Genomic DNA, 114982 nt, shown 5'->3' with positions numbered 1-114982 from the left:
GACGACCCCGCCGTCACCGAGGCGTTCCCGATGGCGGACGTCATCCGCGAGTCGCTCGAGCTCGCCGTGCCGCGGCCGCAGACCCCGTACTACAACGAGGTGTCCACCGGCCTGCAGCAGACGTGGCACCCGCCGAGCGCAGTGACCCCGGAGGTCACCCCGACCAAGTCCAGCGACCTGATCACCGCCGTGCTTCGAGGGGAGCAGCTGCTATGACCACGGTCGCCGACAAGAGGCCGGACCTGCGCGACGCCGCAGCGAAGGCCGGCCGCAGCGACCGCGCGAAGTCGGAGGCGCGGCTCGGCTGGCTGCTCGCAGGGCCGGCGTTCGTCGTCATGCTCGCGGTGACGCTGTACCCGATCCTGCAGGCCTTCTACGACTCGCTGTTCCACTTCCGCCTCACCGCCCCGGACGACAGGGGCTGGGCCGGGTTGAGCAACTATGCGGTCGTGCTGAGCGACCCGCTCTTCTGGCAGGCGCTCGGCGTCACCGTCTTCATCACCGTGGTGACCGTGGTGATCGAGCTCATCCTCGGATTCGCGCTCGCCCTCGTCATGCACCGAGCCATCACGCAGCTGCGTGGCCTGCTCCGCACGGCGATCCTCGTGCCCTACGGGATCATCACCGTGGTCTCCGCGTTCGCGTGGTTCTACGCGTTCGACATCAACTCCGGGTACGTCAACCACTGGTTCGACTGGGTGCCCGGCATCAGCACGGACCTCAACTGGTTCGCCCAGCAGGGCACCAGCCTCTTCGTCATCATCATGTCGGAGATCTGGAAGACCACACCGTTCATCTCCCTCCTCCTGCTGGCCGGCCTCTCGCAGGTCCCGACCGAGCTCGAGGAGGCGGCGGAGGTCGACGGTGCGACGTGGTGGCAGCGCCTCACGCGGGTGGTCCTGCCCAACATGAAGGCCGCGATCATGGTGGCCGTCCTGTTCCGGGCCCTCGACGCGTTCCGCATCTTCGACAACGTGTTCATCATGACGAACGGCGCCAACGGCACCGAGGTGCTGTCGCTCCTGGCGTACCGGACGTCGATCGGGCGTCTCGAGATCGGCCTCGGCTCGGCGATCTCGGTGCTGCTGTTCCTCTGCGTGATCCTGATCTGCTGGGTCGCGGTCAAGCTCTTCAAGGTCGATCTGGCCGGCGGCGCGAGGGGGGCGGGCTGATGAAGCAGCTGTCGGGCCGGGCCAAGGTCGCCTGGGCGCTCATCACGATCTTCGTGCTCTCCTACGCCCTGTTCCCGATCGTGTCGATCTTCGCCACGTCGTTCAAGCTGCCCAGCCAGCTCAACCTCGGGCTGTTCTGGCCGAAGACGTGGTCGACGGTGAACTACGAGGAGATCCTCGCGCCGGACGGGTCCGCGCAGACGCTGTTCCTGTCGTCGCTGCGCAACTCCATCGGCATCTCGCTGATCGCCACGGCCATCGCCGTCGTCCTGGCCACCCTCGCGGCGTACGCGATCGCCCGGCTCGACTTCCCCGGCAAGCGGCTCATCCTGCTCACCGCGCTCGGTGTCTCGATCTTCCCCGTCATCTCGATCGTGACCCCGCTGTTCAACCTGTGGCGCAACATCGGCCTCTACGACACCTGGCTCGGGCTGATCATCCCGTACCTGTCGCTGACCCTGCCGATCTCCATCTGGACGCTGGCCGCGTTCTTCCGGCAGATCCCGTGGGAGCTCGAGCAGGCCGCCCAGGTGGACGGGGCGACCACGTGGCAGGCGTTCCGCAAGGCGATCGTGCCGCTCGCCGCACCCGGGGTCTTCACGACCGCGCTGATCGCCTTCTTCATCGCGTGGAACGACTTCGTCTACGGCATCTCGCTCACGTCGACCGACCGCGCCCGACCCGTCCCGGCCGCGCTGGCGTTCTTCACCGGTGCCTCGCAGTTCGAGGAGCCGACGGGGTCGATCTCGGCCGCCGCCATCATCGTGACCATCCCGGTGGTCATCCTCGTCCTGCTCTTCCAACGCCAGATCGTGTCCGGCCTGACCCAGGGCGCCGTCAAGGGCTGACCACGAAGGAGATCCGATGGCCGCCATCACCCTCAAGGACATCGTCAAGCAGTACGGCGACGGCTTCCTCGCCGTGAAAGGGGTCAGCCTCGACATCGCCGACGGGGAGTTCGTCATCCTCGTCGGCCCGTCCGGCTGCGGGAAGTCGACCCTGCTGCGGATGATCGTCGGCCTCGAGGACATCACCGCGGGCGAGCTGACGATCGGCGGGACCCGGGTCAACGACAAGGCACCGCGCGACCGCAAGCTCGCCATGGTGTTCCAGAACTACGCCCTGTACCCCCACCTCACGGTCTTCGAGAACATCGCCTTCCCGCTGCGTCTGCAGAAGGGGCAGTTCACGGAGGCGCAGATCAGGGAGAAGGTCGAGTTCGCTGCCAAGACCCTCGAGCTCCAGGACCACCTGGAGCGCAAGCCCGCGAACCTGTCGGGTGGCCAGCGGCAGCGCGTCGCGATGGGCCGCGCGATCGTCCGGGAGGCCCAGGCGTTCCTCTTCGACGAGCCCCTGTCCAACCTCGACGCCAAGCTGCGCGGCCAGATGCGCACCGAGATCGCCCGCATGCAGCGCCGCCTCGGCACCACCACGGTCTACGTCACGCACGACCAGACCGAGGCCATGACCCTCGGCGACCGCGTCGCGGTGCTCCGCAAGGGCGAGCTCCAGCAGGTCGCCAGCCCGCGCGGCCTCTACGAGCAGCCCGTGAACCTCTTCGTCGCCGGCTTCATCGGCTCGCCGCCCATGAACTTCCTGCCGGGGGAGGTCGACGGGTCGACGATGCACCTGCCGTTCGCCGACGTCCCGATCTCCGCCGACCTGGCGTCCAAGCTCGGTGGCAAGAACCTCGTCATCGTCGGCATCCGCCCGGAGCACTTCGAGGACGCCAAGCTGCTGGAGGAGTCCAAGGTGTCGTCCGGCGTGACCTTCACCGCGCCCGTGGACGTCAGCGAGTGGCTCGGCTCGGAGCTCTACGCCTACATCCCGTTCGACACGAACCCCGACGTCGCGCAGACCCTCGAAGAGCTCGACCGCGACCTCGACGGCGAGGGTCTGCGCACGCAGCTCATCGTCACGCTCGGGTCCGAGACGAAGATCCGCGACGGCGACGACGCCGAGCTGTGGTTCGACCCGGAGCGGCTCATGGTGTTCGACCCCGAGACCGGCGAGAACCTCACCTGGGACGCCGAGGCCGCGAAGACGATCGACCAGGAGAACGAGGCCGACCGCAAGGCGTCCCTCGAACGTGCGCAGGCGCGCGAGCGGGCCAGCGCCTGACCCTCTGTCAGACGAGCTCGGACGAGCGTGGCGGGTTGGCGCCCGCGCGCGACACCGTGATCGCCGCGATGCGCGCGCACCGCTCCAGGACGCCCTCGACCGTCGCCGCGTCGACGTCCGCCAGCGCCTGCCGACGGTGCGCCCCGAGCAGCCCGGCGGACCAGAGCCCGTCGATCAGCCCGCCCATGAACGAGTCCCCGGCGCCGACGGTGTCCACGACCTGCACCTTCGGTGCCGCCACCGAGATCCGTGCCCCGGCAGACGTGCTCGCGAACGCCCCCTCGCCACCGTGCGTGACGACGACGAGCGACGGCCCCGACCGGCTCCACTCCTCCGCGATCTCCGCCGGCGCGACCCCGGGGTGCAGCCACGCGAGGTCCTCGTCGCTGACCTTCACGACGTCGGCCAGCCGCACCAGCGCGTCGACGACCGGCAGCGCGTGCGCGGGCGACCCCATGAGCACCGGCCGCAGGTTGGGGTCGTAGGTGACGGTCGACGTCGCGCGTCTGCGGGCCACCATCGTCGCGACCGCCGCACCACCGGGCTGCAGCACCGTCGCGATCGAGCCGGTGTGGACGACCACCGGGTCGCCCGGGTCCTCGTCCCACGTCTCGGGCAGGTCCCACTCCAGGTCGAACTCGTAGGAGGCGGTCCCCTCGGCATCGAGGTGCGCCGTGGCGACCGGGGTGCGCAGGGCCGAGCGGTTGCCCTGCAGGACGTTGACGCCGGAGCCGCGCAGGTGCCTGCGCACCAGGTCGCCGTCGGCGTCGTGACCGAGCCACGTCAGCAGGTCCACCCGTCGGCCCAGACGGCCGAGGCCGAGGGCGACGTTGGCCGGGCTGCCGCCGGGGTGCTGCGCCCGACTGCCGTCCGGGCGCGCGACCACGTCGATGAGCGCCTCACCGATGACGAGGGCGCGGTCTGCTGTCGGTGCGGTCATCGTGTCTCCTCGTCGTCGGGGCTCTCGTCCGTCCCGCTCTCCGTCCTCGCCGCGGTGTCCCGGACGGCGCTGAGCCGCTCCCGGGCCCCGTCGAGCCACTCCTGGCACCGCGTCGCCAGGGCCTCGCCGCGCTCCCAGAGCGCGAGGGACTCCTCGAGCGTCGCAGCACCCGCCTCCAGCCTGGCGACGACGGCGACGAGCTCGTCGCGCGCCTCCTCGTAGCCGAGGGCGGCGACGTCCGCGTTCGGGTCGGGCGATGACGCCGACGGGGTGGGCGCGGCGGACTGGGACGGCTTCGGCACGGGGACAGTCAACCAGGACTCGCCCACACCGCCGGGGTGCCGTCCGCGGAGTGCACCGGACGGGCTCCACCGGTCCGCGGCCTGACGGCTGCCACGCAGCGGGGGTGCGGCGAGCCCCGTCCGACCGACCGCCGCCGGACGGCCGGACCCGTCGCGCACCGCCCGAGCCTCGGACGGGAGCGGCTCGGCGTGGCGGGTGAGCGTCAGGTCGTCGTGACCGTCGCGGCCAGCTTGCCCCGGGCGACCCGGATGCGCAGCAGCTCCTCCGGTGCCACGTCGTCCGGGTCGCGGACCACGTGCCCGTCGGCCCCCTGCACGACGGCGTAGCCGCGGTCGAGGGTGGCCGCCGGCGACAGGGCCCGGACCTGCGCGGCGAGGCCGGCGATCTCCGCGCGACCGTGCACCAGCGCGGTGTGCAGCGACCGCCGCGCGCTCTCCCGCAGGGCCGCGACGCGGTGCTCGTGGACGTCGACGAGCGTGGTCGGGCGGGCGAGCACCGGCCTGCTGCGCCAGTGGTCCAGCCCGGTCTGCTCGCGCGTGAGGCGCATGGTGAGCGCGGCACGGGCACGCAACCGGGCCTGGCTGACCCGAGCGCGCTCCTCGCGCACGTCCGGCACGACCCGCTTGGCCGCGTCCGTCGGCGTCGACGCGCGGAGGTCGGCGACGAGGTCGAGCAGCGGCGTGTCCAGGTGGTGGCCGATCGCGCTGACCAGGGGCGTCCGGCAGGCGGCGGCAGCGCGCACGAGGGACTCGTTGCTGAACGGCAGCAGGTCCTCGAACGACCCACCCCCGCGGGCGACGACGATCACGTCGACGCGCGGGTCCCGGTCCAGCTCCGCGATCGCCGCGCTGACCTCCGGCACCGCGCGCGGCCCCTGCACGGTCACCCGGCGGATCTCGAACTGCACCGCGGCCCAGCGCGCGCGGGCGTTGGACACCACGTCGTGCTCGGCGTCGCCCTGCTGCGCGACGATCAGCCCGACCACCGCGGGCAGGAACGGCAGCGCACGCTTCCTCGACGGCTCGAACAGCCCCTCGGCGCCGAGCACGCCCTTGAGGTGCTCGATCCGTGCGAGCAGCTCACCCAGCCCCACCAGCCGCACGTCGTCGGCGGCGAACGTCAGCGTCCCCTTCTTGGCGTGGAACTGCGGCCGGGCGTGGACGACGAGGTGGGCGCCGTCCGTGAGCGTGTCGGCGAGCTTGTCGATCGCGAAGGCCGGGGCGGTGACCGACAGGGACATGTCGAGGTCCGTGTCCCGCAGTGTGAGGAAGTACAGGGAGTTCCACCGCTTGAGGTTCAGCACCTGCCCCTCGACCCAGACCGGAGGCATCTTCGCGATGTAGTCGGCGATCTTCGGGGCGAGGTGCCGTACGGGCCACGGGCGGTCGGGAGTGGTGTCCGCCGCCCGCAGCGGGGGAGGGCCGGCCGACGCCGGGCTGGTCAGGGGGCCGGTGCTCACGCGCCCAGCCTGCCTCATGGCGCCGACATCCCCCGACGGCGACGGCTCGTACGTCGGCGACGGCCGGGGGAGCGCGCGGTCCGTCCACCTGTGTCGGCGTCGTGGGGGTCGGGTGCAGGTCACACCCGCAGAGCCCTTCCGAGCAGGGCCGATGCGATCCGCCGATCTAGACTCGGACCGTGACTTCCCCGACCGTCTCCGCCTCCGGCACGCCCTCCGGCACGCCCGCGACCGGCAAGCGCGTCCTGCTGGCCGCCCCCCGCGGCTACTGCGCGGGCGTCGACCGCGCGGTCATCGCCGTCGAGAAGGCGCTCGAGCACTACGGCGCCCCGGTGTACGTGCGCAAGGAGATCGTGCACAACAAGTACGTCGTCGAGACGCTGGCCGCCCGCGGTGCCGTGTTCGTCGACGAGACCGACGAGGTGCCTGAGGGTGCGCACGTCGTCTTCTCCGCGCACGGCGTCTCCCCGGCGGTCCACGCGCAGGCGGCGGCGCGGAACCTGCAGACCATCGACGCCACCTGCCCGCTGGTCACCAAGGTCCACAAGGAAGCGGTGCGGTTCGCGTCCGAGGACTACGACATCCTCCTCATCGGCCACGACGGTCACGAGGAGGTGGAGGGCACCTACGGGGAGGCCCCCGACCACATCCAGGTCGTGAACTCCCCGGACGCCGTCGCCGACGTGGTGGTCCGCGACCCCGACCGGCTCATCTGGATCTCGCAGACGACGCTCTCGGTCGACGAGACCATGGACACGGTCCGCCGGCTGCGTGAGCGGTTCCCGAACCTGCAGGACCCGCCCAGCGACGACATCTGCTACGCCACCCAGAACCGCCAGGTGGCCGTGAAGAAGCTCGCGCCGGAGTGCGACCTCGTCATCACGGTCGGCTCCGCGAACTCGTCCAACTCCGTCCGGCTGGTCGAGGTCGCTCTCGACGCCGGCGCGCGCACGTCCTACCGCGTCGACATGGCCTCGGAGATCGACCTCGCGTGGCTCGACGGCGTCACCACGGTCGGTGTCACGTCCGGGGCCTCCGTCCCGGAGATCCTGGTCAAGGACGTCCTGGCCCTGCTCGCCGAGCACGGCTTCGGTGACGTCCAGGAGGTCCGCACCGCCACCGAGGACCTCATGTTCTCGCTGCCCCGCGAGCTGCGTGCCGACCTGAAGGCCGCCGGCAAGGCCCCGGCCGTCCCGCGCCGCGACGGCCGCAAGTCTCTGGACGTCCAGCCCGCCTGACGACCCGCACCGCGGCCGACCCGCCGCGCGTGGGCGGTCGTGCCCGGCGCACCGACTCACCAGGCGACCAAGCCATGAGGGACGCGGAACGGGTCGCCCCGTCACCCATGGCTGCCTCGGCGAGCCATCCACCGCTGAGCGGTGAGCCCGCGCGTCCCCGACGTGGCGGCCACGCCGCGGACCCCCCGCACGTCGAAGGCGCGAACCCGACATGGAGATCGCCAACCACGGCGGAACGACGCCCATGTCGGGTTCGGATCCGCGCGCACAGCCGCGGCGTGCGCGAACCCGACAGGGGGATCGCCAACCACGGCAGAACGACGCCCATGTCGGGTTCGGATCCGCGCGCACAGCCGCGGCGTGCGCGAACCCGACATGGAGATCGCCAATCGCTCCAGAACGACACCCATGTCAGGCCCGGTGCCCGGTGCGCGGCCGCGCTGTGCGTCAGGCCGTCGTCACGTCCGGGGTCTGCGCTGCGCGCTCCTCGCGCAGGGCGCGGGCGTCGCGGTCGGCGCGGCCGTCGAACATCACGATGAGCTCGTCCGCCGACGCCACCAGCTCCGGAGCGCTGACCGCCGACAGCTGCGGGTTCACGGGGGCCGGAGTCTCCAGGTCGCCGTCGACGACGTGCAGGTCGGCGAACCGTCGGGCGCTGACCAGGACCCGCGTCTCCAGCGACGACACCGTCTGGTTGTAGGCGCCGGCCGCGGAGTCGATGGCTCTGCCCAGCTTGGCCAGGTGCGCGCCCATGGTGGCGAGCCGGCCGTGCAGCTCCTTGCCGAGAGACAGGACGGCCTGCGCGTTGCTGGCCAGCGCGTCCTGGCGCCACGCGTACGACACGGTGCGCAGGAGGGCGAGCAGGGTGGTCGGTGTCGCGATGACGACGTTGCGCTCGAACGCGTACTCGATGAGCAGCGGGTCCTGCTCGGCGGCGGCGTGCAGGAACGACTCGGCCGGGACGAACATCACGACGAACTCCGGCGCGGGGGCGAACTGGTCCCAGTAGCGCTTGCCCGCCAGGTCGTCGACGTGGGCGCGGACGTGCCGGGCGTGCGCGGCGAGCCGCTCGACCCGGACGCGCTCGTCGGTGGCCTGCGCTGCGTCGAGGAACCCGAGGAAGGCGACCTTGGCGTCGACGACGACGTTCTTGCCGCCCGCGAGCTTGATCACCATGTCCGGCCGCAGGAGCCCGTCGTCGGTCCGCACCTGGTCCTGCTCGACGAAGTCGACGTGCGCGAGCATCCCCGCGGCCTCGACGACCCGCTTGAGCTGCAGCTCACCCCACTTGCCGCGCACCTGCGACGAGCGCAGCGCGGTGACCAGCTGCGCGGTCTCGGTCCGCAGGTGCTCGGAGGCCAGGTGCATCGCGCGCACCTGCTCGCCGAGGGCGGCCTGACCGGCGGCACGGGCCTGCTCGGCGGTCGACAGCTCGACGCGCACCTGGTCGAGGGTGCGGGACAGCGGCTCCACCATGGCGCGTACGGCCTGCTCGCGCTGGGCCAGCTCCCCGACCTGCGTCTGGTGGTCCGCGGCGAACCGCTGGTGCGCGAGGGCGAGGAACTGGTCGCTGCTCGTGGCGAGGGCGTCGGCGGCCAGGGCGCGGAACTGGTCCGCGAGCCGGTCGGAGTCCGCGAGGCGTGCCTGCGCACCGGCTCGCTCGGCCTCCAGCAGCGCGCGCGCCCGCGCGGTCTCGAGGTCGGCGGCGCGCAGCCGGGACGACGCGAGCATCCAGCCGGCGAGCACGCCGACGACGGCACCGATCGCGAGTCCCAGCAGCAGTCCTGTGTCCATGGGTGAAGGCTCCCAGCACCTACCGACATCCCACCGGAGGAGGAGGCATCCGAGGGTCGCGCCGCCTACGGTGGTCCGATGTCGAACGCACCCGCTCTCGAGCTGCGCGGACTGTGGCGCAAGTTCGGTGACAAGATCGCCGTCTCCGGCATCGACCTCGTCGTCCCGGCCGGTTCGTTCTACGGTCTCGTCGGCCCCAACGGAGCGGGCAAGACGACGACGCTGTCGATGTCGACGGGCCTGCTGCAGCCCGACTTCGGCACCGTGCTCGTGCACGGGCACGACCTGTGGGCCAACCCCATCGAGGTCAAGGCCATGCTCGGCGTGCTGCCCGACGGCGTCCGACTGTTCGACCGGCTGACGGGTGAGCAGCTCATCACCTACGCGGGGCTGCTGCAGGGACTCGACCGCGAGACCGTCGCCGCCCGCGCCACGGACCTGCTGGCCGCCCTCGACCTGACCGCCGACGCGACGAAGCTCGTCGTCGAGTACTCGGCGGGCATGACGAAGAAGGTCGCCCTCGCGTGCGCGCTGGTGCACGCGCCCCGGCTGCTCGTGCTCGACGAGCCGTTCGAGGCGGTCGACCCGGTGTCCGCGGCGAACATCCGGGACATCCTCGGCTCGTACGTCCGCTCGGGCGGGACCGTGATCGTGTCGTCGCACGTCATGGACCTGGTCCAGCGCATGTGCGACCACGTCGCGGTGATCGCGGCCGGCCACGTGCTGGCGGCGGGCACGATCGACGAGGTCCGCGGCGACGGCAGCCTGGAGGACCGGTTCGTCGACCTCGTCGGCGGGCGCGTGAGCGGGGAGGGTCTGGCGTGGTTGCGCACCTCGTCCGACTGAAGCTGACGTTGCTCCGCAACGCGTTGCGGCGCAGCGTGTGGCAGGTCGTCGGCCTCGTCGTCGCCCTGCTGTACGGCCTCGGTGCCCTGGCGATCGTCGTGGGCTCGATGGCTGTGCTGAGCGTGCAGGAGCCCGACATCCGAGGCCTGGTCACGGTGCTCCTCGGCTCCGTGCTCGTCCTCGGCTGGTGGGTGGTGCCGCTCATCGCGTTCGGCCTGGACTCGACCATCGACCCGGCGCGCTTCGTCACGTTCGCGATCCCGCGACGGTCCCTGCTCACGGGCCTGGCGCTCGGCGGGGTCATCGGGGTGCCCGGCGTGGTCACGGTCGGTGCGGCGCTCGCGATGGCCGGCGTGTGGTGGCGGACGCCCGCCGCCCTCGCCGTCGGGGTCGTCTGCTCGGTGCTCGCGGTGGCGACGTGCGTGATCGGCGCCCGGGCGACGACGTCGGCCGCGTCCACGCTGGTCACGGGCCGGCGCTTCCGTGAGGTGATGGCCGGGGTCGCCGTGCTGCCGATCATCGTCGTCGGACCCGTCATCGGTCGCGTGACCTCGGGCACCACGATCACGCAGGACCTGCTCCAGCAGGTGGCCGACGCCGTGTCGTGGACGCCGTTCGGCGCGGTCTGGGCGGTCCCCGCGGACGTGGCCGACGGGCAGTGGGGTCTGGCTGCGGCGCGCTTCGGGATCGCCGTCGCGACGATCGCCGTCGTGGCGTTCGTGTGGGACCGGGCCCTCGCGCACGCGCTGGTCAACCCCGCGCACCAGAAGGTCTCGTCGAAGGGTCGCGGCCTCGGCTGGTTCGACCGCCTGCCGGCCACGCCGCTCGGCGCCGTCACCGCTCGCTGCCTCACGTACTGGGCCCGCGACCCGCGCTACGCGCTCGCCGTGGCTGTTGTACCAGTGCTCGCCATCGTGCTGTACATCGTCAGTCCCGGGGGCGGGGTGGTCCTGCTGATCGGTCCCATCGCCGCCTACCTGATGGGCTGGGGGATCTCGGCCGACGTCGCCTACGACGGCACGGCGTTCTGGACGCACGTCGCGGCACCCCTGCGCGGCACGGCCGACCGGCTCGGTCGCGTCATCGCCGCCGGGGTCATCGCGGTGCCCGCAGTCACGGTCCTCGTGGTCGCCTCGGCGCTGGTCGCGGACCAGCCGCACACCATCCCGGCACTGCTCGGTCTGTCGTTCGGGGTCCTGCTCACGTCGCTCGGCGGGTCGAGCGTCCTGTCCGCGCTCGTCGTCTACCCCGTCCAGCTGCCCGGCGAGAACCCGTTCCAGACGAAGCAGGGCGCCTCCACGGCGTCGGTCGTCTCGCAGCTCGTCGGCTGGCTCGCCGTCATGGCGCTGTGCCTGCCCGAGATGATCCTGGCGCTGATGTCGGTCCGGGGCGGCTCGGTCGTGCTCGGGTGGGTGACGCTCGTCGTCGGCCTGGTGCTCGGGTCCGTGCTGCTCACGGTCGGCGTCCGGGTCGGCGGCCGGACGCTCGACCGGACCGGGCCGAGCCTCCTGAGCAAGATCGTGGCGTTCGCCTGACGGACGGCCCCCGTAGACTTCCCCGACGTGGCACTCACCATCGGCATCGTCGGCCTGCCCAACGTCGGCAAGTCCACCCTCTTCAACGCGCTGACCCGCGCGCAGGTCCTCGCGGCGAACTACCCGTTCGCGACGATCGAGCCCAACGTCGGCGTCGTCCCGCTGCCCGACCCCCGGCTGGAGACGCTCGCGGAGCTCTTCGGGTCCGAGCGGATCCTGCCCGCGACCGTGTCGTTCGTCGACATCGCCGGCATCGTCAAGGGCGCGAGCGAGGGTGAGGGCCTGGGCAACAAGTTCCTCGCCAACATCCGCGAGGCGGACGCGATCTGCCAGGTCACCCGCGTCTTCGCCGACCCCGACGTCGTGCACGTCTCGGGTGCGGTGAACCCGAAGGACGACATCGAGATCATCGCCACCGAGCTGATCCTCGCCGACCTGCAGACCCTCGAGAAGGCGATCCCGCGCCTCGAGAAGGAGGTCCGCGCGAAGAAGGCGGACGCCGGCCTGCTCGTTGCCGCGCAGGAGGCGTTCGCGATCCTCGAGACCGGCCAGACGCTCGCGGCCAGCGGCAAGAAGATCGAGCACCTCGACGAGCTGCAGCTCATGACGAGCAAGCCGTTCATCTACGTCTTCAACACCGACGACGCCGGTCTGGCCGACACCGCGATGCAGGACGAGCTCCGCGCTCTGGTCGCCCCCGCCGACGCGATCTTCCTCGACGCGAAGTTCGAGTCCGAGCTGGTCGAGCTGGAGCCCGACGAGGCCAAGGAGATGCTCGCCGACAGCGGCCAGGAGGAGGCCGGGCTGGACCAGCTGGCTCGCGTCGGCTTCCACACGCTCGGCCTGCAGTCGTACCTGACCGCCGGTCCCAAGGAGTCCCGCGCCTGGACGATCCACCAGGGCTGGACCGCACCGCAGGCCGCCGGCGTCATCCACACGGACTTCCAGAAGGGCTTCATCAAGGCCGAGGTCATCTCGTTCGACGACCTCGTCGCCGCGGGGTCCGTCGCCGCCGCCCGCGCCGCCGGCAAGGCCCGCATCGAGGGCAAGGACTACGTGATGGCCGACGGCGACGTGGTGGAGTTCCGCTTCAACGTCTGACAGGGGCAGCACGGTGGACGACGCGACGCCACGGGCACGGCCGAGGCCGGACTTTCCCTTCGACCCTCGGTCGACGGCGCACGTCCGGCCCGGCGACTTCTGGTCGATCCCGCTCCGGCGCGGAGGCTGGTTCTGCTGCGGCCGTGTCCTGGCGGTCGGGACGATGCCGGGAGCGCCGAACCGGAGCATCGCCGTCGCCCTCCTGGACTGGTGCGAGCCGCAGCCTCCGACCGCGGCATCGATCGCCGGGGCCGGGGTGCTGGACTGGGGCCACGCCCACGTCAAGACCGTCCGTGAGTCCGGCGGGGCGCTGGTCGGCCATCGTCCTCTCGAGCTCGACGGCGGCCTCGCGGGCCTCATCGGCGGCGACGATCTCGACCCGATGGTCGGCTCCACCTGGGGCTACCTGTTCATCGAGGACCTCGCCCACGCGAGATTCGGCCGCCACTTCCCGGAGGAACCGCTCGTCGCCCTGGAGCGTCCTCCGGTTCTGGACGCCCGCTAGACCGGACGGCGGTGAACGTCCGGTCCACCGTCGGGAACGGCTGCGCGTCGACCGGGTGAACCTTCGTCGGCTGTCCTGGTGTGCCCCGGTTCGAGCGGGTGACTTCCGCCCGACGCCGCACCGAGCCGGTCTGCCCCGACCTGGGCGCCGTAGTCTCGCGGACATGACCCAGGCCGAGGACCTCGCGAGTGTGGAACGTCTGTACGCAACGCTCGACACGAGCGCGCTCCTCGCGCTCCTGCCGTTGATCGACACGCTCTCGGAGCGCGTCCGTCAGGAGATCGAGCGCATCGGCGGGCCCATCACGTCCATCTCGGACGCGCAGAAGCACGCGGCCCTGTTCGAGTCCGTCACGGCTGGTCTCACGGGTCTCGCGAACCAGTGGCCGGGCAGCGACGCCTTCCAGGAGATGCAGGCGCAGGTGGACGCCGACAAGGCCAAGCTCCAGGCCCGCGACGAGTCGGCCCGCGCGTTCGAGGCCGAGGCCCTGGACAGGACGTTCGTGTACTCGATCAACCTGCACCAGCGCCGGCAGCTCGCGATCTTCGAGCTCGAGCGGCGCGGCGTCCTGCCGACGTGGTTCAGCTCGTAGGTCTGTCGTCGCGCGGTGCGACAATCCGGCATGCCGATCAGCATGTGGGTGCGCAACGAGGCAGGCGAACGAGTCGACGGGTCGGGCTGGATCGCGTGGAAGGTGCCGAGCGGCGTCCTCAGTCTGCGTGACACCCCGCTCCTGATCGGGGTGGACGCCTACGGAAACACGGTTTTCAACCGTCATCAGATCAGGCGACAGCTGCCGGGCGAACTTGAGCACCTTCGAGAGAAGGTCACCGACGCGGAGAGCGCTGCGATGTTCGACGAGCTCGAACGACTGATGGCGGTCGCGACCGAGCGCGTCCACCGCTACCTGTGGTTCCTCGGGGACTGATCCCCCGGGAGCAGTGACGTGGCCGTGATGCCGCGGTGATGTCGCGGGGCGTAGCGTCCTGTCGTCGGCTCCACCTCGCGGATCCACGGAGCCGGGAATCGAGCGCACGATGCGAGAGTTCGCCACCCGCCCGGCACCTGAGGCGCGCGCGACGGACCGGAGCGCGCCGGTCGTCGGGGTGCGCGCCCGGTTCGCGCAGGCGGTCGACCACGACCCCGCCCACGAGCGGGACGCGGACGCGGCGGCGTCGGCGGTGCGGGGCCTCGCTCCCCGGCGGACCGGCCTCGGCGGGCAGGTCGACGGGTCGCTCGACCGCCCGTCCCAGGAGTTCTTCGGCCAGCGGTACCACCACGACTTCTCGCGGGTGCGCGTCCACGCCGACCGTCGGGGTGCGGCGGTCGCGGGAGCCCTGGGCGCCTCGGCGATGACGGTGGGGAACGACATCTACCTCGGGAGGGACGAGACCGGGACGCACGGCGGCGACCTCCTCGCGCACGAGCTCGCGCACGTGGCCCAGCAGAGCCGCGCGGGACGGCCGCTCATCCAGCGCAAGCTCTTCGCCGCCGGCAGCGCGGCCGACTTCGCGGCGGCCGCCAACGGCATCATCGCGGTCCAGTTCGAGGTGGTGGTGGGCAAGACGGGCGAGGTGACGATCCAGCGGACGAACGTCCAGGGGCCGCTGACTCCCGAGGCGCAGGAGCTCGTCCGGGTCATCCAGCTGGTGAGCGGGGACGCCAAGGACACGAGGCTGGAGTTCATCCACGGTCAGACCTCTGCGCGGGCGTCGGACGCCCGGGTGCTCGGGGGCAACTTCGCCCTGTCGAGGGTCGACCTCGACGACGTCGCGGCGTTGGGGAGCCAGGGGTCGGTGGGCGTCGGGATGGGACGCACCGGCGGCAGCCTGCTGGCGCACGAGATCCTCGAGCAGTACCGCAAGCAGGTGCACGGGGAGGACTTCGGTCCCGCGCACGCGACGGCCAGTGCCGCCGAGGGTACGGCGGTGGGCGGCACGCGAGGCACGGAGAGCTTCACCAACGTGAAGGACGACACCAACTTCACCGTCACCATCCCGTACACGTACCCGGACGGGCACGTCGTGGAGGTCACCTGGGACGTGGTGAACGGCAACTACCAGAACGTCCGCCGCAAGGTCGTCACGCCGCCCCGCGCCCCGGCTGTCGGCAAGCCTGCCGCGAAGGGCACGCCGTGAGTGCGGAGGCGGTCGCGCTCGCCCTGGCCGGCGGCGCGGTCGACTGGGACGGCACGGACCTCGGCCTGCTGCCACGGCTGCCCGCCGAGGAGGAGGGCCGCGCGGTCGACGTCGACCAGGGCGACGTGCCTGCCCTCCTCGACGCGCTGGACAGCACGGAGACCTTCGTGACGGCCCACGTGCTGCTCACCCGCCTCGCCGGCGGGCCGAACGAGACGTTCCCCACCTGGAACGGGCTGGCCGTCGAGATCAGGGCCGACGGTTCCACGCACGTCGACCCTGCCCAGCGCCCCGCCGTCGCCGAGCGGTGGCGGCGGTGGCGTGCCGAGCAGTAGCGCGGGTCCCCGCCCGGCTTTCGGTCGGTGCGAGGGGCGGTTACTGTGCCAAGAACTCGAACGATGCACGGGCAACGACGCCCGTCGGACGTTCGAGCGTGGCGCCTCGGGAGGCTCCGATGGAATCCATGACTCGACAGTGGACCCGTGGGCTGCGCGGCCTGATCGCTGCCGCCCTGGTCACGTTCGGCCTCGTCGTCGTGGGCGCCGTGTCCGCGTCGGCGTCGCCGCCGGACCGGCACGGCAGAGGGATACCCACGAGCAAGATCTCGGTCCAGCTCTGGACGTTCGCCGAGTACATCGGGTTCGGCACGGACGCGGCCACCGTCGCCAGGACCGAGGAGGTGCTCGGGAGCCTGCGTGAGATGGGGTACCGGAACGTCGAGCCGTTCACGCTGAGCGGGCTGACGGCGAAGCAGTACCGTGCGCTCCTCGACGAGCACCGGCTCAAGGCGTCCGCGAGGCACGTCGACGTGGGGACGCCGGAGAACCCGGCGGACATCGGCCAGATCCTGCGGGACAACCGGACGCTGGGGATCACGTTCTTCGGCTCCGGGTCGACCCCGATCTTCCCGCCGGTCTACACCACCGAGGCGGAGTGGATCGCCTACGCGGAGTACCTCGACGAGCTCGGCGCCGTGGCCCGCAAGCACGGCCAGACGCTGATGGTGCACAACCACGACATCGAGTTCGAGACCGTCTTCGGCGACCGGACCGTCTTCGACATCCTCATGGCGTACACGGAGCCGAAGAACGTGGTGTTCCAGCTCGACCTGTACTGGGCGACCAACGGCGGCGGCATCGACGAGCCGATCGACGTGATCGAGCGGTACGGCAACCGGATCAAGCTGTTCCACGTCAAGGACATGGCGGCCGGCGCGTTCCCGGGCCGGATCGAGATCGTCGGCGAGGGCATCATCGACTTCCCGTCGATCTTCCGTGCCGCGGGTGGCAGCACGCGGTACTACGTCGTCGAGCACGACCCGCGGTTCGGCGACCCGACGTTCGACCCCTTCGAGGCCGCCCAGGTGGGGTTCGACTACCTCGACCGCGTGAGGTTCTGAGGCGCTCGGCCTGGCCCGTCTCCCTGCCCGCTGATGACCTGGGGGGCTCCCGGCCGGCTACGACGACGCCGTGAGCAGGTGCGGCCCGATCTCGTCGACGGACCGCACCCCGGACAGCGCCATGGTCAGGTCGAGCTCCGCCCAGAGGTGCTGCATGACCGCGCGGGCACCGTCGGCGCCGGCGAGGGCCAGTCCGTAGACCCAGGGTCGGCCGACGAGCACGGCCGTCGCGCCGAGGGCGAGCGCTGTGACCACGTCGGCGCCGCTGCGGACGCCGCTGTCGAACAGCACGGGGACGCGACCACCGATCACGTCGACCACGGCAGGGAGGGCGTCCAGCGAGCCGATCGCACCGTCGACCTGCCGCCCCCCGTGGTTGGACACGACGATCCCGTCGACGCCGTGCTCGAGCGCGAGCGCGGCGTCGCCCGGGTGCTGGATGCCCTTGAGCACGATCGGCAGGGACGTCCGCTCGCGCAGCCGTGCCAGGTCGGCCCAGGTGAGCGACGACCGCGAGAACACGTCGAGGAACGTCTCGACGGCGGCTCGGGGGAGCGGCGAGCGAAGGTTGTCGCGCGTCCGGCCGGGGTAGTGGCGTGCCATCGAGTGCAGCGCGCGCACAGCGGACGGCGTCGGGCGGGAAGTGGGCTCGTCGGAGGGCTTCCGCGCCTCGACCAGCCGCCGGAACGCCGGGTCGCTCGTGTACTGGGCGATGCCCTCACCGCGCGCGAACGGCAGGTAGGCGAGGTCGAGGTCGCGGGTGCGCCAGCCCAGCACGTGCGTGTCGAGCGTGACGACGAGCGCCTCGCTGCCGATCGCCTCCGCGCGCGAGACGAAGGAGTCCACGACGTCGTCGTCCTTGCTCCAGTAGAGCTGGAACCAGCGCGGCGCGTCCCCGAGGGTCCGGGCGACGTCCTCCATCGGGACCGAGGCCTGCGACGAGATCACCAGGGGCAGGCCCAGCGCGCGCGCCGCGCGTGCGACGGCGTGGTCGGCGTCCCGGTGCGCCAGCTCGAGCACCCCGATCGGCGCGAAGAGCAGCGGGGCGGGCAGCGGGCGACCGAACAACCGGACCGACGTGTCGCGGCGCTCGACGTCGACGAGCACGCGCGGCACGATCCGGTGCCGGTCGAACGCGTCGCGGTTGGCCTGCACGGTGCGCTGCCGGCCGGCGCCGCCCGCCACGTAGGCCCACGCGACGTCGCTCATCCGGGCGCGGGCGGCGGCTTCCAGCGCCTTGGGCTCCACGGGGACCACCGGCCGCCGGCCGAACACCCCCGCGCGGTAGATGCGGGACTGGACCGCGCGGCCGACGGCGGCGGTCCCGTGGTCGGCGTCGTCGCTCACGCCCTGCAGTCTGGCACTGCCCCGCGGAGCGGGAAACGTCGTGACCGGGAGCCCGTGCGCGGCCTAGCGTCGTGCGCATGGCCGACGAGGGATTCGAGGTTCCGCGCCTCGCCCAGCTCTACGACCCGCTCGACCCGGACCGCGGCGACCTCGACGTGTACGTGGCGATCGTCGACGAGCTCGGCGCCCGCAGCGTGCTGGACGTCGGCTGCGGCACCGGGACGTTCGCGCTGATGCTCGCGGCCCGGGGGCTGGACGTGACGGGCGTCGACCCGGCGGAGGCGTCGCTCGACGTGGCGCGGGGCAAGCCCGGAGCGGATGCCGTCCGATGGGTGCACGGAGACGCGACGACGGTGGGAGCCGTGGGCGCCGACGTCGCCACCATGACCGGGAACGTCGCGCAGGTCTTCGTGACCGACGAGGAGTGGGCGGCGACCCTCGACGCCCTCCGCGGCGCGTTGGCTCCGGGCGGACACCTGGTCGTCGAGACCCGCGTCCCGGAGCGTGAGGCCTGGCGGGAGTGGACGCGTGCGGCGACGCACGCGGTCACCGACGTCGACGGGGTGGGGCAGGTCGAGACGTGGACCGAGGTCACGGAGGTCCGCGGAGAGCTGGTGACGTTCCGCGCGACGTGGGTCTTCGCGTCGGACGGCGCCGTCCTGACGTCGCACTCGACGCTGCGGTTCCGGGACCGGCGGACGGTCGAGCAGTCGTTGGAGAGGGCAGGCTTCGAGGTGGTGGACGTCCGGGACGCTCCGGATCGTCCGGGCCGGGAGCTGGTGTTCGTCGCCCGTCAGACCTGAGGGCTCACGACGGAGTACATGTCCATGTCCTTGCGCTCGTCGCCGACCTTCTGCCACGACCGCAGCAGCCCTTCGCGGACGAAGCCCGCGCTCACCGCCGTCCGTGCGGACGCCACGTTCCACGGCTCGACGTAGAGCTCGAGCCGGTCGATGCCGGGCACGGTGACCGCCCACCGCACCAGGGTGCGCAGGGCATCCCCGGCCAGCCCGCGTCCGCGCTGCGAGCGGGCAATCCAGTACCCCACCGTGGCGCGGCCGAGGTCGAGGTCGCGCAGCCCGAGGTAGACGTGCCCGACGGCGAGGTCGGTGCCGCGCTCTGCGACGGCGAACGCGTACCCGGCACGGGACGTCAGGCGGTCCGTCTGTCGGGCCAGGTAGGCCCGGCACGCGTCGTCGTCGCCGAACGCCGGCACGGACGTGATGAGAGGGATCAGCGGGTCCGTCGTCGCCTCGCGGACCAGCGGAAGGTCGGCGGGGCCGAAGCCGCGCAGCCGCACCGCGTCCCCGACGAGCGTCGGCAGGACGAGCGGGGTGCTCATGCCCGGGCCAGGCGGAACACGCGCAGCTCGCGGTCGGCGCGGTCGGCGTAGTCCGCGTACGCGGGCCACACGGCGAGCAGCGCAGGCAGCAGGCGGGCGCGCTCGTCCGCGTCGGCGAGGCTCGCGACGACGGGTGTCGTCCGGCCCTCGACGGTGACGGTCGCGCGCGGGTCCGCGAGGAGGTTGCCCGACCAGGCCGGGTGGCGCTCCTGCCCCCAGTTCGATCCGATGAGCACCCAGCCGTCGCCGTCGACCGCGTACAGGAGGACGGCCTCGCGCGGCTGCCCGGTCGTCCGTCCCGTCGTCGTCAGGACGAGGTGGGGGAGCGTCGGCCGGCCGAGGACGCTGAGACGGCCCCGGCTGGCCTTGTGGAGGCGCCGGTCGATGCTGGACGTCGTCCGGCCGATCCGGGCGAACCAGCGGGTGCGCCCGAGCCGGCGGACGAGTGCGGTGAAGCCCATCCGAGAAGTGTCCTCGACCCGGACGTGCGACGGACGGCAGACGCGCAGGTGGGGCGGTATGTCCGTGCGTCGAGCGCGTTGCTATAGCACGACCCTCTCGGATGGTGTCTGATGGTCCTGTCCGTGGGCGTGGCTCATGTAACGCACCAGAAACATGCGGCGCGCTACGCGGGCGGTTCCAGATGGTGAGACGTACCGCTCAGTATCAATCGCGTAACAATCGGGTTGCGCTCCGTGAACTGTCCGTTTTGTCCACTATTCGCTTGACTACCGTGTCGCCACACCCCGGCGGATCTCTGGACCGCGTGCTGGTCGGTTTCCACCGGCCCACCACCACAGAGCCCACCACCCTTCTCGGGAGGAAAATTGAGGATCACACGCAAGGCCGCGTTCGCAGCGGTCGCCGCGACGAGTGTGCTCGCCCTCGCGGCCTGCTCCAGCGGCGGCGGCAGTGACGACGAGACCGACGACGCGGGAATCAACACCGAGACGTCGATCAACATCGCCTGGAACCAGCCGTTCTACTCGGCCAACGGCAACAGCACGACGGGTAACGCCACGGCGAACAACGTCATCCTGTACCTGCTGAACTCGGGCTTCTGGTACTACGACGCGGACCTCAACCTGGTGCAGGACGAGTCCTTCGGTACCTACGAGAAGGTCTCCGACGACCCGCTGCAGATCAAGTACACGTTCGCCGACACCGCGAAGTGGTCCGACGGCACGCCCGCCGGCCCCGCCGACCTGCTCCTGGAGTGGGCCGCGCAGAGCGGCAAGTTCAACAACGTCGAGGCGGAGTACGACGAAGAGGGCAACATCACGAACCAGGACGCCCTGGACGCTGGTGTCTACTTCGACGCGGCCTCGCCCGCGATGGCCCTCGTCGAGGAGACGCCGGAGATCGACGGCGACTCCATCACGCTGACCTACACCAAGCCGTTCGCGGACTGGTCGACGGCCATCTCGATGAACCTGCCGGCGCACATCGTCGCGCAGCGCGCCCTCGGCATCGAGGACGCCGAGGAGGCGACCGACGCGCTCGTCGCCGCGATCCAGGACGAGAACGTCGAGGACCTCTCGCCGATCGCCAAGTCGTGGAGCACCGACTGGAACTTCGCCTCGATGCCGTCCGACGAGGACCTCCTCGTCACCAGCGGCGCGTACGAGATCACGGAGTTCGAGCAGGACCAGTTCATCACCCTGACGGCGAGCGACACCTACGAGGGTGACCACAAGCCGGTCTTCAACAAGGTGACGGTCCGCTACAACGGCGACCCGATGGGCCAGGTCCAGGCCCTGCAGAACGGTGAGGTCGACCTCATCAACCCGCAGGCCACGGCCGACGTCAAGACCGCTGTCGAGGCCATCGAGGGCCTCGAGGTCGAGTCCGGCCCCGAGGGCACGTACGAGCACGTCGACCTGCAGTTCGCCAACGGTGGTCCGTTCGACCCGGCGACCTACGGCGGCGACGCGGAGAAGGCCAAGAAGGTTCGCCAGGCGTTCCTCAAGACCATCCCGCGTGAGCAGATCCTCGAGAACCTGATCAAGCCTCTCGACCCGACTGCGGAGCTCCGCAACTCCTACACGCAGGTCGCCGGCTCGCCGATGTACGACACCATCGTCGAGGCCAACGGCCAGGCCGAGGCGTTCGCCACGGACATCCCCGGTGCCACCGCCCTGCTCGCCGAGGCCGGCGTGCCGGCCGTGACGGTCCGCCTGCTCTTCGACCCGGAGAACACGCGCCGTCAGAACGAGTACGAGCTCATCAAGGCGTCGGCCGCCCAGGCCGGCTTCGACGTCCAGCCCTACCAGGTCCAGACGGACTGGGGCACGGACCTCTCGAACGCGACGAGCTTCTACGACGCAGCGCTCTTCGGCTGGCAGTCGACCTCCACCGCCGTCACCGACTCGGACGCGAACTACCGCACCGGTGCGACGAACAACTTCTACGGCTACTCCAACTCCACGGTGGACGGGCTCTTCGACGAGCTCCAGGTCGCCACGGAGCAGTCGGACCAGGAGGAGCTCCTGGCCCAGATCGAGACCGAGCTCGTCAACGACGCGTTCGGTGTGACGATCTTCCAGTTCCCCGGCGTCACCGCCTGGAACCCGGAGAAGATCGGCAACGTCTCGAAGCTGACGATCGCGCCGACGATCTTCTACGGCTTCTGGGAGTGGACCGCGGGCGAGGCCGCGGCCGAGTGATCCACGGTTCCTCCGCCGGGCGCTGAGCCCGGCGGAGGAACCACCCGGTCAGACGTCACCGGGGCGCCGGCACCACGAGTCTCGGCGCCCCGGTGACGTGCCTGTGGTCGTTCGACCCCGGACCGCGGTCGCCGCAGGGATACGATCCCCCCGATCCGTGGTGCCCCATCCCAGCGAGGTAGCCCACCCGTGCTGAACTTCCTCCTCCGCCGCATCCTGGCGGGACTGGCCACTCTCCTCGTGGCCCTCTTCCTCATGTACCTGCTGGTCGACCGCGCGATCGACCCGCTCCAGGACCTGCTCGAGAGCACGGCGCCGAACAAGCAGCAGCTCATCGACGCGCGCATCGACCAGCTGAACCTGGACACCAACGTCGTCGTCCGGTTCTTCCAGTGGTTCGGCAACCTGCTCACCGGTGACTTCGGCATCGCCTGGCGCTCGGGGCAGGCCGTCGGGGACCTGCTCGCGCACGCCATCGGGTCGACGCTGCAGCTCGTCACCGCCGCGACGGTCCTGTCGCTGGTGGTCGGCGTCACCGTCGGCATCGTCAGCGCGCTGCGCCAGTACAGCGGCTTCGACTACGGGATCATCTTCCTGTCGTTCCTGCTCTACTCGCTGCCCTCCTTCTGGGTCGCGGTCCTGCTCAAGCAGTGGGCCGCGATCGGCTTCAACGACTTCCTCAAGGACCCGGTCATCGCCTGGTCCGTCATCGCCGGCATCTCGGCGCTCGCCGGGCTGTTCTGGTCCCTCGCGGTGGGCGGGCGCGCCGCGCGCCGGTGGCAGGTCTTCGGGGTCGCGTTCGCCGCGACGTTCGCGATGTTCACCTACCTGCAGCTCTCGGGCTGGTGGGAGCGTCCGCAGATCGGCCCCCTCCTGCTGCTGATCCTCGCGGGCGGCTCGGCCGTCGCCATCGCCGCCGTGTTCGCGGGCGTGCACAACCGCCGCGCCATGTGGACCGGGCTGACGACGGTGGGTGTCGGGCTGGCCCTGTACCTGCCGATGCAGGTCGTCTTCGACTCGATCGACGTCAACAACTGGATCATCTTCGGGTTCGCGGTGCTCGCGATGGCCGTCGGGTTCCTCATCGGCCGCCTCTACGGCGGTCCGGACTGGGGCATCTCCGCGCGCACGGGTGCCGCGGTCGCGTTCATCACCGGCGGGCTCATCTACGTCGACCAGGTCATGCAGGTCTGGCCGCCGTACTTCCGCGCGCTGAGCGGGCGGCCCATCCCGACCTTCGGTGACCGCACCCCGAACCTGGGCGGCAACTACTGGGTCGGCGTGCTCGACTCCTTCACCCACCTGCTGCTGCCGACGGCGACGCTCGTGCTCATCGCGTTCGCCGCGTACACGCGGTACTCGCGGTCGAGCATGCTCGAGGTGATGAGCCAGGACTACATCCGCACCGCGCGGGCCAAGGGCCTGCCGGAGCGCGCCGTCGTCGTCCGCCACGGGTTCCGCAACACGCTGATCCCGCTCGCGACGATCGTGCCGATCGACATCATCACGCTCATCGGCGGGGCGGTCATCACCGAGGCGGTCTTCGCACGGCCCGGCATGGGCCAGCTGTTCGTCCGCTCCCTCGAGCAGGCCGAGATCGAACCGGTGATGGGGTACCTCCTCATCACGGCGACCCTCGCCATCATCGCCAACATCGTCGCGGACATCGTCTACGCGTCGATCGACCCGAGAATCCGGTTGGACGCATGAGCACCTCCACGAACCCCGAGACCCCCGCGTCGGGCGACACCGTCGAGAACGCGATCGAGCTCCAGGACGTCGTCGGGCTGTCCCAGGGCCAGATCGTCCGGCGGCGGTTCTTCCGGCACAAGGGCGCGCTCGTCGGCCTGGGCGCCCTCGGCTTCACGATCCTGCTCGCCGTCACGTCCGTGGGCCTGGGACCGATCCCCGGCTGGTGGATGTGGACCGGCTACGAGACCGGCAACCCGATGTCCAACCCCGGGGGGTCCCCGACGCTCAGCGTCTTCCCCCCGGCCGTGGGCGACCACCCGTTCGGCCAGGACGAGCTGGGACGCGACATCTTCGCCCGGGTCATGGAGGGCGTGCAGACGTCGCTCATGGTCATGTTCGTGATCGGCCTCGTGGCCGGCGTGATCGGCGTCCTCGTGGGCTCCGTCGCCGGCTACTACCGCGGCGGACGCGACACCGCGCTGATGCGGTTCACCGACCTGGTGATCACCGTGCCGACGATCGTCATCGGTGCGGTCATCGGCAAGCTGTCGGGTCAGATCAGCGCCCCGATCTTCGCCGTCTCGCTCGGGCTGATCCTGTGGACCACGCTGTCCCGGCTGGTGCGCGGCGAGTTCCTCGCCCTGCGCGAGCGGGAGTTCGTCGACGCGGCGCGCGTCGCCGGAGCCAGCAGCCGCCGGATCATCTTCAAGCACATCCTGCCCAACGCGGTCGGCACGATCATCGTGAGCACCACGCTGCTGATGAGCTCCGCCATCCTGCTGGAGACGGCGCTGTCGTACCTCGGCTTCGGCATCCAGCCGCCCGCGATCTCGCTCGGTCAGATGATCCAGCAGTACCAGCAGGCCTTCTCCACCCGGCCCTGGCTCTTCTGGTGGCCCGGCATCTTCATCGTCATCATCGCGCTGAGCGTGAACTTCATCGGCGACGGCCTGCGGGACGCGTTCGACCCCCGTCAGAAGCGCATCCCGTCGGAGCGCAAGATGGCCAAGGCCATGAAGGTGGACGCTTCCGCGGCGAGCGCGCTGAACTCGAACCTGCCGCCCTCGTCCGGCAAGCTGGCTGGGCTGTGACCGTGCCGACCCGAGCGAGCGCCTCAGGCGGTGGCCAGCACGGCCACGGCCGCGACGGTGAGCGCCAGGAGCGCCGCGATGGTCGCGACGTGCCAGTGGCGCTCGGGACGGATGCCGCCCGCGGTGCGGGCTCGTTCCGCGTCGCGCAGGAAGCCGGCGTCGGTCAGCTCGCGGTGGCGGGCGTCGATCGCAGCCGCGACGTCCTCCGCGGTGGCGGGCAGGCGCGCGTCCTGCGTGGGCGCGGCGACGACCGGGTCGTCGGAGGAACGGCGCATGCGGGCGGCGGTCCCGCTCGACCGCGGTGCCGCCCAGGCGGTCACGTCGCCGTCGGTGGTGTGCACCACGAGGGACCACTGCACGGTCAGCCCGCGGTAGGTGGGCCACGGCACGTGCGTGCTGCGGAACGGGTTGCGGACGAGCACGCCGCCGTCGCTCACGACGACCGCCGGCCGCCAGAACAGCGCCCAGATCGCCAGGGCGACCCCGCCGGCCAGCGGCAGCGCCCGCAGCACCTCGCCGGCGCCGTCCTGCACCCACACGGCGACCACGGCTCCGAGGGCGACGACGCCCGCTGCGACCGTGAGCACACGGCCGTAGCCCGACGAGAACGTAAGAGTGGGACGCACATGCCCATGCTCGCAGAACCGCAGGTGGTGACCGTCCGGACCGGACGCGCCCGCCGTGCGCAGGAAGGATCCTGATGGCCATCGACATCTCGGACGCCCCGCCGCCCACCGACACCCGCACCCCGGTGCTCCAGGTGCGGGACCTCGGCGTCGACTTCTACGTCGACGGCACGTGGTACCCGGCGGCGACCGGCATCAGCTACGACGTGCGACCCGGGGAGGTCCTCGCGATCGTCGGCGAGTCGGGCTCCGGCAAGACGCAGTCGTCGATGGCCCTCATGGGTCTGCTCCCGCCGAACGGTCGCGCCCGCGGCTCGGCCGTGATCGGGGACCGCGAGCTCATCGGGATGCCGGCGCACAAGCTGCGCCGGATCCGCGGCAAGGAGATCGCGATGATCTTCCAGGAGCCGATGACCGCGCTGAACCCGGTCTTCACCATCGGCTTCCAGATCATCGAGACCCTGCGGACCCACTTCGAGATGGGCCCGGCGGACGCCCGCGTGCGGGCGCTCGAGCTCCTGCGCCTCGTGGAGATCCCCAACCCCGAGACGCGGATCGACGCGTACCCGCACCAGCTGTCCGGCGGTCAGCGGCAGCGCGCGATGATCGCCCAGGCGCTGGCGTGCGACCCGAAGCTCCTCATCGCGGACGAGCCGACGACGGCCCTCGACGTCACGGTCCAGGCCGAGATCCTCAAGCTCATGCGGGACCTGCGCTCCCGGATCGACTCGGGCATCGTCCTGATCACCCACGACATGGGTGTCGTCGCCGACATGGCCGACACGATGATCGTGATGAAGGACGGCAAGGTCGTCGAGCAGGGTGTGGCGCGTCAGTTGTTCGCGAACCCGCAGCACCCGTACACGATCAAGCTGCTCGACGCCGTGCCGCACCTGGGCCGCAGCGCCGAGGCGCCCGAGGCGGAGCAGTCCGGGACGACCGCGACCCCCGTCACGGACGCGCCCGTCGCCACCACCTCGGACCGGGCGATCGTCCTCGAGGCCCAGCAGATGGTCATCGAGTACCCGGGCCGCCGACGCACTCCTGCGTTCCGGGCCGTCGACGGGGTCGACCTGACCATCCGTGCCGGTGAGGTCATCGGCCTGGTCGGGGAGTCCGGGTCGGGCAAGACCACCATCGGCCGCGCCGTCGTCGGGCTGCTGCCCGTGACGTCGGGCTCGCTGCGGATCGTCGGCCAGGACATGGTCGGGGCCTCGCACAACGACCTGAAGCCCCTGCGCACGAAGGTCGGGATCGTCTTCCAGGACCCGGGCTCGTCGCTCAACCCGCGCCTGCCCATCGGCGAGTCCATCGCGGAGCCGCTGCTGCTGCACCGCGGGCTCAAGGGCGCCGCGATGTCGAAGGCCGTCGAGACGCTGCTGGACCAGGTCCAGCTGCCGCGTGCCATGCGCAACCGGTACCCGCACGAGCTCTCGGGCGGTCAGCGCCAGCGCGTCGGCATCGCCCGCTCGCTCGCGCTGGAGCCGCAGCTGCTCGTGGCCGACGAGCCGACGTCCGCACTCGACGTCTCGGTGCAGGCGACGGTGCTCGCCCTGTTCCAGGACCTCCAGCGCGAGCACGGCTTCGCCTGCCTGTTCATCAGCCACGACCTCGCCGTCGTCGAGATGCTCGCCGACCGCATCGCGGTCATGCACAACGGCAAGCTCGTCGAGGTCGGCGAGACCGCGCAGGTGGTCAACAGCCCGAAGGACCCGTACACGCAGCGGCTGCTCGCGGCCGTGCCGGTGCCGGACCCTGCTGCGCAGCAGGCCCGTCGGGAGGCGCGCGACGCCCTGCTCGAGGCGCAGCGCGACGAGCTCGAGCGCGAGGAGCTGCTGCACGCCGCCGACGCCGAGAAGATCGACGCGCACGACATCACCGACGTCGACAACGAGCGGATGACCGGCCGCGGGTTCTGACCCGGTGCGCCGGCGACGCGAGCGCCGTTCCCCCGGGGACGGCGCTCGCGGCGCGTCTGTCGCTCTTCTGCCGATTCCGGCAGGTGTGTCCGGCATGGTTGACCTCCTGGCGGAGACGACCGATACACCTCGATGACGGGGTGCGGTGGTCCGCCTCGATGATGTCGGTCTGGTGGAGGCGCGCGGTGTTCAAGGGATCACGGTTCGGGCTCGTCGCGCTGGTCGCGCTGGTGGCGGTCGGGGGCTGCACGCAGGAGACGCCGCAGCCCGACCGGACCGGCACGGCGGTCGTGACCGTGGGGATGCCGTTCACGTCGTTGAACGGCGGGACGGCCGAGGGTCGCGCCCCGGGCAGCACGCTGATCCGCTCCCTGGTGCAGGCCGGGTTCGTCTCGATCGACGAGGACGGCACCGCTGTGCTCGACGAGGGCTTCGGGACCGTCGAGAAGGTCAGCGACGCACCCCTGACGGTGCGGTACACGATCGACCCGGCGGCGACCTGGTCCGACGGCACGCCCGTCACGCCCGCCGACCTGCTGCTCGAGTGGGCGGCCCGCAGCGGTCAGCTCGACGACGTGGCGCCCGAGCTCGACGCGCAGGGCGAGATCACCAACGACGACGAGCTCGACGCCGGGGTCGCGTTCGCGGCGGCGTCGCCCGCGCTCGTGCAGGCGCAGCAGCTGCCGACGGTCGACGGGGCGACGCTGACCCTCGTCTACGCGACGCCCGTCCCGGACTGGCAGGTCGCGCTCGACGTCAACGTCCCCGCGCACGTGGTCGGGCAGAGCGCGCTGGGGGTCGAGGACCCGGCAGAGGCTGCTGCGGCGGTGTCGACGGCGATCGTCGACGAGAACAAGGAGGCGCTCAGCGCGATCTCGGGCGCGTGGCGGACGGACTTCGACGCCGACGCCCTCGCGCAGCACGTCGACCAGGCTGTCTCCACGGGCCCGTACGCCGTGGACCTGGTCGTGCCGGGCGAGCGTGTCGAGCTGGTCCGCAACGACGAGTACGACGGCGAGGGCGCCGCGAGCTTCGACCGGGTGGTCGTGCGCAGCGACCTGGAGCCGCTGGAGCAGGTCGAGGCGCTCGCGGCAGGCTCGGCGGACGTCGTCGCCCCGACCGACACGCGCGACGTGCTCGACGCGCTGGACGAGGTGACCGGCGCCGACGTCCGCACGGGTGGGGACAGCACGCTCCAGCTCCAGCTCCAGACCGCGGGGGCCGGCGCCTTCGACCCCGCCACGTACGGCGGTGACGCCGCGGTCGCGTCGGCGGTGCGCCAGGCGTTCCTGCTGACGGTGCCGCGGGACGCGCTGGTCGCGAACGTCGTCGCACCGCTGTGGCCCGAGGCGGTCGTCGCGTCGGCGCTGCTGCCCACGGTGGGTCCGGACGCGGGCGGGGACGTGGCACCGAGCGGCCCGGCGGACGTCGCCGGGGCGCGCGGGCTGCTGGAGGACGCGGGCGTCACGGAGCCGGTCACGGTGCAGGTGCTCGTCAACACCACGGACCCGCTGCGTGCCGCGATGCTCGCGCTGATCACGGAGTCGGCGGCGGAGGTCGGCTTCGAGGTCGAGCCGTACGCCCCGGTCGACGGTCTCGGCCCGGACCTGGTCGGAGCGCCCGACGCGTGGGACGCGGCGCTCGTGCCGGTGCCGCAGTCGGACCTGCCGCTCGACTCCGTCCTGTCGCGGTGGCGGACGGGGGGCGCGACGAACGTCACCGGCTGGACCGACGCCGCGACGGACGCGGCGACGACGGCGCTCGCGCAGACCGTCGACCCGGACGCGGTCGAGGGGCAGCTGGCCGCCGTCGCGGAGAGCCTCGACGCGGGTGGTGCGGTGCTCTCGCTGGTGCGTCAGCCGATCGTCGTCGCGACCCGCGGTTCGGCCGCTCCGACGGCCGGGACCACGCCCGCAGCGCCCGACGTCGAGCCGCTGGCGCTCGGCCGGGCGGACCTGACCGACTGGTGGGCGTGGGCGCGCACGGGCTGACGTGGGTCTGGTCACCTTCTGACGCCGGGGTGCGGGTGTACGGGTAGAATCGATCGGCGCGACCGGCGACCCGGCGCGCTCCCCACCTTCTGAGATGAGTTCCCCCATGTCTGAGCCCACGACTGCGCCGGCTGCGCCTTCGTCTGCCGGCACGAGCGTGCGCAACGACCTGCGCAACGTCGCCATCGTCGCGCACGTCGACCACGGCAAGACGACCCTCGTCGACGCCATGCTGTGGCAGTCCGGCTCCTTCGGCTCCCACGCGCACGTGGACGAGCGAGCGATGGACTCGGGTGACCTGGAGCGCGAGAAGGGCATCACGATCCTCGCCAAGAACACGGCGATCCGGTACACGGGTCCCGCGGCGGCGGAGATCGGCGAGCCCGGCGGCATCACCATCAACGTCATCGACACCCCCGGCCACGCCGACTTCGGCGGCGAGGTCGAGCGCGGCCTGTCGATGGTCGACGGCGTCGTCCTGCTGGTCGACGCGTCCGAGGGCCCGCTGCCCCAGACGCGCTTCGTGCTGCGCAAGGCGCTCGTCGCCAAGCTGCCCGTCATCCTCGTCGTGAACAAGACCGACCGTCCCGACGCGCGGATCACCGACGTCGTGCACGAGGCGACCGACCTGCTGCTGGGCCTGGCGTCCGACCTGCACGAGGACGTCCCGGACCTCGACCTGGACGCGATCCTCGACGTCCCGGTCGTGTTCGCCGCCGCCAAGGCCGGCCGCGCGTCGCTGAACCAGCCGGCCGACGGTGGCCTGCCGGACGCGGAGAACCTCGAGCCGCTGTTCAAGACGATCCTCGAGCGGATCCCCGCGCCCACCTACACCGAGGGCGCGCCGCTGCAGGCGCACGTCACCAACCTGGACGCGTCCCCGTTCCTGGGTCGCCTCGCCCTGCTGCGCGTCTTCAACGGCACGATCCGCAAGGGTCAGACCGTCGCGTGGGCCAAGGCCGACGGCACGCTGGCGAACGTCAAGATCACCGAGCTGCTGGAGACGAAGGCGCTCGAGCGCGTCAGCACGGACTCCGCCGGCCCCGGCGACATCGTGGCCGTCGCCGGCATCGAGAACATCACCATCGGCGAGACGCTCACGGACCCGGACGACCCGCGCCCGCTGCCGCTGATCACGGTGGACAACCCCGCCATCTCCATGACCATCGGGATCAACACGTCCCCGCTGGCCGGCCGCGGCGGCAAGGGCCACAAGGTCACCGCCCGCCAGGTCAAGGACCGCCTCGACAAGGAGCTCGTCGGCAACGTCTCGCTGCGCGTCGTGCCGACCGAGCGTCCCGACGCCTGGGAGGTCCAGGGCCGTGGTGAGCTCGCCCTGGCGATCCTCGTCGAGCAGATGCGTCGCGAGGGCTTCGAGCTGACCGTCGGCAAGCCGCAGGTGGTCACCAAGAAGGTCGACGGCAAGACGTACGAGCCCGTCGAGCGCATGACGATCGACGTCCCCGAGGAGTACCTCGGCGCCGTGACCCAGCTGCTCGCGCAGCGCAAGGGCCGCATGGAGACCATGTCCAACCACGGCACGGGCTGGGTCCGCATGGAGTTCCTGGTCCCCGCGCGCGGCCTCATCGGCTTCCGCACGCGGTTCCTGACGGACACCCGCGGCACCGGCATCGCGTCGTCCATCGCCGAGGGCTACGAGCCGTGGGCCGGCCCGATCGAGACGCGCATCAACGGCTCGCTCGTCGCCGACCGCTCGGGTCCCGTCACCCCGTTCGCGATGATCAACCTGCAGGAGCGCGGCTCATTCTTCGTCCAGCCCACGCAGGAGGTCTACGAGGGCCAGATCGTGGGCGAGAACTCGCGCAACGAGGACATGGACGTGAACATCACGAAGGAGAAGAAGCTCACGAACATGCGGTCCGCGACGGCCGACAACTTCGAGAACCTCATCCCGCCGCGCAACCTCACGCTGGAGGAGTCCCTCGAGTTCGCCCGCGAGGACGAGTGCGTCGAGGTCACCCCGGAGATCGTGCGCATCCGCAAGGTCGTGCTCGACCAGACCGAGCGCGCGCGCATCACGGCCCGCTCGAAGCGCGCCTGACCTCGGCATGACCGGGGGACTCCTGGCGGTGCACGCGCACCCCGACGACGAGTCCCTCGCGACCGGCGCGCTGCTCGCCACGTGGGCAGCCGCCGGTCGCCCCGTCACCGTCGTGACCTGCACGCGCGGCGAGCGCGGCGAGGTCATCGGCGCCCGTCTCGCGCACCTCGAGGGAGACGGCCCGGCGCTCGCCGAGCACCGGGACCACGAGCTGGGCAGAGCGCTGGCCGCCCTCGGCGTGCGTGACCGCGGGTACCTCGACACCGTTCCCGGCGGGACCGAGCGGCGGTTCGAGGACTCCGGGATGGAGTGGCTGGGCACCGGCCGGGCCGGGCTTCCCGACGAGGTCCCCGAGGGGGCGTTCGTCGCCGTCGGGCTCGAGGAGGCCGCCGAACGGCTGGCCCGCGTGATCCGGTCCCGCCGCCCCGACGTGGTCGTCACGTACGAGCCCGACGGCGGCTACGGCCACCCCGACCACGTGCGCACCCACGAGGTGACGCAGTGGGCGGTCGACTTCGCCGCCTCGCGGTCGGATGAGACGTCCCCCGCACACGCCGTGCCCGTGGTCCTGTGGTCCGTGCAGGGGCGCCTCGCGCTGCGGCGAGGACTGCGGGCCCTCGGTGACGACGCGGTCGTCGCCGCGCTCGGGTCGCTGCACGCCGACCTGGAGCTCCCCGACCCCGCCGGGGAGCTGCCGTCGGTCGCCGTCCCCGACGACGAGATCGACGTCGAGGTCGACGTGCTTCCCGTGCGTGACCGCCTCCTGGACGCCCTGCGCGCGCACGCCACGCAGGTCCAGGCGATCCGCGCCGTCGACGGTGACCGTGGTCTCGTCGCGTGCTACGCCCTCAGCAACCGTGTCCTCGCGCCGGTGCTGCCCACCGAGGCGTACCGGCGGGGTCCCGGGGGATCGGGGACGGACGTCGTCTGGCCCGCCGGCGTCCGCCCGGTAACGTGACGCGCGTGCAACGCCTCTCCGCCGGCGCGATCGGCTCGGCCGTCGCGGCCCTCCTGCTCGGGGTCCTCGTCGGCGCACTCGGCACCGTGCTGCACCGCAGCATCCCGCCGTGGGGGATCATCGTCTGCCTGACGCTCGCGTTCGTCGCCGCGGTCACCGTCCGCGCCTGGACCGGGTACGCCGCACTCGCCGGCTATGCGCTCGGCCTGGTCGTCACCGTCCAGCTCCTCACCCAGCGTGGCCCGGGCGGCGACACCCTCGCGCCCGACCAGCAGGCCGTCGGCTGGGTGTGGGTGCTCGGCTCGATCGCCGTGACGGTCGTCGCCGCCCTGCTGCCGCGGGCCCTGTTCGACGACCGGCCCCGGGCGCCGCGCACCCCGGCCGTCGACCCACCGTCGTGAACGATCCGGACGCCTTCCGCTCCGCCGTCGGACGGCTGCCCGCAGGGGTCGCCGTCATCACCCTGCGCTGGCGGGGCACCCTGCACGCCATGACGGCCAGCGCGATCGCGTCGGTCTCGCTCGAACCGCCGATGCTCCTGTTCTGCGTGCACACCGACGCGCGGTTCCGGGACGCGCTCGACGACGTCGACACGTGGTCCGTGAGCGTCCTGGCCGACGACCAGGCACCGGTGGCCGACTGGCTCGCGTCACCAGGACGACCCGCCGTCGACCAGCTCGCACGCGTCCCGCACCGCCCGGCGCCCGTCGCCGACGCGGTGTGGCTCGACGGTGCCGCAGCCTGGTTCGACTGCCGGACCGACTCCGTGCACCGTGCCGGCGACCACGACGTCGTCGTCGGCTCCGTCCTGGTCGCCGAGCAGGGCGCCGCGGGCGCGGGCGGCCTCGTCCACCTGCGCGGACGCCTGAACGGCGTCCGCTGACGCACTCCGCCCTCCGTCCGACGCCACGCCGCGCACCCGTGGGTCGCCGCCGCCCTGGGCGGCGCGCCCGCGGGACGAGGGAACCCGCCGGCGCCCCGACGGGTGAGAACGTGTGCCCGGGTGGTGGCGCAGCCATTTCGGTTAGCCCGGGCACGTAGACTCGCGCGGACGCGTTGTGCGTGCGTGGAGCAGCGGGGGAGCGGATGACTAACGGCACCGAGCGCGACGAGCCGGGACGGCGCAGCGAGGACGGCCCTCAGGGCACCGGTCCCGCCGAGAGCAGCCGCCCGTCGTCGGACCCGGTCTGGCCCGTGTGGGGTGGCGGTGGCAGCACCGATCCCGTCGAGGAGCCTGAGGCCACCGACGAGGCGGCTGCTGAGTCGCCTGCTGCCGACGAGCCCACGTCCGAGCGGGCTGTCGGTGCGGACGACGTCGACGACGCGCCCGCCGACGACGCGCCCGGCGAGGAACCCGTCGACGAGTCCGGCTCCGACGACAGCGCTCCCGAGCCCGCGGACGAGCCGGCCGCCGCTGACGCTGTGCCCGACGCGCCTGCTGAGGCGGCCGCGACGGTGGAGGACGAGCCTGCCGCTGACGAGCCGGTCGCTGAGGAGCCGGTCGCTGACGAGCCTGTCGCTGAGGAGCCGGTCGCGGACGAGCCGGTATCGGACGAGGCTGTATCGGACGAGCCTGTCGCGGACGAGCCGGTCGCCGACGAGCCGATCGCCGACGAGCCTGTCGCCGAGGGCGAGAGTGACGGCGTGCCGACCGGCGAGGGCGACGCGGCCGGGACGGACGAGCCGGTCGGCGACCCGCAGGACCTCGACTCGACGGTGGCCGACGAGACGCAGTCCGACGAGCCCGCTGCTGATGGTGTCGCGCCCGCTGACGAGGTGGCGCCCGCTGACGAGGCGGCGCCCGCTGAGGTCGCGACGGTGGCGGCCGACGACGAGGTGGCTGCCGCACCCGCCGCGACGGTGGCGACCGACGGCGAGGCGGCGCCCGCTGAGGTCGCGACGGCGACGACCGACGACGAGGTGGCTGCCGCTCCCGCCGCGACGGTGGCGACCCACGGCGAGGTGGCGGCCGCTGACGCCGCGACCGCCGACGAGCCGACGGCTGCTGATGCCACGACCGCTGACGAGCCGACGGCCGCCGACGAGCCGACCACCGCCGACGACGCGTCCGCTGACGAGGTCGCGGCCCCGGAGTCGACGACCGCTGTCGATGACGTGACCGCTCCGGCACCGGTCGGCACCGACACAGTCACCGGCACCGTCTCGGGCCCCGACACCGATGCGGGCACGGGTACGGACACGAGCACGGGCGCCGACACCGCGTCGGCACCCGAGTCCCCGGACGCACCTCCCGCGGCGACCGAGCGGCCCGGCGGTCAGCCCGCTGGTCGGGACGAGGCCACGGCGGTCATCGCGCCCGTCGCCGCCGCACCGCGGCCGGCTCCGGCGCCCACGACGCCGCCACCGCCGGTGGGGACGCTCGCGGCCCCGGTCACCCGGACGGTGCCGCGCCCTGCCCCGGCGGCGGCCCCACCGACGCCGGCCGGAGCGGTCGCGCCGAGCGCGACCCTCGCTGCCGCAGCGGCGGCCGCCGCGACCGCGCCGGAGAAGGCCACGTCGGACACGGCCGCGTCGGAGAAGGCCGCGGCGGCCCCGACCGCCGCCGCACCGTTGCCCGTGGGTCCCGCCACGACGACGACTGAGCCGCCGGTCCAGCCGAAGCCTCCCATCGCGTCGGGTCCGGTCCCGCCGTCCGAGCGCGCGGGGTCACCGCTGGACGTGTTCGAGGCGGAGGACGGGAAGCGCCGCTGGCCCAAGCGCGTGCTGATCGTCGCGGGGGTCGTCGTCGCGCTGGGGGCGGTGTACGTCGGCGCGTCGTACGCCCTGGCGGACAAGGTCCCGCGCGGTGCCACGGTCGCGGGGGTGGACATCGGCGGGCTTGCGTCCGACGAGGCGGTCGCCCGGCTGGACGCGGAGCTGGCGGACGCGACGACGCAGCCCATCGACGTGGTCGCCAACGACGTCCAGGCGACGGTCGACCCGGTGGCAGCCGGGCTGGCGTTCGACTCGCAGGCCACCGTCGACGAGCTGACGGGGGTGGACCTGGCGGACCCCGCGCGGCTCTGGTCGCACCTGGCCGGGGTCGGTGCGCAGGACCCGGTGACGTCGGTCGACGACGAGGCGCTGTCTGCGGCGATCGGCGACCTCGGGACGTCGCTCGCGCTCGCGCCGGTGGACGGGACGGTCGTCTTCGTCGACGCGACGCCGCAGTCGACCGCTGCGGTGGACGGCTGGGACCTGGACCAGGCGGGTGCGGCGGACGTGCTGGCGGACGACTGGCTGGTGTCCGCGCGCCCGATCGAGCTCCCGACCGCGACGGTCGCGCCGGACATCACGCAGGAGGAGACGGACGCCGCGCTCGCCCAGGCGCGGCAGGTGACGTCGGCGCCGGTGACGGTCGCGGCGGAGGGGCGGACCGCGCTCCTCGACGCGCCGACGCTGGCGGCGAACGCGTCGTTCGTGCCGGCGGACGGCAGCCTGGTGCTGCAGATGAACGGCGAGGGGCTGACGGAGGTCGTGCTCGCCCAGCTGCCGGACCTGCTGACCCAGTCCGCCGACGCGCACTTCGAGTTCGTCAACGACGCCCCCGTCATCATCCCGGGCACCCCGGGAACGTCGCTGGACCCGGCGGCCCTGGCGGCGAGCGTCGCGGCGGCGACGGCGGCGGGGGACCGCACGGCTCCGGTCGAGCTCGTCCAGGCGGACCCGTCGGAGTCGACCGCGGAGCTCGAGGCGCTGGGGGTCAAGGAGATCGTCTCGGAGTTCGCCACGCCGCTGAACAGCGAGCCGCGCCGCACGATCAACATCACGAACGGCGCGAGCAAGATCAACGGCACCCTGGTCCGCCCGGGGGAGACGTTCAGCCTCACGGAGGCTCTCGGTCCGATCGACGCCGCGCACGGGTACGTCGAGGCGGGCGCGATCGTGAGCGGTGAGCACACCGACGCGTGGGGCGGCGGGCTGAGCCAGATCTCGACGACCACGTACAACGCGGCGTTCCTGGCGGGCTTCGAGGACGTCGAGCACAAGCCGCACAGCGAGTGGTTCTCGCGGTACCCCGAGGGCCGCGAGGCGACGATCTTCACGGGCACGCTCGACATGCGGTGGAAGAACAACACGCCGTACGGGGCTCTCGTGCAGGCGTGGGTCTCCGGTGGTCGCGTGTACGTCCGGGTGTGGGGCACGAAGTACTGGACGGTCGAGTCGATCACCAGCCCGCGGTCCGGTGTGGTCGCTCCGACGACGGTGTACTCGCAGTCGCCCACGTGCGAGCCGCAGGCGGCGGGCAACCCGGGCTTCTCCGTCACGGTGACCCGCAAGACGTACCTGAACGGGACGCTGGAGAAGACCGAGTCGAACTCGTGGCGCTACAAGCCGCAGAACAAGGTCATCTGCGGGGCGCCGCCGACGGCGACGCCGCCGGCTCCCGCGCCGTAGTCACGCGCCCGTCGGCCGGCGCCTCCGGTCGACGGGCGCGGGCGGCACCAGCTTGGTGAGCACGATGTCGGCGGCGGGCACCCGGACGTCGCCACGCCGCGTCCGCACGAGGACGCCGTCGTCGTCCACGTCGAGCAGCTCGCCGAGCACGTCGGTGTGCTGCGGGACGTGCAGGTCGGGGTGGTCGGGGTGCGGCTCCGGCAGGTCATCGCGGAGGCGCCGGACGACGACGCGCACGCCCGGTGACCAGCTGCGCCATCCTCCGGTGCTCATGGGTGTCCCTGTGATGGACATCGCGTACCGGGCCTGCGCATGTGAGCGATACTAAGAGGACCCCTGGCCTGTGGAGGACCGACCGTGACGTATGTGATCGCCGAGCCTTGCGTGGACGTCAAGGACAAGGCGTGCATCGAGGAATGTCCCGTGGACTGCATCTACGAGGGCAAGCGATCGCTGTACATCCACCCGGACGAGTGTGTCGACTGCGGCGCGTGCGAGCCCGTCTGCCCGGTCGAGGCCATCTACTACGAGGACGACGTCCCCGAGCAGTGGACCGAGTACTACAAGGCGAACGTCGAGTTCTTCGACGACCTCGGCTCGCCGGGTGGTGCCGCGAAGATGGGTGAGATCGACAAGGACCACCCGATCATCGCGACGCTGCCGCTGCGCGTGCACGGCGACTGACGCCCTCCCGGTGGGTCTGCTGACCGGCGGGCTGCCGGACTTCCCCTGGGACACCCTGACCCCGTTCGCTGATCGCGCTCGCGCGTTCCCGGGCGGGATCGTCGACCTGTCCGTCGGCACGCCGGTCGACCCCACGCCCACCCTCGTGCGCGAGGCGCTCGCGGAGGCGTCGGACTCGCCGGGCTATCCGACGACGCACGGCACCCCCGCGCTGCGGCAGGCCGTCGTCGACTGGTTCGCCCGTCGGCGCGGTGTCCGCGGGCTCGACCCGGCGGCCGTCCTGCCCACGCTCGGCTCCAAGGAGCTGGTCGCGTTCCTGCCGTCCCTGCTCGGCCTCGGCGCGGGCGACGTGGTCCTGCACCCCTCCGCGGCGTACCCGACGTACGACGTGGGGGCGCGGCTGTCCGGCGCGACGCCCGAGCCGACCGACGACCCGGCGGGACGACTGACGCAAGGCGGCGACGTCCGCCTGGTCTGGCTGAACTCCCCGGGCAACCCCGACGGCTCGGTGCTGGGCGTGGACGAGCTGCGTGCGGTGGTCGACGCGGCGCGAGCGTCGGCCCACCCGGTCGTCGTCGCGTCGGACGAGTGCTACGCGGAGCTGGCCTGGGACGAGCCGTGGGCGTCCGCGGGCGTGCCGAGCATCCTCGACCCGCGCGTGACCGGCGGCGACCTCACCGGCCTGCTCGCGGTGTACTCCCTGTCGAAGCAGTCCAACCTCGCGGGGTACCGCGCGTCGTTCGTCGCGGGGGACCCCGCCCTGGTCTCCCGGCTGCTGGAGGTGCGCAAGCACGCCGGCATGATCGTCCCCGGCCCCGTCCAGGCTGCGACGACCGCGGCGCTGTCCGACGACGAGCACGTCGCCACGCAGCGGGCGGTCTACGGGCGCCGTCGCCGGGTGCTGCGCGCGGCGTTCGAGGGTGCGGGGTACGCGATCGACCGCTCGCACGCCGGTCTGTACCTCTGGGTGCGACCGGAGTCCGGCGACCAGGACAGCTGGGCGACGGTCGCGGACCTGGCGAGCCTCGGGATCCTGGTGGCACCGGGGGCGTTCTACGGCGACGCGGAGCACGTCCGGGTGGCGCTGACGGCGTCGGACCAGAGCATCGCGGAGGCCGCAGCGCGCCTGTCAGGCGCCTAGCGAGCCGGGTGTGATCGTCGTCACAGCATGACCAACGTCTCGTCGAGGATTGGTCACGGAACGGTTCGCGCGGGTACCGTCGATCCACGCCAACGAGGGCACGCACGCGCAGGCCCAGCAGGCCCATCCAGCGCAGTCGCCGACGACCGGACGCCGCGGGACATCCCCGTCACCCGGGAGTCGCAGGAGAGGAACACCATGTCGGACGTCGCCACTGTGCCGGTCCAGCTGATCGTCGACGGACAGGCCAAGGACCTGCCGATCGTGACCGCGACCGAGGGCAACGACGGCATCGTCGTCTCCTCGCTGCTGCGCGACACGGGCATGGTCACCGTGGACCCGGGCTTCATGAACACCGCGTCGTGCGAGTCGCAGATCACGTACATCGACGGCGACCAGGGCATCCTGCGCTACCGCGGGTACCCGATCGAGCAGCTGGCCGAGCACTCCACGTTCCTCGAGGTCGCGTACCTGCTCATCCACGGTGCACTGCCGTCGAAGAGCGAGCTGGACGCGTTCGAGGAGCGGGTCAACCGCCACACGCTGGTGCACGAGGACTTCCGCACGTTCATGGGCACGTTCCCGCGCCACGCGCACCCGATGGCCGTCATGGCGTCGGCGATCAATGCGCTGTCCACGTTCTACCCGGAGTCGCTGGACCCGCACGACCCGGAGACGGTCGAGCTGGCCACCGTGCTGATCCTGGCCAAGACGCGGACCATCACGTCGTACGTGCACCGGGCGTCCAAGGGTGAGCCGCTGCTGTACCCGGACTACTCGCGCGGCTACGTCGAGGACTTCCTGCGGATGACGTTCGCGGTGCCGTACCAGCAGTACGAGGCGGACCCGGTCGTCGTGCAGGCGCTGGACCAGCTGCTGATCCTGCACGCCGACCACGAGCAGAACTGCTCGACGTCGACGGTGCGCATCGTCGGCTCCAGCCAGGCCAACCTGTACGCGTCGGTCGCGGCCGGCATCAACGCGCTGTCCGGCCCGCTGCACGGCGGCGCCAACGAGGCCGTGCTGAAGATGCTCACGGAGATCCAGGCCGATGGCGGCGACGCCACCAACTTCATGAAGCGTGTCAAGGACAAGGAGCCCGGCGTCCGCCTCATGGGCTTCGGGCACCGCGTCTACAAGAACTACGACCCTCGCGCGGCGATCGTGAAGAAGAGCGCCGACTCGGTCCTGTCCGCCCTCGGCGGCAACGACGAGCTGCTCGACCTCGCGATGGGTCTCGAGGAGATCGCGCTCTCCGACGACTACTTCATCTCCCGCAAGCTGTACCCGAACGTCGACTTCTACACGGGTCTCATCTACAAGGCGATGGGCTTCTCGGAGGAGATGTTCACGCCGCTCTTCGCCCTCGGCCGCATGCCCGGCTGGATCGCCCAGTGGCGCGAGATGATGACGGACCCGCAGACCAAGATCGGTCGCCCGCGGCAGATCTACACGGGTGCGGTGTCGCGCGACTACACGGAGATCGACGCCCGCTAGCTCGCGAGAGTCAGCCGTACGGCCCCGGCGGGCACGGGCGCGTCGGTGACCGTCCAGGTGCCGTCCGTCCGGTCCCAGGTGCGGTCGGCGACGGCCACCGAGGTGAGCGCCAGGGGCTGGGCGACGGAGACCGCCCAGTGCGCGACGGCCCAGTCGAGCCGCGCGCGGTCCTCGGGTGCGCCGAAGGCCGACGTGTCGAGCACCAGGGCGCCGGTCTCGTCCGCCGCGACGGGCAGGGCACCGAGGTCACGCTGCACGCGTGCGACGACGGCGTCCGGCGAACCCGGCTCGGCGTCGTGCAGGTCGCACGTGAGCGTGGCGGGGGACCACCCGGTGAGTGCGGACGCCCACGCACGCGACCGGGTCTCGTGCTGGGCGTACGCGTCGGGGAAGCCGGACCGCTGCACGGCCTGCGCGGCCTCGGTGATCGGCAGGTTCTCGTAGCCCTCGACCGTGACGAGGCCGTCGTAGAAGCGGCCCGTGGCGTACACGGGGTCCTGGACCTGCTCCGCGGTGCCCCAGCCCTGCGAGGGGCGCTGCTGGAACAGGCCGAGGCTGTCCCGGTCGCCGTAGTCCACATTGACCAGCTTCGACTCCTGCAGCGCGGTGGCCAGGGCGATCGTCACGGCACGGGCGGGCAACCCGCGCTGGACTCCGGTCGCGGCGATCAGGCCGGCGTTCTGCGCCTGGTCGGGGCTGAGCTTCCAGCGGGTGCCGTCGAGCTCCGCGACGCACTGCTGGGCGGTGGGCTGCGAGGGGCTCAGGCGGGTCAGGACGGTGACCACGCCGACGACCCCGGCGACCAGCACGGCGACCGCGACGACGAGGGCGACGCCCGCCCGGCGCGCGCGCCGGCGTCGAGCGCTCACTCGTTGGCGTGCAGCGTGGCGTTCAGCTGCACCCCGGAACCCGCTCGGGCGACGGCCTCGACGCCGCCGGTCAGGGAGTTGCGCCGGAACAGCACGCCGTCACGTCCGGCGAGCTCCCGCGCCTTCACGACGCGAGGGGAGTCCTCGAACCCGACGAGCGCGACCTTCGTCCCGGCGGTGACGTACAGCCCCGCCTCGACGACGCAGTCGTCACCGAGCGGGATGCCCACCCCGGCGTTGGCGCCCAGGAGGGTGCGGCGGCCGATGGAGACCGTCTCCCGTCCGCCGCCCGACAGCGTGCCCATGATCGAGGCGCCCCCGCCGATGTCCGACCCGTCACCGACGACGACCCCGGCCGAGACGCGACCCTCGATCATCGACGTGCCGAGCGTCCCGGCGTTGAAGTTGACGAACCCCTCGTGCATGACCGTGGTCCCCGCCGCGAGGTGCGCGCCGAGGCGGACCCGGTCGGCGTCGGCGATCCGCACCCCGGAGGGCAGCACGTAGTCGACCATGCGCGGGAACTTGTCGACGCCGAAGACGGTGACGGGGACCCCGGTGGCGGCGCGCAGCCGGCTGCGGGTCTCCTCGAAGCCGTCGACGGCGCAGGGGCCGCGGTCGGTCCACACGACGTTGGGCAGCGCGCCGAAGAGCCCGTCGAGGTTCTGCCCGTGGGGCTGGACCAGACGGTGGGAGAGCAGGTGGAGCCGCAGGTACGCGTCGGCGGTGCCGGCCGGCGGGGCATCGAGGTCGATCACCGTGCGGACGACCTCCACGCGGACGCCGCGGGCGTCGTCGACGCGCGCGGAGGCGGTCAGCGACGCCGGTGCGGCTGCGTCGTCGGCGGGCGAGCCGAGGGCTGGGGAGGGGTACCAGACGTCGAGCGTGGTGCCGTCGTCGGTCACCGTGGCCAGGCCGAATCCCCAGGCCGTCCGTGCAGTCATGGCGACAACCCTAGGTCACCGTGCGGGCGGGCTAGGGTCGCGTCGTGGACACCGCCCTCGACCTCTCGTCGGATCTCCTCTCGCTCACCCGTGCCGTGTGCGACCTGCCGTCCGTCAGCGGCGACGAGCGGGCGCTCGCCGACGCGATCGAGAACGCCCTGGCGCAGCACTCCCACCTCGAGGTGCTGCGCGACGGTGACACGATCGTCGCCAGGACCCACCTCGGCCGGTCGTCGCGCGTCGTCATCGCAGGCCACATCGACACCGTGCCGGTCGCCGACAACCTGCCCACCCGGCTCGTCGGGGAGGGTGCGCAGGCGGAGCTGTGGGGCCGTGGCACCGTCGACATGAAGGGCGGGGTGGCCGTCCAGCTGGCGCTGGCGGCGGAGCTGAGCGCGCCGACGCGGGACGTGACGTGGGTCTTCTACGACCACGAGGAGGTCGCGGCCGAGCTCAACGGGCTGGGCCGGATCGTGCGGGAGCACCCCGACTGGGTGGCGGGCGACTTCGCGATCCTCGGTGAGCCGACGAACGGGGGCATCGAGGGCGGCTGCAACGGCACGCTGCGGGCCGAGGTGCTCCTGACGGGGGTCGCCGCCCACTCGGCGCGCGCGTGGATGGGCAGCAACGCGATCCACGCCGCCGGCGAGGTGCTGCGCCGGCTGGAGGCGTACACGCCTGCGGACGTCGAGGTCGACGGGCTGGTCTACCGGGAGAGCCTCAACGCGGTCCTGATCTCGGGCGGTACGGCGGCCAACATCATCCCGGACGCCTGCGTCGTCACGGTGAACTACCGCTTCGCGCCGTCGGCGAGCGTCGAGCAGGCGTCGGCGCACGTGCGCGAGCTCCTCGACGGCTACGACGTCGTGATCGTCGACGCCGCCCCCGGTGCACGTCCGGGCCTCGACGACCCGGCCGCGCAGGAGTTCACGCGCGCCGTCCTGGCGATCACGGGCGGAGCGCCTGCGGCCAAGTACGGCTGGACCGACGTCGCCCGGTTCTCCGAGCTCGGGGTGCCGGCCGTGAACTTCGGCCCCGGGGACCCGCTGCTGGCGCACAAGGACGACGAGCACTGCGTCGTCGGCCAGATCACCCTCGTGCACGCGGCTCTGCGGGACTGGCTGACCGCCTGAGGTGAACTCACCGGCCTCGCGCACCGCATCGACCTAGAGTCGGGGCCATGAGCGACGACGGCGTGTCCGCCCCGGGTCACGGGTACCGCAAGGGCCCGGTGCTGCTGCGCGGCCAGCAGATCCCCACCACCACCTCCGACCAGCGCCTCCTGAGCGGTGCGGGCGACGCCGAGTGGTTGCGCGGCGACCCGTGGCGCGTCATGCGGATCCAGAGCGAGTTCGTCGAGGGCTTCGGTGCGCTCGCGGAGGTCGGCCCTGCGGTCAGCGTGTTCGGCTCGGCGCGGGTGCCGGTGGACCACCCCGACTACGCGCTCGGCCAGGAGGTCGCACGGCTGCTGGTGGAGGCCGGGTACGCCGTGATCACCGGTGGGGGTCCCGGGATCATGGAGGCCGCCAACCGGGGAGCGCTGGAGGCCGGCGGGTTGTCGGTCGGTCTCGGCATCGAGCTGCCGTTCGAGCAGGGCATGAACGACTACGTCGACCTCGGCGTGAACTTCCGGTACTTCTTCGCGCGCAAGACCATGTTCGTGAAGTACTCCGAGGGCTTCGTGGTGCTGCCGGGCGGCTTCGGCACGTTCGACGAGCTGTTCGAGGCGCTCACCCTGGTGCAGACGCACAAGGTCATCAGCTTCCCGATCGTCCTGGTCGGCCGCGAGTACTGGCAGGGCCTCGTCGACTGGGTGCGGTCCGCGGCGCTGCCCCGCGGCATGATCTCGGCGGCCGACCTCGAGCTGCTCAAGGTCGTCGACACCGCGCAGGAGGCCGTCGACCTCGTGCTCGAACGGGGGGTCCAGCTGCGTGCCGAGCAGGAGGCAGCGGCCGCGGCGACCGCCCGCGCGCAGCAGGCCGCGGAGAGCACGGCACCGGGACGACGGCGGTGACGACGCCACCGGCCGGCGCAGAGCTGCGCCTGCGGGGTCGGTGGATCGCGCCCGGTCGCCCGGTCGTCATGGCCGTCGTCAACCGGACCCCGGACTCGTTCTACGCCGCGGCGCGGTTCGACGACGCGTCCGCCGACGCGGCCGTGGCGCGGGCGGTCGACGAGGGCGCGGACATCGTCGACCTCGGCGGCGTGCGCGCCGGCCGGGGGCCGCGCGTCGGGGCCGCTGACGAGATCGCACGGGTGATCCCGCTGGTCACGCGGGTCCGGGCCCGCCATCCCGACCTGGTGATCAGCGTCGACACCTGGCGCGCGGAGGTCGCCCGGGCGGCCGCCGACGAGGGCGCGGACCTCGTCAACGACACGTGGGCCGGCCACGACCCCGCCCTGATGGAGGTCGCCGCCGAGCGTGGCCTCGGCATCGTGTGCTCCCACACGGGCGGTGCTCGTCCGCGGACCGACCCGTTCCGGGTCGAGTACGCGCCGGTCGACGGCGACGACCCGCTCGACGGCGTCCTCGAGGACGTCGTCCGCACGGTGTCCGCGGGGGCCGCACGCGCGGTGTCCCTCGGCATCGACCCGGCGAGCGTCCTGGTGGACCCGACGCACGACTTCGGCAAGAACACGTGGCACTCGCTCCACCTGGTCCGGCGCACCGAGGCGCTCGTGGCGCTCGGGTTCCCGGTGCTGATGGCGTTGTCCCGCAAGGACTTCGTCGGGGAGTCGCTCGACCTTCCCGCGGAGGAACGGCTCGAGGGGACGCTGGCCGCGACGGCGGTCGCCGCGTGGCTGGGTGCCCGGGTGTTCCGGGCGCACGACGTGCGCGCGACCCGGCGAACCCTCGATATGGTCGCCACCATCCGCGGGGACCGTCCCCCGGCACGGACGGTCAGGGGGCTGGCGTGAGCGAGGTGCAGCAGGTCGAGGACCCGGTCGACGAGCCGTCGGCGGAGCCCCCGAACGGCCTGTGGGCGTGGGTCGTGAGCCGGCCGTGGTGGGTCCAGGTGCTCCTGGTGTACGCGGCCGCGCGGCTGTTCACCACGGCGGTGTTCCTGTGGGTCGCGAGCGTCCAGGAGCAGAACCCGTGGACGCCCGAGCACCCTAGCTACTTCCCGTACGTCGGGTTCATGTTCGACGGCTCCTGGTACAAGAACGTCGCCGAGAACCTCTACCCCGCGCAGCTGCCGGTGGGCGAGGACGGGCTGGTCCAGCAGAACGCCTGGGCGTTCTTCCCGCTGTTCCCGCTGCTCGCGCGCGGCCTCATGCTGGTCACGGGAGCGCCGTGGGAGGTCGTCGCCCCGCTGCTCGCGCTCGTCCTGGGTGCCGGTGCCGTGCTCGCGATCCACCGCACGGTCGTCCGGGGCGCGCCCCGCGCGGTCGCCGCCCGGCCCGGCCTCCCGCTCGCGACGGTCGCCCTGGTCAGCATCTTCCCGACCGCGGCGGTGCTGCAGGTCGCGTACACCGAGGCCCTGGCGCTGCTGCTCGTCGCGAGCGCCCTGCTCCTGCTCCTGCGCCGTGACTACGGGTGGATGGCGCTCGTCGTCGTCGCACTGGGGTTCACGCGTGCGGTCGCGCTGCCGATGGCGGCGGTCGTCGTGGTGCACGCCGCGGTCCGCTGGTGGTCGTCGCGCCGCGGCACGGACACGTGGACCTGGCGCACGGGCACCGGTCTGGCCGGGCTCGCGCTGCTGGCGGCGGCCTCCGGGTTCCTGTGGCCCGCGATCTGCGGCTGGGTGACGGGCGTGCCGGACGGCTACCTGCAGACGCAGGAGGCCTGGCGCGGGGTCCGGGAGGTCGCACCGTTCGGCGGCTGGTCCTACGTCCCGCAGTTCTGGTTCGGCTCCCGTGCCCTGCTGGTGGTCGGGCTGTCCTTCGCGCTGGTGATCGCGGTGCTCGTCGTGCCCGCGGCGTGGCGGCTGGGCAACGAGCTGCACACCTGGGCTGCCGCGTACATCGTCTACATCGCGGCGGTGGTGGAGCCCGGCAGCAGCCTGGCGCGGTTCCTGCTGCTCGCGTTCCCGCTCGCGGCCGTGACCGCGGGGGTGGTCACCCGGCCCCCGGCCGCGCGGCGCTGGTGGTTCGCCGCCGTCGTCGTGCTCATGCTCTCCCTGCAGGTGCTGTGGGTCAGGCAGATGTGGCACGCGAACCCGGTGGCCGACTGGCCACCGTGATCCTGGACGTACGTCCGATCAGTGGGCTGACCGGCATCGGGACAGGTGAGGGGCCCCGGGTGAACTAGGATGGACCTCGGACAACCGGTAGACGAGGCCGACGTCGCGTGCGCGAAATCGCACCGACGAGCCGCGCCGGACGCACGAGCGAAGGAGAGGCCACGCATGGCCGCGATGAAGCCGAGGACCGGTGACGGCCCGCTCGAGGTCACGAAGGAGGGACGCGGCATCGTGATGCGCGTCCCGCTCGAGGGTGGTGGACGGCTGGTGGTCGAGCTCAACGCGACCGAGGCCGCGGAGCTGGGTGAGGCTCTGACGTCCGTCGTCAGCTGACGATGGCGCGCACGAGCTCGAGGTCGTCGATCGGTCGCCTCCCCCCGGAGGTGACGGTCGACGGCGGCAGCATCGCGACGACGACGCTGCTGACCGACGGGTCGACCGATGCCGTCGCGGTCCCCGTCGCGCCCGCGCGCGCGGGCGACGATGCGCTGCGCCCGCTCCAGGGCACGGCGGAGGCGGCGGCCCGCTACGGGGTCGACCTCGCGGAGATCGGTGAACGTGCCCGGCTGACCGGTGCCGCGGGCGAGATCTACGTCCTGCAGCTCCCACGGCCCGTCGGCTCGTCCGTGACGCTGCCGTGGTCGGGGCTCCCGCCGCGGCTGGTGCTCGTCGGCGTCGGCTCCGGCCGGCCCGCGGACCTGCGACGTGCCGGTGCGGCGCTCGCCCGCTCCTCCCGGGGGCTGCGGCGGGTCGTCACGACGCTCGGCGCCGAGGCCCACCAGGACGACTCCGCGTCGGCCACGGCCGCCCGAGCCGTCGCGGAGGGGTACCTGCTCGCCGCGTACGTGCCGCCGTCCTCGGCGGCCGTCGCAGCGGACGCCCCGTCCCGCGACGCCGCGGAGCTCGTCCTGCTCGGTCGCGACGGCATGCGACCCGCCGCGGCCGTCGCCGAGGGGCGCACGGCTGCCACGGCGACGTGGCTGGTCAGGGACCTGGCGGCCACGCCGTCGAGCACCAAGACCCCCGCCTGGCTCGCCGACCAGGCCAAGCGCCTGGCGACCAAGGCCGGGCTCGAGGTCGTCGTCCGGACCACCCGGGAGCTCACGGCCGAGGGCTTCGGCGGCATCCTCGCGGTCGGTGCCGGCTCCGCCTCGTCCCCGCGCCTCGTGACCGTCTCCTGGACGCCGCCCACCGCGGGCGGCCGGCACGTCGTGGTCGTCGGCAAGGGCATCACGTTCGACACGGGTGGCCTCTCGATCAAGCCGCGCGAGGCCATGGTCCCGATGAAGACCGACATGACCGGTGCGGCGGTCGCGCTCGCGACGGTCCTCGGAGCCGCGGCCGCCGGTGTCGCGCACCGCGTCACCGCCGTGCTGCCGCTCGCGGAGAACCACGTCGGTGGTGCGTCGTACCGCCCTGGCGACGTGCTGACGATGTGGGACGGCACGACCGTCGAGATCGCCAACACCGACGCCGAGGGCAGGCTCGTCCTGGCCGACGCGCTGGCCTGGGCGGACGCGACCCTCGATCCCGACGTCCTCATCGACGTTGCCACGCTCACCGGAGCCGCGACGCTCGGGCTCGGCAAGCAGCACGCCGCCCTGTACTCGGTGGACGACGACCTGGCCGCCGCGCTCGCGGCCGCCGGTGACGCGTCCGGCGAGCTGGCCTGGCACATGCCGCTCGTCGAGGAGTACGAGGAGGCCGTGTCCTCGCAGGTCGCCGACCTGCGGCACGTGCCCGTCGACAAGCACATCGGTGGCGGCTCGATCACGGCGGCCCTGTTCCTGCGGCACTTCGTCGGGAAGCGCACCTGGGCCCACCTCGACATCGCGGGCCCGGCCCGGGCGACGTCGGACAAGCACGAGGTCACCGAGGGGGCGACCGGGTTCGGCGCCCGGCTCCTGCTGCGGTACCTCGACGACCTGCGCTGACCGACCCCGGGACTGCGGGCACCCCGCGCCGCTCTGGCGACGGCGCGGGATGCCCGGTCAGGTCAGAACGGGCAGCTCGAGGCCGCGGCCGACAGCGCGGAGCCGGACGGCGTCGGGCAGAGGAACTGCGTGTAGCGGGTGTCGTCGTCGACGAACCGCTTGAGCCACGCGATCGAGTTCTCGGCGATCGTCGTGTTCGAGGTGTTCGGCGCGAAGTGGCTCGCCCCGCGCAGCTCGAGGTAGGTCCGGGGCGTCGACGCCGGGAGGGTCTGGTAGAAGGGCTTCGCGTGCGTCGCGACGGACGCGACGGAGTCGTTCTGCGCCCCGATGACCAGCGTCGGCGTGGTGACCTCCGGCCACGTCTTGTCGACGTTCCACGGGGTCAGCGGGATCGCCGCCTTGAGGGACGGGCGGTCCTTGGCGGCCTCGAGGGTCCCGCCACCGCCCATCGAGTGGCCGACGACGGCGACGCGGGTGGCGTCGATCCGGCCGGCCACCGCGCTGCGCTGGGTCAGGTAGTCGGCGGCCGCGAGGAGCTGGTCACCCCGGGAGGACGGCTGGTCGTAGACCGAGTTCGTGTCGATGGTGAACACGACGAAGCCCTGGGACGCGATCCGCGGCCCGAGCCACGCCATGCTGGACTGCCGGGCGGTGTAGCCGGGGATGACGACGACGGCGCCGAACCTGCCCTGGGACTGGTCGGTCGGGTAGTAGACGGTGCCGCCGCCGAAGCCGCTGACGCCGTAGCGGGAGACGCTCGTCTGAGAGACGGCGAACGATCCGCGGGCCGCCTGGATGCTGGACCGCGACGGGTCCGGGCCGCGCTGGTACGGGTTGTCCGCGGCTGCGGCCGGGCTTGCCACGCCGGCGATGCCGCCGACGACGAGGGTGGCGCTGAGCACTGCGGTGGTGGCGGTACGGCGCCACTGGGTCAGAGATGTCACGACGTTGTGTCCTCTCGGTGGTGCCCCGCCGACCGGTGACATGCGCGGGGCGCTGGTAGGGATGACCTCCTCACGACACAAACCGACCGGTCGGTTTCGCAACCTAGCACCGCGCAGGCCGCCGTGTCACCGATTTCTTGTGACGTAGTCACGGGCGTCAGCAACCCGTGTGGCTGACCTGCGAGGACGCCCCCGGTCCTCGTGACCGGAGCCCGCCGCAGCTAGCGCTTCACGGCCACCAGCAGGCCGTCGCCCACGGGCAGGAGCGACGGGAGCAACCGGTCGTCGGCACGCACGATGCGGCCGACCTCGCGGATCGTCGTCGTGGTCTCGTCGCGCCGTGCCGGGTCCGCGACGCGGTCGTGCCACAGGGCGTTGTCGACCACGAGCACCCCGCCGGGGCGCAGCAGGCGCACCGCCTGTTCGACGTAGCCGCGGTAGCTCTCCTTGTCGGCGTCGACGAACACCAGGTCGTAGCCGCCGTCGGTGAGCCGCGGCACCACCTCCAGCGCGCGGCCCGAGATCGTGCGCGTGCGGGTGGGCTTGACGCCCTCCTCGACGAACGCCTCCTTGGCGGCGCGCTGGTGCTCGACCTCGAGGTCGATCGTCGTCAGCACGCCGTCCGCCGGCATCCCACGCAGCAGGTACAGCGAGCCGACGCCGGTCCCCGTCCCGATCTCGACCACGGCACGGGCCGCGACGGCGGCGGCGAGCACGCTCAGCGCGGCGCCCGCCCCGGGCGTCACCGGGGTGCACCCCAGCTGTGCAGCGCGCTCGCGGGCGCGCAGCACGATGTCGTCCTCGGGCAGGAACTCCTCGCAGTAGACCCAGCTCTGGGCCTTGTCGGTGGAGATGGTGGCCTCCCGGCGCGCGACGACGTGGTGGTGCAACGGTCGTCCGCAAGCGTAGTCGCGTGCCTCGGGAGCGAGCGGGGGCGCGCGCGGTCCGCTACCAGCGGAACTTCTCGCCCCCTGCGGGCGTTCTTAGCGTTCGAGGCTCACAGGTCGACCTGGGACACTGGGGCCACGATGTCACGCACCGAGGAGACCGACCCCATGACCACCCAGCCCGCCGCCTGGCAGGCTCCGTCGTGGGAAGAGATCGTCCGCGACCACTCCGCGCGGGTGTACCGGCTGGCGTACCGCCTCACGGGGAACAAGCACGACGCCGAGGACCTCACGCAGGAGACGTTCGTCCGCGTGTTCCGGTCCCTGCACTCGTACACGCCCGGCACGTTCGAGGGCTGGCTGCACCGGATCACGACCAACCTGTTCCTGGACCAGGCTCGTCGCCGCCAGCGCATCCGCATGGACGCCATGGGGGAGGACTCCGAGCGGTACGCGTCGGGGGACCAGCTCAGCGCACCGGAGCGTGCGTTCGAGCACGGCAACCTCGACCTCGACATCCAGCGCGCTCTCGACCAGCTGCCGCCCGAGTACCGCGCGGCCGTCGTGCTGTGCGACATCGAGGGGCTGTCCTACGAGGAGATCGCGGTGACGCTCGGCATCAAGCTGGGCACCGTCCGGTCCCGCATCCACCGTGCCCGTGCACGGCTGCGGGTGTCGCTCGAGCACCGCGCCCCGGCGGCCTTCCTCGCGGACTCCGCAGACTCCTCCCCGCTGACGGTCCTCGGATGAGCCACCTCGGGTCGCGGATCAGCGCGCTGGTCGACGGGCAGCTCTCGGTGGCGGACACCGAGAAGGCCCTCGCGCACGTCGCGGTCTGCCCCGAGTGCTCCGCCGAGCTCGCCGCGTCCCGCGCCGCCCGCCGTGCACTGGCGTCCGCCGACGAGGTCGCGCCGAACCCCGACCTCACCGCGCGGCTGCTGTCGCTGGCGTCGAGCACCCCCAGCACCGACCCCTTCGCGCCGCCGGTCCGGCAGTCCCGCGACGAGCTGGCCTCGTACGGCGTGGCCAGCGGCGGTCTGGGCTCGCGCGGGTGGCGCGGGAGCGGGTCCCTGCGCGGCGACGTCGGCCACCGACGCTCGTCCGTCCGGCTCGCCGCCGGCTCGATGGCGGGTCTCGGCGCGGTGGCGGCGATGCTGTTCGTGCTCGGTGAGCGTCCCGACGTCGTGCCGACGGTGCACCCCGGCGTGGACCTCGGGCTGCTCGGCCAGGCGACCACCGACGACCCGGCTGCCGCGGACCGCCTGGTCGACACCAGCTCCTGGCCCGTCGCCGACGGCTCCGCGGAGGCGTCCCACCAGACGGTGGCATGGCTGCGCGCACACGCCTGGACGTTCCCGGCCGAGCTCCCCGAGGGCTGGTCCGTGACCGCGGTGCGCTGGTCCGGGGACGACTCCCGGGTGCTCGAGGTCGACGTGACCAGCGCGGACGGGACGTCGCTGGTCGTCACGGAGCAGCAGGGGCGTCTCGAGACGGCGGCGCTCGCCGGGGCGCCCACCAGCGAGGTCGGCGGACGGCAGGTGTACGTGCTGTCCTTCGAGCCGTGGCACGTCGTGTGGCAGGCCGACGGGACGGTCGTCCAGGTGGTCGGCTCGCAGTCGTCCGGCTCCGCCGAGACACTTGTGGGAGCCTTTCCTGGTGGCGCCTTCGACGACGGCGTGCCCGCGCGGATCACGCGCGGCTGGGACACCGTGACGGGAGCGCTCGAACGGCCATGACGACCCCCGAGGACGCGCAGCCCGTCCCTGTCCGCGCCGACGAGGACGCAGAGCGGACCCCCGCCGGGCTGTTCGCCTCGCCGTCCGGCCGTCGCGAGCTGCCCCCGACGCCGTCGACGCCCGAGGCACCTCCGGTGGACATCGCCGTCACGCACCCGGCCCCGGCCCCGCCTGCCCCGGCCCGGCCTGCTCCTGCTCAGCCCGCGGTGGGCGCGTCCGCTCCGCTCTCGCCGCAGCACCCGCCGGGGAGCCACTGGTCGGTGCCGCACGGCTCCGTCCCGACGTTCGCCCCGCCGTCGCCGTCCGTCCCAGCGAACCCCTACGGCCCTGCCGCCCAGCAGCCCCCGGCGCCGTGGGCGGGCGTGCCGTACGCGACCACCGGCACCACCGCGGCCGCCGACCCTGGCCCCTCGACCGGCCCGTCCGGCGTGCCGCACACCGTCGTCCTGCACCGCAAGCGTCGGCGCACCCTCTCGGCCGCGTGGGTGGTGCCGCTCGTCGTGATCGCGCTGGCGGCGGGTGCCGTGGGCGGCGTGCTGGGCTCCCGGCTCACCGAGGACGACCGCCTCGCCGACGCGGGCCTGCCCATCGCGCCGGTCGGTGCCGGCCCGGTCGAGCGGGAGCCGGGCTCGGTGGCCGGCATCGCGGCCGGGGTGCTGCCGAGCGTCGTGTCGATCCAGGTCGACGGCCCCGACGGCAGCGCCACCGGGTCGGGCTTCGTGCTGCGGGGCGACGGGTACCTCGTGACCAACAACCACGTGATCGCGCAGGCGGACGGGGCCGCGTCCACGACCATCACCGTCACGTTCGGCGACGGGAGCGAGCAGGAGGCGTCGATCGTCGGGCGGACGGCCGACTACGACCTCGCGGTGCTCAAGGTCGACGTCGAGGGCCTGACGCCGCTGCTGCTCGGCGACTCCGACTCCGTCGTCGTCGGTGACCCGGTCGTCGCCGTCGGCGCACCGCTGGGCCTGGCCGGGACCGTCACGACGGGCATCGTCAGCGCGCTCAACCGGCCGGTGTCCGCGGGCGAGGCGACCGAGGAGGACGACCAGGCCTTCATCAACGCCATCCAGACGGACGCGGCGATCAACCCGGGCAACTCCGGCGGTCCGCTGGTGAACGCGGCCGGCGAGGTCATCGGGATCAACTCGGCGATCGCGCAGCCGCCGGGGTCGCTCTCGATGGTCGGGGGCAGCATCGGCCTCGGGTTCGCCATCCCCTCGAACCAGGTGCGTCGGACGGCGGACCAGCTCATCGAGACGGGCCGCGCGACGTACCCGATCATCGGGGTGCTGCTGGACCAGCGGTACACCGGCGAGGGTGTGCAGGTCTCGACGGACGTGCAGGACGGACGGCAGCCGGTCACGGCCGACGGACCGGCGGAGCGCGCGGGGATCCACCCCGGTGACGTGATCCTCGCCATCGACGGACGTCCGGTGACGGACCCCGACGAGCTGATCGTGGCGATCCGCGCCCGCACGCCGGGGGACACGATCGTGCTGCACGTGCGCAGCGGCTCCAGCGAGCGCGACGTGCGCGTGAAGCTCGACGAGTCGCCGACGGACTGACCGCAGCGCCCGGGGTCGGACCGTCCACAGGCGGGCCACCCACGCCCAGTGTCGGGGGGTACTCTGACCCGGTGTTCGGGATCAACGGCGGTGAGCTGCTGGTGCTGCTCGTCGTCGCCGCGCTGGTCATCGGCCCCGAGCGGCTCCCCGGCTACGCCGAGCAGCTGGGCCAGTGGGTGCGCCGCGGCCGCCGGTTCATCCGGGACGCGAAGGCCCGCGTCGACGAGGAGCTCGGCGACGAGGTCGGCGACGTCGACTGGGCGGCCCTGGACCCTCGCAAGTACGACCCGCGACGTATCGTGCGGGACGCGCTGCTGGAGGACGACGAGCCGCTGCGGCCCGTGAGCACCCCCGCCACCCGCCCCCGGACGGGCGCGGCGGCCGCGCGCGCCGCGACCGGCGGTGCCGCCGCCGCGGCGGCGACGGGCGGAACCGGCGCCGCAGCCGCAAGTGCCCCCTACGACGACGAGGCCACCTGACCGGTCCTGCCCCGTCCCCCTCCCCTCGGGAGCGCCGGCACGCCGGTCCTCCCGCCCTGACAGAATGGTCCGATGGTCTTGGCGCCGCACCAGTCGCGCATCTTCTCGGGGATGCAGCCCACGTCCGACTCCCTCCAGCTCGGCAACTACCTGGGCGCACTGACCCAGTGGGTCGCGCTCCAGGAGGAGCACGACGCGATCTACTGCGTCGTCGACCTGCACGCGCTGACGGTCAGCCCTGACCCGTCGGTGCTCCGGGAACGCACGCGCCGCACGGCCGCGCAGTACCTCGCGGCCGGTGTCGACCCGGACCGCTCGATCCTCTTCGTGCAGTCGCAGGTCCCCGAGCACGCCGAGCTCGCCTGGCTGCTCTCCTGCCACACCGGGTTCGGCGAGGCCAACCGGATGACGCAGTTCAAGGACAAGTCCGGCAAGCACGGGACCGAGGGCACGACCGTCGGGCTGTTCACCTACCCGGTGCTCATGGCGGCGGACATCCTGCTGTACGACACGACGCTCGTGCCGGTGGGCGAGGACCAGCGCCAGCACCTGGAGCTGACCCGGGACCTGGCGCAGCGGCTGAACGCGCGGTTCGGCCCGGATACCGTCGTCGTGCCCGAGCCGCACATCGTCAAGGCCACCGCCAAGATCTACGACCTGCAGGACCCGACCGCCAAGATGAGCAAGTCCGCGGAGAGCCCGAACGGCCTGATCGAGCTCCTGGACGACCCGAAGGTCGTCGCCAAGCGCATCCGGTCGGCCGTGACGGACGCGGAGCGCGAGATCCGGTTCGACCCCGAGGCCAAGCCGGGCGTCTCCAACCTGCTGACGATCTACTCGGCGCTGACCGGGCGGGACATCCCTGCGCTGGAGGCGGACTACGCGGGGAAGGGCTACGGCGACCTGAAGGTCGACCTGGCGAACGTCGTCGTCGACTTCCTCACGCCGTTCCAGGCCCGCGTGCACGGGTACCTGTCCGACCCGGCGACGCTCGACGCCGTCCTGGCCGACGGTGCCGACCGTGCGCAGGAGCTGGCCGGGGGCACGCTCGAGCGCCTCTACGACCGCAGCGGTCTGCTGCCTCGTCGCGCGCGCGCCCGGGTCGGCGCGTGAGACTGCCGGAACGCTCCGGGAACCAGGTCCGGATCGGGGTGGCCATCACCGTGCCCGAGCCGTACGGCACGGTGCTGCAGGCCGCGCGCGCCCGGTTCGGGGACCCGTGGGCGGAGTTCATCCCGCCGCACATCACCCTCCTGGGACCGACGGTGATCGAGCACGACGAGATCCTCCCCGTCGACGAGCACCTGGCCGCCGTCGCCGCACGGCACGCACCCTTCGTCGTGTCGCTGCGCGGGACCGCGACGTTCCGGCCCGTCTCGCCCGTGGTGTTCGTCCAGGTCGTCGACGGTGTCACCGGCTGCGAGGGGCTCGAGAGCAGCGTCCGGTCGGGGGTGCTCGACCAGGAGCTCCGGTTCCGGTACCACCCGCACGTGACGGTCGCGCACGAGGTGCCCGACGACCAGCTCGATGCCGCGTTCGCCGGTCTGGCCGACTTCGACGCCTCGTTCGTCGTCGACAGCTTCCACAGCTACGCCCACGGTGACGACGGAGTGTGGCGGCCCGCGCGGGACTTCAGCCTGACCGGCCCGCCCGCGGATGCCGGGGTCGGCCCCTCGACCTAGGGTCGGGGCATGACGGCCGACGGCACCTCAGCGCAGGACCCGACGGGACCGGCCGCAGGCGCGGGAGCAGCGCACGCGCGCGCCGTCGCGACGGCTCCCGACCCGGCCGAACCGGGCCCTCGCCGGTCTCTGGTGGACCGGGCGAAAGCCCTGTTCGCGTGGTGGCAGCACACCCGGCCCGCTCGGGCGAACGCGCGGTTCGGTGCCCGTGGCGGTGGGGTGCTCACCGGCGGCATCGCCTACGCGGCACTGTTCTCGGTGTTCGCCGCGCTGACCATCGGCTACACGATCTTCATGGCCGTGCTGGGCAGCAACGACGAGCTGCGCCAGAAGGTGCTGGACGCGGTGGACGACTCCCTGCCGGGGCTCATCAAGACCGGCGACGACAGCAGCGGCATGATCGATCCCGACTCGCTGGTGCTCAGCGGCAGCCTCACGCTGACGGGGATCATCGCGGTCGTCGTCCTGCTGCTCAGCGCGATCGCGGCGATGGCCGCGCTGCGGCTCGCGGTCCGGGCGATGTTCGCCCCCGACGGCGCGGCGGGTGCCGGCGGGAACGCGGTGCTCGGCAAGGCCCGGGAGCTGGGTGGGTTCGCCGGCATGGCCTTCGCGGTGCTGCTCTCCGCGGTGCTCACCACCGGTGTCGCGAGCGCCGCGTCCTGGATCCTCGACTCGCTCGGCTGGGGCGGCTCCACGACGGTCGTCCTGCGGGTGGTCGGCATCCTCGTGGCGTTCGTGGTCGACGCGGGGATCTTCCTGCTGATCGTCACGGTCCTGGCCGGCGAGCACGCACCGTGGCGGGACCTGCGCTGGGGGGCGGTCATCGCCGGTGTCGGCATCGGGGCCGTCCGCCTCCTGGGAACGGAGGTGGTGGCCGGGAGCGTGAACAGGAACCCGCTCTTCACGTCGGTCGCCGTGATCGTGACCCTGCTGGTCTGGGTCAACCTGATAGCCCGCATCGTCCTGCTCGCGGCCGCGTGGACGGCGGACCCCCCGTTCGTCGAGCCGGAGCCGGAGCTGGAGGAAGCTGCCACCTGACCCCCTCGTCCTGTCGCGGGTGCGCGGGCCGCCCTAGGGTCGGCGCATGTCAGCCGAGGAGACAGGTCCCGCGACCGCGACCAGGCCGCCGCGCGCACGGCTCGCAGACAGCCCGTCGCTCGTCCTCCGGGGCAGGGCGCTGCTCCTGCGGTGGAAGCACACCCGACCGGGCCGGGCGAGCGCGCGGTTCCGCGCCCGGAGCGGCGGTGTCCTCGCGGGCGGGATCGCCTACGCGGCGCTGTTCTCGGTGTTCGCCGCCCTGACCATCAGCTACACGACGTTCATCGCCATCCTCGGCGACAACGACGAGCTGCGCGAGAGGGTCCTGCAGGCGGTCGACGACACCTATCCCCACCTCCTCGACACCGGCGACGGCCTCGGCGCGATCGACCCGGAGGTGCTCGAGCTCTCCGCCAACCTGACCGCGGCGGGCATCGTCGCGGTGGTGGTGCTGCTGCTCAGCGCGATCGCGGCGATGACGGCCCTGCGCAGGTCGGTGCGCGCGATGTTCGCGACCGAGCTGGGCGGCAACCCGGTGCTGGGCAAGGCTCGCGACCTCGGCGGGTTCGTCGGGATGGCGTTCGCGGTGCTGCTCTCGGCGACGCTGACCACCGGCGTGGGGACCGTCGCGTCGTGGATCCTCGACGCCCTCGGCTGGGACGGTCTGACCACCGTCGTCCTACGGGTGGTCGGCCTCCTCGTCGCCTTCGTGATCGACGCCGCGCTCTTCGTGCTGGTCGTCAGGGTGCTGGCCGCCGAGCACCCGACCTGGCGGGACCTGCTCCGGGGTGCGGCGATCGCGGCGGCCGGCCTGGGGATCGTGCGGACGCTCGGCACGACGGTCGTCGCGAGCAGCGTGAGCACGAACCCGCTGTTCGCCTCCGTCACCGTGCTCGTCACGCTGCTGGTGTGGGTGAACCTGGTCGCCCGCATCATGCTGCTGGCGGCTGCCTGGACCGCGGACCCGCCGTACGTCGAACCGGCGACCGCAGCGGAGTCACCGGGCCGGACGGCGCCGCGCAGCGAGCGGGACCAGGAGCGCACCGACGGCGACCAGTCCCGCGGCGAGCAGGGCCAGCGACCCTGACGTCGACCCGGTCACGGCCAGGGTCGGGCTCGTCGGGCTGGGGGACGGTGCGGGCGTCGGGGGGACGGGCGGTGCGGCCACGGCCAGGGCCGCGACGCCGGAGACGGCGCCGGCGAAGACGATGCTCGACGCCACCGCCCGGAACTGCGCACCGTCGTCCGCGAGGGTCGCGGTGAGGGAGTAGTCGGTGCCCGTCGCGCCCGGGATCGGCGTCCAGGTGGCACCGCCGTCGTCGCTGCGCTCCCACTGGAGCCCGGTGACGTCGCCCGCCGGGGTGACCGAGAACGTGACCGCCGTGTCCGGGGCGACCGACGCGTCCGCGGGTGCGGTCACCGTGGGCCGCGTGAACGGGGTGACGGTGCCGTCGGTCGCGTTGGTGACGTAGACGTGCACGCCGTCGGACGACGCCGCGACACCTTCGGAGCCCGCGCCGACGACGGCGGTGCCCCCGAGGGCCGGGTCGGCCCGGTTGAGCACCAGGAGGAGGCCGTCCGTCTCGGTGACGTAGACCCGGTCGCCGTCGGGCGAGACGGCGACCGTGCGGCCGCCCGGGCCGATCGGGAGGGTCTCGACGACGGTGTTGGTGGTCGTCGAGATCACCGACACCGTCGCGGACGTCGCGTTCACGACGTAGACCTCGCCGCGGACCGGGTTGTACGCGATACCCCACGGGCCTGTCCCGACGGGGATCGCGGGTGCGACGGGCGGGCACGCGAAGGTGGTCGTGTCGATGACCGCGACGGAGTTCAGCGCGTTCTGGGTCACGTACGCCGTGGTGCCGACGAGGACCACGCCGCGCGTGGGGGTCTGCAGCTCGCACCCCTGTGCGGCGCCGCCGCCGGTGGGCCAGCGCGTGAACTGTCCGGTCGCGTTCGTCGCGTACACGAAGGACGCGTCCGCGGCCACGCCGCTGGGGTTGCCGAGCGGACCGGTCAGGCGGGTCACGCTCGCCGTTGCGGGGTCGATCAGGTCGACCGACGGGATGGTCGGTCCCGCGCCCGTCGTCGAGGCGTAGACCAGGGTCGGGGCGCCCGGGGACGTCGTGACGCCGAACGGGAGCGGCGAGGTCGGGATCGTCGCGAGGACGGTCGCGGTCGCCGGGTCGATGACGCTCAGCGTCGAGTCGTCGTTGTTGGCGACGAACGCCTGGCTGCCGTCCGCGGAGAACGCGACGCCCAGGGGGCGCGCACCCACGTCGATCACGGGGTCAGCCGCTGCTCCTGCGCCGGTCGCGGCCAGCGGGGCCGTGACGAGGGCGAGCAGCGTGGCGGTGGCGGCCAGACGGCCGGCTCGGCGAGGGCGCATGGGGCTTGCTCCGTGGTCGGCGACGCGTACCGCACGGTATCAATCGGACGAGCCGGGCACGACCGCAGCGGCTCAGCCGGCAAGCAGCGCCGCATGCAGCTCCGGCAGCCGCGCGCCCAGGACCGCGAGCCGCGCGCGCGTGGCCGCCGGCTCGCCGACCGTCCCGAGCCGGAGCATCCCCGGGTCGCCCGCGACCTGCGCGGCGGCGATGCGGTCCGCGGCGTCGGTCATGCGCGTCACCACGTGGTCGAGCAGGGCGTGGGCATCGATCCCGCCGTAGCCGTCCGCGATCGTGCGCAGCACGTGGGTGACCTCGTCGGTGGGCGAGTCCGGGAACAGCACGGCGGTGTTCCACGCGAAGATCGCGACGTCGTCCAGGGGGATGCCCGGACCGGCGACGTCCCAGTCGAAGACGCCCGCCAGCTCGTCGCCGTCGAACGCCATGTTGTACATCGCGCTGTCGTGGTGGCAGACGATCTCGCCGGGAGCGAGCGCGCGCTCCACGAACCGCCACCGCCGGCTGTCCCGCGGGAACCCCGCGACGGCCGCGTGGAACGACCGCAGCCACCCCATAGCCGACCGGACCTGCGCGTCGCTGAGCGTCTCCCGGCCGATGTCGAGCACCCGACCGGGCAGGAACGTGAGGATCTCGCGGTCGTGGCCGTCGGTGCCCAGGACGCGGGGGATGCGGGAGAGCCCGGCGTCGGCCAGGAAGTCGAGCAGCTCGTGCACGGCGGGCGTCCACGGTCCGGTCGGGCGGCGGACGGTGTCGCCGACGCGGACGGCCCCTCCGACGTTGCCACCGGGCAGCGGGATCTCGGTGTCGTCAGGCATGCGGGTCAACCTAGGCCACCGGCGAGGGCGGTCGCGAGACGATTGCGTGCTATAAGTCAACCTAGGTAGAGTTATCGCCGTGCGACGCGGACGACGCCCCTCCCAGCAGACCATCGACGTGCTCCAGGCCCTCGCCGAGGAGCCGACCGCGTGGCGCCACGGGTACGAGCTGTGCACGGAGCTCGGGCTCCACGCCGGCACCGTGTACCCGATCCTGCTGCGCCTCGCCGAGCGCGGCCAGATCGAGAGCACCTGGGAGGCGCAGGGGGCACCCGGTCGCCCTCCGCGCCACCTGTACCGGCTGTCGACCGCGGGTGCGGAGCTCGTCGCGGAGCTCCGGCGCGCGGTCGAGGAGACAGATACCCGCCCGGCTCCCCGGACCTGGGGGGCCGCGAGCCCGGGAGCGGTGGGGTGAGCGCGCAGCTCGTCGTCCTCGGTGTCCTCGTCGGCATCGTGGCCGTCGTCGTCGTCGGTGGCGTGCTCGGGTGGACGCTGCTGCCCGGCGTCCGCGGTCACGGCCTCGCCGCCGTGCTCCTCTCGATCGGCGGGCTGCTCGCCGTCGTCGGGCCGTGGGTGCTCGCGGCGGCGGCTCTCGCCGGACGCGTGTCCGCCGCGGTGCGGCGCGCACCACGGGACGGGTCTGCACGGCTCCTCTCGGTGGCGACCGCGGGGCTCGCCGGGCACCGCGGCGAGTGGGGCGCCGCGATGCGCGCCGAGCTCGAGAGCATCGACGGCCCGCGTGAACGCCGCCGGTTCGCCCGCGGGTGCGCGTGGGCGGCGCTGCGCCAGGGGAGCGGACGGGTGTCCACGGTCGCCGTGCTCGGGACGGCCCTCGTCTTCGCCGCCGGAACCCTGGTGGCCTCACGCGTCGGGTTCGGCGGTGACGGCCAGGGGATCCTCGGCTGGGTGACCTTCGGGATCCCGCAGCTCGTGCTCGCCGGCGTCGGGCTCTGGGCTGCCCGTTCCACCGGGTCGTTCCGCGTCGGGTTCGAGACCGGGATGTCGGCCTTCCTGGCCGCGGTGATCGGCTACCTGGCCGTGGTGATGCCGGAGTCGGCGTACTGGTACCACCAGGCGGGCGTGTACGTGATCGACGGCGACCCGCCCAAGGGCGGACCGGACGCGACGCCGGCGCTCGATCCTCTCGCGCCGATCTTCCTGCTCCCGGTGCTCCTGCTGTGGTCGCCGTGCGCGACCATCGGCGCGGAGATCGGAGTCCGCCTGAGCCAGAGGCGTCAGACCGCGTCGCCCGCGCCGGCGCGAGCCACCGTCTGAGCGCAGCCGGTCAGAAGGCGCGCGTGATCATCGCGCGCTTGACCTCCTGGATCGCCTTCGTCACCTCGATGCCACGCGGGCACGCCTCGGTGCAGTTGAAGGTCGTGCGGCAGCGCCACACGCCCTCCTTGTCGTTGAGGATCTCGAGGCGCTGGGCACCACCCTCGTCGCGGCTGTCGAAGATGAACCGGTGCGCGTTGACGATCGCGGCCGGGCCGAAGTACTGCCCGTCGGTCCAGAACACGGGGCACGACGACGTGCAGGCGGCGCAGAGGATGCACTTCGTGGTGTCGTCGAACCGCTCGCGCTGCTCGGCGCTCTGCAGGCGCTCCTTCGTCGGCTCGTTCCCGCTGGTGATGAGGAACGGCATGATCTCGCGGTAGGACGCGAAGAACGGCTCCATGTCGACGACCAGGTCCTTGATCACGGGCAGGCCCTTGATCGGCTCGACGATGATCGGCTTGCTGGGGTCGAGGTCCTTGAGCAGCGTCTTGCAGGCCAGCCGGTTGCGGCCGTTGATCCGCATCGCGTCGGAGCCGCACACGCCGTGCGCGCAGGAGCGTCGGAACGTCAGCGAGCCGTCCTCCTCCCACTTGACCTTGTGCAGGGCGTCGAGCACGCGGTCGGTGCCGTGGGCGCGGACCGTGAACTCGTCCCAGTAGGGCTGGGGTTCGCCGGCGCCGTCGTCGGGCAGGTAGCGCCGGATCTTCAGGGTCACGTCGAAGCTCGGGATCGCCCCGACCTCGGACGCGGGGGCGCCTTCGAGAGTCGCAGTCATCAGTACTTACGCTCCATCGGCTGGTAGCGGGTCATCGTGACGGGCTTGGAGCCCAGCACGAGCTGGTAGTCGTCGAACAGCGTCGTGTGCGCGAACGAGCCCTTGTGGTCGCCGTCGCCCTCCGTGCCCCACAGGCGGTGCCCCTTGACGGGCAGCGGGCGCCGGTAGGCCATCGTGTGCCGCATGTAGTTCTTGTCGTCGCGGTCCGGGAAGTCCTCGCGGAAGTGCCCGCCGCGCGACTCGTCGCGGTTGAGGGCGCCGACGACGACCGTCTCGGCGATGTCGAGCAGGAAGCCCAGCTCCACCGCCTCCAGGAGGTCGGTGTTGAACATCGTGCTCTTGTCCTGCACCGACACCTTGCGGAACCGCTTGTGCAGGGCCTTGATGTCCTCGAGCGCCTGCGTGAGCGACTCCGACGTGCGGAAGACCTGGGCGTTCAGGTCCATGGTCTCCTGCAGCGCCTTGCGGATGTCCGACACCCGGTCGCCGTCGGGACGCGTGCGGATCTCCTCCAGGCCGGCGACCACGGTGGCCGCGGGGTTCTCGGGGAGCTCCACGAACGACGCCGTCTGCGCGTACGCCGCGGCCGAGATGCCGGCGCGCTTGCCGAACACGTTGATGTCGAGCAGCGAGTTGGTGCCCAGACGGTTGGAGCCGTGCACGCTCACGCACGCCACCTCGCCCGCGGCGTACAGGCCGCGGATGACGTCGGTGGAGTTGCGCAGGACCTCGGCCTCGATGTTGGTGGGGATGCCCCCCATCGCGTAGTGGGCCGTCGGGTACACCGGCACGGGCTCCGTGTAGGGCTCGATGCCGAGGTAGGTCCGGGCGAACTCGGTGATGTCCGGGAGCTTGGCGTCGATGTGCGCCGGCTCGAGGTGCGTCAGGTCGAGCAGCACGTAGTCCTTGTTCGGACCCGCGCCGCGGCCCTCCCGCACCTCGTTGGCCATCGACCGGGCGACGATGTCGCGCGGCGCCAGGTCCTTGATGGTCGGGGCGTAGCGCTCCATGAAGCGCTCGCCCTCGGAGTTGCGCAGGATGCCGCCCTCGCCGCGCGCGGCCTCCGACAGCAGGATGCCGAGCCCCGCCAGACCGGTCGGGTGGAACTGGAAGAACTCCATGTCCTCCAGCGGGATGCCGCGGCGGTACGCCAGCGCCATGCCGTCGCCCGTGAGGGTGTGGGCGTTGGAGGTCGTCTTGTAGATCTTGCCCGCGCCGCCCGTCGCCAGGACCACGGACTTGGCCTGGAAGACGTGGATCTCGCCGGTGGCCAGCTCGTAGGCGACGACGCCCGAGACGTTGACCTCCTCGCCGTCCGGCACGTGGCCCGCGGCGAGGTCGTGGTCGACCAGCAGGTCGAGCACGTAGAACTCGTTGAAGAACTCGACGTCGTTCTTCACGCACTGCTGGTAGAGCGTCTGCAGGATCATGTGGCCCGTGCGGTCCGCGGCGTAGCAGGACCGGCGCACGGCCGCCTCGCCGTGGTTGCGGGTGTGCCCGCCGAACCGGCGCTGGTCGATCTTGCCCTCGGGCGTCCGGTTGAACGGCAGCCCCATCTTCTCCAGGTCCAGCACCGCGTCGATGGCCTCCTTGGCCATCACCTCGGCGGCGTCCTGGTCCACCAGGTAGTCACCGCCCTTGACGGTGTCGAACGTGTGCCACTCCCAGTTGTCCTCCTCGACGTTGGCCAGCGCGGCGCACATGCCGCCCTGCGCCGCGCCCGTGTGGGACCGCGTCGGGTACAGCTTGGAGATGACGGCCGTGCGCACGCGCGTCGAGGACTCCAGGGCCGCGCGCATGCCGGCGCCGCCCGCGCCGACGATCACGACGTCGTACTGGTGGGTCTGCATCGGTGTCGATGCCTTCCTGTTTCTGGGGGGGAGAGCGTTACGCCGTGCAGAACGAGGGCAGCAGGTCCGCCGGGGAGCCCGCCGGGCACGGGTCGAACGTGAAGATCACGAGCGTGCCGAGCACGACGACGACGACGAACGCGAGGTAGAGCGAGGCCTTGAGGGCCAGGCGCACCCCGTCGCGCTCCGCGTAGTCGTTGATGATCGTCCGCACGCCGTTGGTGCCGTGGATCATCGCGAGCCAGAGCATCAGCAGGTCCCAGACCTGCCAGAACGGTGACGCCCACTTGCCCGCGACGAAGCCGAAGTCGATCGCGGAGACGCCCTCGCCGGCGACCAGGTTGACGAACAGGTGCCCGAAGATCAGGACGATGAGGATCACGCCGGACGCGCGCATGAACACCCAGCCGTAGAGCTCGGTGTTGCCGCGCGTGGTCAGGCGCGACGGGCGGGGCTTCGGGGGCCGCGGGGCCTTCGGGTCGGCGATGGTGGTCATCACTCGCCTCCGAACACGTGCATGAGGTGCCGGGGCAGGAAGCCGGCCATGGTCACGACGAACAGGCCCATCACGACCCAGAGCATCACGCGCTGGTACTTGGGGCCCTTCGACCAGAAGTCCACGAGGATGATCCGGATGCCGTTGAACGCGTGGAACACGATGGCGGCGACGAGACCGGCCTCGCCGATGCCCATGATCGGGTTCTTGTACGTGGCGATGACGTCGTTGTACGCCTCGGGGGAGATGCGCACGAGCGACGTGTCGAGCACGTGCACGAGCAGGAAGAAGAAGATGGCGACGCCGGTCACGCGGTGGGCGACCCACGACCACATGCCTTCCCGCCCGCGATAGAGCGTTCCGGCCGGCACCTTGCGGGCGGCCGGCGCTGGGGGCGCTGCAGGCACTGGGCCCTCCCTGGCGAGTCAGAGGTTCGGACGACGGCGTCCTTGTCTCGTCAACTGTAGTGAACCGATCAGTACGCAACCCGTCGGCAGAGGCCTGCTGTGAGGTATTGCACAGCGCGGACCCGGCTCCCGGGGCTCGCTACCCTGGCGCCCATGTCGCTCACGATCCCCGGATTCCACGCCGTCGTCCCGGCCGGTGGGGCGGGCACGCGCCTGTGGCCGCTGTCGCGCGCGGGGCACCCCAAGTTCCTGCTCGACCTCACCGGGTCGGGCCGCACGCTCCTGCAGGCGACGGTCGACCGGCTGCTCCCGCTCACCGGGGCCGGGGGCGTCCTCGTCGTGACCGGCACGCGGCACGCCGAGGCCGTCGCCGCGCAGCTGCCCGAGCTCGGGGCGGCCGACGTGCTCGCGGAGCCGTCGCCCCGCGACTCGATGGCCGCGATCGGTCTGGCCGCCGCGGTGCTGCTGGAGCGGCACGGCGAGGACGTGGTCCTGGGGTCGTTCGCCGCCGACCACGTCATCGACGGGACGGAGGCGTTCGAGCGCACGGTGCGCGAGGGCGTCGCGGCGGCGCGGGCCGGGAACGTGGTGACGATCGGCATCGCCGCCACCGGCCCGTCGACCGCGTTCGGCTACGTCCGCTCCGGGCCGTCGCTCGACCTGGCCGACGCCCCGAGCGTGACCCGGGCCGCCGGCTTCACGGAGAAGCCCGACGCCGTGACCGCGACCGCGTACCTGGCGACCGGCGAGTACCGCTGGAACGCCGGCATGTTCATCGTCCGGGCGCGGGTGCTCCTCGACCACCTGGCCACCCAGCTCCCGGCGCTCGCGGCCGGGCTGCTCGAGATCGCCGCGGCGTGGGACGGGCCGGGGCGCACGGAGGTCCTCGACCGCGTCTGGCCCGGGCTGACCAAGATCGCGATCGACCACGCCATCGCGGAGCCGGTGGCCGCCGCGGGCGGGGTGGCCGTCGTGCCGGGCGACTTCACGTGGGACGACATCGGTGACTTCGACTCGCTCGCGCAGCTGCTCACGTCCGACACCCTCGGAGACGACGGTCTCGTCCTGCGCGTCGACGCGGACGGCGCGTTCGTCGCACCGGGCTCCGGGAGGACCGTGTCCGTGGTCGGGCTGTCCGACGCGGTGGTCGTCGACACCCCCGACGCGGTGCTGGTGACCACGCGGGCGCACGCGCAGTCCGTCAAGGCGGCCGTCGACGGCTGGCGGGCGCGGGAGCGCGAGGACCTGCTGTGACGCGGACACGATCCGCTGGGCCGCCCGCTCGCGACTAGGGTCGAAGTCGTGCCTGATCCCCTCGTCGCTCCGTTGACCAGCCTCCGACCCGACCCGACGGAGCCGATGTCGGCCCGGCTCGCGGCCCTGGTCGCGGAGCTGCGCGACGAGCTGGTGGAGATCCGTCGTGACATCCACGCCCACCCGGAGCTCGGGCGGACCGAGGTCCGGACCACCAAGCTCGTCGCCGAGCGGCTGCGCGCCGCGGGGCTCTCCCCGCACCTGCTGCCGGGCAGCGGGCTGGTCTGCGACATCGGCCCCGGCCCGACGGTCACCGGCCGCAAGCGGATCGCCCTGCGGGCCGACCTGGACGCGCTGCCCGTGCAGGAGACCAGCGGCGTGCCGTGGGCGTCGACCGTGCGGGGCGTCACCCACGCCTGCGGCCACGACGTGCACACCACCGCGGTCCTCGGCGCCGGGCTGGTGCTCGCGCAGGTCGCCGACGAGCTCCGCACCGGCGTGCGGCTGGTCTTCCAGCCGGCCGAGGAGGTGCAGCCCGGGGGAGCGCTCGACGTGGTGGCCGCGGGCGGGCTGGACGGCGTCGCGGAGATCTACGCGTTCCACTGCGACCCGAAGGTCGACGTCGGCCACGTCGGGACGCGCATCGGACCCATCACGTCGGCGAGCGACGAGGTGACCGTCACCATCGCCGGGCCCGGCGGGCACACGTCACGGCCGCACCTCACCGGCGACGTCGTGTTCGCGCTCGGTCAGGTCATCACGCAGGTGCCCGCGATCCTGGGCCGGCGGCTCGACCCGCGCTCGGGCGTGAACCTCACCTGGGGCGCGGTGCAGGCGGGCTCGGCGCACAACGCGATCCCCGCGACGGGCACGGTGAAGGGCACGCTGCGGTGCCTCGACGTGCGCGCGTGGGAGAAGGCGTCGGAGGTGTTCCACGCCGCGGTCGAGCAGGTCGTCGCTCCGTTCGACGTCACGGTCGACGTCCGGCACCACCGCGGTGTCCCGCCGGTCGAGAACGCGGAGCACGCGACGGGGATCCTGGAGGCGGCGGCGCGCGACGTCCTGGGCTCCGGGTCGGTGCTGCTGACGGAGCAGTCGCTCGGCGGCGAGGACTTCGCCTGGTACCTGACCAAGGTGCCCGGGGCGATGGCCCGCCTCGGCACACGGACGCCGGGCGGCCACACGTTCGACATCCACCAGGGCGACCTGCGTGTCGACGAGCGCGCGGTCGAGGTCGGTGCGCTGCTGCTCGCGCGGACGGCAGTTCTCGCGGGCTGAGACGGAACGTCCGTCACCTGGGCGAACACATACCAAGTCGATAACGGAACCTGGGCCGATACCCGTCGGTAACCTGCGCGACACCTCCGGATCGTTATGGTCCGAGAATCAATGCCGGGCAGCCACCAGACCGTGTGGCGGCACACCGTCGTGCCACCCGCACGGTCGGCCCAGCCGGACCGGTTGCTGACGAGATTCAGGAGAGTCGCGTGAAGAAGATCATTCGAGTGGCCGCGCTCGGCGGGGCGGTCGCCCTCGCGCTTGCGGCGTGTGGCAGTGCTCCCGAGGAGACCGAGGAGACGACCGGCGGCGAGACTGCCGCCAGCGTCGACTTCAAGGCGTGCATGGTCTCGGACGCGGGCGGTTTCGACGACAAGTCGTTCAACCAGTCCGGCTTCGAGGGCCTCACGCGCGCCGTCGAGGAGCTCGGGATCGAGGAGGCGCACGTCGAGTCCGCCTCCGACACCGACTACACCCCGAACATCGACGGTCTCGTCGCCGAGAACTGCGACCTGATCATCGGCGTCGGCTTCCTGCTCGAGGACCCGATCCAGGCGGCCGCCGAGGCCAACCCGGACGTCAACTTCGCGCTCGTGGACAGCTCGTTCTCCGACGCGGACTTCGCGCCCGTCACGCTGGACAACGGCAAGCCGATCCTCTTCGACACGGCGCAGGCCGCCTACCTCGCCGGCTACGCCGCCGCGGCGACGTCCACCACCGGCAAGGTCGCGACCTTCGGTGGCATCCAGATCCCGTCCGTCACGATCTTCATGGACGGCTTCGCCGACGGCGTCGCCAAGTTCAACGAGGACAACGGCGGCTCGGTCCAGCTCCTCGGCTGGGACAAGGCGACCCAGCAGGGCGTCTTCGCCGGCAACTTCGACAGCCAGGACGACGGCAAGAACATCGGCCAGTCGTTCATCGACCAGGGCGCGGACATCATCATGCCCGTGGCCGGCCCGGTCGGGATCGGCACCGCGTCCGTCGCCGAGGCGGCCGGCAACGTCGCGATCATCGGCGTCGACGCCGACTGGTTCGAGACCACCGAGTACGGCCCGATCGTCATGACCTCGGTCATGAAGGAGATCGGCCCGGCCGTCTTCGACACGATCAGCGAGGCCGTCGACGGCAACTTCAGCTCCGACCCGTACGTCGGCACGCTGGAGAACGAGGGCCTCGGCCTGGCGCCGTGGCACGACTTCGACTCGAAGGTCCCCGCCGAGGTCAAGACGAAGATCGACGAGCTCAAGGCTCAGATCATCTCCGGCGAGATCACGGTGGAGTCCGACGCGACGCCCAGCTGATCCAGCACGGCAGCAGGCCGACGGCCCGGGCCCAGCGCCCGGGCCGTCGGCCTGTCCGGCACCGACCTCGTGAGGGGATGGATAGTGTCTGAGGACAGTCGTGACGTCGAAGGAGACGACCGGTGAAGCTGGAGCTGCAGGGCATCACCAAGACCTTCGGGTCGTTGGTCGCCAACGACCACATCGACCTCGTCGTGGAGCCCGGTGAGATCCACGCGCTGCTCGGGGAGAACGGTGCCGGCAAGAGCACGCTGATGAACGTGCTCTACGGGCTGTACGACCCCGACGGGGGGCAGATCCTCGTCGACGACGCGCCCGTGACGTTCGCCGGGCCCGGTGACGCGATGGCCGCCGGCATCGGCATGGTCCACCAGCACTTCATGCTCGTCCCCGTGTTCACCGTCGCGGAGAACGTGGTCCTGGGCCACGAGCCCGTGCGCGGCGGCGGCCTGATCGACCTCGCCGAGGCGCGACGCCGGGTCAAGGAGATCTCCGACCGGTTCGGGTTCCACGTGGACCCCGACGCGTACATCGAGGACCTGCCCGTCGGCGTCCAGCAGCGCGTCGAGATCATCAAGGCGCTGTCCCGGCAGGCCAAGGTCCTCATCCTCGACGAGCCCACCGCCGTGCTCACGCCACAGGAGACCGACGAGCTGATCGCGATCATGCGCCAGCTCAAGGCGTCCGGGACGTCGATCGTCTTCATCACGCACAAGCTGCGCGAGGTGCGCGCCGTCGCGGACCGGATCACCGTCATCCGGCGCGGCAAGGTGGTCGGCAGCGCCGAGCCGACGTCCACGGAGACCGAGCTCGCGTCGCTCATGGTCGGACGGTCCGTGTCCCTGGGGGTCGCGCGGACCGCGGCGGAACCGGGTGAGCAGACGGTCCAGGTCCGCAACCTGACGGTCATCGACGACGCGGGCGTGCGCCAGCTGGACGACATCTCGTTCGACGTGGCCCGAGGCGAGATCGTGTCGATCGCCGGTGTCCAGGGCAACGGCCAGACGGAGCTCACCGAGGTCATGCTCGGGCTGCAGGCGCCCGTCGCCGGGTCCGTGCGGCTCGACGGTGTCGAGCTGGTGGGCAAGTCGGTCAAGGACGTGCTGGACGCGGGCCTCGGGTTCGTCCCGGAGGACCGCTCGACCGACGGCGTCATCGCCGACTTCTCCATCGCGGAGAACCTCATCCTCGACCTGCACCGCCACGAGCCCTTCGCCAAGGGCGTCGCGCTGAAGCCGGCCGCCGTCCGGGCCAACGCGGAGAAGCGGATCGCGGAGTTCGACGTCCGCACCGGCTCGATCGACGCGCACGCGAGCACCCTGTCCGGCGGCAACCAGCAGAAGGTCGTGCTGGCGCGCGAGATGTCCCGGCCCCTGCGGCTGCTCATCGCGTCCCAGCCGACCCGCGGGCTCGACGTCGGGTCGATCGAGTTCGTGCACTCCCGGATCGTGCAGGAGCGCGACAACGGCACCCCCGTGATCATCGTGTCGACCGAGCTGGACGAGGTGCTCGCGCTCGCGGACCGCATCCTCGTCATGTACCGCGGGCGGATCGTCGGCGACGTGCCCGGCGGGACCGACCGCGACGTGCTCGGTCTGATGATGGCCGGGATCCCGCTGGAGGACGCCGTCCGCCAGGCCGCCGAGCACCACACCACGCTCGGCGAGCTGGACCTCACCGCCGACGCGACGACTCCCGAGGAGGAGCAGCTGTGAGCAGCCAGCCGCCGGTCCCGCTGCCCGACGCCGCGGTCCCGCCCCCCGGTCAGACGGGGGTGGCCGAGCCGACGCCGGAGCCCGACGGCGGTCGCCGCATCCTGCACGAGATGCTGACCAGCAGCTGGCTCGTCTCGCTGCTGGCGATCGTGCTGGCCCTCATCCTCGGTGGGCTGCTCATCGCCGCCGCCGACGCCGAGGTCCAGGCGACCGCGAGCTACTTCTTCTCCCGGCCCAGCGACCTGATCTCCGCGGCCTGGACAGCGGTCTCGGAGGCCTACGCGGCCCTGTTCGCAGGAGCGATCTTCGACCCGCGGGCCGAGACGTTCGCCCGGGCGATCCGCCCCCTGACCGAGACGCTCACGGTGGCGACGCCCCTGATCCTGGCGGGCCTCGGGCTCGGCATCGGGTTCCGGGCCGGCCTGTTCAACATCGGTGCCCAGGGCCAGATCATCCTCGGTGGCATCTTCGCCGGGTACATCGGGTTCACGTTCGACCTCCCGTTCCCCCTGCACCTGCTGCTCTGCGTCATCGGTGCGGCGCTGGGTGGCGCGCTGTGGGCGGGCATCGCCGGTGTGCTCAAGGCGCGCACGGGTGCGCACGAGGTCATCGTCACGATCATGCTCAACAACATCGCGATCTACCTGGTCGCGTACCTGCTGAGCCTCGACTCGTTCCAGCGCCCGGGGAGCAACAACCCGGTCAGCCCGCCCATCCCCGAGAGCGCGTCGTACCCGTTGCTGCTCGGCGAGGGGTACCGCCTGCACGCCGGCTTCCTGGTCGCCATCGCCGCCGCGGTGTTCACGTGGTGGCTGATGGAGCGCTCGACGATCGGCTTCCGGTTCCGCGCCGTCGGGTCCAACCCCCACGCCGCGCGCACCGCCGGCATCTCGGTGAACTCGACCTACGTGTGGGTCATGCTCACGGCCGGTGCGTTCGCCGGCCTCGCCGGCTCCGCGCAGGTGCTCGGGACGGAGCACGTCCTCACGGCGGGGGTCGCCGCGAGCTACGGGTTCGACGCCATCACGGTCGCCCTGCTCGGTCGCTCCAAGCCGCTGGGCACCGTCCTGGCGGGCATCCTGTTCGGCGCCCTGCGCGCAGGCGGCGTCGTCATGCAGGCCCGGACCGGCACCCCGATCGACATCGTGCTCGTCGTGCAGTCGCTCATCGTCCTGTTCATCGCGGCCCCGCCGCTGGTCCGGTCGGTGTTCCGCCTGCCGTCGCCGGACACACCGCGGGCCCCGAAGCCGGTCGTCCCCGTCGCAGCGAAGGAGGTCAGCGCATGAGCGCCCCCACGATCGACGCGACGACGCCGGCACCCGCCCGTCCCGCCTCGCAGCCGGTGCTGCCCCCGATCAAGTGGCACGCACCGATCACCTACGCGGTCGTCGCGGTCCTCGGGCTCGTGGTGTTCGGCCTGCTCGGGCCGAGCGGCGAGACCAGCACGTTCGCCGTCTCGACCCCACGCGACTTCATCCAGTTCACGCCGTTCTCCGTGCCGTCGAAGCTGACCGCGATCCTCCTGTGCCTCGCGGCGCTCGGGCTCGCCGGGGTGTCGTTCTACGAGACCCGCCGCCGCGAGAAGGCCGGCGCCTGGCTGCCGATCACCTACGGGTTCCTCATGGTGTTCGCGTTCCTGGTGTGGGCCGTCGCCGGCAAGGACAGCGGGCTGCCGCTGACCGGGCTGCTGCAGGGGTCGCTGTTCCTCGCGATCCCGCTCGTGTTCGGTGCGCTGGCGGGTCTGCTCTGCGAGCGGTCCGGCATCATCAACATCGCCATCGAGGGTCAGCTGCTGGGCGGAGCGTTCCTCGCCGCCGTCGTCGCCACGCTCACCAGCAGCGCGTACGCGGGGCTGATCGCGGCCCCGATCGCCGGCGCCCTGGTCGGCCTGCTGCTGGTGCTGTTCTCGATCAAGTACGTCGTCAACCAGATCATCGTCGGCGTGGTGCTGAACGTGCTGGTCATCGGCGTCACCAGCTACCTGTTCTCGACGGTGCTCAAGGAGAACCCGGACACCTGGAACAACCCCCCGGGGCTGCCGGTCATCAGCATCCCGGTGCTCTCGCAGATCCCGATCATCGGGCCGGTGCTGTTCCGCCAGACGGCGCTCGTCTACATCATGTACGTCGTCGTGATCCTGCTGCAGGTCATGGTGTTCAAGTCTCGCTGGGGCCTGCGGCTGCGGTCGGTCGGCGAGCACCCGAAGGCGGCCGACACGGTCGGCATCAAGGTCAACCGCACCCGGCTGCGCGCCACCGTGCTCGGCGGGGCGGTGGCCGGTCTCGGCGGGGCGTTCTTCACCGTCGCGGCGGGGCTGGCGTTCGGCAAGGAGATGACCAACGGCAAGGGGTACATCGCGCTCGCCGCGATGATCCTGGGCCGGTGGAGCCCCAAGGGTGCCCTGGCGGCCGCGCTGCTGTTCGGGTTCGCCAACAACCTGCAGCTCCAGCTCAGCATCATCCAGACGCCGATCCCCAGCCAGATCATGCTGATGACTCCCTACGTCGTGACGATCTTCGCGGTCGCAGGGCTCGTCGGACGGGTGCGCCCGCCGGCCGCCGAAGGCATCCCCTACACGAAGTGAGTGCTGTGAACATCGACTGGGACGCCTTGCGGGCGGCCGCCACGGACGTCATGCACCGCGCGTACGCGCCCTACTCGAGCTTCCCGGTCGGTGCTGCCGCCCTGGTCGACGACGGGCGTGTGGTCGTCGGCTGCAACGTGGAGAACGCCTCCTACGGCGTCACGCTGTGCGCCGAGTGCGCGCTCGTCTCGGGCCTGCACGTCTCCGGCGGCGGGCGGCTGGTCGCGTTCACGTGCGTCGACAAGCACGGCAACGTCCTCATGCCGTGCGGCCGGTGCCGGCAGCTGCTGTGGGAGCACGGGGGAGCGCGGCTGCTCGTGGAGACGACGCACGGCGTCAAGCCGATGACCGAGGTGCTGCCCGACGCCTTCGGGCCCGCCGACCTGGAGGAACGCGCATGAGCACCGAGGCGTTCGACGCCGTCGACGTCATCGTCGCCAAGCGGGACGGGCACCGGCTGTCCGACGCGCAGATCGACTGGGTCATCGACGCGTACACGCGCGGGGTCGTCGCCGAGGAGCAGATGTCGGCGCTGAACATGGCGATCCTGCTCAACGGCATGGACCGCGCGGAGATCGCCCGCTGGACCGCCGCGATGATCGCCAGCGGCGAGCGGATGGACTTCTCCGGGCTGTCGCGGCCCACCGCCGACAAGCACTCGACCGGGGGCGTGGGGGACAAGATCACGCTGCCGCTCGCGCCGCTCGTCGCCGTGTTCGGGGTGGCCGTCCCGCAGCTGTCCGGGCGCGGCCTGGGCCACACGGGCGGCACGCTGGACAAGCTCGAGTCGATCCCCGGCTGGCGGGCCGCGCTGAGCAACGACGAGATGATGGCGCAGCTCGACGACGTCGGCGCGGTCATCTGCCAGGCCGGGTCGGGGCTCGCCCCCGCCGACCGCAAGCTCTACGCGTTGCGCGACGTGACCGGCACGGTCGAGGCCATCCCGCTCATCGCGAGCTCGATCATGAGCAAGAAGATCGCCGAGGGCACCGGCGCGCTGGTGCTCGACGTCAAGGTGGGGTCCGGCGCGTTCATGAAGGACGTCGACCGTGCCCGTGAGCTGGCCCGGACGATGGTCGCGCTCGGCACCGACGCGGGGGTGCGGACCGTCGCGCTGCTCACCGACATGTCGACGCCGCTCGGCCTCACCGCCGGGAACGCGCTGGAGGTCCGGGAGTCCGTCGAGGTGCTGGCGGGCGGGGGGCCGGCGGACGTCGTCGAGCTCACGGTCGCGCTGGCGCAGGAGATGCTCGCCGCGGCCGGGCGACCCGGGCAGGACGTGGCGGCCGCCCTGCAGGACGGGCGGGCCATGGACGCGTGGAAGCGGATGATCGCCGCCCAGGGCGGCGACCCGGACGCACCGCTGCCGGTCGCCCGGGAGACGTCGCAGCTGCTCGCGGAGACCGACGGGGTGCTCGCCGAGGTGGACGCCTACGCCGTCGGCATCGCGGCATGGCGGCTCGGTGCGGGACGCGCGCGCAAGGAGGACCCCGTCCAGGCGGGTGCGGGGGTGGAGCTGCACGCCAAGCCCGGGGACACCGTGCGGGCCGGTCAGCCGCTCATGACGCTGCACACCGACACCCCGGACCGGTTCGGGCGCGCGCTCGACGCGCTCGCCGGCGCGGTCGTCGTCGCCCCCGAGGGCACCGTCGTGCCCATCAGGCCGCTGGTGATCGACCGCATCGACGCCTGACCCCTCGCGGGGTCGCGCGGACGGGGGCACGATGGAGCGATGAGCACCGTGCCCGGAAGTGACGCCTGGAAGGACGCCGGCCTCGCGCCGGTGGACCCCGACGGTCCGCGCAGCCTGACCGACGACACGGACGACGTGGACGACCCCGAGGAGTACGAGCCCGGGTTCGCGCGGGCGGACCGCGACGGCCGGGCCGACGAGGCGGACGTGGTGGAGCAGGACACCGAGGTGCCCGCCGATGATGAGGATGCTGACACCTGATCCGCTTCCTCGGATTCGTCCCGGTACGGTGAGCCCATGACCCCCTCCGAGCCCTCGGTGGCTGACGCCCCCAGCGACCCGATCGAGGCCACCGACCCCACGGCCGCTCTCGTCGCGCTGATCCCCGGCCTGCCCAAGGTCGTGCTGCACGACCACCTCGACGGCGGCCTGCGCCCGGCGACGATCATCGAGCTCGCCGCCGCGATCGACCACGAGCTGCCCGCGACCGATCCCGACGAGCTGGGCCGCTGGTTCGTCGAGGCCGCGAGCTCGGGGACGCTCGAGCGGTACCTGGAGACGTTCGACCACACCGTCGCCGTCATGCAGACCGAGGAGGGGCTGCGCCGGGTCGCCCGCGAGTCCGCGATCGACCTGGCCGCCGACGGTGTCGTGTACGCCGAGCAGCGCTACGCACCCGAGCAGCACCTCGCGAAGGGGCTCACGCTGCAGCAGGTGGTCGACGCCGTGCAGGCCGGGTTCGCCGAGGGCATCGCCGAGGCGGCCGCCGCCGGGCGCTCGATCCGGATCGGCACCCTCATCACCGCGATGCGGCACGCCGACCGCGGCGACGAGATCGCCGCGCTCGCCCTGGAGAACCGGGACAACGGCGTGGTCGGCTTCGACATCGCCGGTGCCGAGGACGGGTTCCCCCCGTCGCGGCACGCCAGCGCGTTCACCACGCTCGCGGGGGCGGACTTCCCCGCCACCGTGCACGCGGGCGAGGCGGCGGGCGTCGCGTCGATCGCGGAGGCCGTGCACGTCGCGCACGCCTGCCGGATCGGCCACGGGGTGCGGCTCGCCGAGGACATCACGACCGACGGTCTCGGCGACCGGCTCGGCACGCTCGCGCACTGGATCCGCGACCGGCGCATCCCGCTCGAGCTGTGCCCGTCGTCGAACGTGCAGACGGGTGCCGCGGAGTCCGTCGCGGCCCATCCCGTCACCCGCCTGCGGAACCTCGGGTTCGCCGTCACGGTCAACACCGACAACCGCCTGCAGTCCGGCACGTCCATGACGCGCGAGCTCACGCTCCTGGTGCAGGAGGCCGGTTGGGAGCTGGTCGACCTGCGTGACGTGGCGGTCACCGCGGCGGCGCACTCGTTCCTGCACCACGACGAGCGGTCCGCGCTCATCGACCAGGTCATCCGACCCGCCTACGCGGCGGCCCGGGGCGGCCGGCACCGCGCGTAGCGCCGTGCGAGGAAGCCATGGGACGTGCTGTCACAGGTGACGGCGCGTCCCATGGCTCTCTCGCGTGCGCGTCGGGCTAGATGAGGCCCTTCGTGTGCCAGACCGTCTTCGTCTCCACGAAGGCCGTGATGCGGTCGAGCGACGGCGCCGCGGCGTCCGGGCCGTTCTCCGGCGGGAGGACGCGCTTGAGGGTGTCGGCCGCGGCGATCTGCAGGTCGATCCAGTCGAGGGCGCCGGCGCCGACCAGGTCGAGCGCGTTGACGTCCTGGTGGCTGGCCAGCCAGGGCGCGATCTCCGCGGGGGAGCCCGTGAGTACGTTGACGACGCCCTTGGGCACGTCGCTCGTCGCGAGGACCTCCGCCAGGGAGATCGCCGACAGGGGCAGCGTCTCGGAGGCGACCACGACGACGGTGTTGCCGGCGACGAGCGCGGGTGCGACCGCCGAGACGAGGCCGAGCAGCGACGAGTCCTGCGGGGCGATGATCGCGACGACGCCGGTCGGCTCCGGGACCGAGATGTTGAAGTACGGCCCGGACACCGGGTTCGCGTTGCCCGCGACCTGCGCGTACTTGTCGGTCCAGCCCGCGTACCAGACCCACCGGTCGATCGCGGTGTCCACCTGCGCGTTCGCGGCCGCGGCGGACACGCCCTCGGCGTCGACGATCTCGGCGACGAACTGCGCCCGCCGGCCCTCGAGGAGCTCGGCGATCCGGTAGAGCACCTGGCCGCGGTTGTACGCGGTGGCCCCCGACCAGCCGCCGACCGCCGCGCGGGCCGCGACGACCGCGTCGCGCGCGTCCTTGCGGGAGGCCTTGGCGGCGTTGGCCAGGAACGCACCCTTGGCGCTGACGATCTCGTAGGTCCGACCCGACTCGCTGCGCGGGAACGCCCCGCCGATGTACAGCTTGTAGGTCTTCGGGACGGCGAGGCGGGTCACTTGGTGGCTCCCTTGCTGACGGTCTTGCGCGCGGGTGCGGGTGCGACGGCGGCCGCGGGTGCGGCGGTCTTCAGGTACGCGGCGATGCCGTGGCGGCCGCCCTCGCGCCCGTAGCCGGACTCCTTGTAGCCGCCGAACGGGCTGGACGGGTCGAACCGGTTGAACGTGTTGGCCCACACGACGCCGGCGCGGAGCTTGTCGGCGACCGCGAGGATGCGGCTGCCCTTGTCGGTCCAGATGCCCGCGGACAGGCCGTAGGGCGTGTTGTTCGCCTTGGCGATCGCCTCGGCGGGGGTGCGGAACGTGAGCACCGACAGGACCGGCCCAAAGATCTCCTCGCGGGCGATCCGGTGGCTGGTGGACACGTTGGTGAAGATCGTCGGCGCGTACCAGAACCCGTTCTCCGGGATCGTGCACGCGGCCGTCCACCGCTCGGCGCCCTCGGCCTCGCCGACGTCGCTGAGCTCCCGGATCCGCTCGAGCTGCTCGGCGCTGTTGATGGCGCCGATGTCGGTGTTCTTGTCGAGCGGGTCACCCAGGCGCAGCGTCGACAGGCGCGTCTTGAGCCGGTCGATGACCTCGTCGTGGATCGACTCCTGCACCAGCAGGCGGCTGCCCGCGCAGCACACGTGGCCCTGGTTGAAGAAGATGCCGTTGACGATGCCCTCGATGGCCTGGTCGATCGGGGCGTCGTCGAACACGATGTTCGCCGCCTTGCCGCCGAGCTCGAGGGTGAGCTTCTTGCTGGTCCCGGCGACCTGCTTGGCGATCGCCCGGCCGACCGACGTGGAGCCGGTGAACGCGACCTTGTCCACGTCGCCGTGGCCGACGAGCGCGGCGCCCGTCTCGCCTGCCCCGGTGATGATGTTGACGACGCCGGGTGGCAGGTCGGCCTGCTGCACGATCTCGGCGAACAGCAGCGCCGTCAGCGACGTGGTCTCCGCCGGCTTGAGGACGACCGTGTTGCCGGCCGCCAGCGCAGGCGCGATCTTCCACGCCAGCATCAGCAGCGGGAAGTTCCAGGGGATCACCTGGGCGGCGACACCGAGCGGCGCGGGTGCGGCACCGAGGCCGACGTGGTCCAGCTTGTCGGCCCAGCCCGCGTAGTAGAAGAACCAGGCGGCGACGAGCGGCACGTCGACGTCGCGGCTCTCCTTGATGGGCTTGCCGTTGTCGAGGCTCTCGGCCACGGCGAGCTCACGGCTGCGCTCCTGGACCAGCCGCGCGATGCGGAACAGGTACTTGCCACGGTTGGCACCCGACATGCGCGACCACGTGCGGTCGTAGGCGCGGCGGGCGGCAGCGACGGCGGCGTCGACGTCGGACGCGTCGGCGTGCGCGATCGTCGCGACGTGCTTCTCGGTGGCCGGCGAGATGGAGGCGAACGGGGTGCCGTGGCCCTCCCGGAACTCGCCGTCGATGAAGAGGCCGTACTCGCTGCGCAGGTTCAGGATCGCCTGCGACTCCGGGGCGGGGGCGTACTCGAGGAATGACATCTGGGGCCCTTCAGTCGATCGTCACGTAGTCGGGGCCGGAGTAGTGCCCGGTCGTCATCTTCTGGCGCTGCAGCAGCACGTCGTTGAGCAGGCTCGACGCGCCGAACCGGAACAGGTGCGGCGTCAGCCACTCCTCGCCGACCGTCTCCGCGACCGTCACCAGGTACTTGATCGCGTCCTTCGAGGCGCGGATGCCGCCGGCCGGCTTCACGCCGACCTTCTCGCCGCTGAGCCGGTGCCAGTCGCGCACGACCTCCAGCATGAGCAGCGTGACGGGCAGCGTCGCCGCCGGGGCGACCTTGCCGGTGGACGTCTTGATGAAGTCGCCGCCGGCGAGGATGCCCAGCCAGGACGCGCGACGGACGTTGTCGTAGGTGTTCAGCTCGCCCGTCTCGAGGATCACCTTGAGGTGGGCGTACGTCCCGTCCGGGCGGCGGCAGGCCTCCTTGACCGCGACGATCTCGTCGTAGACCTGGCCGAACCGGCCGGCGAGGAACGCCCCGCGGTCGATGACCATGTCGATCTCGTCGGCGCCCGCTGCCACCGCGTCGGCGGTGTCCTCGAGCTTGATCGACCGCGACGAGCGGCCGCTGGGGAACGCGGTGGCCACGGCCGCGACCGCGATCTTGCCCTGGTCGGGGTCGCCGTGCGCACTGCCGAGCGCCTGCACCGCGTGCGGGACCATGTCGCCGTACACGCAGACCGCGGCGACGCGCGGGCAGGACGGGTCGGCCGGGTCGGGCGTGACCGCCTTCGCGACGAGCGACCGCACCTTGCCGGGCGTGTCCGCACCCTCGAGCGTCGTCAGGTCGACCAGCCCGATGATCCGGTCCAGCGCCCACGCCTTCGAGGTCGTCTTGATGGAGCGCGTCCCGAGCCCGGCGGCCCGCTGCTCCAGCCCGACCGCGTCGACGCCGGGGATGCCGTGCAGGTAGCGACGCAGGTTGGCGTCGTTCGCCTCGCCGCCCAGGAGTGCGACGGCACGCTCCCCGGGGACGATCTGGGTGCTGGTCATGCGTGATCCTCGCTGTCGTGGACTGGTCGGTGGTTCTCGATGAGGTGCAGGGCGGTCTCCTCGTCGGTGACGAGGACGGTGCACAGGCCGCTGGTCACGACGGCTCGCGCGACGGCGTGCTTGGCCGCCCCGGCGATGACGGCGATGCTCAGCTGCGCCGCGCGCAGGCGCTCCAGCGGGAGGCCGATGGTCCGCCCGTCGAGCCCGTGGTCGACGATGGCCCCGGAGGCGTCGACGTACCGGCCGACGACGTCGCCGACGGCACCGCGGCGCACGAGCTCCGCGACGTCGTCGGGGGTGAGGTAGCCGCTGTCGACGAGCACGGAGCTCGCGTCGGCCGCGCCCGCGCTGAACAGGTAGGCGTCCGCGTCGGCCGCCAGGCTGAGCACCGCGGCGACGGCGCGGTCGGACTCGATGGCGCGCTTGGTCTCGAGCCGTTCGAGGATCGCCGGGCTCGGCAGCAGGGTGGCGTGCCCGCCCGCCTTCTGGGCCATGGTGACCGCGGTGGAGGCGGCGGTCCCCGCCCGACGGTTGAGGCTGACGCCCCCGTTGATCTGCACGACGTCGACGCCGCTCGCCCAGCCGTCCTCGAGGTGCCGCGAGACGTCGTCCAGCGTGCGCCCCCAGCTGATCCCGAGCGTGCGGGGGACGGGACGCAGGGCGGCGAGGTAGTCGGCGGCGGCCTGCGCCGTGCGGGACTGGAGCTCGTCCTGGTCCTCGACGCCGGAGGTGGACACGACGACCGCGTCGGTCAGCCCGCAGGTCTCGCGCAGCCTGCGCTCGACCGGCAGCCGGCGCGCGCGGGGGTGGACGATCTCGATCCGGATGAAGCCGGAGGCCTTGGCCTGCGCCAGCAGCCTCCCGACCTTCCAGCGGGTGAGCGCCAGGATCGACCCGATCTCGTCCTGGGTCTTGTCCTCCTCGTAGTACAGCTCGGCGGCGCGGATGGACAGCAGCTCGTCCGACTCGATCATGCGGTTCCTCTCCCGTCGTTCCACAGTAGGCACCGTCACCGCGCATCGCAACACTCGTAGCGATCTTTGCTCATATGAGCACGCCGGCGTGCGGAACGCCCGAATCACCCGATCGGTGGTGACCCCCGTGATTGACTCGCTCGGACCCGTCAGCGACAGTGGGGCAGCCATCCGGCGGGAGCCGGAGCGCGCACGACGCGGGAGGCAGGCGAGGGGACAGCACGGATGGGACGGTGGGGACGCGGCGCGGTCGCCGCCGTCGTCGTCCTCGGGTTCCTCGCCGCCGGGATCGGCGTCGGTTCGGCCGTGCGTCACCTCCGCGCCGACAAGACCGTCGTGGTGCCGGCCGCCTGGGAGGCCGCCTGGAAGGACGCGTCCGTGCGCGAGGGGCAGGACGTGATCCTGGCCTGGGGGGACCGGGCGGGTGCGGACCCCACCAGGGCGCCCGCCGAGCTCCGGTTCGACGCAGCCCGCGCCGTCGCGCAGCTCGACGCCCTGTACGCCCTGGACGTGCACGACCTCGACGTGGTCGACGAGGACGGCGCGATCGGCCGGCACAAGATCCTGGTCGTCGTCGACGGCACCTGGTCGACGGGCCCCGGCGCACCCGCGAGCACCGTCGTCGTGCCGCAGAGCGGCGGGCTGGCCCGGTCCGAGCGCGGGGCGACCGGCTCCGTCGTCGACGGGGTCGGGGTGCTGCGCGTCGACGTCCCGTCGCTGACGGCACGCGGCCACGAGTCCGCGACGGCACCGGTCACCGACGAGCCCGCGCTGGTCGGCGGCTCCGAGTTCGACCCGTCGTGGGAGCTGGCCCGCGGTTTCGCCGAGGTCGTGCAGGGCTTCGCGGCCCTCGACACGCCCGGCGGCTTCGCGTCGGACGACGCGGCGACGTTCTGGTCCGCCAGCGCCGCCTACCTGGCCACCGTGGCCGCTCCCGGCGGCATCGGGAACCCGGCCGACCTGGTCCGCAGCCCGCAGCTCCACTGGTCGAGCCCGCGTCTCGGCGACGGCAGCTGGCTGCTGCTGCAGTACCTGGCGGAACGTGACGGCGAGCAGCTGCTCGGGACCATGTGGCGGGAGGCGCAGGAGGGCGAAGACCCGCTCACCACGTACAAACGGCTGACCGGCCTCAGCCAGGCGGACCTGAACCGCCGCGTCGCGGAGTACGCCCTGCGGACGGTGACGTGGGACTTCATGGACCGCAGCGCGATCGCCGCCGGCGTGGACCAGCTCGACCCCGTCCTGCTGGCGGACCGGACCACTCCCGTCGAGGCCGTGGAGGGCGACCCCGGCCACTACCGCGTGCTCGACGCCTTCGCCCCCTCCGACTACGGCTTCACGATCGTCCGGCTCCAGCCCGACCCCGGCGTGCGGGACATCCACGTGCGGGTGCGTGCCCACGACGTCGCCGCGGACGCGGGACTGAGCTTCGGGTTCGTCGCGATGCGCGGCGACGTGCCCCGGTACAGCCCCGTGACCGAGAGCCTCGACGAGCAGGTCCAGCTCACGCTGCGCACGGGCGAGAACGAGGCGTACCTCGTCGTCGTCGGCACCCCGACGGTGAACCACCGGCACGGCGCGGCGGAGGCGTACGGCGACGTCGCCCGCTACCCGTACGAGTTCCGCGTCTCGGGAGCGACCGTGGCCGACGACCCCCCCGACCCGGCGACGACCGGGGGCCACCGCCACGTCAACGGGGGCGGCTTCGTGGACGATCTCGCGACGGTGGACCCGACCGCCTACGTCGGCCCCGACGCCGTCGTCCGCGGCGACGCACGCGTCCTCGACGGCGCGCGCATCGAGGGCCGGGCGTGGGTCGAGGCGGGCGCCGTCGTCGAGGACGAGGCGGTCGTGCGGGACGTCGCCATCGTCCGGTCGGGTGCGCACCTGAGCGGCACCACGCTCGTGGCGGGGGACGCCGTCGTCGGATTCACCTGCTCGGCGGGGAGCTATGCGACGTTCGACCCGGCGCGGTGGTGCGACGGCCGCGTCGTGCCGTCCGACCGCTACCGGGTCGCCACCCCGTTCGCCGCAGCCGACCTGCTGCTCACCGACGTGCCCGGACCCACCGCGACCCCGACGCCCGCGCCGTCCGCCCCGACCGAGACCCCGACGCCTACCCCGACGCCGAGACCGGCGACCAGCGCCACGCCCCGGCCGCACCAGCCGACCTCCCAGCCGGACCCCACGGTCGGCGGCGTCGAGCCGCCCGAGCCGATCCCCGCGAGCGCCTGCTCCGCCACCTACACGGTCGTCAACCACTGGAGCTCGGAAGGGCAGAACTGGTTCCAGGTGGAGGTCGTCGTCACCGCGGGCAGCTCCGGGGTCGAGGGGTGGGCCGTCTCCTGGGCGCTCCCGCAGGGCGTCCAGGTCACGAACGTCTGGAACGCGCGGCTCGGCACCAGCGGCTCGACCGCGACCGCCGAGAACATGAGCTACAACGGCAGCCTGCGCGACGGAGGCACGACCACGTTCGGCTTCCACCAGACGGGGCCGGCGGACAGCGGCCTGCTGGTCCCGCAGGTCAGCTGCACCCGGACCCGCTAGATCCCGAGCGCGGCCCGCACGTCCGCCGCGACCGCGTCGAGGCGGCTGCGTGCGTCGTGCCGTGCCCTGCCCAGGGCAGCGTGGTCCGCAGCCGGGTCGACCGGGAGGACGACCTCGAGGTAGCACTTGACCTTCGGCTCGGTGCCGCTGGGCCGCACGATGACGCGCGTCCCGTCGGCGGTGAGCAGCCGTAGGCCCTCCGTGGGCGGCAGACCGTCCCGGTCGTCCTCCGACCCCGAGGCCAGGTCGACCACCTCGGTCACCCGCGCGCCGCCCAGCGTCGTCGGCGGCCGGCTCCGGAACCGGCCGACGGTCTCGCCGATCTGCGAGAGGTCGGCGAACCGTGCCGAGACCTGGTCGGTCAGGTGCAGGCCGTGCGCGCGGGCGAGGTCGTCGAGGGCGTCGGTCACGCTGCGGCCCTCGGCCTTGAGGCGTGCCGCCAGGCCCGCGACGAGCAGCGCCGCCGAGATGCCGTCCTTGTCGCGCACGTGCGCCGGGTCGACGCAGTAGCCCAGCGCCTCCTCGTACCCGAAGACCAGGCCGTCGACGCGCGAGATCCACTTGAACCCCGTGAGCGTCTGCGCGTGCCGGTAGCCGGCAGCCGCCGCGATCTTGCCGAGCAGGCGCGACGAGACGATCGAGCTGGCGAACGCGGCCCCGTTCTGCGGCGCGGTCCCCGCGACCCGTGCCCCCAGGAGCGAGCCGGTCTCGTCGCCGTGCAGGATGCGCCAGCCCTCCGCCTCGGCGGTGTCCGGCCCCCGGAACGAGCGGTGGCGCAGGTCCTGGATCCCGACCCCGCAGCGGTCCGCGTCGGGGTCGAGCGCGATCACCAGGTCCGCGCCCTCGTCGCTGGCCAGCCCGATGGCCAGGTCGATCGCGCCGGGCTCCTCGGGGTTGGGGAAGGCGACGCTCGGGAAGTCGCCGTCCGGCTCGGCCTGCTCGGGCACGACGAGCACGTCGGTGAACCCGGCCTCGGCGAGCACCCGTGCGGCGACCTCGCCGCCGACGCCGTGCAGGGGGGTCAGGACGATGCGCAGGCGCTTCGCGGCGGCCCGGGTGGCGTCGTCGGTGGGGGCGAGCGCGACGACGGACGCCACGTACGCGTCGAGCACGTCGGGCCCCAGCACGGTCCAGCCGGACGCGGCGCGCGGCACGGACGCGACGGACGGGACGTGCGCGATCTCGGCGGCGATCGCCGCGTCGGCGGGGGGCACGATCTGGGCGCCCTGGCCGGAGTCGGTGACCACCCGGCCGCCGAGGTAGACCTTGTAGCCGTTGTCCTGCGGGGGGTTGTGCGACGCCGTGACCATGATCCCGGCGTCGGCCCCGAGGTGGCGGACCGCGAACGCGAGCACCGGGGTGGGCAGCGCCGACGGCAGGACCAGCACCTCGATGCCCACCGCCGTCAGGACCGCCGCGGAGTCACGGGCGAAGTCGACCGACTTGTGCCGGGCGTCGTAGCCGATGACCACCCGTGGCCGGGGCTGCACCCCGTCCAGCTCGCCGAGCAGGTAGTCCGCCAGCCCCGACGCGGCGCGGATGACGACCGCGCGGTTCATCCGGTGCGGGCCACCGCCCAGCCGTCCGCGCAGCCCCGCGGTGCCGAACTGCAGGAGCCCCGAGAACCGGTCCGCCAGCTCCTCGCGTGCGGCGGTGCGGGCGTCGAGCGCCTGGCGCTGCGTCGGGTCGGGCTCACGCCCCGGCTCGATCGTGGGCGGTGCAGCGCGGGCCACGTCCAGCAGGCCGCGCAGCTCGTCGGCCGTCTGCGGGTCGGGGTCGTCCTCGATCCACGTCTGCACCCGCGCCTCGAGGCCTGCCCATGCGTCGTCGCCGGTCATGGGGCCAACGTACTCAGCCGGTCCGGTCGGCGCTCCCCGACGTGCCCGGCGGCCCCGGGAGGGCCACGACGACCTGGCCCCCCTCGACGCGCGCTGGGTAGGACCGCACGTCGCCCGACCCTGAGCGGCACGCGCCCGTGCGCAGGTCGAACACGTGGGCGTGCAGCGGGCACACGACGACGTCGGCGTCGGTCTGGCCGTCGGCGAGGGGTCCTCCGCGGTGCGGGCACACGGCGTCGAGGGCGCGGACCGTGCCGTCGCGGAGCCGGAAGACGGCCACCTGCCGGCCCGCGACCGCGTAGGCGCGGCCCTCACCCAGGGGGATCTCGGAGAGCCGGCCCAGGACGTGCTCGACGTCGACGGCCTGGGTGCTCATCGGACGGGAACCTGCGGCAGGACGGTCAGGGGCAGCGCGGTGCGGAACTGGCCGGGCTCCGCCGGGTCGTCGCGCTCCTTCCAGGGGTCCCGGTACGCGTCGACGGACGCCTGGACGGCGGCGTCGAGCGTCGCGGCGATGCCCTCGGCGTCCTGGACGACGACGGCGCGGATGTGCTCGATCCCGAGCCGGGGCACCCACGCGTAGGTCCGCTCCAGCCAGTTCGCCGTCTCCCGGTAGTACTGGATGAACCGGCCCGTCAGCGTGGTGACCTCCTCGGGGGTGTCGACGGTCGCCAGCAGGTCGCCCTTGCGGATGTGGGCCCCGGCGGCGCCGCCGACGTAGATCTCCCAGCGCCCGCCGTCGACGGCCACGACCCCGAGGTCCTTCACGTACGCCTCCGCGCAGTTGCGGGGGCAGCCCGTGACGGCGAGCTTGAGCTTCGCGGGGCTCTCCAGGCCCTGGTACCGGGTCTCGAGGGCGATGCCCAGCGCGGTGGAGTCGCCCAGACCGAAGCGGCAGAAGTCGCTGCCGACGCACGTCTTGACGGTCCGGAAGGACTTGCCGTACGCGTAGCCGGACGGCATGTCGAGGTCCGCCCACACCCTCGGCAGGTCCTCCTTGCGCACCCCGAGCAGGTCGATGCGCTGCCCGCCCGTGAGCTTGATCATCGGGATGCGGTGCTTGTCCGCGACGTCGGCGATCCGGCGCAGCTGGTCGGCCGACGTGACGCCGCCCTTCATCTGCGGCACCACGGAGAACGTCCCGTCGCGCTGGATGTTGGCGTGCACGCGGTCGTTGATGAACCGTCCGTCGCGCTCGTCGACGACGTCGGCGCCCCAGATCGTGCGCAGCAGCGAGGTGAGCCCCATCTTCGACCGGGCGTCCTCGACCCCGCCGGGTGCGAGGGCGGCGAACACCGCCGACACCGAGCGCAGGTCCTGCTCGCGCACGAGCGCCACGAGCTCGGCCTTGGCGTACGGGATCCCGGGCACGTACCAGGACGCGGACTCGTCGACCACCAGGTCGCCGTCGGCGGCCCACTCGACGACCTGCGCGACGAGCGTCTTGCACGACCCGCAGCCCTTGCCGGCGCGGGTCGCGTCCATGACGCCCGCCACGGAGGCGACGCCGCCGCGGACGCACGCCGCGATCGTCCCCTTGCTGACGCCGTTGCAGTTGCAGACGGTCGTCTCGTCCGGCAGCTCTGCGACGCCCACCTCGGCGGGGGCGGTACCCAGGTCGAACAGCAGCGCGATGCGGTCCTCGGGCAGCGGCGAGCCGCGGTCGAACGCCTGGATCAGCGGCGCCACCTTCTCGAGGTCGCCGACGAGGGTCGCCCCGACGAGCCGGTCGTCGCGGACCACGACGCTCTTGTACAGGCCACGGCGCGGCTCGGAGACGACGATGTGGTCGTCGTCGGGGCGCTCGGGCGCCGTGACCCCCATCGACGCGACGTCGATGCCCGCGACCTTGAGCTTCGTCGCGGTGCGGGAGCCGTGGTACTGCGCCGACGGGTCGGTGCCGGTGAGCACGTCGGCGAGCACCCGGGCCTGCTCCCACAGCGGGGCGACCAGCCCGTACACCTGGTCGCGATGCTGCACGCACTCGCCGACGGCGAACACCGACGGGTCGGGCGTGCCCTGGTCGTCCAGGGCGTGCATCTGGTCGTCGACGACGATGCCGCGCTCGACCAGGAACCCGCTCGTGGCCGCCACCGACGAGTTCGCCCGGATGCCCGCCGCCACCACGACCATGTCGCACGGCAGCACGCGCCCGTCGGCGAGCTGCACCCCCGTGATCTCCGTGTCACCGAGCACGCCGACGGTGCGGGCCGACGTCACCACGGCGATCCCGAGCGCCTCGACGCCGCGCCGCAGGACGTACCCGCCCGCCGCGTCGAGCTGCTGGTTCATGAGGTGCCCGGGACCGTGCACGACGGTGACGTCGACGCCGTGCGTCTGCAGGCCGCGCGCCGCCTCCAGCCCGAGCAGGCCACCGCCGATGACCACGGCCCGCTCGTGCGTGCGGGCGTACCGGATCATCGCGCGGGTGTCGTCGAGCGTGCGGAACCGGAACACGCCCTGGTGGAAGCCGCGCCCGACCGTGCGCATCCCCGGGATGTCCGGGACGAACGCGCTGCTGCCGGTCGCGATGACGAGCGCGTCGTACGGCGTGCGGCTGCCGTCGGTCGCGCGCACCGTGCGCGCGTGCCGGTCGATGCGGCCCACCCGCACCCCCGCGTGCAGCGTGATCGCGTTCTCCCGGTACCAGGCCATGGAGTTGAGGAAGATGGCGTCCTCGCTCTCCAGCCCCGCCAGGACGTGGGAGAGCATGATCCGGTTGTAGTTGCCGTAAGGCTCCTCCCCGAACATCGTGATCCGGAACTGCTCCGCGCCACCGCGCTCGAGGATCTCCTCGACCGTGCGCGCACCCGCCATGCCGTTGCCGACGACGACGAGGTCGCGGCGCCCGTCGTCGTCGCGTGCACGCCGGGCCACGTCACACCTCCACGAGACCGAGGTCGATGACCAGGACGCCCGAGACGCCCGCAGCACCCGCCGCGTGCACCTCCAGGGTGGTGCCGGGTTCCAGGTCCTCCACGACCCGCAGCGGGACGTGCACGTCGCCCTTGGCGCCGATGGGGAAGTAGCGCATGGGCACCCCGTCGCGGACCAGCACGACGACGACGAGCTCGTCGGTGCTGTTGCCGCCGCGGAAGTACACCGTCTGCGCGACCGCGCCGTCGGGCACGGTGTAGCTCAGGCCGGGGTCGAGGAGCTCGGGGGCGGCCAGGCCCTTGCCGGTCAGCGCGTAGACGCCCTGCAGGAAGGTCGGGTGACTGTCCAAGGCGAGTCCCTTCGGTCGGGCCGGCGGCCACGGTGAGCGGGTGCGCGCCGTGGTCGTGCCGGCCTGTGGTGTGCTGCGTGCCGGGAGGGGGGCGACGGCCACGGCGCACGCCTTGAACGCGGGCATGCGCGAGACCGGGTCGAGGGCGTCGTGCGTGAGGGTGTTCGCGCGCGACCCGCCCGACCAGTGGAACGGGACGAACACGGTGTCGGTGCGGATGCCGGTGGTCAGCCGCGCCCGGAACACCGCGACGCCCCGGCGCGTGCGCAGCTGCACGGGCTCGCCGTCGACGACGCCGCAGCGGCGGGCGAGGTCCGGGTGCAGCTCGGCGTGCGGCAGGACGGTCCCGTCCGGCCCCACCTCGTCACCGGCGAGCGCCGCGACCCGCCGCGTCTGCGTGCCGCTCTGGTACTGCCGCATCACCCGCCCGGTGGTCAGGACGTACGGGAACTCCGGGTCGGTGCGCTCCGCCGGCTCGCGGAACTCGGCCCTCGTGAACCGGGCGAGACCGTCGGGGTGCGCGAAGCGTCGTCCGAACAGCCGCGGGGTTCCCGGGTCGTCGGCGTCGCCGCACGGCCAGAACACCCCCTGCTCCTCCTCGATGCGCGCGTACGTGATGCCGCCGTAGTCCGCGACGCCGCCGGCGCTCGCCCGGCCGAGCTCCTCGAACGCGGACGCCGCGTCGGTGGTCATGAGGTGCCCGTGCCCCAACCGGTCGGCGACGCCCGCGAGCACGTCGAGGTCGGTCCGCACGCCCGCCGGTGGGTCGAGCGCGCGGCGACGGCGCAGCACCCGGCCCTCCAGGTTCGTCATCGTGCCCTCCTCCTCGGCCCACATCGCGACCGGCAGCACGACGTCCGCGCGGGCGGCCGACTCGGACAGGAACAGGTCGGCGACGACCAGGAAGTCGAGCGCGTCGAGCCGGTCGGTCACGGTGCCCGCGTCCGGGGCGGACACCGTGACGTTCGACGCGAGCAGCAGCAGCGTCCGCACGCCGCCGGGGGTGCCCAGCGCGCGCAGCATCTCCGTGGCGGACACCCCCGGACCGGGCAGCCGCGTCGGGTCGACACCCCACACGCCCGCGACGTGCGCGCGGTGCGCGAGGTCGGTGATCCTCCGATAGCCGGGGAGCTGGTCGGCCTTCTGCCCGTGCTCCCGGCCGCCCTGGCCGTTGCCCTGGCCGGTGAGCGTCCCGTAGCCCGACCCCGGCCGGCCCGGCAGGCCGAGGGCGAGCGCGAGGTTGATGAACGCCTGCGCCGTGGCCGTGCCCGACGCGTGCTGCTCGGCGCCTCGGGCGGTGATCACCATGGCCGTCGTCGCGGTCCCCAGCAGCTCCGCCACGGCCTCCAGGTCCGCGGCGGGCACGCCCGTGATCCGCTCGACGCGGTCCGGCCAGTAGCCCGTCACCGACTCCCGGACCGTCTCGAACTCCACCGTCCGGGCCGCGACGTACTCCTCGTCCACCCACCCGCGGCGCACCACCAGGTGCAGCAGGCCGTTCGCGAGCGCGGCATCCGTCCCGGGCCGCGGCTGCAGGTGCACGTGCGCCGTGCGCGCCGTCGCCGTCGCGCGCGGGTCGACGACGACGTGCCGTGCACCGCGCTCGCGGCCGGCCTCCAGGTGCTGCATGAGCGGCGGCATGGTCTCGGCCGGGTTGGCGCCCACCAGCAGCAGCACGTCCGCGAGCGCGAGGTCCGCGACGGGGAACGGCAGCCCGCGGTCGATCCCGAACGTGCGCGTCGCCGCGGCGGCGGCCGACGACATGCACCAGCGGCCGTTGTAGTCGATCGACCGCGTGCGCAGCACCGTCCGGGCGAACTTCCCCAGCAGGTAGGCCTTCTCGTTGGTCAGGCCGCCCCCGCCGAAGCAGCCCACGGCGTCCCGCCCGTACCGGCGCTGCGTCGCCCGCACCGCCTCGGCGACCGCGTCGAGCGCCTCGTCCCACGTCGCGGGGCGCAGCGGCGACGAGCGGTCACCGGGGACCGTCCGCACCAGGGGAGCGGTGAGCCGGTCGGGGTGCGTGAGGAGGTCGGCCGCCGACCAGCCCTTCGCGCACAGCCCGCCCCGGTTCGTCGGGAAGTCCGTGGGGGTCAGGCGCACGTCGGGCCGCTCGGGCTCCGGCCGCTGCGTGACCGACAGCTCCATGCCGCACTGCAGCGCGCAGTAGGGGCAGTGGGTGGCGACGGTCCGGGCAGCGTCGACGACGCGTCCGACCGTCGGCGTCCCGAGATCCTGCCTCATCGCACGATCGTGCGGTGCCCCCGTTACGCGAGGCGTGCCGCCCGGTTACCGCAGGGTTTCCCTGTTCAGAGCCGACGCACGATCTGGGCGAGCAGCGCGCTGATCCGCGGACCCGCGGCGCGACCCGCCTCGAGGACCTCCTCGTGCGACAGCGGCTCGGGGCTGATCCCGGCGCCGAGGTTCGTCATGAGGGAGATGCCGAGGACCTCCAGCCCGGCGTGCCGCGCCGCGATCGCCTCCAGCGTCGTGGACATGCCGACGAGGTCGCCGCCCAGCACCCCGGCCATCCTCACCTCAGCGGGAGTCTCGTAGTGCGGTCCGGGGAACTGTACGTAGACGCCGTCGTCGAGCGTCGGGTCGATCTCGCGGGCGACCGCACGGAGTCGGGCCGAGTACAGGTCCGTGAGGTCGACGAACGTCGCGCCCTCGAGCGGAGACGTCGCCGTGAGGTTGATGTGGTCGCGGATGAGCACGGGTGTGCCCGGCTTCCAGGCGGGGTTCAGCCCTCCGCAACCGTTGGTCAGGACGACCGTCGAGACCCCCGCCGCGGCCGCGGTCCGGACCCCGTGCACGACCCGGCGGACGCCGCGCCCCTCGTACAGGTGGGTGCGCGAGCCGAGCACCAGGGCGTGACGGTCGGTGCCCTCGATGCGGATCGACCGCGTGGTCGCGCCGTGGCCGGCCACCGCGGGCGCCGAGAACCCCGGGATCTCGTGGCTCGGCACCTCCGCGACCGTCTCGCCGAGCAGGTCGGCGGCGCCACCCCAGCCGGAGCCGAGCACGAGCAGGACGTCGTGCCGGTCGACCCCGGTCGCCCGCGCGATGTACGCCGCAGCCGCTCGGGCGACGTCGAACGGGTCGGTCGCGGGGTCGTCGAGGTCAGGGGCCGGTGTGACGTCGCTCATGGACCGAGGCTAACGCGCTGGCCGCCGGCCGCAGGACCGGCAGAATGGGTGCTCGTGAGCACCCCCGCGACCGCATCGCCCGCCGCCCGCGTCGTCGTCCTCGGGGGCGGACCAGGAGGGTACGAGGCGGCCCTCGTCGGCCGCCGGCTCGGGGCGGACGTCACCGTCGTCGAGTCCGCGGGGCTGGGTGGTGCTGCGGTGCTGACCGACGTGGTGCCCTCCAAGACGCTCATCGCGACCGCCGAGTGGATGACGATCGCGGACCGCGCTCCCGAGCTCGGCATCCGCCTCGACGGCACGCCGCTGTCCGGCGCCGTCGGCGGCACGCTCGAACAGCTGCGGCACAGCATCGACCTCGCCGCCGTGAACACCCGCGTCAAGGCGCTCGCGGCTGCGCAGTCCGCGGACATCCGCGCGCGACTGGAGCGCGAGGGCGTGCAGATCGTGATCGGCCGCGGGCGGCTCGACGGCCCGTCACGGGTGGTCGTCACCCGGCAGGACGGCGTCGAGGACCTCACGCTCGAGGCCGACGTCGTGCTGGTCTCCACGGGCGCGACGCCGCGCACGCTCGACACGGCCCGCCCCGACGGCGAGCGGATCCTGACCTGGACGCAGCTGTACGACCTGGACGCCCTGCCGAAGCGGCTGATCGTCGTCGGCTCCGGGGTCACCGGTGCCGAGTTCGCCGGGGCGTACACCTCGCTCGGCGCCGACGTCGTGCTCGTCTCCAGCCGCGACCGCGTGCTTCCCGGCGAGGACGCCGACGCCGCCCAGCTGCTCGAGGACGTGTTCAAGACCCGCGGCATGACGGTCATGTCCCGGTCGCGTGCCGCCGGCGCCCGGCGGACCGCCGACGGCGTCGAGGTCACGCTCGCCGACGGCCGCGTCATCGAGGGCTCCCACGTCCTGTTCGCGGTCGGCTCGATCCCGACCACCGCCGGCCTGGGGCTGGAGGAGGCCGGTGTCCGGCTCACGCCGTCCGGCCACATCGAGGTGGACAAGGTGTCCCGCACCAACGTCCGCGGGATCTACGCGGCCGGCGACGTGACCGGGGTGCTGCCGCTGGCGTCCGTCGCGGCCATGCAGGGCCGCCTCGCGATGGCCCACGCGCTCGGCGACGCCGTCAAGCCGCTGTCCCTGCGCGGGGTGTCCGCGAACATCTTCACGTCCCCCGAGATCGCGACCGTCGGCTCGTCCGAGGCGCGGCTGCACGAGCAGGGCGTGAAGTACTCGGTGAGCATGCTGCCGCTGGCCCGCAACCCGCGCGCCAAGATGCTCGGCGTGCGCGACGGGTTCATCAAGATCTTCGCCCACGCCGGCACCGGGACCGTGCTCGGCGCCGTGGTCGTCGGCCCCCGTGCCAGCGAGTCGATCTACCCCCTGACGCTCGCCGTCACGCACCGCCTCACCACCGACCAGCTCGCCGAGACCGCGACGGTGTACCCGTCGATGTCCGGCACGATCGCCGAGGTCGCCCGGATCCTGCACCACCGCATCGACGACTGACGTCGGTACGCCGCCGAACCCGACCTGAGTGACGCCATCGGCAGCTGAACGGCGCCCATGTCGGGTTCGACCAAGCCATGAGCCGCGCATCCGGGCGCGGCGACGTCATTCAGGGCGTGGTGCGGGCCAGGAGGAGCTCGGCGACCGCGTCCGCCAAGGGCCGGTCGAGCTGGAGCGAGTGCAGGTGGCTGACGCGGACCGACAGGGGGGCGTCCGACGTCGCGATCCGGTGGATGCGGGACTTCAGGTCGTAGCTGATCTGCGCGCGGTCGAGCAGGGTGAACAGGCGGCCGGCGACGTCGTTCGGGGCGAGCTGCGGGTCAGGGCCCAGCTCGACGGTGAGAGTCGCGCCGACCGGGACGTCGTCGACGGTGACCGAGACGCGGCCGTCGTGACGCTCCGTCCGGCTGGTGAACCCGGGGACGACCGGTGCGCCGTCGAACGCGAGGAACGTGACCGTCCACGTGCGGGTGGCGGGCAGGGCCGTGACGGACCCGGTGGCCGGGTGGACCGTGAACGTGCCGTCGGTGAACGTCACGGCAGTGCGGGCGGTCCCGTCGTCGGTGCCGTCGTCCTCGACCAGCGTGAACGACCCGTCGGCCCCCACGACGACCAGCACCTCCAGCGACGTCGGGTTCACGGGGTCGTTGCCGGGGACCGCGGCCGCGTCGAGCGGGACGATCGCGCCGGCCGGCGCCAGCACCGGGATGCTCGTCAGGTCGCGGTGCAGCAGCAGCTCGCGTTCGCCGTCGTAGACCAGGCCGGTGAACACGTCCACCCACGTGCCGGCGGGGAGCCACGCGCGGACCGACGCGAGCCGGGTGTGCTGGTCGGCCGGGCTCGTCAGCGGCGCGACGAGGAGCTCGGTGCCGAAGAGGAACTGGTTCGGCTGGTCGTAGGCCTCCGGGGCGTCGGGCCACTGGTGGTACAGCGGCTCCACCAGGGGGCGACCGTCCGAGGCGGCGCGGTGGTTCATCGTGTGCAGGTAGGGGACCAGGCGGTGCCGCAGACGCAGGTGCTCGGTCATCACGGCCTGCGCGGCGGGCTCGAACGTCCACGGCTCCTTCGTCGTGAACGGGTTGGCGCCCGAGTGGAGGCGCAGGACCGGGGAGAACACCCCGAGCTGCACCCAGCGGGTGGCCAGCTCGTCGTCCTTGCCGCCGAACATGTGACCGCCGATGTCGTGGCTCCACCAGCCGTAGCCGATGTTCGACGCGGTGGCCGTGAAGTACGGCTGGAACGCCAGCGACGCCCACGAGATGACGGTGTCCCCGCTGAACCCGACGGGGTAGCGGTGGCTGCCGGGCCCGGCGTACCGGGAGAACGTCAGGGGCCGGCGCCCGTCGCGGGCGCTGTCCAGGAAGTGGAAGTGGTTGAGCATCCACAACGGGTCGATGCCGGCGACGCGCGAGTGCGGACCGGACTGCCAGTCGAGCCACCAGAAGTCGACACCGTCGTCCTCGAGGCCGCGGTGCAGGACGTCGAAGTAGGCGTCGAGGAACGCGCGGTCGGTGACGTCGAACGGGATGGGGTCCCCGTCCCGCGTCCCCAGCGCCGCGGCCATCGCGGGGTAGGCGTCCTCGTGCGGGCGGACCCCGTCGGCGGGGTGCACGTTGAGCGTCACGCGCAGGCCGCGGTCGTGCAGCGACGTCAGGAACGCCGCCGGGTCGGGGAACAGCGACCGGTTCCACGTGTAGCCGGTCCAGCCGCTCCCGAGTGCCGGGTCCACGTCGGTGACGTGCCAGTCCATGTCGATCACAGCGACGGAGAACGGGAGGCCCTCGTCGGCGAACCGGTCGAGCAGCGCCGCGTAGGTGTCCGAGGTGTACCGGTGGAACCGGCTCCACCAGTTGCCGAGCGCGAACCGGGGGAGCAGGGGCGTCGGGCCGGAGACGGCGTAGAAGGCCGTCAGGGCGTCGCGGTAGTCGTGGCCGTAGGCGAACACGTACAGGTCGGTCCGGTCGCCGTCACGCGGGCAGACCCACCCCTCGTCGTCGAACACCATCGACCGGGAGTCGTCGAGGACCGCGAAGCCCTGCCGGGACACCACGCCGGGCTCCAGCGGGATCGCGCCGTCGGCCAGGTCGAGGGTGCGCGCGGTGCCGCCGAGTCCCGACGGCTCCTCGCCGTACCGCCACACCGAGTGGTACGAGGTGACGCCGCCGAGCACCGAGACGCTCAGGCCGCTCGTGCTGAACGGGCGACGGTCGTACACCAGGTGCAGGCGGTCCGTGACGACCTCGACGTGCGTCTCGGACTCGATGACCCGGAAGTCGGGCACCGGCAGCTCGCGGTGCAGCGCGAACGTGGACGCGCGGTCCTCGAACACACCGTCCGCCGAGTGCTCGAGCCGGACCAGCCCGGCCGTGAGCACGGTGATCCGGAAGGTCGGACCGGCGACGACCGCGCGCGGGTCGGCGACGGGGCGGGAGGGCAGGGGCCGACGAGACGTCATGGTCCCGAGTTTCCCCCGCGGCCCCCGGACGTGCTCAGTCGCCGACGGTGAAGCGCGCGACCAGCGGGAGGTGGTCCGACTGCTGGGGCTCCGTCAGCACGGTGGCCTCGGTGAACGTGACGCCCTGGCCGAACACCCAGTCGATCTTGTGCTCCGGGTCGGCGGCGGGCGACGTCAGACCGTCCTCCGCGGGCACCCACCCCGCGGCCTCCAGCAGCTCGATCTCGGGCCAGGCGGGCTCGGCGTTGAGGTCGCCCGCCAGCACCGCGGGCGGCGTGACCGGTTCGGCCTGCGCCCACGCCTCGAGCTGCTCCAGGCGGGTCGGGGTGTTCGACTCGCGGTGCTGGGTGTGGATCGACGTGACGCGCAGCGGGGTGCCGTCCGCGGTGGTCAGGGTGGTCGACAACGCCGAGCGGCTCTGCGGTCCGGCACCGTAGGGCAGGGGATGGACGACGACGTCGGTCAGCTCGGAACGCGCCAGGACAGCGTTCCCGAACTGGTGGTCCGCTGCGGGCGCGACGTGGATGGTCATGTCGAGGCGGTGCGCCAGCCACGTGGCCATGTCCGAGCCGCCACCGAACACCCAGCCGCGCTGGACCTCCTGCAGCGTGACGACGTCGGGGTCCTGTGCCTCGATCGTCGCCGCGATGCCCTCCAGGTCCACCGCGGTCAGCGGCGAGACGCCGTAGTGCAGGTTCCAGTCGACGAGCGTCAGGGGCTCGTCGGCCGCGCGCTCGGGCACGTCGGACCCTGTGGTGCTGGTCGTCGACGGCACCAGCCCGACCACCGCGAGGACCACCGCGGGCAGGATCAGCAGCCGCACGGAGCTGGTCCGGGCGGGCAGCCGGTCGGGGCTGGTGATCGCCGGGACCGCCCCCGGGGTGCGGCGACGCAGGCCGGACAGGGCCAGGCCGAGCGCCGCCAGGACGATCACCCAGACGTTGTCGACGGGGAGCGGGACGTCGTAGTCGAGCATGTAGAGCAGCAGCGGTCCGATGGTGCCGAGGCCCACCACCAGCGTCGCGGCCCCCGTGCGAGGGATGCCGCGCGGGGCGGGCCGGTGGGCGCTCAGCGCTGTCGACAGGACGATCCCGAGCGTCAGCTGGAGCACCACCACGGCCGCCAGCGCCGCGATCCCGGTCAGCCACAGCGCGCACCCGACCCCGGCGACCAGCAGCACGGCTGCCGCGACCCGGACCGCGCCCGGCCACGGGTCGGGGCGCAGCAGAGTCCAGGCGCCGAGCGCGTTCGCGACGACGACGACGAGCCCCGCCCACCCGAGCGCGACCCCGGACTGCGAGGCGACGAACGCCGGGTTGGCGACGATCATCGCGGCGAGCGCCAGGAACAGCCCGAGCACCCACAGCCGTCGCGGACGTCCGGTCGCCTCCGACGACGACGCGGCCGTGAACGCGACGAGCCCCCGAGCGGTCACGACGACACCGACGGCGAGCACGACGGCGACGACCCAGCCTGTCCAGCCGTCGCGCCACACCGCGTCCCACGTGCCCAGCACGAGCTGGAGCCCGACCGACAGGCCGCAGCCGATCACCAGCCCGATCGCCGCCTGACGGCCACCGGCCGGCCGGCCGGCGACGAACGCCACCGCCAGGGTGAGCACCCCCACGGCGACGGCGACGGCGACGAGGCCGACGACGAACAGCGCCGCGCCGTCGAGGGCCTGCACGACGAGGCGCAGTGTGCCCAGCACGGCGGAGCCGACCAGCAGGGTGCGGGCGTCGGGCGTCCCCGAGGTGCGGCCGACCGCGAGCAGCAGGAGGGCGGCGACGAGCCCGGCCGCCGCGTAGGTGCCCAGCGCCGTCAGCGCAGCGTTCACGACCCCTGCGGCGAACGCCCGGTCCAGCAGCGGGCCGCTCGCGCGGATCATCTCGACGCACATGACCGTCAGCAGGGCGACGAGCCAGACCCGCGTCGGGGTGCCGGCGTCGGGGGGCGTCCGGACGGCAGGGTCGGCGGGCGGGGTGGACGTCACGCGCGCGAGATTACCCCGGCAGGTGCAGGGCGGTGCCTGCGGCCGGCCGCCCGGCGGTCAGGATCCCCCGAGGGCCACGATCCGGGCGCGCAGCATCGGCCACGCGGCGGCGAACGCGGGGAGCAGCGGCAGGTCCGTCACCTCGTCGAGGGGCACCCAGCGCAGCTCGACGCTCTCGGCGTCGGTGACCGTCGGGCGGACCGGACCGATCTCGTCGGCGATCACGGTCGTGTAGGACCAGTCGTCGTGCTGCAGGACGCGCGACTCGCGCAGCCGCACGCTCACGCGGTCGATCCCGGCCTCCTCCTCGGCCTCCCGCAGTGCCGCGTGCTCCGGGGACTCGCCCGGCATCCGCGCACCGCCCGGCACGCCCCACGTCCCGCCCTGGTCGCTCCACAACGCCCGGTGCTGGAGCACGACGGCGACGGGGGTGCCGTCCGCGTCGCGACGCACCAGCAGCAGCCCTGCCGCCCCGCACAGGCCCCAGTGCCGACGACCGCACGCGCACTCGACCCAGCCGTCGCCGGGCTGGCGCTCGCGGTGGACCGGTGGCGCGTCGCTCACGCCCGGGTCAGCCGACGATCTCGCAGATCGCCGTGCCGGCGCTCACGCTGGAACCGACTCCCGCGGACAGCGCGGTCACGGTGCCGGCGCGGTGCGCCACGAGCGGCTGCTCCATCTTCATGGCCTCGAGCACGACCACGAGGTCGCCCTCCGCCACGGTGGCGCCCTCGGCGACCGCGACCTTGACGATCGTGCCCTGCATCGGCGAGCTCAGGGTGGTGCCGTTGCCGCTGCTCGCGGCGCGCGCCACCCGGCGGACGGGCCGGCGTGCCGACGGGCCGGACGAGCCGCGGCCGGCGCTGCCGGGCCCGCGGCCCAGTGCCAGCGCGGCGGGCAGGACGACCTCGAGCCGCTTGCCGCCGACCTCGACGACCACGCGCTCCAGCGCGGCGGGCTCGTCGTCCTCGTCCTGCTCCGGGTCGGGTGCGGCGCTGAGCGCGGCGACCTCGTCGGCGAACTCCGTCTCGATCCAGCGCGTGTGCACGGAGAACGGCTGTGCCGGGTCGGTCGGGGCGAACGCCTCCGCTTCGAGCACCGCGCGGTGGAACGGGACCACGGTCGGGATGCCGACGACCTCGAGCTCGGCCAGGGCACGACGTGCGCGCGCGAGCGCCTGCGGCCGGTCGGCGCCCGTCACGATCACCTTGGCGATCATCGAGTCGAACAGGCCCGAGACGCTGTCCCCCTCGACGACGCCGGAGTCGACGCGGACCCCGGGTCCCGACGGGAACCGCAGCCGCGTGATGCGGCCCGGAGCCGGCAGGAAGCCCTTGCCCGGGTCCTCACCGTTGATGCGGAACTCGATCGAGTGGCCGCGGGGCACGACGTGGTCGTAGCCGAGCGGCTCGCCCGACGCGATGCGCAGCTGCTCGCGGACCAGGTCGACGCCGCTGATCTCCTCCGTGACGGGGTGCTCGACCTGCAGCCGCGTGTTGACCTCGAGGAACGAGATGATGCCGTCGGCGGAGACCAGGAACTCGCACGTCCCGGCCCCGACGTAGCCGGCCTCGCGCAGGATCGCCTTCGACGACTCGACCAGCTGGGTGTTCTGAGCGTCGGTGAGGAACGGCGCGGGCGCCTCCTCGACCAGCTTCTGGTGGCGGCGCTGCAGCGAGCAGTCGCGGGTGGAGACGACGACGACCGTGCCGTGCTGGTCCGCGAGGCACTGCGTCTCGACGTGCCGCGGACGGTCGAGGTACCGCTCGACGAAGCACTCGCCGCGCCCGAACGCCGCCACGGCCTCGCGCGTCGCCGACTCGAACATCTCGTCGATCTCGCCCGACTCGCGCGCCACCTTCAGGCCGCGACCGCCGCCGCCGAACGCCGCCTTGATCGCGACCGGCAGGCCGTGCTCGGCGACGAACGCGTGGATCTCCTCGACGCCCTGCACGGGGTCGGGCGTCCCGGCGACGAGCGGTGCGCCGGCCCGCTGCGCGATGTGGCGCGCGCTGACCTTGTCGCCGAGGGCGTCGATCGCGGCCGGAGGGGGACCGATCCAGGTCAGGCCCGCGTCGAGGACGGCCTGCGCGAAGCCGGCGTTCTCGGCGAGGAAGCCGTAGCCGGGGTGCACGGCGTCGGCCCCGGAGCGGCGCGCGACGTCGAGCAGCTTCGCGATGTCGAGGTACGTCTCGGCTGCGCGGGCGCCGCCCAGCGCGAACGCCTCGTCGGCGACGCGCACGTGCAGCGCCTCGCGGTCGGTGTCGGCGTAGACGGCGACGGAGGCGATCCGGGCGTCGCGACAGGCGCGGGCGATGCGGACGGCGATCTCACCGCGGTTGGCGATGAGGACCTTGGAGATAGCGGGCACGGCTCACCGTAACGCCCTCGACGATCCGCGCCGACGCGGGCGCGGCGTGCCCGCGCAAGACTGTCGATCCGGCCAAGGTCGTCGGGGGCTCCTTGTAGGGATCCTCAGACGACCGGCCCGTGAGGCCCCCTCTGCGGCGGAGCGGTTGTCCGGTCACCACAACAGCGACGAGCCCGGTCCCCTCAGGGACCGGGCTCGTGCGGTCTGCGTCAGACGCTGGCGAGGCGGTTCTCGTCGGCCGTGGCCGGGAGCACCGGAGCCACGGGCGCCAGGCGCCGCAGGGCGAACCCGACGAGGGCGAAGACCGCGCCGATGCCCACGACGAGGGCGGCGACACCGAAGGCGACGACCGACGTGAACAGCGAGGCCCGCAGGAAGGAGCCGTTCATCGCGACGGCGCGCAGCGGGTCCTCCTTGTCGAGCTCGGCGTACGTCTTGCCGCCCGTCGCGTCCAGGGCGTGGTGGTTGATGATGTCGGCCTGCGCGAACGCCTCCCACGGCGTGTCGACGGTCTGCCCGCCGAACGCCGCGGCGTCCTCGGAGACCGTGATGTTCTCGGCGGCGAGGTGGGACGAGACGGCGCTCCAGGTCACGCCTCCCGCGATGATGAACACGGCCCCGGCGATGATCGCCAGAAGGCCGGAGATGCGGACGAAGCGGTTGCTGGGTGCTACGAGCTGGGTCGACATGATTGTCCTTGGGAGCCCCTCGCGGACCCGGCCTACCCGGGTTCCGATGGGCCTCTCGGGCTGGCCCACGCCTTGATCGTTCCGTGCCGACCAGGGCTCCTATCAGGGTCTTTGGTCACTGATCGCGCCACAGGTCCGTGATGCTGACGCCGACCTCGCCCAGGAGCTCGCGCAGCAGCGGCAGGCTCAGGCCGACGACGCCGTGGTGGTCGCCCTCGATCCGCTCGACGAACGGGCCGCCGAGCCCGTCGACCGTGAACGCACCGGCCACCGCGAGCGGCTCGCCCGTCGCGACGTACGCGTCGATCTCCGCGTCGGACAGGTCGGCGAACCGGACCGTCGTCGAGGACGTCGCCCCGAGCATCGCCGGCACGTCGCGCTCGTCCATCAGCCAGTGCCCGGTGTGCAGCACGCCGGAGCGTCCGCGCATCAGCCGCCACCGCTGCGTCGCCTGCGCCGCGTCGGTGGGCTTGCCGTAGATCTCGCCGTCGAGCTCCAGCATCGAGTCGCAGCCCAGCAGGAGCAGGTCGTCCGCGTCCTCGAGCTCGTCGGGCAGGTTCCGGGACACGTCCTCGACCTTCGCCTGCGCGAGCAGCAGCACCGCGTCCGCCGGGTCCAGCGCCCCGAACCGCTCCCGCGCGGCGGCGAGCACCGCGTCCTCGTCCACGCCGGAGACGGCGACGAGCGGCTCGATCCCGGCAGCGACCAGGGTGGCACGGCGGGCGGGCGAGGCGGAGGCGAGCAGCAGTCGGGTCACGGGTGGCGAGCCTAGTTCGCCCCACGCGCCCGCGAGAGCGTGACTCTGCGACGAGATCGGCAGTCGAAACTGCCGGCCTCGTCGGAAAGTGCCGCTCTCGGGACCTCCGACCCGTGCCCGGGGCACAGGGTGTCAGGGCACAATGGGCGCGCTGTGGTCGGGCGCGGCGGGCGGTACCGCCGGTCCGAGGGACGCGAGGAGACGCCGTGCGTGACGCGACGAGGTCGTCGGCCGAGGGCCTGGACGACATCGATGACTTCGACGACCTCGAGGTCGACCGCGACCCGGACCTGCTGGAGCCGCCGTCGTACGCCTGGAGGGCGCGGACCGCGATCGAGATGATCGTCTCGGGCGTGATCGGGCTGTTCGCGTCGTTCGTGCTCTCGATCGAGGCGCTCACGCTCGCGGCGGACCCGGACGCGACGCTCGGCTGCGACTTCAACGCCGTCATCAGCTGCGGCATCGTCGCGCAGAGTCCGGAGGCGACGCTGTTCGGGTTCCCCAACGCGTTCCTCGGCATCGCCGCCGAGGCGGTGGTCATCACCGTGGCCGTCGCCATCCTGGGACGGGTGGTCTTCCCGCGCTGGTTCATGCTCGGCGCGCAGACGATCTACACGCTCGGCTTCCTCTTCGCGTGGTGGCTGTTCTTCGTGTCGTTCTTCAAGATCGGCGCCCTGTGCCCGTGGTGCCTGCTGATCACGGTCACGACGACGCTCGTCTGGGCCGGCCTGACGCGGCTGAACGTCCGCGAGGGCGTCATCACGTTCCCCGGCCGCTGGGGTCCCGCCGCGCGCCGGTTCGTCGACCACGGCAACGACTGGTTCGTGACCGTCGCGCTCATCGTCCTGCTGGCCGTCGCGATCCTCGTGAAGTACGGCTCGATCATCCTCGCCTGACGACGGACGCACGGCGGGCCGGCGGCGTGCAGCCACCGGCCCTCCGTCGCGCTCAGCCCGCGAACGCCGTCCGCAGCACGTCCAGGGGCAGCGCACCCATGCTCAGCGCCCGGGCGTGGAAGGCGCGCAGGTCGAACTCCTCACCCTTCGCGGCCGCCTCGGCCGCCGCGGCGTCGCGCGTCTGCTCCCAGAGGCGCTGGCCGATCTTGTACGACGGCGCCTGGCCGGGCCAGCCCAGGTACCGGTTCCACTCGAACCGGATGAACGCCTCGGGCATGTTCACGTTGGCCTTGAGGAACTCCCAGCCCTTGTCGGCGTCCCACGTCCCGCCGCCCCACTCCTCCGGGGCCTCCAGCCCGAGGTGCACGCCCAGGTCGAAGACCACGCGTGCGGCGCGCATCCGCTGGCCGTCGAGCATGCCCAGCCGGTCGCCCGGGTCGTCGAGGAAGCCGAGGTCGGCCATGAGCCGCTCCGCGTACAGGGCCCAGCCCTCGCCGTAGCCCGACGTCCAGCAGGCCAGCCGGCGCCACGTGTTCAGCGTCGCGCGCTGGAACACGGCCTGACCGATCTGCAGGTGATGGCCCGGCACGCCCTCGTGGTAGACGGTCGTCTTCTCGCGCCAGGTGTTGAACGTCGTGACCTCCGGGGGCACCGACCACCACATGCGACCCGGACGGCTGAAGTCGTCGCTCGGGCCGGTGTAGTAGATCCCGCCGTTCTGGGTGGGTGCGATGCGGCACTCCAGCGTGAGCACCGGCACGGGGATGTCGAAGTGCGTCCCGTCCAGGGCCTCGATCGCCGCGTCCGACGTCGCCTGCATCCACGCCTGCAGCGCATCCGTGCCGTGCAGGGTCCCGGCGGGGTCCTCGTCGAGCTTGGCGACGGCGTCCGCCACCGTGGCACCCGGTCCCGCGATCTGGGCGGCGACGGCCTCCTGCTCGGCGACGACGCGGGCGAGCTCCTCGAGCCCCCACCGGTACGTCTCCTCCAGGTCGACCGTGGCGCCCAGGAAGGCCCGCGACCACAGGGCGTAGCGCTCGCGCCCGGCGGCGTCCTCCGTCGGGGCCTGCGGCGACAGCTCGTCGCGCAGGAACGCGGCCAGGGTCGCGTACGCACCGCGCGCCGCCGTGGCGCCGTGCTCGAGCTCGGCACGGACGAGGGAGCACGCCGCCGAGTCGTCCAGGACCGCGTCCACGGCGGTGCCGGTGACGAACGTCGTGAAGAACGACGTCGCCGGGTCGGCCAGCTCCTCGGCCTGCCGGGCGGCCTCGTCGACCTGCCGCACCGCGGCGACCGCACCGGTGCTCGCCGCGAGCCTCAGCGACTCGATGTAGCCGTCCACGGCGAACGGCAGCGCGTTCAGCCGGGCCGCGATGTTCGACCAGGCCTCGACGTCGCCGGTCGGCATGACGTCGAAGACGTCGCGCAGGTTCTGCACCGGGGACGCGATGTTGTTCAGGTCCCGTAGGAGCTCGCCGGACTCGTGCAGCTCGAGCCCCAGGCCGAGCCGCTCCCGCATGGCCGCCAGCGTGATCTGGTCGATCTCGTCCGTCGGCGCTGCGCCGTCCAGGGCCTGCAGGGTGCTCCGGGTGAGCTCCGCGCGGGCCGCGTGGCCGGCCGGCGAGTGGTCGGTCATCTCGTGGTCGTGCCCCGCGATGCCCATGGTGGTCGCCGCCAGGGGGTCGAGGGTCGCGTACTGCGTCATGTACGTCTCGGCGATCGTGTCGATCGGGGACGGTGCGCGCTCCGTGAGCGCGTCCGGGGTGGTGGGCGTCGTCGTCACCCGCTCGACCCTACTCGCCGGTACGGACGATCCCGAGCGCTCAGGCCCGCAGGCTCCAGCGCCACGCGTCCGGGCCCGGGCGCAGTCCCACGCGGCTGCCGCGCATCGTCCGCCGCCGGTCCGCCCACGGCGCCGCGACCGCGTGGTCCCGCTCCTCGGCCAGCCGGGCGCGCTCGGACGCCGCCGCCATCAGCCCGGCCACCAGGGCCGCCAGCTCCAGGTCGTCCGGGGTGCCCCGGACCACCTGGACGTCCGCGTCGCGCGCGCTCATGAGCTCCCCGTCACGTCGTCGCCGTCCTCGTCCTCGTCGTCCTCCTCGAACGCGACCGCGGCCCCCCGGGACGCACCCCACTCGCCGACCTCGAACCCGGCGTCGACGAGCCGCTGCGCGAGGTCCGCCCCGCCCTGCTCGACGACGTCCAGCACGGACTCCAGCGACAGGTCCGACGTCCCCGCCGGCGGCCCGACGACGAACCCGAGGTGGAACGTGTCGATCTCGGCGTCGCTGCGCGGCCCGTCGGCGTCGCGGTGCTCGTCCTCGCCCCACGACATGCCCGTGAGGTCGGCGTGCAGGCCCAGCCGCTCGTGCAGCAGGTCGTACAGGCGCGCGTTCAGGCCGCCGATCTCCGACTCCAGCACCAGGATGCGGGGGTCCTCGTCGGCCTCCCTCGACCCGAACTCGGCGCGGACGCCGACCGCCGCGTCGACGTACCCGTGCAGCGCGGCGGACAGGGCCGCGACCGCGGCGTGCAGGTCGGTCGCGTCCACGCCGACCAGCGGCTCGGGGCCGTGGGCGGGGTCGTCGTGGCCGCCATGCTCGTCGTGCTCGTGGTCGCTCACAGGGGGATGTTCCCGTGCTTCTTGGGCGGCAGGCTCGCGCGCTTGGTGCGCAGCAGGCGCAGCGCCTTGGTGATCTCCGTCCGGGTCTGCGAGGGCGGGATCACCGCGTCCACGTACCCCTTGTCGGCCGCGTCCCACGGGTTCACGATCGCCTCCTCGTACTCGGCCGTCAGCCGCCGCCGCTCGGCCTCGACGTCGCCGCCCGCGTCCGCGACGGACTTCAGGGCACCGCGCTGCAGGATGTTCACCGCGCCGCCGGCACCCATGACGGCGATCTGGGCGGTGGGCCACGCCAGGTTCACGTCGGCGCCGAGCTGCTTGGAGCCCATGACGATGTACGCGCCACCGTACGCCTTGCGGGTGATGACGGTGACGAGCGGGACGGTGGCCTCGGCGTACGCGTAGATGAGCTTGGCGCCGCGCCGGATGATGCCGTTCCACTCCTGGTCGGTGCCCGGCAGGAAGCCCGGGACGTCGACGAACGTGAGGACCGGGATGTTGAACGCGTCGCACGTCCGCACGAAGCGCGCGGCCTTCTCCGCGGCGTTGATGTCGAGCGTGCCCGCCATCGCCAGCGGCTGGTTGGCGACGATCCCGACCGGGTGCCCCTCGACGTGCCCGAAGCCGATCAGCACGTTCTTCGCGTACAGCGGCTGGACCTCCAGCAGGACCCCGTCGTCGAGCACGTGCTCCAGCACCGTGCGCATGTCGTACGGCTGGTTGTCCGAGTCGGGCAGGAGCGTGTCGAGCTCCTCGTCGACCTCGCTGACCTCCAGGTCGGCCTCGTGGTCGAAGGTCACCGGGTCCGTGAGGTTGTTCTGCGGCAGGTAGATCAGCAGCGACCGCACGTAGTCGAGCGCGTCGTCCTCGTCGGAGGCCATGTAGTGCGCGACGCCGGAGCGGGTGTTGTGCGTCGTCGCGCCACCCAGCTCCTCGAAGCCCACGTCCTCGCCCGTGACCGCGCGGATCACGTCGGGACCCGTGATGAACATGTTGGAGGTGCCGTCGGCCATGACGATGAAGTCCGTCAGGGCGGGGGAGTACACCGCACCGCCCGCCGACGGGCCCAGGATGAGGCTGATCTGCGGGATCACGCCGGACGCGGCGACGTTGCGACGGAAGATCTCCGCGAACTGCGTCAGCCCCGCGACGCCCTCCTGGATCCGGGCGCCACCCCCGTCGCTGATCCCGATCAGGGGGACCCCCGTGCGCAGCGCCAGGTCCATCACCTTCGTGATCTTCTGGCCGTGGACCTCGCCCAGGCTGCCGCCGAAGACCGTGAAGTCCTGCGAGTAGATGCACACCGGGCGGCCGTCGACCGTGCCGTGCCCGACGACGACGCCGTCGCCCGGGATGCGCTTCTTGTCGAGGCCGAAGTTGGTCGAGCGGTGCCGGACGAACGCGTCGAGCTCGGTGAACGAGCCCGGGTCCAGGAGCTGCTCGATGCGCTCGCGGGCGGACCGCTTGCCGCGCGCGTGCTGCTTGTCGACGGCTCCCTGCTCGGCGGCGGCCGCCGCCTCGTAGCGGTCGGCGAGGTCGGCCAGCTTCGCGGCCGTGGTGCGCGGGGCCGTGTCGACGGGTTGCTGGGTGTCAGTCACTCGACCGAGGCTAGTTGTCGGAGCCCGACATGCACGTGCAGGCGGATCACGGTGTTGGTCGCGTCGGGGTGTCGGGTTCCCACAACGCACGTCATCATGGGCGCTGTGCCTGCCCTCCGCGTCGCCGAGCTCCGCGACCTCCTGCTCGCCCCCGCCGGCCCCCTGACCCGGGTCGAGGTGGTCGACGTCACGGGGTCGACCAACACCGACCTCGCCGACGCCCTGCGCGCCGATCCCACGTCCTGGCCGGACGCGAGCGTCCTCGTCGCGGAGCACCAGACCGGCGGGCGCGGCCGCGCCGGGCGCTCGTGGGAGACCCCGCGCGGTACCGCGTTGACCTGCAGCTTCGTCGTCCACCCGCCCGTCCCGGCCGCCTCCTTCGGCTGGATCTCGCTGCTCGCCGGCCTCGGTGCCGTCAACGCGCTGCGCGCCACGGCGGGCGTCGCCGCGACGCTGAAGTGGCCCAACGACCTCCTCGTGCCGGCCGACTCCGAGGTCGAGGGCTGGGGTGCGGCCCGCAAGGTCGGCGGGATCCTCACGGAGGTCGTCACCCTGCCCGCCGGGCAGCCGCCCGCGGTCGTCATCGGGATCGGGATCAACGTCCTGCAGAGCGCCGACGAGCTCCCGGTGGACAGCGCGACGTCGCTCGCGCTCGCAGGCGCGCAGCACGTCGACCGTGAGGGGATGCTCGTCGCGCTCGTCGCCGCGCAGCTCGAGGTGGCGCAGCGGTGGCGGGACTCCGGCGGTGACGCCGTCGGCTCCGGGCTCGCCGACGAGGTGGCCGCCGTCTGCAGCACGCTGGGGTCGCGGGTGCGCGTCGAGCTCCCCGGGGACGGCTCCGTGGGTGGCGTCGCCGCCCGGATCGACCACGACGGCGCCCTCGTGGTGGTCGACGACGAGGGCGTGCCCCACCGCGTCCTCGCGGGTGACGTACGCCACGTCCGCACCGCTCGGTGAACTACCCTCGACCCGTGCCGGACGACCGATCGCAGGACCTCGACTTCCTCGAGTCGACGGTCGGGGAGCTCGACGCCGAGCTCCTCGGCGGCCCCCGCACCCTCAGCGCGCACGACCTGGCCGAGCGCGCCGGCATCGACATCGACGTCGTCCGCGGGTTCTGGACCACGATGGGCCTGCCGCACGCCGACCCGGACGAGAGGGTCTACACCGAGCGGGACGCCGACGCCATCGACCGCGCCGCGGCCCTGGTGCGCGAGCACGGGCTCGACCTGCGCACCGTCATCACCGTGACCCGGGCCCTCGGGCACACGTCCGACCGGCTCGCCCTGTGGCAGGTCGAGGCGCTCGTGGAGGACATGGCCGGCCGGTACGAGCTCGACGACACCTCCGCGCGCCTGCTCGTCCTCGACCGGCTCGCGTCCCTGGCACCCGTCCTCGAGGCGCAGCTGGTCCACTCCTACCGTCGCCAGCTCGCCGCGATCGCCGGCCGCTACGCCGGAGAGTTCGGCCACCTGCGAGCCCCCGGGCCCGACAGCTCCGCCCTGCCCCTGGCCCGTGCCGTCGGCTTCGCCGACATGGTCTCCTTCACGCGCCGCACCGCCGGGCTCGGCTCGACGGACCTCTCGCAGTTCGTCCAGCGCTTCGAGGCGGCCGCCCGGGACATCGTCTCCGCCAACGGCGGGCGCGTGGTCAAGACCATCGGCGACGCCATCCTCTTCGTCGCCGACAGCGCCGCCACCGGTGCGCTGATCGCCCTGGACCTCGCGGACACCCTCGGCAAGGAGCTCGACGTCGACCGCGAGACCACCACCGGCGGGCTCTTCGAGGGCGCTCGCGGCGTCACTCCCGTGCGGGTCGGGCTCGTCTGGGGGCGGGTGCTCTCGCGGTTCGGCGACGTCTTCGGCCCGGACGTGAATCTGGCCGCGCGGCTCACCGACATCGCCGACCCCAGCACGGTGCTCGTCGACGCCCGGACGGCCGAGGTGCTCTCGGCCGACGCGCGGTTCGTCCTGGAGCCGCGCCCCGCTCGGCGGCTCGCCGGGATCGGGTCCGTGGCGCCCGTGCGGTTGCGGGCTGCCGAGGGCTGACAGCCCGCTAGGTGCGCCCGCCGCCTGCGAGGGGTCGCGTGCGCCACACCACGTCCAGCGCAGGGTCGCCCGCGACGCTCGGCTCGACGCGCTCCACGGTGAACCCCTCGCGCTCGTAGAACGCGCCCGCGCGCACGTTGCCCGCGAAGTGCTCGACGCACACGCGAGACGCGTCGGACGGCAGCTGCTCGATCAGGGCGTCGATCAGTCGAGGTCCCAGGCCCTCGCTCCGGAAGCCGGGGTCGACGTAGAGCTTGTAGATGACGTGGTCGGCACCGTGGCGCCCGCGCTGCGCGACCCCCACCACCCGGTGCCCGGACTCGGCGACGACGACCAGCCCCGCCGACACCGCGGCACCGATCTGCGTCGGGCTCCACCAGTCGCGGACCTGGGCGTCCGCAGCCTCGTCGCCGATCAGGGGTGCGTAGTGGGGACGGATGTGGGCGTCGCCGAACGCGCAGATGCGGCTCACGTCGGCCGGGACCGCGGGCCGCAGCGCGCATTCGCTACCTCGGGCCACTCGAACCCCTCCTACGCGGACCCGTCGTCGGGGCTGATCTCGTCCACCAGCGACGGGCCGTTGTTCGCGACGGTGTTGACGGCGGTGGAGACCGGGGTGGCGACGATGTCGGGACCCGGGCTCTCCAGCAGCTCGCGGGCTCCGTCGGCGCCGACGGCCGGGTCCAGCCAGGCCGACCAGGCGTCGGCCCGCAGCATGAGGGGCTGGCGGTCGTGGATGTGGGCGAGCTCCTCGGAGGCCGGGCGGGTGATCACGGTGGCGCTGACCACCCAGCGCGCGGGGTCGTCGTCGTCCTTCGTGGGGTCCTTCCAGAACTCGTAGAGGCCCGCGAGCGCGACGAGGTCGCCGTCGGCGGGGTGCAGGTAGTACGGCTGCTTCTTGGCCTTCGCCGGGGACCCGGGCGCGGGCTTCTTCCACTCGTAGTAGCCGTCGGCCGGCAGGAGCGCCCGGCGGACGGCGAACGGGCGGGCGAACGCGGACTTCTCCTCGAGCGACTCCACGCGGGCGTTGATCATCCGGTTGCCCACCGAGATGTCCTTGGCCCACGACGGCACCAGACCCCAGCGGGCGACGCGCAGCTGCCGGGTGATCTCCCCGGTCTCCTTGTCCGCGCGCTCCACGACCATGCGGACGCCGTCGGTGGGGGCGACGTTCCACGACGGGCCGAGCAGGCGGACGTCGTCGGCGACCGTCGCGATGGCGAACTCGTCCGCCAGCGCCTGGTCCTCGCGGAAGGAGGCGTATCGACCACACATGGGACCAGCCTGCCAGGTGCGTGTGACATCACACCTCGCTGGGATCGAATCGATTCGTCTTCTGTGGGAGAATCGGTTCAATGAGTTTGCGCACCACCGCCTCCGCCGCGACCGGCCACGAGCCCGTCGCGGCTGTCGGGCCCCCCGGACCAGGACCGGCCGTCGACTCCGCGGCCACCGCGCAGTTCCGTCCGAACGCCAAGTACGTGCTGATGCTCGGGCTGATGTGCGCCCTGCCGGCCGTGTCCACGGACATGTACCTGCCGTCCCTGCCCGACGTGGCACGCGACCTGGGCACGTCGGCCACGGCGGCGCAGCTGACGATGACGGCGATGCTCATCGGCGGCGCCGTCGGCCAGCTGGTCATCGGGCCGCTGTCGGACCGGTTCGGTCGGCGCAAGCCGGTGCTGATCGGCGTCGTCCTGCACGTCATCACGTCGCTGCTGTGCGCGATCGCGCCCGCCATCGTGCCGCTCATCGCGCTGCGCACGGTGCAGGGCTTCTTCAACGCGTCGGCCACGGTCGTGGCGATGGCGATCATCCGCGACCGGTTCGTCGGCGCCGACGCCTCCCGGCTCATGTCCCGGCTGATGCTCGTCATCGGGGTCGCCCCGCTGTTCGCCCCGTCGCTGGGTGGGGTCATCGCCGGGCAGTGGGGCTGGCGGTCGGTGTTCGTCGCGCTCGCCGGGTTCGGCGTCGTGCTGTGGGTCGTCGTCTGGCGTCGGCTCCCGGAGACGCTGCCGCCCGAACGGCGCCGGCAGGGTGGGCTGCGCACCGCGGTGTCCGGCTACCGCTCGCTGCTCCGGGACCGGCACTTCGTCGCGCTCGCCATCCTGCCCGGGCTCGGCATGGCCGTGCTCATGAGCTATGTGGTCGCGTCACCGTTCGTGCTCCGCGAGGGCTACGGGCTGTCGGCGACCGAGTTCTCCCTGCTCTTCGCGGTCAACGGCATCGGTCTGGTGCTGGGCGCCCAGGTGAACGCCTCCTTGGTGCGGCGGGTCGCGCCGATCCGGATCGTCCGTGTGGTGCTGCCCGTGTCGCTGGGGCTCACCGGGGTCCTGCTCGCGCTCGCTCTCACCGGCTGGGGTGGGCTGATCGCGCTGCTCGTCGTGCTGTGGCTGATCCTCGCGCTCGTCAACTTCGTCCCGCCGAACGCGTCGGCGCTGGCGCTCACCCGGCACGGGGAGATCGCGGGGACCGCCGCCGCGGTCATCGGGTCCATGCAGGCCGGCGTCGCCGGGCTCGTGAGCCCGCTGTCGGGACTGCTGGGCGGCGACGCGGTCGCGATGGCGGCCGTGATGGTCGGCGCGTCCGTGGCGGGTCTGCTCGTGCTGGCGCTGGCCACGCCCGCGTACCGCCGCGACGGGGCCTGGGCGGTCTGACGGCCTGCACCGCTCGGCGCGGACGCGGCGCAGGCGCGGCCGTCTCGTTCGGGTGACGCCCTGATCAGGAGATTTCGCCTCCTGCCGGACAAGTCGCACGGGTGAACTGCGCCCGACGGGTGCCCTGACACGTCCGGCCCTGCCGCGCAGCGGCCGTCGTCCTTAGCGTGCGCGTCGCACTCCTCCAGAACCGGGGCGTGCACGGCCCTGGAAGGACCGACCCGCCATGCTGCGTCGCCTCGTGCTGACCGTCGTCGTCGCCGTGCTCGCGCTCGGCGGTGCGGCGGCGCCCGCCGTCGCGTCGGGCAGCGGCGACCTGTTCCCGCGGGTGGGAGTGGCGGACCCCGCGTGCGACGCCTCCCACCCGTGCCGGGCCGCGCTCGAGTGGCGGACCAACGCGTACGGCCCGGCGGGGGACACCCGGATCCAGCGTCGGACCCTGTTCACCGTGTTCGCGCGGGCGGGCGAGCAGATCCTCACGGGGTCGTCGTCGATCGGGACGGGCAGTGCCGACATCGTGGTCTGGAACCCTGGGGTGGTCACGGACACCGAGGCGGCGACGCTGCCGACCCTGGTGGACGGCACCAACGGGTTCAGCTGCGCGGCGCACCGGCCGGGCGCGTCGAGCCCCGTCGGCAGGCTCACCACCCGCGCCCAGGAGCTGGCGGGCGCACAGTCGGTCGACGGCACCCAGAACGTGGCGGGCTACGTCCCGTGCGTGTACGTCGCTCCGACGACGGGTCTGTACCGGGTGGCCTTCTACGGCGCCGCGGGGGCCGGCAACGCCGCCGACGGCACGCCCGACCGGCACCTCGACCCCGCGGGTGGCTTCCTGGCCGCGGCGGGCTCGTCGATCAACGCCTGGGACGTCACCGTCCGCGCGGGCACCGACCCGGCGTCGGTCGTCGACCTGCCGGGACGGACCTTCACGTACGTGCTCGCGGGCTTCACGGGCGGCAACCCGCGGCCCGTCACGATGCGGCTCTTCCTGAACACCCTCGACGGCTACCGCTACTCCGTCGACACCCACGGCTTCGACCCCAACGGCTTCGTCTTCTACGGCAACCGGGCGGGCTTCCTCGACGCCGACGGGACGACGCCGCTGAACCACGACGTCGTCGGCACGGGCGCCAACCCGCAGACGCTCCCGACGCTGGCGGGCGGCGTGCACCTGGCACCGCCGGAGTACCCGCTGTCGTTCGAACCGCTGGCGCCCGAGACGCTCGCCTTCCTGGGCATCCCCGAGACCCCCGTGCCGCCGACGCTGAGCGCGGTCGACTTCACCGGCCGCGCCACCGACCACGGCAGCTACGTCGGCCAGGGCGGGACGTTCACCCTCGACGCCGGGTCCGGCGGGACCTTCGAGGTCGTCATCTCGCGCGACGGCGTCGACTTCGACCCGGGTCTGCCCGGGAACCGCGCCCTGCGGGGGATCGTGCCCGCGGGCACGTTCTCCGTGAGCTGGGACGGCAACGACAACGCCGGGGTCCCGCTCCCCGTGAAGGACGACTACGCGGTACGGGCGGTGCTGCGCGCCGGCGAGTACCACGCTCCGATGCTGGACGTGGAGAGCTCGACCCTCGGGGGTCCGAGCATCACGCTGCTCAACCCCCCGCTCGGCGTCTGCCCGTTCACGGGGGTGGCGAGCACCGGCAGCAACTGCACCCGCGTGTTCTTCGACGACCGCACCTACGTGACGAGCGCGGGGACGCGCGTCGGCGACCTCACGTCGGGGACCCTGTGCCCCGCGTTCGCCGGGGCGCTCCCGGCGTCGCTGTTCGCCGACCCCGACGGAGGCGTCGACAGCACCGGTGCCGCCCGCGCGTTCGGTGACGGGGGCGGCCTCAACGCGAACCAGCACTGCCCCGCGACGGGCGGGACGCTGGGCGACGCGAAGGGCCTCGACCTGTGGACGTACTTCCCGTCGCAGCAGACGGCGACGTGGCTGGACGTGCTCCCCGTCCCGGCGGTCCCGGTCGCGGTCGACGACACGGGCACCACGCCGGTCGGCACGCCGCTGGTGGTGCCGGTCTCCGGGGTCCTCACCAACGACTCGGGCACCCGGCTGACGGTCGTCGGCGCGACCGCCCCGCCGCACGGCACGGTGACGACGAACGGCGACGGCTCGTTCACCTACACGCCGGTGCCGGGCTACACGGGGCCGGACCAGTTCGACTACACGATCACCGACGACTACGGGCAGACGGACGTCGCGACCGTGCGGCTCACCGTGACGCCGCTCGCCCTGGCCGGCGGCCCGGGCACGCCACCGACCCTGCCGCAGCTGACGGCGCCCGTGGTCCCGGTCGCCGCCGCCGTGCCCCCCGTGCGGCCACCGACCGCCCGCGCGGTCACCACCGCGGTCCGTACCGGTGGGTCCGCTGGCCTGGCGACCACCGGAGCCGACCCGGTCTCGGCACTTCTCCTCGCGTTCTCGCTGGTGGGCGCAGGGGTGGCGCTGTCGGTCGGGCGCCGCCGGCTCCGTCGGGACTGAACCGCAGTCAGTCCCGGTGGAGCCGGTGCAGGCCGGCCACGGCCTGCGTCAGCACCTCGTCGCGCTTGACGAACGTGAACCGCACCCACGACCGCAACGCACGGTCGACGCCGGATCCCGCGTGCGTGAACGCGGTCACGGGCACCCCGACGACGCCGGCGAGCCCGGGCAGGTCCCGGCACAGGGTGACCCCGTCGGTGTACCCGAGGGGTGCGGCGTCGGCGAGCACGAAGTAGGTGCCCTGCGGCCGGACGACCGTGAAGCCCGCGTCCTCCAGGCCGGCGCAGAGCAGGTCCCGCCGCCGGGACAGGGAGCGTGCCAGCTCGACGACCCAGGTGGCGACGCCCGGGTCGCGGAGCGCGAACGCGACGGCGGGCTGGAACGGCGCGCCGTTGACGTAGGTGAGGAACTGCTTCACGGTCCGCACGGCGGTGACGAGCGCCTCCGGCCCGGTGACCCAGCCGATCTTCCAGCCGGTGAACGAGAACGTCTTGCCGGCCGAGGAGATGGTCAGGGTCCGCTCGGCCATGCCGGGCAGGGTCGCGATCGGGACGTGCGCCGACGCCGACCCGTCGAGCACCAGGTGCTCGTAGACCTCGTCCGTGACGACCACGGCATCGTGCTCGACGGCGAGCCGGGCGATCGCGGCGAGCTCGACGCGGGTCAGGACCGTGCCGGTGGGGTTGTGCGGGGTGTTCACCAGGACCAGCCGGGTCCGCGGCGTGAACGCGGCGGCGAGGGCGTCGAGGTCGAGCCGGAAGCCGTCCGCGGTCGCCACGAGGGGCGCGGTCGTGTGGGTGGCGCCGGCCAGCGCGACGACGGCGGCGTACGAGTCGTAGAAGGGTTCGAGGGTGAGGACCTCGTCGCCCGGGCCGGCGAGCGCCAGCACCGTGGCGGCGAGCGCCTCCGTCGCGCCGGCGGTCACGAGCACCTCGCGGTCGGGGTCCCACGTCAGCCCGTAGTGCGACGACTGGTGCTCGGAGACGGCCTCGCGCAGCGCGGGGATCCCCGGGCCGGGCGGGTACTGGTTGGCGCCCGCGGCGATCGCGTCCGCGGCAGCCTGGGCGACCGAGGCGGGACCGTCCACGTCGGGGAAGCCCTGGCCGAGGTTGACCGCCCCGGTGCGCGCGGCGAGCGCCGACATCTCGGCGAAGACCGTGGCCCGGGGGACGCCGTCGTCGCCCATCAGCCCGGTCGCACGGGCGACGTCCTGCCAGCGCGCTGTCATGGGTCGAGGTTAGGGGTGCCGAGGGCGACCCGTCGGCGACGGGCCGGGAGCGCAGGTGCGCTCAGACCACCAGTCCGGCCGCGGCGGTGAGGCCCGCGACCACGACGAGTGCAAGGGACGCCCAGGCTCCGACGATCCACCACTCCACGTGGTGTCGCCGCAGAACCCGCTGCGCCTGTCGTTCGGCCATGCTCTGAAGATCGGCACGTGATCGCCCACGTACAACATCCCGCGCCGACGAGCGCGGAATTCACCCGATCAGCACGCAACGGATCGCCGTCCCGGCACAGCGGGACGGCGATCCGGATCATCAGCCGGCCGCGGCGCTCTCGAGCTTGTCGCCGAGCGTCGTCAGCTGCTGCGCGAGCTCGTCCAGGGAGTCGGCGGCGGACCCGGCGGCGCTCGCCTTGGCGGCCTCGAGCTCGGCCTGTGCGTCGGCGACCTGGGCCTCGGCGTCCGCCAGCGCCTGCTGGGACGCCTCGGCACCCTCGGCCTGTGCCTGCTCCAGCGCGGTCTGCGCGTTGGCGACCGCGGCCTGCGCGTCGGCGACCGCCTTGTCCGCCTCGGCCTTCGCGGTCGCGTCGAGCGAGCCGAGCTGCTCCTTGACGTCGGCGATCTTCTGCTGGGCGGCGTCAGCCTCGGCCTTGGCGTCGTCGACCTGGGCCTTGAGGTCGTCGATGGCGCTGCGGGCCTCGCTCGCGGCGTCCTTGGCCTGCTGGGCCGCGTCGTCGATGGCGGCGTCGGAGCATGCGGCGAGACCGAGGGCGAGCAGCGCGGCGACGACGGGGGCGCCGAGGCGGGCGCGTCGCGGGCGGGTCGGGGTGGGCATGTCGTCCTCCGGGGGTGGTCGGGAGCGGGGTTCGGGCCCACAGTCTGCCCGGGGTCGCGCCGACGCGCCCATCGGGGACGCGCCGACGCCCCGCCGGTCCGGGGACCGGCGGGG

Annotated in this window: 104 protein-coding genes (1 of these 104 cut by a window edge); 61 read left to right on the top strand and 43 right to left on the bottom strand. The window is 72.8% G+C overall.

Features of this window, described 5'->3' with window-relative positions:
• The 4 genes in view from CTE05_RS08045 to CTE05_RS08030 are tightly spaced (at most 16 nt apart) and all read left to right on the top strand, a layout consistent with a single transcriptional unit that may run on beyond the window.
• Nucleotides 1-216: the end of a sugar ABC transporter substrate-binding protein gene (locus CTE05_RS08045; RefSeq protein ID WP_146845605.1), read on the top strand. Its footprint begins 1080 nt before the window's first position; only the last 216 of its 1296 coding nucleotides appear in the window; the start codon falls outside the window, past its left edge; the stop codon is at nt 214-216.
• Nucleotides 213-1172 (top strand): carbohydrate ABC transporter permease, encoded by a 960-nt coding sequence (locus tag CTE05_RS08040; protein ID WP_146845604.1) that lies wholly within the window; start codon nt 213-215, stop codon nt 1170-1172. The genes CTE05_RS08045 and CTE05_RS08040 overlap by 4 nt, the downstream gene beginning before the upstream one ends.
• Nucleotides 1172-2020, top strand: coding sequence for a carbohydrate ABC transporter permease (locus CTE05_RS08035; protein WP_146845603.1), 849 nt, complete (start codon nt 1172-1174; stop codon nt 2018-2020). The genes CTE05_RS08040 and CTE05_RS08035 overlap by 1 nt, the downstream gene beginning before the upstream one ends.
• 16 nt (nt 2021-2036) lie before the next feature.
• Nucleotides 2037-3293 carry an ABC transporter ATP-binding protein gene (locus CTE05_RS08030; protein ID WP_146845602.1) on the top strand — a complete coding sequence of 419 codons (1257 nt, stop codon included), beginning with the start codon at nt 2037-2039 and terminating at the stop codon, nt 3291-3293.
• A 7-nt stretch (nt 3294-3300) separates the two neighbouring features.
• Here the strand turns inward: CTE05_RS08030 and CTE05_RS08025 are convergent, their stop codons facing one another.
• The 3 genes from CTE05_RS08025 to xseA form a co-directional block, all read right to left on the bottom strand.
• Nucleotides 3301-4233: a carbohydrate kinase family protein gene (locus tag CTE05_RS08025; RefSeq protein WP_146845601.1), complete on the bottom strand. Its 933-nt coding sequence runs from the start codon at nt 4231-4233 to the stop codon at nt 3301-3303.
• Entirely contained in the window at nt 4230-4535 is a 306-nt protein-coding gene (locus tag CTE05_RS08020; RefSeq protein WP_146845600.1) for an exodeoxyribonuclease VII small subunit, read from the bottom strand. Before CTE05_RS08020 ends, CTE05_RS08025 begins: the two co-directional genes overlap by 4 nt.
• 203 nt (nt 4536-4738) lie before the next feature.
• Nucleotides 4739-6013 carry an exodeoxyribonuclease VII large subunit gene (gene xseA / locus CTE05_RS08015; RefSeq protein WP_146845599.1) on the bottom strand — a complete coding sequence of 425 codons (1275 nt, stop codon included), beginning with the start codon at nt 6011-6013 and terminating at the stop codon, nt 4739-4741.
• 161 nt (nt 6014-6174) lie between these two features.
• On the opposite strand from xseA, the gene CTE05_RS08010 reads away from it, so the two are divergent.
• A complete protein-coding gene (locus tag CTE05_RS08010) occupies nt 6175-7233 on the top strand; it encodes a 4-hydroxy-3-methylbut-2-enyl diphosphate reductase (RefSeq protein ID WP_146845598.1) in 1059 nt (352 codons plus the stop codon).
• 447 nt (nt 7234-7680) lie between these two features.
• Here CTE05_RS08010 and CTE05_RS08005 read toward each other — a convergent pair whose 3' ends face one another.
• On the bottom strand, nt 7681-9027 hold the full coding sequence (locus CTE05_RS08005; protein WP_146845597.1) for a DNA recombination protein RmuC: 1347 nt from the start codon (nt 9025-9027) through the stop codon (nt 7681-7683).
• Between the two features lie 78 nt (nt 9028-9105).
• Between CTE05_RS08005 and CTE05_RS08000 the strand changes: the two genes are divergently transcribed.
• The 9 genes from CTE05_RS08000 to CTE05_RS07960 all read left to right on the top strand — a co-directional run bounded on the left by CTE05_RS08000 (nt 9106) and on the right by CTE05_RS07960 (nt 16551).
• Entirely contained in the window at nt 9106-9873 is a 768-nt protein-coding gene (locus tag CTE05_RS08000; RefSeq protein ID WP_146845596.1) for an ABC transporter ATP-binding protein, read from the top strand.
• Nucleotides 9849-11408, top strand: a complete 1560-nt coding sequence (locus CTE05_RS07995) for a hypothetical protein (RefSeq protein ID WP_146845595.1) — start codon at nt 9849-9851, stop codon at nt 11406-11408. The genes CTE05_RS08000 and CTE05_RS07995 overlap by 25 nt, the downstream gene beginning before the upstream one ends.
• Before the next feature lie 27 nt (nt 11409-11435).
• Nucleotides 11436-12509, top strand: a complete 1074-nt coding sequence (gene ychF, locus CTE05_RS07990; protein ID WP_146845594.1) for a redox-regulated ATPase YchF — start codon at nt 11436-11438, stop codon at nt 12507-12509.
• A gap of 163 nt (nt 12510-12672) precedes the next feature.
• The gene (locus tag CTE05_RS07985; RefSeq protein ID WP_186814780.1) at nt 12673-13014 is read left to right on the top strand and encodes a hypothetical protein; all 342 of its coding nucleotides are present in this window, start codon (nt 12673-12675) and stop codon (nt 13012-13014) included.
• Between the two features lie 163 nt (nt 13015-13177).
• The gene (locus CTE05_RS07980) at nt 13178-13606 is read left to right on the top strand and encodes a hypothetical protein (protein WP_146845592.1); all 429 of its coding nucleotides are present in this window, start codon (nt 13178-13180) and stop codon (nt 13604-13606) included.
• Nucleotides 13607-13636: 30 nt separating this feature from the next.
• The gene (locus tag CTE05_RS07975) at nt 13637-13942 is read left to right on the top strand and encodes a hypothetical protein (RefSeq protein ID WP_146845591.1); all 306 of its coding nucleotides are present in this window, start codon (nt 13637-13639) and stop codon (nt 13940-13942) included.
• A 109-nt stretch (nt 13943-14051) separates the two neighbouring features.
• Entirely contained in the window at nt 14052-15152 is a 1101-nt protein-coding gene (locus CTE05_RS07970; protein ID WP_146845590.1) for an eCIS core domain-containing protein, read from the top strand.
• Complete coding sequence (locus CTE05_RS07965) at nt 15149-15487, top strand: hypothetical protein (RefSeq protein WP_146845589.1); 339 nt, start codon at nt 15149-15151, stop codon at nt 15485-15487. Before CTE05_RS07970 ends, CTE05_RS07965 begins: the two co-directional genes overlap by 4 nt.
• A 128-nt stretch (nt 15488-15615) precedes the next feature.
• The gene (locus CTE05_RS07960) at nt 15616-16551 is read left to right on the top strand and encodes a sugar phosphate isomerase/epimerase family protein (RefSeq protein WP_186814779.1); all 936 of its coding nucleotides are present in this window, start codon (nt 15616-15618) and stop codon (nt 16549-16551) included.
• Between the two features lie 57 nt (nt 16552-16608).
• Here the strand turns inward: CTE05_RS07960 and CTE05_RS07955 are convergent, their stop codons facing one another.
• On the bottom strand, nt 16609-17898 hold the full coding sequence (locus tag CTE05_RS07955; RefSeq protein WP_146845587.1) for a lactate 2-monooxygenase: 1290 nt from the start codon (nt 17896-17898) through the stop codon (nt 16609-16611).
• Nucleotides 17899-17975: 77 nt separating this feature from the next.
• Between CTE05_RS07955 and CTE05_RS07950 the strand changes: the two genes are divergently transcribed.
• The gene (locus CTE05_RS07950; protein WP_146845586.1) at nt 17976-18701 is read left to right on the top strand and encodes a class I SAM-dependent methyltransferase; all 726 of its coding nucleotides are present in this window, start codon (nt 17976-17978) and stop codon (nt 18699-18701) included.
• Here CTE05_RS07950 and CTE05_RS07945 read toward each other — a convergent pair.
• Together CTE05_RS07945 and CTE05_RS07940 are read right to left on the bottom strand one after the other, a co-directional pair.
• Nucleotides 18692-19240: a GNAT family N-acetyltransferase gene (locus tag CTE05_RS07945; RefSeq protein WP_146845585.1), complete on the bottom strand. Its 549-nt coding sequence runs from the start codon at nt 19238-19240 to the stop codon at nt 18692-18694. The genes CTE05_RS07950 and CTE05_RS07945 overlap by 10 nt on opposite strands.
• Nucleotides 19237-19701 (bottom strand): nitroreductase family deazaflavin-dependent oxidoreductase, encoded by a 465-nt coding sequence (locus tag CTE05_RS07940; RefSeq protein ID WP_146845584.1) that lies wholly within the window; start codon nt 19699-19701, stop codon nt 19237-19239. The genes CTE05_RS07945 and CTE05_RS07940 overlap by 4 nt, the downstream gene beginning before the upstream one ends.
• A 366-nt stretch (nt 19702-20067) precedes the next feature.
• On the opposite strand from CTE05_RS07940, the gene CTE05_RS07935 reads away from it, so the two are divergent.
• From CTE05_RS07935 to CTE05_RS07925, 3 genes are all read left to right on the top strand, one after another.
• The gene (locus CTE05_RS07935; protein ID WP_146845583.1) at nt 20068-21906 is read left to right on the top strand and encodes an ABC transporter family substrate-binding protein; all 1839 of its coding nucleotides are present in this window, start codon (nt 20068-20070) and stop codon (nt 21904-21906) included.
• 189 nt (nt 21907-22095) lie between these two features.
• Nucleotides 22096-23616, top strand: a complete 1521-nt coding sequence (locus tag CTE05_RS07930; protein ID WP_146845582.1) for an ABC transporter permease — start codon at nt 22096-22098, stop codon at nt 23614-23616.
• On the top strand, nt 23613-24689 hold the full coding sequence (locus CTE05_RS07925) for an ABC transporter permease (protein ID WP_146845581.1): 1077 nt from the start codon (nt 23613-23615) through the stop codon (nt 24687-24689). Before CTE05_RS07930 ends, CTE05_RS07925 begins: the two co-directional genes overlap by 4 nt.
• 23 nt (nt 24690-24712) lie before the next feature.
• Here CTE05_RS07925 and CTE05_RS07920 read toward each other — a convergent pair whose 3' ends face one another.
• On the bottom strand, nt 24713-25315 hold the full coding sequence (locus tag CTE05_RS07920) for a PH domain-containing protein (RefSeq protein WP_186814778.1): 603 nt from the start codon (nt 25313-25315) through the stop codon (nt 24713-24715).
• 74 nt (nt 25316-25389) lie between these two features.
• Here CTE05_RS07920 and CTE05_RS07915 point away from each other — a divergent pair, with 74 nt between their 5' ends.
• From CTE05_RS07915 to CTE05_RS07885, 7 genes are all read left to right on the top strand, one after another.
• A complete protein-coding gene (locus tag CTE05_RS07915; RefSeq protein WP_146845579.1) occupies nt 25390-27234 on the top strand; it encodes an ABC transporter ATP-binding protein in 1845 nt (614 codons plus the stop codon).
• Nucleotides 27235-27419: 185 nt separating this feature from the next.
• Nucleotides 27420-29225 (top strand): ABC transporter substrate-binding protein, encoded by a 1806-nt coding sequence (locus tag CTE05_RS07910; protein ID WP_146845578.1) that lies wholly within the window; start codon nt 27420-27422, stop codon nt 29223-29225.
• 106 nt (nt 29226-29331) lie between these two features.
• Nucleotides 29332-31287, top strand: coding sequence for a translational GTPase TypA (typA, locus tag CTE05_RS07905; RefSeq protein WP_146845577.1), 1956 nt, complete (start codon nt 29332-29334; stop codon nt 31285-31287).
• A 7-nt stretch (nt 31288-31294) separates the two neighbouring features.
• Nucleotides 31295-32245 carry an N-acetyl-1-D-myo-inositol-2-amino-2-deoxy-alpha-D-glucopyranoside deacetylase gene (gene mshB / locus CTE05_RS07900; protein ID WP_146845576.1) on the top strand — a complete coding sequence of 317 codons (951 nt, stop codon included), beginning with the start codon at nt 31295-31297 and terminating at the stop codon, nt 32243-32245.
• 5 nt (nt 32246-32250) lie between these two features.
• Nucleotides 32251-32646 carry a DUF6113 family protein gene (locus CTE05_RS07895; protein ID WP_146845575.1) on the top strand — a complete coding sequence of 132 codons (396 nt, stop codon included), beginning with the start codon at nt 32251-32253 and terminating at the stop codon, nt 32644-32646.
• Nucleotides 32643-33128: a flavin reductase family protein gene (locus CTE05_RS07890; protein WP_146845574.1), complete on the top strand. Its 486-nt coding sequence runs from the start codon at nt 32643-32645 to the stop codon at nt 33126-33128. The genes CTE05_RS07895 and CTE05_RS07890 overlap by 4 nt, the downstream gene beginning before the upstream one ends.
• 203 nt (nt 33129-33331) lie before the next feature.
• Nucleotides 33332-36643, top strand: a complete 3312-nt coding sequence (locus CTE05_RS07885; RefSeq protein WP_146845573.1) for a VanW family protein — start codon at nt 33332-33334, stop codon at nt 36641-36643.
• Here CTE05_RS07885 and CTE05_RS07880 read toward each other — a convergent pair whose 3' ends face one another.
• Complete coding sequence (locus CTE05_RS07880; RefSeq protein WP_146845572.1) at nt 36644-36916, bottom strand: hypothetical protein; 273 nt, start codon at nt 36914-36916, stop codon at nt 36644-36646.
• An 84-nt stretch (nt 36917-37000) separates the two neighbouring features.
• Between CTE05_RS07880 and fdxA the strand changes: the two genes are divergently transcribed.
• The 3 genes from fdxA to CTE05_RS07865 all read left to right on the top strand — a co-directional run bounded on the left by fdxA (nt 37001) and on the right by CTE05_RS07865 (nt 39965).
• Nucleotides 37001-37327, top strand: a complete 327-nt coding sequence (gene fdxA, locus CTE05_RS07875) for a ferredoxin (RefSeq protein ID WP_028050935.1) — start codon at nt 37001-37003, stop codon at nt 37325-37327.
• Between the two features lie 10 nt (nt 37328-37337).
• Nucleotides 37338-38468 (top strand): succinyldiaminopimelate transaminase, encoded by a 1131-nt coding sequence (gene dapC, locus CTE05_RS07870; RefSeq protein ID WP_186814777.1) that lies wholly within the window; start codon nt 37338-37340, stop codon nt 38466-38468.
• A gap of 198 nt (nt 38469-38666) precedes the next feature.
• Nucleotides 38667-39965 carry a citrate synthase gene (locus CTE05_RS07865; RefSeq protein WP_146845571.1) on the top strand — a complete coding sequence of 433 codons (1299 nt, stop codon included), beginning with the start codon at nt 38667-38669 and terminating at the stop codon, nt 39963-39965.
• Here CTE05_RS07865 and CTE05_RS07860 read toward each other — a convergent pair.
• Both CTE05_RS07860 and dapD read right to left on the bottom strand, forming a co-directional pair.
• The gene (locus CTE05_RS07860) at nt 39962-40834 is read right to left on the bottom strand and encodes a hypothetical protein (RefSeq protein WP_146845570.1); all 873 of its coding nucleotides are present in this window, start codon (nt 40832-40834) and stop codon (nt 39962-39964) included. The genes CTE05_RS07865 and CTE05_RS07860 overlap by 4 nt on opposite strands.
• Nucleotides 40831-41778, bottom strand: a complete 948-nt coding sequence (gene dapD, locus CTE05_RS07855; RefSeq protein WP_146845569.1) for a 2,3,4,5-tetrahydropyridine-2,6-dicarboxylate N-succinyltransferase — start codon at nt 41776-41778, stop codon at nt 40831-40833. Before dapD ends, CTE05_RS07860 begins: the two co-directional genes overlap by 4 nt.
• A gap of 44 nt (nt 41779-41822) precedes the next feature.
• Here dapD and dapE point away from each other — a divergent pair, with 44 nt between their 5' ends.
• The 6 genes from dapE (at nt 41823) to CTE05_RS07825 (ending at nt 47896) form a co-directional block, all read left to right on the top strand.
• Nucleotides 41823-42911 carry a succinyl-diaminopimelate desuccinylase gene (gene dapE, locus CTE05_RS07850; RefSeq protein ID WP_146845568.1) on the top strand — a complete coding sequence of 363 codons (1089 nt, stop codon included), beginning with the start codon at nt 41823-41825 and terminating at the stop codon, nt 42909-42911.
• Nucleotides 42912-42958: 47 nt separating this feature from the next.
• Nucleotides 42959-43792 (top strand): LOG family protein, encoded by an 834-nt coding sequence (locus CTE05_RS07845; RefSeq protein ID WP_146845567.1) that lies wholly within the window; start codon nt 42959-42961, stop codon nt 43790-43792.
• Nucleotides 43789-44697: a dihydropteroate synthase gene (folP, locus tag CTE05_RS07840; RefSeq protein ID WP_222595436.1), complete on the top strand. Its 909-nt coding sequence runs from the start codon at nt 43789-43791 to the stop codon at nt 44695-44697. Before CTE05_RS07845 ends, folP begins: the two co-directional genes overlap by 4 nt.
• On the top strand, nt 44694-45962 hold the full coding sequence (locus tag CTE05_RS07835; protein ID WP_146845566.1) for a hypothetical protein: 1269 nt from the start codon (nt 44694-44696) through the stop codon (nt 45960-45962). Before folP ends, CTE05_RS07835 begins: the two co-directional genes overlap by 4 nt.
• A 165-nt stretch (nt 45963-46127) precedes the next feature.
• Nucleotides 46128-46295 (top strand): DUF3117 domain-containing protein, encoded by a 168-nt coding sequence (locus tag CTE05_RS07830; RefSeq protein WP_013772033.1) that lies wholly within the window; start codon nt 46128-46130, stop codon nt 46293-46295.
• 2 nt (nt 46296-46297) lie between these two features.
• Nucleotides 46298-47896 (top strand): leucyl aminopeptidase family protein, encoded by a 1599-nt coding sequence (locus CTE05_RS07825; RefSeq protein WP_146845565.1) that lies wholly within the window; start codon nt 46298-46300, stop codon nt 47894-47896.
• 62 nt (nt 47897-47958) lie between these two features.
• Here CTE05_RS07825 and CTE05_RS07820 read toward each other — a convergent pair whose 3' ends face one another.
• Together CTE05_RS07820 and CTE05_RS07815 are read right to left on the bottom strand one after the other, a co-directional pair.
• On the bottom strand, nt 47959-48840 hold the full coding sequence (locus CTE05_RS07820) for an alpha/beta hydrolase family protein (RefSeq protein WP_246123420.1): 882 nt from the start codon (nt 48838-48840) through the stop codon (nt 47959-47961).
• 221 nt (nt 48841-49061) lie between these two features.
• Complete coding sequence (locus tag CTE05_RS07815; protein ID WP_146845665.1) at nt 49062-49694, bottom strand: O-methyltransferase; 633 nt, start codon at nt 49692-49694, stop codon at nt 49062-49064.
• A gap of 174 nt (nt 49695-49868) precedes the next feature.
• On the opposite strand from CTE05_RS07815, the gene sigE reads away from it, so the two are divergent.
• From sigE to CTE05_RS07775, 8 genes are all read left to right on the top strand, one after another.
• Complete coding sequence (sigE, locus tag CTE05_RS07810) at nt 49869-50477, top strand: RNA polymerase sigma factor SigE (RefSeq protein WP_146845563.1); 609 nt, start codon at nt 49869-49871, stop codon at nt 50475-50477.
• Nucleotides 50474-51463, top strand: coding sequence for a zf-HC2 domain-containing protein (locus CTE05_RS07805; protein ID WP_146845562.1), 990 nt, complete (start codon nt 50474-50476; stop codon nt 51461-51463). Before sigE ends, CTE05_RS07805 begins: the two co-directional genes overlap by 4 nt.
• Nucleotides 51460-53034, top strand: coding sequence for a S1C family serine protease (locus CTE05_RS07800; RefSeq protein WP_146845561.1), 1575 nt, complete (start codon nt 51460-51462; stop codon nt 53032-53034). Before CTE05_RS07805 ends, CTE05_RS07800 begins: the two co-directional genes overlap by 4 nt.
• 71 nt (nt 53035-53105) lie before the next feature.
• Nucleotides 53106-53513 carry a twin-arginine translocase TatA/TatE family subunit gene (locus CTE05_RS07795; protein WP_146845560.1) on the top strand — a complete coding sequence of 136 codons (408 nt, stop codon included), beginning with the start codon at nt 53106-53108 and terminating at the stop codon, nt 53511-53513.
• A gap of 72 nt (nt 53514-53585) precedes the next feature.
• Nucleotides 53586-54626, top strand: a complete 1041-nt coding sequence (trpS, locus tag CTE05_RS07790) for a tryptophan--tRNA ligase (RefSeq protein WP_146845559.1) — start codon at nt 53586-53588, stop codon at nt 54624-54626.
• Nucleotides 54623-55195 (top strand): 2'-5' RNA ligase family protein, encoded by a 573-nt coding sequence (locus tag CTE05_RS07785; protein ID WP_146845558.1) that lies wholly within the window; start codon nt 54623-54625, stop codon nt 55193-55195. The genes trpS and CTE05_RS07785 overlap by 4 nt, the downstream gene beginning before the upstream one ends.
• Before the next feature lie 9 nt (nt 55196-55204).
• Nucleotides 55205-56233: a YihY/virulence factor BrkB family protein gene (locus CTE05_RS07780; protein WP_146845557.1), complete on the top strand. Its 1029-nt coding sequence runs from the start codon at nt 55205-55207 to the stop codon at nt 56231-56233.
• A gap of 46 nt (nt 56234-56279) precedes the next feature.
• Nucleotides 56280-57320, top strand: coding sequence for a YihY/virulence factor BrkB family protein (locus tag CTE05_RS07775; protein ID WP_146845556.1), 1041 nt, complete (start codon nt 56280-56282; stop codon nt 57318-57320).
• Here the strand turns inward: CTE05_RS07775 and CTE05_RS07770 are convergent.
• Both CTE05_RS07770 and CTE05_RS07765 read right to left on the bottom strand, forming a co-directional pair.
• Nucleotides 57231-58625, bottom strand: coding sequence for a YncE family protein (locus tag CTE05_RS07770; RefSeq protein ID WP_146845555.1), 1395 nt, complete (start codon nt 58623-58625; stop codon nt 57231-57233). The two genes, CTE05_RS07775 and CTE05_RS07770, sit on opposite strands and share 90 nt — an antisense overlap.
• A 72-nt stretch (nt 58626-58697) precedes the next feature.
• Nucleotides 58698-59459 (bottom strand): phosphotransferase, encoded by a 762-nt coding sequence (locus CTE05_RS07765; protein ID WP_146845554.1) that lies wholly within the window; start codon nt 59457-59459, stop codon nt 58698-58700.
• 79 nt (nt 59460-59538) lie between these two features.
• Between CTE05_RS07765 and CTE05_RS07760 the strand changes: the two genes are divergently transcribed.
• Nucleotides 59539-59874 (top strand): PadR family transcriptional regulator, encoded by a 336-nt coding sequence (locus CTE05_RS07760; RefSeq protein ID WP_222595435.1) that lies wholly within the window; start codon nt 59539-59541, stop codon nt 59872-59874.
• Nucleotides 59871-60734: a hypothetical protein gene (locus CTE05_RS07755; protein ID WP_146845553.1), complete on the top strand. Its 864-nt coding sequence runs from the start codon at nt 59871-59873 to the stop codon at nt 60732-60734. Before CTE05_RS07760 ends, CTE05_RS07755 begins: the two co-directional genes overlap by 4 nt.
• A 10-nt stretch (nt 60735-60744) precedes the next feature.
• Here the strand turns inward: CTE05_RS07755 and CTE05_RS07750 are convergent, their stop codons facing one another.
• Genes CTE05_RS07750 through sdhC form a run of 4 tightly spaced genes read right to left on the bottom strand, consistent with a single transcriptional unit; the run spans nt 60745 to nt 64229 of the window.
• Entirely contained in the window at nt 60745-61512 is a 768-nt protein-coding gene (locus tag CTE05_RS07750) for a succinate dehydrogenase iron-sulfur subunit (protein WP_146845552.1), read from the bottom strand.
• Entirely contained in the window at nt 61512-63362 is a 1851-nt protein-coding gene (gene sdhA / locus CTE05_RS07745) for a succinate dehydrogenase flavoprotein subunit (RefSeq protein WP_146845551.1), read from the bottom strand. Before sdhA ends, CTE05_RS07750 begins: the two co-directional genes overlap by 1 nt.
• Before the next feature lie 37 nt (nt 63363-63399).
• Complete coding sequence (sdhD, locus tag CTE05_RS07740; protein ID WP_146845550.1) at nt 63400-63858, bottom strand: succinate dehydrogenase, hydrophobic membrane anchor protein; 459 nt, start codon at nt 63856-63858, stop codon at nt 63400-63402.
• The gene (gene sdhC / locus CTE05_RS07735) at nt 63858-64229 is read right to left on the bottom strand and encodes a succinate dehydrogenase, cytochrome b556 subunit (RefSeq protein WP_371863361.1); all 372 of its coding nucleotides are present in this window, start codon (nt 64227-64229) and stop codon (nt 63858-63860) included. The genes sdhD and sdhC overlap by 1 nt, the downstream gene beginning before the upstream one ends.
• 189 nt (nt 64230-64418) lie before the next feature.
• Here sdhC and CTE05_RS07730 point away from each other — a divergent pair, with 189 nt between their 5' ends.
• The 10 genes from CTE05_RS07730 to CTE05_RS07685 all read left to right on the top strand — a co-directional run bounded on the left by CTE05_RS07730 (nt 64419) and on the right by CTE05_RS07685 (nt 75545).
• Nucleotides 64419-65519, top strand: a complete 1101-nt coding sequence (locus tag CTE05_RS07730) for a mannose-1-phosphate guanylyltransferase (RefSeq protein ID WP_146845548.1) — start codon at nt 64419-64421, stop codon at nt 65517-65519.
• 105 nt (nt 65520-65624) lie between these two features.
• A complete protein-coding gene (locus tag CTE05_RS07725; protein WP_146845663.1) occupies nt 65625-66797 on the top strand; it encodes an amidohydrolase in 1173 nt (390 codons plus the stop codon).
• A 209-nt stretch (nt 66798-67006) separates the two neighbouring features.
• The gene (locus CTE05_RS07720; RefSeq protein WP_146845547.1) at nt 67007-68101 is read left to right on the top strand and encodes a BMP family lipoprotein; all 1095 of its coding nucleotides are present in this window, start codon (nt 67007-67009) and stop codon (nt 68099-68101) included.
• A 122-nt stretch (nt 68102-68223) separates the two neighbouring features.
• Nucleotides 68224-69816: an ABC transporter ATP-binding protein gene (locus tag CTE05_RS07715; protein WP_146845546.1), complete on the top strand. Its 1593-nt coding sequence runs from the start codon at nt 68224-68226 to the stop codon at nt 69814-69816.
• Complete coding sequence (locus CTE05_RS07710) at nt 69813-71102, top strand: ABC transporter permease (RefSeq protein WP_371863360.1); 1290 nt, start codon at nt 69813-69815, stop codon at nt 71100-71102. The genes CTE05_RS07715 and CTE05_RS07710 overlap by 4 nt, the downstream gene beginning before the upstream one ends.
• Nucleotides 71099-72400, top strand: a complete 1302-nt coding sequence (locus tag CTE05_RS07705; protein ID WP_146845545.1) for an ABC transporter permease — start codon at nt 71099-71101, stop codon at nt 72398-72400. The genes CTE05_RS07710 and CTE05_RS07705 overlap by 4 nt, the downstream gene beginning before the upstream one ends.
• A gap of 5 nt (nt 72401-72405) precedes the next feature.
• Nucleotides 72406-72801, top strand: a complete 396-nt coding sequence (locus CTE05_RS07700; protein ID WP_146845544.1) for a cytidine deaminase — start codon at nt 72406-72408, stop codon at nt 72799-72801.
• On the top strand, nt 72798-74093 hold the full coding sequence (locus tag CTE05_RS07695; RefSeq protein WP_146845543.1) for a thymidine phosphorylase: 1296 nt from the start codon (nt 72798-72800) through the stop codon (nt 74091-74093). Before CTE05_RS07700 ends, CTE05_RS07695 begins: the two co-directional genes overlap by 4 nt.
• A gap of 39 nt (nt 74094-74132) precedes the next feature.
• Nucleotides 74133-74354, top strand: coding sequence for a hypothetical protein (locus tag CTE05_RS07690; protein WP_146845541.1), 222 nt, complete (start codon nt 74133-74135; stop codon nt 74352-74354).
• 36 nt (nt 74355-74390) lie between these two features.
• A complete protein-coding gene (locus CTE05_RS07685; protein ID WP_146845540.1) occupies nt 74391-75545 on the top strand; it encodes an adenosine deaminase in 1155 nt (384 codons plus the stop codon).
• Between the two features lie 76 nt (nt 75546-75621).
• Here the strand turns inward: CTE05_RS07685 and CTE05_RS07680 are convergent, their stop codons facing one another.
• From CTE05_RS07680 to CTE05_RS07665, 4 genes are read right to left on the bottom strand one after another with little or no spacing between them, the layout of a single operon-like run.
• Nucleotides 75622-76482, bottom strand: a complete 861-nt coding sequence (locus CTE05_RS07680) for an aldehyde dehydrogenase family protein (RefSeq protein ID WP_146845539.1) — start codon at nt 76480-76482, stop codon at nt 75622-75624.
• Nucleotides 76479-77978 carry an aldehyde dehydrogenase family protein gene (locus CTE05_RS07675; RefSeq protein ID WP_146845538.1) on the bottom strand — a complete coding sequence of 500 codons (1500 nt, stop codon included), beginning with the start codon at nt 77976-77978 and terminating at the stop codon, nt 76479-76481. Before CTE05_RS07675 ends, CTE05_RS07680 begins: the two co-directional genes overlap by 4 nt.
• Before the next feature lie 10 nt (nt 77979-77988).
• Nucleotides 77989-78993 (bottom strand): deoxyribose-phosphate aldolase, encoded by a 1005-nt coding sequence (gene deoC, locus CTE05_RS07670; protein WP_146845537.1) that lies wholly within the window; start codon nt 78991-78993, stop codon nt 77989-77991.
• A complete protein-coding gene (locus tag CTE05_RS07665) occupies nt 78990-79967 on the bottom strand; it encodes a sugar-binding transcriptional regulator (protein WP_146845536.1) in 978 nt (325 codons plus the stop codon). Before CTE05_RS07665 ends, deoC begins: the two co-directional genes overlap by 4 nt.
• Nucleotides 79968-80192: 225 nt before the next feature.
• On the opposite strand from CTE05_RS07665, the gene CTE05_RS07660 reads away from it, so the two are divergent.
• On the top strand, nt 80193-82514 hold the full coding sequence (locus CTE05_RS07660; RefSeq protein WP_146845535.1) for a DUF6055 domain-containing protein: 2322 nt from the start codon (nt 80193-80195) through the stop codon (nt 82512-82514).
• On the opposite strand, the gene CTE05_RS07655 is transcribed toward CTE05_RS07660, so the two are convergent.
• The 5 genes from CTE05_RS07655 to CTE05_RS07635 all read right to left on the bottom strand — a co-directional run bounded on the left by CTE05_RS07655 (nt 82511) and on the right by CTE05_RS07635 (nt 90724).
• On the bottom strand, nt 82511-84352 hold the full coding sequence (locus CTE05_RS07655) for a phospho-sugar mutase (protein ID WP_146845534.1): 1842 nt from the start codon (nt 84350-84352) through the stop codon (nt 82511-82513). The genes CTE05_RS07660 and CTE05_RS07655 overlap by 4 nt on opposite strands.
• 13 nt (nt 84353-84365) lie before the next feature.
• A complete protein-coding gene (locus tag CTE05_RS07650; RefSeq protein WP_146845533.1) occupies nt 84366-84728 on the bottom strand; it encodes a Rieske (2Fe-2S) protein in 363 nt (120 codons plus the stop codon).
• Nucleotides 84725-87229, bottom strand: coding sequence for a nitrite reductase large subunit NirB (gene nirB / locus CTE05_RS07645; protein ID WP_146845532.1), 2505 nt, complete (start codon nt 87227-87229; stop codon nt 84725-84727). Before nirB ends, CTE05_RS07650 begins: the two co-directional genes overlap by 4 nt.
• Before the next feature lies 1 nt (nt 87230).
• Nucleotides 87231-89819, bottom strand: coding sequence for a molybdopterin oxidoreductase family protein (locus CTE05_RS07640; protein ID WP_146845531.1), 2589 nt, complete (start codon nt 89817-89819; stop codon nt 87231-87233).
• Between the two features lie 65 nt (nt 89820-89884).
• Nucleotides 89885-90724 (bottom strand): purine-nucleoside phosphorylase, encoded by an 840-nt coding sequence (locus tag CTE05_RS07635; protein WP_146845529.1) that lies wholly within the window; start codon nt 90722-90724, stop codon nt 89885-89887.
• 54 nt (nt 90725-90778) lie between these two features.
• Here CTE05_RS07635 and CTE05_RS07630 point away from each other — a divergent pair, with 54 nt between their 5' ends.
• A complete protein-coding gene (locus tag CTE05_RS07630) occupies nt 90779-92230 on the top strand; it encodes an NAD(P)H-quinone dehydrogenase (protein ID WP_146845528.1) in 1452 nt (483 codons plus the stop codon).
• Between the two features lie 109 nt (nt 92231-92339).
• Here the strand turns inward: CTE05_RS07630 and CTE05_RS07625 are convergent, their stop codons facing one another.
• From CTE05_RS07625 to CTE05_RS07600, 6 genes are all read right to left on the bottom strand, one after another.
• Nucleotides 92340-94685 carry a glycoside hydrolase family 31 protein gene (locus CTE05_RS07625; protein WP_146845527.1) on the bottom strand — a complete coding sequence of 782 codons (2346 nt, stop codon included), beginning with the start codon at nt 94683-94685 and terminating at the stop codon, nt 92340-92342.
• A gap of 34 nt (nt 94686-94719) precedes the next feature.
• Nucleotides 94720-96678 carry an endonuclease/exonuclease/phosphatase family protein gene (locus tag CTE05_RS07620; RefSeq protein ID WP_246123418.1) on the bottom strand — a complete coding sequence of 653 codons (1959 nt, stop codon included), beginning with the start codon at nt 96676-96678 and terminating at the stop codon, nt 94720-94722.
• A 57-nt stretch (nt 96679-96735) separates the two neighbouring features.
• Nucleotides 96736-97242: an NUDIX domain-containing protein gene (locus CTE05_RS07615; protein ID WP_146845526.1), complete on the bottom strand. Its 507-nt coding sequence runs from the start codon at nt 97240-97242 to the stop codon at nt 96736-96738.
• A gap of 7 nt (nt 97243-97249) precedes the next feature.
• Nucleotides 97250-99049, bottom strand: a complete 1800-nt coding sequence (locus CTE05_RS07610) for an ATP-binding protein (protein WP_146845525.1) — start codon at nt 99047-99049, stop codon at nt 97250-97252.
• Between the two features lie 209 nt (nt 99050-99258).
• On the bottom strand, nt 99259-99738 hold the full coding sequence (locus CTE05_RS07605; protein WP_146845523.1) for an aromatic ring-opening dioxygenase LigA: 480 nt from the start codon (nt 99736-99738) through the stop codon (nt 99259-99261).
• A gap of 115 nt (nt 99739-99853) precedes the next feature.
• Complete coding sequence (locus CTE05_RS07600; protein ID WP_146845522.1) at nt 99854-100495, bottom strand: nucleoside triphosphate pyrophosphatase; 642 nt, start codon at nt 100493-100495, stop codon at nt 99854-99856.
• Nucleotides 100496-100701: 206 nt separating this feature from the next.
• Between CTE05_RS07600 and CTE05_RS07595 the strand changes: the two genes are divergently transcribed.
• On the top strand, nt 100702-101391 hold the full coding sequence (locus CTE05_RS07595) for a vitamin K epoxide reductase family protein (RefSeq protein WP_371863359.1): 690 nt from the start codon (nt 100702-100704) through the stop codon (nt 101389-101391).
• 52 nt (nt 101392-101443) lie between these two features.
• Here the strand turns inward: CTE05_RS07595 and CTE05_RS07590 are convergent, their stop codons facing one another.
• The 4 genes from CTE05_RS07590 to CTE05_RS07575 all read right to left on the bottom strand — a co-directional run bounded on the left by CTE05_RS07590 (nt 101444) and on the right by CTE05_RS07575 (nt 105612).
• Nucleotides 101444-103096, bottom strand: a complete 1653-nt coding sequence (locus CTE05_RS07590) for a DUF885 domain-containing protein (protein ID WP_146845659.1) — start codon at nt 103094-103096, stop codon at nt 101444-101446.
• Between the two features lie 118 nt (nt 103097-103214).
• Nucleotides 103215-103445 carry an acyl-CoA carboxylase subunit epsilon gene (locus CTE05_RS07585; RefSeq protein ID WP_055917885.1) on the bottom strand — a complete coding sequence of 77 codons (231 nt, stop codon included), beginning with the start codon at nt 103443-103445 and terminating at the stop codon, nt 103215-103217.
• Nucleotides 103442-104014, bottom strand: coding sequence for a hypothetical protein (locus tag CTE05_RS07580; protein ID WP_146845521.1), 573 nt, complete (start codon nt 104012-104014; stop codon nt 103442-103444). The genes CTE05_RS07585 and CTE05_RS07580 overlap by 4 nt, the downstream gene beginning before the upstream one ends.
• Nucleotides 104011-105612: an acyl-CoA carboxylase subunit beta gene (locus tag CTE05_RS07575; protein WP_146845520.1), complete on the bottom strand. Its 1602-nt coding sequence runs from the start codon at nt 105610-105612 to the stop codon at nt 104011-104013. The genes CTE05_RS07580 and CTE05_RS07575 overlap by 4 nt, the downstream gene beginning before the upstream one ends.
• Before the next feature lie 96 nt (nt 105613-105708).
• Here CTE05_RS07575 and CTE05_RS07570 point away from each other — a divergent pair, with 96 nt between their 5' ends.
• Both CTE05_RS07570 and CTE05_RS07565 read left to right on the top strand, forming a co-directional pair.
• Entirely contained in the window at nt 105709-106569 is an 861-nt protein-coding gene (locus CTE05_RS07570; RefSeq protein ID WP_146845519.1) for a biotin--[acetyl-CoA-carboxylase] ligase, read from the top strand.
• 14 nt (nt 106570-106583) lie between these two features.
• Nucleotides 106584-107660, top strand: a complete 1077-nt coding sequence (locus tag CTE05_RS07565) for an adenylate/guanylate cyclase domain-containing protein (protein ID WP_246123416.1) — start codon at nt 106584-106586, stop codon at nt 107658-107660.
• A 7-nt stretch (nt 107661-107667) separates the two neighbouring features.
• On the opposite strand, the gene CTE05_RS07560 is transcribed toward CTE05_RS07565, so the two are convergent.
• Both CTE05_RS07560 and CTE05_RS07555 read right to left on the bottom strand, forming a co-directional pair.
• Nucleotides 107668-108132, bottom strand: a complete 465-nt coding sequence (locus tag CTE05_RS07560; protein ID WP_246123415.1) for a GNAT family N-acetyltransferase — start codon at nt 108130-108132, stop codon at nt 107668-107670.
• A gap of 59 nt (nt 108133-108191) precedes the next feature.
• Complete coding sequence (locus CTE05_RS07555) at nt 108192-108935, bottom strand: SOS response-associated peptidase (RefSeq protein WP_146845516.1); 744 nt, start codon at nt 108933-108935, stop codon at nt 108192-108194.
• Nucleotides 108936-109015: 80 nt separating this feature from the next.
• On the opposite strand from CTE05_RS07555, the gene CTE05_RS07550 reads away from it, so the two are divergent.
• Together CTE05_RS07550 and CTE05_RS07545 are read left to right on the top strand one after the other, a co-directional pair.
• Complete coding sequence (locus CTE05_RS07550) at nt 109016-110317, top strand: multidrug effflux MFS transporter (protein WP_146845515.1); 1302 nt, start codon at nt 109016-109018, stop codon at nt 110315-110317.
• A 226-nt stretch (nt 110318-110543) separates the two neighbouring features.
• Nucleotides 110544-112811 (top strand): Ig-like domain-containing protein, encoded by a 2268-nt coding sequence (locus tag CTE05_RS07545; protein WP_146845514.1) that lies wholly within the window; start codon nt 110544-110546, stop codon nt 112809-112811.
• A gap of 7 nt (nt 112812-112818) precedes the next feature.
• Here the strand turns inward: CTE05_RS07545 and CTE05_RS07540 are convergent, their stop codons facing one another.
• From CTE05_RS07540 to CTE05_RS07530, 3 genes are all read right to left on the bottom strand, one after another.
• Nucleotides 112819-114039, bottom strand: a complete 1221-nt coding sequence (locus tag CTE05_RS07540) for a pyridoxal phosphate-dependent aminotransferase (RefSeq protein ID WP_146845513.1) — start codon at nt 114037-114039, stop codon at nt 112819-112821.
• A 61-nt stretch (nt 114040-114100) separates the two neighbouring features.
• Complete coding sequence (locus CTE05_RS07535; RefSeq protein ID WP_055917908.1) at nt 114101-114229, bottom strand: hypothetical protein; 129 nt, start codon at nt 114227-114229, stop codon at nt 114101-114103.
• A 120-nt stretch (nt 114230-114349) separates the two neighbouring features.
• Nucleotides 114350-114868, bottom strand: coding sequence for a hypothetical protein (locus CTE05_RS07530; RefSeq protein ID WP_146845512.1), 519 nt, complete (start codon nt 114866-114868; stop codon nt 114350-114352).
• Between the last annotated feature and the right edge of the window lie 114 nt (nt 114869-114982).

Origin of the sequence: Cellulomonas terrae (genome assembly GCF_007990265.1) — a bacterium.
Classification (GTDB): domain Bacteria; phylum Actinomycetota; class Actinomycetes; order Actinomycetales; family Cellulomonadaceae; genus Cellulomonas; species Cellulomonas terrae.
The sequence above is the reverse complement of the archived record's forward strand: the minus strand, read 5'-3'. Positions and strand labels throughout refer to the sequence as shown.

What these genes read in the sequence shown, in the direction of transcription:
- CTE05_RS07825 (WP_146845565.1), top strand. Translation starts at nt 46,298, where the DNA reads ATGGCGCGCACGAGCTCGAGGTCGTCGATCGGTCGCCTCCCCCCGGAG.
- sdhA (WP_146845551.1), bottom strand. Translation starts at nt 63,362, where the DNA reads ATGCAGACCCACCAGTACGACGTCGTGATCGTCGGCGCGGGCGGCGCC.
- CTE05_RS08035 (WP_146845603.1), top strand. Translation starts at nt 1,172, where the DNA reads ATGAAGCAGCTGTCGGGCCGGGCCAAGGTCGCCTGGGCGCTCATCACG.
- CTE05_RS08000 (WP_146845596.1), top strand. Translation starts at nt 9,106, where the DNA reads ATGTCGAACGCACCCGCTCTCGAGCTGCGCGGACTGTGGCGCAAGTTC.
- CTE05_RS07590 (WP_146845659.1), bottom strand. Translation starts at nt 103,096, where the DNA reads ATGACGCAGTACGCGACCCTCGACCCCCTGGCGGCGACCACCATGGGC.
- CTE05_RS07830 (WP_013772033.1), top strand. Translation starts at nt 46,128, where the DNA reads ATGGCCGCGATGAAGCCGAGGACCGGTGACGGCCCGCTCGAGGTCACG.
- CTE05_RS08025 (WP_146845601.1), bottom strand. Translation starts at nt 4,233, where the DNA reads ATGACCGCACCGACAGCAGACCGCGCCCTCGTCATCGGTGAGGCGCTC.
- CTE05_RS07940 (WP_146845584.1), bottom strand. Translation starts at nt 19,701, where the DNA reads ATGGGCTTCACCGCACTCGTCCGCCGGCTCGGGCGCACCCGCTGGTTC.
- CTE05_RS07530 (WP_146845512.1), bottom strand. Translation starts at nt 114,868, where the DNA reads ATGCCCACCCCGACCCGCCCGCGACGCGCCCGCCTCGGCGCCCCCGTC.
- CTE05_RS07690 (WP_146845541.1), top strand. Translation starts at nt 74,133, where the DNA reads ATGAGCACCGTGCCCGGAAGTGACGCCTGGAAGGACGCCGGCCTCGCG.
- CTE05_RS07655 (WP_146845534.1), bottom strand. Translation starts at nt 84,352, where the DNA reads ATGACCGGCGACGACGCATGGGCAGGCCTCGAGGCGCGGGTGCAGACG.
- typA (WP_146845577.1), top strand. Translation starts at nt 29,332, where the DNA reads ATGTCTGAGCCCACGACTGCGCCGGCTGCGCCTTCGTCTGCCGGCACG.
- CTE05_RS07705 (WP_146845545.1), top strand. Translation starts at nt 71,099, where the DNA reads ATGAGCGCCCCCACGATCGACGCGACGACGCCGGCACCCGCCCGTCCC.
- CTE05_RS08030 (WP_146845602.1), top strand. Translation starts at nt 2,037, where the DNA reads ATGGCCGCCATCACCCTCAAGGACATCGTCAAGCAGTACGGCGACGGC.
- CTE05_RS07975 (WP_146845591.1), top strand. Translation starts at nt 13,637, where the DNA reads ATGCCGATCAGCATGTGGGTGCGCAACGAGGCAGGCGAACGAGTCGAC.
- CTE05_RS07545 (WP_146845514.1), top strand. Translation starts at nt 110,544, where the DNA reads ATGCTGCGTCGCCTCGTGCTGACCGTCGTCGTCGCCGTGCTCGCGCTC.
- CTE05_RS07770 (WP_146845555.1), bottom strand. Translation starts at nt 58,625, where the DNA reads ATGCGCCCTCGCCGAGCCGGCCGTCTGGCCGCCACCGCCACGCTGCTC.
- CTE05_RS07570 (WP_146845519.1), top strand. Translation starts at nt 105,709, where the DNA reads ATGGGCGCTGTGCCTGCCCTCCGCGTCGCCGAGCTCCGCGACCTCCTG.
- CTE05_RS07845 (WP_146845567.1), top strand. Translation starts at nt 42,959, where the DNA reads ATGAGCGACGACGGCGTGTCCGCCCCGGGTCACGGGTACCGCAAGGGC.
- CTE05_RS07660 (WP_146845535.1), top strand. Translation starts at nt 80,193, where the DNA reads ATGGGACGGTGGGGACGCGGCGCGGTCGCCGCCGTCGTCGTCCTCGGG.
- CTE05_RS07730 (WP_146845548.1), top strand. Translation starts at nt 64,419, where the DNA reads ATGTCGCTCACGATCCCCGGATTCCACGCCGTCGTCCCGGCCGGTGGG.
- CTE05_RS07960 (WP_186814779.1), top strand. Translation starts at nt 15,616, where the DNA reads ATGACTCGACAGTGGACCCGTGGGCTGCGCGGCCTGATCGCTGCCGCC.
- CTE05_RS07675 (WP_146845538.1), bottom strand. Translation starts at nt 77,978, where the DNA reads ATGTCATTCCTCGAGTACGCCCCCGCCCCGGAGTCGCAGGCGATCCTG.
- CTE05_RS07625 (WP_146845527.1), bottom strand. Translation starts at nt 94,685, where the DNA reads ATGACGTCTCGTCGGCCCCTGCCCTCCCGCCCCGTCGCCGACCCGCGC.
- CTE05_RS08040 (WP_146845604.1), top strand. Translation starts at nt 213, where the DNA reads ATGACCACGGTCGCCGACAAGAGGCCGGACCTGCGCGACGCCGCAGCG.
- CTE05_RS07750 (WP_146845552.1), bottom strand. Translation starts at nt 61,512, where the DNA reads ATGACTGCGACTCTCGAAGGCGCCCCCGCGTCCGAGGTCGGGGCGATC.
- CTE05_RS07950 (WP_146845586.1), top strand. Translation starts at nt 17,976, where the DNA reads ATGGCCGACGAGGGATTCGAGGTTCCGCGCCTCGCCCAGCTCTACGAC.
- xseA (WP_146845599.1), bottom strand. Translation starts at nt 6,013, where the DNA reads ATGAGGCAGGCTGGGCGCGTGAGCACCGGCCCCCTGACCAGCCCGGCG.
- CTE05_RS07635 (WP_146845529.1), bottom strand. Translation starts at nt 90,724, where the DNA reads ATGAGCGACGTCACACCGGCCCCTGACCTCGACGACCCCGCGACCGAC.
- CTE05_RS07865 (WP_146845571.1), top strand. Translation starts at nt 38,667, where the DNA reads ATGTCGGACGTCGCCACTGTGCCGGTCCAGCTGATCGTCGACGGACAG.
- CTE05_RS07980 (WP_146845592.1), top strand. Translation starts at nt 13,178, where the DNA reads ATGACCCAGGCCGAGGACCTCGCGAGTGTGGAACGTCTGTACGCAACG.
- CTE05_RS07925 (WP_146845581.1), top strand. Translation starts at nt 23,613, where the DNA reads ATGAGCACCTCCACGAACCCCGAGACCCCCGCGTCGGGCGACACCGTC.
- CTE05_RS07695 (WP_146845543.1), top strand. Translation starts at nt 72,798, where the DNA reads ATGAGCACCGAGGCGTTCGACGCCGTCGACGTCATCGTCGCCAAGCGG.
- CTE05_RS08005 (WP_146845597.1), bottom strand. Translation starts at nt 9,027, where the DNA reads ATGGACACAGGACTGCTGCTGGGACTCGCGATCGGTGCCGTCGTCGGC.
- CTE05_RS07605 (WP_146845523.1), bottom strand. Translation starts at nt 99,738, where the DNA reads ATGTCGACCCAGCTCGTAGCACCCAGCAACCGCTTCGTCCGCATCTCC.
- CTE05_RS07885 (WP_146845573.1), top strand. Translation starts at nt 33,332, where the DNA reads ATGACTAACGGCACCGAGCGCGACGAGCCGGGACGGCGCAGCGAGGAC.
- sigE (WP_146845563.1), top strand. Translation starts at nt 49,869, where the DNA reads ATGTCACGCACCGAGGAGACCGACCCCATGACCACCCAGCCCGCCGCC.
- CTE05_RS07915 (WP_146845579.1), top strand. Translation starts at nt 25,390, where the DNA reads ATGGCCATCGACATCTCGGACGCCCCGCCGCCCACCGACACCCGCACC.
- CTE05_RS07540 (WP_146845513.1), bottom strand. Translation starts at nt 114,039, where the DNA reads ATGACAGCGCGCTGGCAGGACGTCGCCCGTGCGACCGGGCTGATGGGC.
- CTE05_RS07765 (WP_146845554.1), bottom strand. Translation starts at nt 59,459, where the DNA reads ATGCCTGACGACACCGAGATCCCGCTGCCCGGTGGCAACGTCGGAGGG.
- CTE05_RS07775 (WP_146845556.1), top strand. Translation starts at nt 56,280, where the DNA reads ATGTCAGCCGAGGAGACAGGTCCCGCGACCGCGACCAGGCCGCCGCGC.
- CTE05_RS07535 (WP_055917908.1), bottom strand. Translation starts at nt 114,229, where the DNA reads ATGGCCGAACGACAGGCGCAGCGGGTTCTGCGGCGACACCACGTGGAG.
- CTE05_RS07650 (WP_146845533.1), bottom strand. Translation starts at nt 84,728, where the DNA reads ATGAGCACCCAGGCCGTCGACGTCGAGCACGTCCTGGGCCGGCTCTCC.
- deoC (WP_146845537.1), bottom strand. Translation starts at nt 78,993, where the DNA reads ATGACCAGCACCCAGATCGTCCCCGGGGAGCGTGCCGTCGCACTCCTG.
- sdhD (WP_146845550.1), bottom strand. Translation starts at nt 63,858, where the DNA reads ATGACCACCATCGCCGACCCGAAGGCCCCGCGGCCCCCGAAGCCCCGC.
- CTE05_RS07585 (WP_055917885.1), bottom strand. Translation starts at nt 103,445, where the DNA reads ATGAGCGCGCGCGACGCGGACGTCCAGGTGGTCCGGGGCACCCCGGAC.
- CTE05_RS07725 (WP_146845663.1), top strand. Translation starts at nt 65,625, where the DNA reads ATGTCGGCCCGGCTCGCGGCCCTGGTCGCGGAGCTGCGCGACGAGCTG.
- CTE05_RS07550 (WP_146845515.1), top strand. Translation starts at nt 109,016, where the DNA reads ATGAGTTTGCGCACCACCGCCTCCGCCGCGACCGGCCACGAGCCCGTC.
- CTE05_RS07805 (WP_146845562.1), top strand. Translation starts at nt 50,474, where the DNA reads ATGAGCCACCTCGGGTCGCGGATCAGCGCGCTGGTCGACGGGCAGCTC.
- CTE05_RS07985 (WP_186814780.1), top strand. Translation starts at nt 12,673, where the DNA reads ATGCCGGGAGCGCCGAACCGGAGCATCGCCGTCGCCCTCCTGGACTGG.
- CTE05_RS07800 (WP_146845561.1), top strand. Translation starts at nt 51,460, where the DNA reads ATGACGACCCCCGAGGACGCGCAGCCCGTCCCTGTCCGCGCCGACGAG.
- mshB (WP_146845576.1), top strand. Translation starts at nt 31,295, where the DNA reads ATGACCGGGGGACTCCTGGCGGTGCACGCGCACCCCGACGACGAGTCC.
- CTE05_RS07665 (WP_146845536.1), bottom strand. Translation starts at nt 79,967, where the DNA reads ATGATCGAGTCGGACGAGCTGCTGTCCATCCGCGCCGCCGAGCTGTAC.
- CTE05_RS07970 (WP_146845590.1), top strand. Translation starts at nt 14,052, where the DNA reads ATGCGAGAGTTCGCCACCCGCCCGGCACCTGAGGCGCGCGCGACGGAC.
- CTE05_RS07780 (WP_146845557.1), top strand. Translation starts at nt 55,205, where the DNA reads ATGACGGCCGACGGCACCTCAGCGCAGGACCCGACGGGACCGGCCGCA.
- CTE05_RS07640 (WP_146845531.1), bottom strand. Translation starts at nt 89,819, where the DNA reads ATGAGGCAGGATCTCGGGACGCCGACGGTCGGACGCGTCGTCGACGCT.
- dapD (WP_146845569.1), bottom strand. Translation starts at nt 41,778, where the DNA reads ATGACTGCACGGACGGCCTGGGGATTCGGCCTGGCCACGGTGACCGAC.
- CTE05_RS07880 (WP_146845572.1), bottom strand. Translation starts at nt 36,916, where the DNA reads ATGAGCACCGGAGGATGGCGCAGCTGGTCACCGGGCGTGCGCGTCGTC.
- CTE05_RS07945 (WP_146845585.1), bottom strand. Translation starts at nt 19,240, where the DNA reads ATGAGCACCCCGCTCGTCCTGCCGACGCTCGTCGGGGACGCGGTGCGG.
- trpS (WP_146845559.1), top strand. Translation starts at nt 53,586, where the DNA reads ATGGTCTTGGCGCCGCACCAGTCGCGCATCTTCTCGGGGATGCAGCCC.
- CTE05_RS07685 (WP_146845540.1), top strand. Translation starts at nt 74,391, where the DNA reads ATGACCCCCTCCGAGCCCTCGGTGGCTGACGCCCCCAGCGACCCGATC.
- CTE05_RS07555 (WP_146845516.1), bottom strand. Translation starts at nt 108,935, where the DNA reads ATGTGTGGTCGATACGCCTCCTTCCGCGAGGACCAGGCGCTGGCGGAC.